The sequence below is a fragment of the Acinetobacter sp. NIPH 298 genome (genome assembly GCF_000369505.1).
Lineage (GTDB): Bacteria > Pseudomonadota > Gammaproteobacteria > Pseudomonadales > Moraxellaceae > Acinetobacter.
The window spans coordinates 147,638-262,980 of sequence record NZ_KB850053.1 but is presented as its reverse complement, the minus strand read 5'-3'; the positions used below and the strand labels follow the sequence as shown (position 1 = coordinate 262,980).

110 protein-coding genes (2 of these 110 running past the window's edge) are annotated in these 115,343 nt (G+C 40.3%); 72 read left to right on the top strand and 38 right to left on the bottom strand.

Annotated elements, in window-relative coordinates; translation table 11 throughout:
• Position 1, top strand: partial view of a putative RNA methyltransferase gene (locus tag F903_RS01170; RefSeq protein ID WP_005193872.1) — a 1-nt sliver only. The gene continues 818 nt to the left of window position 1, outside the view; only 1 of the gene's 819 nt is visible here; the start codon falls outside the window, past its left edge; its stop codon straddles the left edge of the window (only 1 of its three bases is visible, at position 1).
• A gap of 25 nt (positions 2–26) precedes the next feature.
• Here F903_RS01170 and ponA read toward each other — a convergent pair whose 3' ends face one another.
• Positions 27–2,609, bottom strand: a complete 2,583-nt coding sequence (gene ponA, locus F903_RS01165; protein WP_005193871.1) for a penicillin-binding protein PBP1a — start codon at positions 2,607–2,609, stop codon at positions 27–29.
• A 162-nt stretch (positions 2,610–2,771) separates the two neighbouring features.
• Here ponA and F903_RS01160 point away from each other — a divergent pair, with 162 nt between their 5' ends.
• The 19 genes from F903_RS01160 to F903_RS01070 all read left to right on the top strand — a co-directional run bounded on the left by F903_RS01160 (position 2,772) and on the right by F903_RS01070 (position 26,360).
• Complete coding sequence (locus tag F903_RS01160; protein WP_004673217.1) at positions 2,772–3,830, top strand: pilus assembly protein PilM; 1,059 nt, start codon at positions 2,772–2,774, stop codon at positions 3,828–3,830.
• Positions 3,830–4,474, top strand: coding sequence for a PilN domain-containing protein (locus F903_RS01155; RefSeq protein WP_004673214.1), 645 nt, complete (start codon positions 3,830–3,832; stop codon positions 4,472–4,474). Before F903_RS01160 ends, F903_RS01155 begins: the two co-directional genes overlap by 1 nt.
• On the top strand, positions 4,471–5,193 hold the full coding sequence (locus F903_RS01150) for a type IV pilus inner membrane component PilO (protein WP_005193870.1): 723 nt from the start codon (positions 4,471–4,473) through the stop codon (positions 5,191–5,193). The genes F903_RS01155 and F903_RS01150 overlap by 4 nt, the downstream gene beginning before the upstream one ends.
• Positions 5,193–5,720, top strand: coding sequence for a pilus assembly protein PilP (locus F903_RS01145; RefSeq protein ID WP_005193866.1), 528 nt, complete (start codon positions 5,193–5,195; stop codon positions 5,718–5,720). The genes F903_RS01150 and F903_RS01145 overlap by 1 nt, the downstream gene beginning before the upstream one ends.
• Positions 5,721–5,781: 61 nt before the next feature.
• Positions 5,782–7,914, top strand: coding sequence for a type IV pilus secretin PilQ (gene pilQ / locus F903_RS01140; RefSeq protein WP_416202009.1), 2,133 nt, complete (start codon positions 5,782–5,784; stop codon positions 7,912–7,914).
• Between the two features lie 10 nt (positions 7,915–7,924).
• Complete coding sequence (gene aroK, locus F903_RS01135) at positions 7,925–8,494, top strand: shikimate kinase AroK (RefSeq protein WP_121928933.1); 570 nt, start codon at positions 7,925–7,927, stop codon at positions 8,492–8,494.
• A gap of 20 nt (positions 8,495–8,514) precedes the next feature.
• Positions 8,515–9,597 (top strand): 3-dehydroquinate synthase, encoded by a 1,083-nt coding sequence (gene aroB, locus F903_RS01130; RefSeq protein WP_005193862.1) that lies wholly within the window; start codon positions 8,515–8,517, stop codon positions 9,595–9,597.
• A 19-nt stretch (positions 9,598–9,616) separates the two neighbouring features.
• On the top strand, positions 9,617–10,486 hold the full coding sequence (locus F903_RS01125) for a hypothetical protein (RefSeq protein ID WP_034594646.1): 870 nt from the start codon (positions 9,617–9,619) through the stop codon (positions 10,484–10,486).
• Positions 10,487–10,945: 459 nt separating this feature from the next.
• Positions 10,946–15,424 (top strand): glutamate synthase large subunit, encoded by a 4,479-nt coding sequence (gltB, locus tag F903_RS01120; RefSeq protein ID WP_171065183.1) that lies wholly within the window; start codon positions 10,946–10,948, stop codon positions 15,422–15,424.
• Between the two features lie 72 nt (positions 15,425–15,496).
• Complete coding sequence (locus F903_RS01115) at positions 15,497–16,918, top strand: FAD-dependent oxidoreductase (RefSeq protein WP_005193859.1); 1,422 nt, start codon at positions 15,497–15,499, stop codon at positions 16,916–16,918.
• A 171-nt stretch (positions 16,919–17,089) separates the two neighbouring features.
• Positions 17,090–17,980: a metal-dependent hydrolase gene (locus tag F903_RS01110; protein WP_005193858.1), complete on the top strand. Its 891-nt coding sequence runs from the start codon at positions 17,090–17,092 to the stop codon at positions 17,978–17,980.
• Between the two features lie 344 nt (positions 17,981–18,324).
• Positions 18,325–18,915 carry a LemA family protein gene (locus F903_RS01105; RefSeq protein WP_005193857.1) on the top strand — a complete coding sequence of 197 codons (591 nt, stop codon included), beginning with the start codon at positions 18,325–18,327 and terminating at the stop codon, positions 18,913–18,915.
• A 24-nt stretch (positions 18,916–18,939) separates the two neighbouring features.
• Complete coding sequence (locus tag F903_RS01100) at positions 18,940–19,995, top strand: TPM domain-containing protein (RefSeq protein ID WP_005193855.1); 1,056 nt, start codon at positions 18,940–18,942, stop codon at positions 19,993–19,995.
• On the top strand, positions 19,989–20,549 hold the full coding sequence (locus tag F903_RS01095) for a TPM domain-containing protein (protein ID WP_005193854.1): 561 nt from the start codon (positions 19,989–19,991) through the stop codon (positions 20,547–20,549). Before F903_RS01100 ends, F903_RS01095 begins: the two co-directional genes overlap by 7 nt.
• Before the next feature lie 453 nt (positions 20,550–21,002).
• On the top strand, positions 21,003–21,488 hold the full coding sequence (locus F903_RS01090; protein ID WP_416202008.1) for a pilin: 486 nt from the start codon (positions 21,003–21,005) through the stop codon (positions 21,486–21,488).
• 160 nt (positions 21,489–21,648) lie between these two features.
• Positions 21,649–23,190 carry a PglL family O-oligosaccharyltransferase gene (locus F903_RS01085; RefSeq protein WP_171065182.1) on the top strand — a complete coding sequence of 514 codons (1,542 nt, stop codon included), beginning with the start codon at positions 21,649–21,651 and terminating at the stop codon, positions 23,188–23,190.
• Between the two features lie 136 nt (positions 23,191–23,326).
• A complete protein-coding gene (locus F903_RS01080; RefSeq protein ID WP_005193850.1) occupies positions 23,327–23,809 on the top strand; it encodes a pilin in 483 nt (160 codons plus the stop codon).
• Positions 23,810–23,828: 19 nt separating this feature from the next.
• The gene (gene tfpZ, locus F903_RS01075; RefSeq protein WP_034594641.1) at positions 23,829–24,563 is read left to right on the top strand and encodes a TfpX/TfpZ family type IV pilin accessory protein; all 735 of its coding nucleotides are present in this window, start codon (positions 23,829–23,831) and stop codon (positions 24,561–24,563) included.
• Between the two features lie 159 nt (positions 24,564–24,722).
• Positions 24,723–26,360, top strand: coding sequence for an O-antigen ligase family protein (locus F903_RS01070; RefSeq protein ID WP_005193847.1), 1,638 nt, complete (start codon positions 24,723–24,725; stop codon positions 26,358–26,360).
• Between the two features lie 58 nt (positions 26,361–26,418).
• On the opposite strand, the gene bfr is transcribed toward F903_RS01070, so the two are convergent.
• From bfr to gmk, 6 genes are all read right to left on the bottom strand, one after another.
• Positions 26,419–26,883: a heteropolymeric bacterioferritin subunit Bfr gene (gene bfr / locus F903_RS01065; protein WP_004673178.1), complete on the bottom strand. Its 465-nt coding sequence runs from the start codon at positions 26,881–26,883 to the stop codon at positions 26,419–26,421.
• A gap of 279 nt (positions 26,884–27,162) precedes the next feature.
• Entirely contained in the window at positions 27,163–27,357 is a 195-nt protein-coding gene (locus tag F903_RS01060) for a bacterioferritin-associated ferredoxin (RefSeq protein ID WP_005193845.1), read from the bottom strand.
• Positions 27,358–27,537: 180 nt separating this feature from the next.
• Positions 27,538–27,918, bottom strand: a complete 381-nt coding sequence (locus F903_RS01055) for a RidA family protein (RefSeq protein ID WP_004673174.1) — start codon at positions 27,916–27,918, stop codon at positions 27,538–27,540.
• Between the two features lie 104 nt (positions 27,919–28,022).
• A complete protein-coding gene (locus F903_RS01050) occupies positions 28,023–30,131 on the bottom strand; it encodes a RelA/SpoT family protein (protein WP_005193844.1) in 2,109 nt (702 codons plus the stop codon).
• Between the two features lie 234 nt (positions 30,132–30,365).
• On the bottom strand, positions 30,366–30,644 hold the full coding sequence (gene rpoZ / locus F903_RS01045) for a DNA-directed RNA polymerase subunit omega (protein WP_004673169.1): 279 nt from the start codon (positions 30,642–30,644) through the stop codon (positions 30,366–30,368).
• Between the two features lie 70 nt (positions 30,645–30,714).
• On the bottom strand, positions 30,715–31,338 hold the full coding sequence (gmk, locus tag F903_RS01040; RefSeq protein ID WP_005193842.1) for a guanylate kinase: 624 nt from the start codon (positions 31,336–31,338) through the stop codon (positions 30,715–30,717).
• 101 nt (positions 31,339–31,439) lie between these two features.
• Here gmk and ispH point away from each other — a divergent pair, with 101 nt between their 5' ends.
• The 21 genes from ispH to F903_RS00935 all read left to right on the top strand — a co-directional run bounded on the left by ispH (position 31,440) and on the right by F903_RS00935 (position 52,913).
• Positions 31,440–32,390: a 4-hydroxy-3-methylbut-2-enyl diphosphate reductase gene (gene ispH / locus F903_RS01035; protein WP_005193841.1), complete on the top strand. Its 951-nt coding sequence runs from the start codon at positions 31,440–31,442 to the stop codon at positions 32,388–32,390.
• 141 nt (positions 32,391–32,531) lie between these two features.
• Positions 32,532–33,095, top strand: coding sequence for a pilus assembly FimT family protein (locus tag F903_RS01030; protein WP_005193840.1), 564 nt, complete (start codon positions 32,532–32,534; stop codon positions 33,093–33,095).
• Entirely contained in the window at positions 33,095–33,631 is a 537-nt protein-coding gene (gene pilV, locus F903_RS01025) for a type IV pilus modification protein PilV (protein WP_005193838.1), read from the top strand. The genes F903_RS01030 and pilV (F903_RS01025) overlap by 1 nt, the downstream gene beginning before the upstream one ends.
• Before the next feature lie 2 nt (positions 33,632–33,633).
• Complete coding sequence (locus tag F903_RS01020; protein WP_005193836.1) at positions 33,634–34,647, top strand: prepilin-type N-terminal cleavage/methylation domain-containing protein; 1,014 nt, start codon at positions 33,634–33,636, stop codon at positions 34,645–34,647.
• Between the two features lie 8 nt (positions 34,648–34,655).
• Entirely contained in the window at positions 34,656–35,408 is a 753-nt protein-coding gene (locus F903_RS01015; protein WP_005193834.1) for a pilus assembly PilX family protein, read from the top strand.
• An 11-nt stretch (positions 35,409–35,419) separates the two neighbouring features.
• A complete protein-coding gene (locus tag F903_RS01010) occupies positions 35,420–39,400 on the top strand; it encodes a pilus assembly protein (protein ID WP_005193832.1) in 3,981 nt (1,326 codons plus the stop codon).
• A 13-nt stretch (positions 39,401–39,413) separates the two neighbouring features.
• Positions 39,414–39,944, top strand: coding sequence for a type IV pilin protein (locus F903_RS01005; protein ID WP_005193830.1), 531 nt, complete (start codon positions 39,414–39,416; stop codon positions 39,942–39,944).
• 2 nt (positions 39,945–39,946) lie between these two features.
• Positions 39,947–40,378, top strand: coding sequence for a type IV pilin protein (locus F903_RS01000; protein ID WP_005193828.1), 432 nt, complete (start codon positions 39,947–39,949; stop codon positions 40,376–40,378).
• 313 nt (positions 40,379–40,691) lie between these two features.
• Positions 40,692–41,150, top strand: coding sequence for a pilus assembly FimT family protein (locus tag F903_RS00995; RefSeq protein WP_005193827.1), 459 nt, complete (start codon positions 40,692–40,694; stop codon positions 41,148–41,150).
• Positions 41,147–41,653 carry a type IV pilus modification protein PilV gene (pilV, locus tag F903_RS00990; RefSeq protein WP_005193826.1) on the top strand — a complete coding sequence of 169 codons (507 nt, stop codon included), beginning with the start codon at positions 41,147–41,149 and terminating at the stop codon, positions 41,651–41,653. The genes F903_RS00995 and pilV (F903_RS00990) overlap by 4 nt, the downstream gene beginning before the upstream one ends.
• Before the next feature lies 1 nt (position 41,654).
• Complete coding sequence (locus F903_RS00985) at positions 41,655–42,806, top strand: prepilin-type N-terminal cleavage/methylation domain-containing protein (protein WP_005193825.1); 1,152 nt, start codon at positions 41,655–41,657, stop codon at positions 42,804–42,806.
• On the top strand, positions 42,803–43,525 hold the full coding sequence (locus tag F903_RS00980; RefSeq protein ID WP_005193824.1) for a PilX N-terminal domain-containing pilus assembly protein: 723 nt from the start codon (positions 42,803–42,805) through the stop codon (positions 43,523–43,525). The genes F903_RS00985 and F903_RS00980 overlap by 4 nt, the downstream gene beginning before the upstream one ends.
• A gap of 13 nt (positions 43,526–43,538) precedes the next feature.
• Positions 43,539–47,735, top strand: a complete 4,197-nt coding sequence (locus F903_RS00975; RefSeq protein ID WP_005193822.1) for a PilC/PilY family type IV pilus protein — start codon at positions 43,539–43,541, stop codon at positions 47,733–47,735.
• Positions 47,719–48,198 carry a type IV pilin protein gene (locus F903_RS00970; protein WP_005193820.1) on the top strand — a complete coding sequence of 160 codons (480 nt, stop codon included), beginning with the start codon at positions 47,719–47,721 and terminating at the stop codon, positions 48,196–48,198. The genes F903_RS00975 and F903_RS00970 overlap by 17 nt, the downstream gene beginning before the upstream one ends.
• Positions 48,199–48,363: 165 nt before the next feature.
• Positions 48,364–48,621, top strand: coding sequence for a 30S ribosomal protein S16 (gene rpsP, locus F903_RS00965; RefSeq protein WP_165382351.1), 258 nt, complete (start codon positions 48,364–48,366; stop codon positions 48,619–48,621).
• Between the two features lie 24 nt (positions 48,622–48,645).
• The gene (rimM, locus tag F903_RS00960) at positions 48,646–49,194 is read left to right on the top strand and encodes a ribosome maturation factor RimM (RefSeq protein WP_004673135.1); all 549 of its coding nucleotides are present in this window, start codon (positions 48,646–48,648) and stop codon (positions 49,192–49,194) included.
• Between the two features lie 45 nt (positions 49,195–49,239).
• A complete protein-coding gene (gene trmD / locus F903_RS00955; RefSeq protein ID WP_004673133.1) occupies positions 49,240–49,980 on the top strand; it encodes a tRNA (guanosine(37)-N1)-methyltransferase TrmD in 741 nt (246 codons plus the stop codon).
• A gap of 137 nt (positions 49,981–50,117) precedes the next feature.
• On the top strand, positions 50,118–50,489 hold the full coding sequence (gene rplS / locus F903_RS00950; RefSeq protein WP_004673132.1) for a 50S ribosomal protein L19: 372 nt from the start codon (positions 50,118–50,120) through the stop codon (positions 50,487–50,489).
• 148 nt (positions 50,490–50,637) lie between these two features.
• Complete coding sequence (gene truB, locus F903_RS00945) at positions 50,638–51,531, top strand: tRNA pseudouridine(55) synthase TruB (protein WP_005193812.1); 894 nt, start codon at positions 50,638–50,640, stop codon at positions 51,529–51,531.
• Between the two features lie 11 nt (positions 51,532–51,542).
• On the top strand, positions 51,543–52,313 hold the full coding sequence (locus tag F903_RS00940; protein WP_004673130.1) for a sulfite exporter TauE/SafE family protein: 771 nt from the start codon (positions 51,543–51,545) through the stop codon (positions 52,311–52,313).
• Between the two features lie 153 nt (positions 52,314–52,466).
• Positions 52,467–52,913 (top strand): hemerythrin domain-containing protein, encoded by a 447-nt coding sequence (locus tag F903_RS00935; protein WP_004673129.1) that lies wholly within the window; start codon positions 52,467–52,469, stop codon positions 52,911–52,913.
• Positions 52,914–52,935: 22 nt separating this feature from the next.
• On the opposite strand, the gene F903_RS00930 is transcribed toward F903_RS00935, so the two are convergent.
• Complete coding sequence (locus tag F903_RS00930; protein ID WP_005193808.1) at positions 52,936–53,799, bottom strand: EamA family transporter; 864 nt, start codon at positions 53,797–53,799, stop codon at positions 52,936–52,938.
• 92 nt (positions 53,800–53,891) lie between these two features.
• Positions 53,892–54,773, bottom strand: a complete 882-nt coding sequence (locus F903_RS00925) for an EamA family transporter (protein WP_005193806.1) — start codon at positions 54,771–54,773, stop codon at positions 53,892–53,894.
• 435 nt (positions 54,774–55,208) lie between these two features.
• Between F903_RS00925 and F903_RS00920 the strand changes: the two genes are divergently transcribed.
• Both F903_RS00920 and F903_RS00915 read left to right on the top strand, forming a co-directional pair.
• Positions 55,209–56,033 carry a M23 family metallopeptidase gene (locus F903_RS00920; RefSeq protein WP_005193804.1) on the top strand — a complete coding sequence of 275 codons (825 nt, stop codon included), beginning with the start codon at positions 55,209–55,211 and terminating at the stop codon, positions 56,031–56,033.
• A 168-nt stretch (positions 56,034–56,201) separates the two neighbouring features.
• Positions 56,202–57,080: a M23 family metallopeptidase gene (locus F903_RS00915; protein ID WP_005193802.1), complete on the top strand. Its 879-nt coding sequence runs from the start codon at positions 56,202–56,204 to the stop codon at positions 57,078–57,080.
• 77 nt (positions 57,081–57,157) lie between these two features.
• On the opposite strand, the gene serA is transcribed toward F903_RS00915, so the two are convergent.
• The gene (gene serA, locus F903_RS00910) at positions 57,158–58,390 is read right to left on the bottom strand and encodes a phosphoglycerate dehydrogenase (RefSeq protein ID WP_005193800.1); all 1,233 of its coding nucleotides are present in this window, start codon (positions 58,388–58,390) and stop codon (positions 57,158–57,160) included.
• Positions 58,391–58,753: 363 nt separating this feature from the next.
• Between serA and F903_RS00905 the strand changes: the two genes are divergently transcribed.
• From F903_RS00905 to F903_RS00895, 3 genes are all read left to right on the top strand, one after another.
• Entirely contained in the window at positions 58,754–60,163 is a 1,410-nt protein-coding gene (locus F903_RS00905; RefSeq protein ID WP_005193798.1) for an FAD-binding oxidoreductase, read from the top strand.
• Positions 60,164–60,239: 76 nt separating this feature from the next.
• On the top strand, positions 60,240–61,646 hold the full coding sequence (locus tag F903_RS00900) for an AbiH family protein (protein ID WP_005193795.1): 1,407 nt from the start codon (positions 60,240–60,242) through the stop codon (positions 61,644–61,646).
• A gap of 5 nt (positions 61,647–61,651) precedes the next feature.
• Entirely contained in the window at positions 61,652–62,413 is a 762-nt protein-coding gene (locus F903_RS00895) for a nucleotidyltransferase domain-containing protein (protein WP_005193793.1), read from the top strand.
• Between the two features lie 304 nt (positions 62,414–62,717).
• Here F903_RS00895 and F903_RS00890 read toward each other — a convergent pair whose 3' ends face one another.
• From F903_RS00890 to F903_RS00880, 3 genes are all read right to left on the bottom strand, one after another.
• A complete protein-coding gene (locus F903_RS00890) occupies positions 62,718–63,032 on the bottom strand; it encodes a putative quinol monooxygenase (protein ID WP_005193792.1) in 315 nt (104 codons plus the stop codon).
• Positions 63,033–63,044: 12 nt separating this feature from the next.
• Positions 63,045–63,635, bottom strand: a complete 591-nt coding sequence (locus tag F903_RS00885) for an NAD(P)H-dependent oxidoreductase (RefSeq protein WP_005193790.1) — start codon at positions 63,633–63,635, stop codon at positions 63,045–63,047.
• A 106-nt stretch (positions 63,636–63,741) separates the two neighbouring features.
• A complete protein-coding gene (locus tag F903_RS00880; protein ID WP_005193788.1) occupies positions 63,742–64,614 on the bottom strand; it encodes a DUF4349 domain-containing protein in 873 nt (290 codons plus the stop codon).
• Between the two features lie 182 nt (positions 64,615–64,796).
• Between F903_RS00880 and F903_RS00875 the strand changes: the two genes are divergently transcribed.
• Complete coding sequence (locus F903_RS00875) at positions 64,797–65,168, top strand: hypothetical protein (RefSeq protein ID WP_005193786.1); 372 nt, start codon at positions 64,797–64,799, stop codon at positions 65,166–65,168.
• A gap of 351 nt (positions 65,169–65,519) precedes the next feature.
• On the top strand, positions 65,520–66,749 hold the full coding sequence (locus tag F903_RS00870) for a chloramphenicol efflux MFS transporter CraA (RefSeq protein WP_416202007.1): 1,230 nt from the start codon (positions 65,520–65,522) through the stop codon (positions 66,747–66,749).
• Between the two features lie 21 nt (positions 66,750–66,770).
• Here the strand turns inward: F903_RS00870 and yccS are convergent, their stop codons facing one another.
• From yccS to F903_RS00855, 3 genes are all read right to left on the bottom strand, one after another.
• The gene (yccS, locus tag F903_RS00865; protein WP_005193782.1) at positions 66,771–68,921 is read right to left on the bottom strand and encodes a YccS family putative transporter; all 2,151 of its coding nucleotides are present in this window, start codon (positions 68,919–68,921) and stop codon (positions 66,771–66,773) included.
• A gap of 234 nt (positions 68,922–69,155) precedes the next feature.
• Positions 69,156–70,250, bottom strand: coding sequence for an AI-2E family transporter (locus F903_RS00860; protein WP_171063513.1), 1,095 nt, complete (start codon positions 70,248–70,250; stop codon positions 69,156–69,158).
• A gap of 121 nt (positions 70,251–70,371) precedes the next feature.
• On the bottom strand, positions 70,372–71,016 hold the full coding sequence (locus tag F903_RS00855) for a ParA family protein (RefSeq protein WP_034594731.1): 645 nt from the start codon (positions 71,014–71,016) through the stop codon (positions 70,372–70,374).
• Positions 71,017–71,143: 127 nt separating this feature from the next.
• On the opposite strand from F903_RS00855, the gene F903_RS00850 reads away from it, so the two are divergent.
• The 3 genes from F903_RS00850 to F903_RS00840 all read left to right on the top strand — a co-directional run bounded on the left by F903_RS00850 (position 71,144) and on the right by F903_RS00840 (position 73,298).
• On the top strand, positions 71,144–71,611 hold the full coding sequence (locus F903_RS00850) for a Holliday junction resolvase-like protein (protein ID WP_005193778.1): 468 nt from the start codon (positions 71,144–71,146) through the stop codon (positions 71,609–71,611).
• Positions 71,612–71,752: 141 nt separating this feature from the next.
• On the top strand, positions 71,753–72,316 hold the full coding sequence (locus F903_RS00845) for a hypothetical protein (protein ID WP_005193777.1): 564 nt from the start codon (positions 71,753–71,755) through the stop codon (positions 72,314–72,316).
• Between the two features lie 355 nt (positions 72,317–72,671).
• Entirely contained in the window at positions 72,672–73,298 is a 627-nt protein-coding gene (locus F903_RS00840; protein ID WP_155757034.1) for a hypothetical protein, read from the top strand.
• Positions 73,299–73,403: 105 nt separating this feature from the next.
• On the opposite strand, the gene F903_RS00835 is transcribed toward F903_RS00840, so the two are convergent.
• Both F903_RS00835 and F903_RS00830 read right to left on the bottom strand, forming a co-directional pair.
• Positions 73,404–73,964, bottom strand: coding sequence for a hypothetical protein (locus F903_RS00835; protein ID WP_005193772.1), 561 nt, complete (start codon positions 73,962–73,964; stop codon positions 73,404–73,406).
• 11 nt (positions 73,965–73,975) lie between these two features.
• The gene (locus tag F903_RS00830; protein WP_005193771.1) at positions 73,976–74,755 is read right to left on the bottom strand and encodes a class I SAM-dependent methyltransferase; all 780 of its coding nucleotides are present in this window, start codon (positions 74,753–74,755) and stop codon (positions 73,976–73,978) included.
• Positions 74,756–74,875: 120 nt separating this feature from the next.
• Between F903_RS00830 and F903_RS00825 the strand changes: the two genes are divergently transcribed.
• Complete coding sequence (locus F903_RS00825) at positions 74,876–76,147, top strand: hypothetical protein (RefSeq protein ID WP_034594630.1); 1,272 nt, start codon at positions 74,876–74,878, stop codon at positions 76,145–76,147.
• A gap of 72 nt (positions 76,148–76,219) precedes the next feature.
• On the opposite strand, the gene F903_RS00820 is transcribed toward F903_RS00825, so the two are convergent.
• Positions 76,220–76,894 carry a hypothetical protein gene (locus F903_RS00820; RefSeq protein WP_005193767.1) on the bottom strand — a complete coding sequence of 225 codons (675 nt, stop codon included), beginning with the start codon at positions 76,892–76,894 and terminating at the stop codon, positions 76,220–76,222.
• A 588-nt stretch (positions 76,895–77,482) separates the two neighbouring features.
• Between F903_RS00820 and F903_RS00815 the strand changes: the two genes are divergently transcribed.
• Together F903_RS00815 and F903_RS00810 are read left to right on the top strand one after the other, a co-directional pair.
• A complete protein-coding gene (locus F903_RS00815; protein WP_005193765.1) occupies positions 77,483–77,791 on the top strand; it encodes a hypothetical protein in 309 nt (102 codons plus the stop codon).
• Positions 77,792–77,863: 72 nt separating this feature from the next.
• Positions 77,864–79,210 carry a S8 family peptidase gene (locus F903_RS00810; RefSeq protein WP_034594729.1) on the top strand — a complete coding sequence of 449 codons (1,347 nt, stop codon included), beginning with the start codon at positions 77,864–77,866 and terminating at the stop codon, positions 79,208–79,210.
• Positions 79,211–79,310: 100 nt separating this feature from the next.
• Here the strand turns inward: F903_RS00810 and F903_RS00805 are convergent, their stop codons facing one another.
• The 5 genes from F903_RS00805 to glyQ form a co-directional block, all read right to left on the bottom strand.
• Positions 79,311–79,757, bottom strand: a complete 447-nt coding sequence (locus F903_RS00805; protein ID WP_005193761.1) for a hypothetical protein — start codon at positions 79,755–79,757, stop codon at positions 79,311–79,313.
• Positions 79,758–79,793: 36 nt separating this feature from the next.
• A complete protein-coding gene (locus F903_RS00800; RefSeq protein ID WP_005193760.1) occupies positions 79,794–80,219 on the bottom strand; it encodes a hypothetical protein in 426 nt (141 codons plus the stop codon).
• Between the two features lie 276 nt (positions 80,220–80,495).
• Entirely contained in the window at positions 80,496–80,906 is a 411-nt protein-coding gene (locus F903_RS00795) for a hypothetical protein (RefSeq protein ID WP_034594626.1), read from the bottom strand.
• 73 nt (positions 80,907–80,979) lie between these two features.
• Positions 80,980–83,049, bottom strand: a complete 2,070-nt coding sequence (gene glyS / locus F903_RS00790; protein ID WP_005193756.1) for a glycine--tRNA ligase subunit beta — start codon at positions 83,047–83,049, stop codon at positions 80,980–80,982.
• Positions 83,049–84,038 (bottom strand): glycine--tRNA ligase subunit alpha, encoded by a 990-nt coding sequence (gene glyQ, locus F903_RS00785; RefSeq protein ID WP_005193755.1) that lies wholly within the window; start codon positions 84,036–84,038, stop codon positions 83,049–83,051. The genes glyS and glyQ overlap by 1 nt, the downstream gene beginning before the upstream one ends.
• A gap of 119 nt (positions 84,039–84,157) precedes the next feature.
• Between glyQ and F903_RS00780 the strand changes: the two genes are divergently transcribed.
• Positions 84,158–84,625, top strand: a complete 468-nt coding sequence (locus F903_RS00780) for a hypothetical protein (RefSeq protein ID WP_005193754.1) — start codon at positions 84,158–84,160, stop codon at positions 84,623–84,625.
• A gap of 42 nt (positions 84,626–84,667) precedes the next feature.
• Here F903_RS00780 and F903_RS00775 read toward each other — a convergent pair whose 3' ends face one another.
• Positions 84,668–85,159, bottom strand: a complete 492-nt coding sequence (locus tag F903_RS00775) for a hypothetical protein (protein ID WP_005193753.1) — start codon at positions 85,157–85,159, stop codon at positions 84,668–84,670.
• Between the two features lie 164 nt (positions 85,160–85,323).
• Between F903_RS00775 and F903_RS00770 the strand changes: the two genes are divergently transcribed.
• The 3 genes from F903_RS00770 (at position 85,324) to F903_RS00760 (ending at position 88,812) form a co-directional block, all read left to right on the top strand.
• Positions 85,324–86,586 (top strand): putative DNA modification/repair radical SAM protein, encoded by a 1,263-nt coding sequence (locus F903_RS00770; RefSeq protein WP_005193752.1) that lies wholly within the window; start codon positions 85,324–85,326, stop codon positions 86,584–86,586.
• Positions 86,587–86,588: 2 nt separating this feature from the next.
• Positions 86,589–87,383 (top strand): TIGR03915 family putative DNA repair protein, encoded by a 795-nt coding sequence (locus F903_RS00765; protein ID WP_005193751.1) that lies wholly within the window; start codon positions 86,589–86,591, stop codon positions 87,381–87,383.
• Positions 87,384–87,540: 157 nt separating this feature from the next.
• Positions 87,541–88,812 (top strand): YncE family protein, encoded by a 1,272-nt coding sequence (locus F903_RS00760; RefSeq protein ID WP_034594727.1) that lies wholly within the window; start codon positions 87,541–87,543, stop codon positions 88,810–88,812.
• 84 nt (positions 88,813–88,896) lie between these two features.
• On the opposite strand, the gene F903_RS00755 is transcribed toward F903_RS00760, so the two are convergent.
• A complete protein-coding gene (locus tag F903_RS00755; RefSeq protein ID WP_004673071.1) occupies positions 88,897–90,312 on the bottom strand; it encodes an SLC13 family permease in 1,416 nt (471 codons plus the stop codon).
• A 545-nt stretch (positions 90,313–90,857) separates the two neighbouring features.
• Between F903_RS00755 and F903_RS00750 the strand changes: the two genes are divergently transcribed.
• Entirely contained in the window at positions 90,858–91,961 is a 1,104-nt protein-coding gene (locus F903_RS00750) for an HPP family protein (RefSeq protein ID WP_034594725.1), read from the top strand.
• A gap of 71 nt (positions 91,962–92,032) precedes the next feature.
• Here F903_RS00750 and F903_RS00745 read toward each other — a convergent pair whose 3' ends face one another.
• Positions 92,033–92,302 carry a PspC domain-containing protein gene (locus tag F903_RS00745; protein WP_004673066.1) on the bottom strand — a complete coding sequence of 90 codons (270 nt, stop codon included), beginning with the start codon at positions 92,300–92,302 and terminating at the stop codon, positions 92,033–92,035.
• 351 nt (positions 92,303–92,653) lie between these two features.
• Here F903_RS00745 and F903_RS00740 point away from each other — a divergent pair, with 351 nt between their 5' ends.
• Complete coding sequence (locus F903_RS00740; protein ID WP_005193747.1) at positions 92,654–93,316, top strand: hypothetical protein; 663 nt, start codon at positions 92,654–92,656, stop codon at positions 93,314–93,316.
• 49 nt (positions 93,317–93,365) lie between these two features.
• Here the strand turns inward: F903_RS00740 and F903_RS00735 are convergent, their stop codons facing one another.
• Positions 93,366–95,189: an acyl-CoA dehydrogenase C-terminal domain-containing protein gene (locus F903_RS00735; RefSeq protein ID WP_005193746.1), complete on the bottom strand. Its 1,824-nt coding sequence runs from the start codon at positions 95,187–95,189 to the stop codon at positions 93,366–93,368.
• Between the two features lie 240 nt (positions 95,190–95,429).
• Between F903_RS00735 and F903_RS00730 the strand changes: the two genes are divergently transcribed.
• Complete coding sequence (locus F903_RS00730) at positions 95,430–97,790, top strand: hypothetical protein (protein ID WP_005193744.1); 2,361 nt, start codon at positions 95,430–95,432, stop codon at positions 97,788–97,790.
• Between the two features lie 52 nt (positions 97,791–97,842).
• Here the strand turns inward: F903_RS00730 and aroE are convergent, their stop codons facing one another.
• The 6 genes from aroE to ribA all read right to left on the bottom strand — a co-directional run bounded on the left by aroE (position 97,843) and on the right by ribA (position 101,665).
• Entirely contained in the window at positions 97,843–98,631 is a 789-nt protein-coding gene (aroE, locus tag F903_RS00725; RefSeq protein ID WP_005193743.1) for a shikimate dehydrogenase, read from the bottom strand.
• Positions 98,632–98,668: 37 nt separating this feature from the next.
• Positions 98,669–99,100, bottom strand: coding sequence for a type II toxin-antitoxin system VapC family toxin (locus tag F903_RS00720; RefSeq protein ID WP_005193741.1), 432 nt, complete (start codon positions 99,098–99,100; stop codon positions 98,669–98,671).
• A complete protein-coding gene (locus tag F903_RS00715) occupies positions 99,094–99,366 on the bottom strand; it encodes a type II toxin-antitoxin system Phd/YefM family antitoxin (RefSeq protein WP_005193738.1) in 273 nt (90 codons plus the stop codon). The genes F903_RS00720 and F903_RS00715 overlap by 7 nt, the downstream gene beginning before the upstream one ends.
• A gap of 113 nt (positions 99,367–99,479) precedes the next feature.
• Positions 99,480–100,421, bottom strand: a complete 942-nt coding sequence (hemF, locus tag F903_RS00710) for an oxygen-dependent coproporphyrinogen oxidase (RefSeq protein WP_005193737.1) — start codon at positions 100,419–100,421, stop codon at positions 99,480–99,482.
• A 132-nt stretch (positions 100,422–100,553) separates the two neighbouring features.
• On the bottom strand, positions 100,554–101,021 hold the full coding sequence (locus F903_RS00705; RefSeq protein WP_005193736.1) for a DUF4844 domain-containing protein: 468 nt from the start codon (positions 101,019–101,021) through the stop codon (positions 100,554–100,556).
• A 41-nt stretch (positions 101,022–101,062) separates the two neighbouring features.
• On the bottom strand, positions 101,063–101,665 hold the full coding sequence (ribA, locus tag F903_RS00700) for a GTP cyclohydrolase II (RefSeq protein ID WP_005193735.1): 603 nt from the start codon (positions 101,663–101,665) through the stop codon (positions 101,063–101,065).
• 304 nt (positions 101,666–101,969) lie between these two features.
• Here ribA and dxs point away from each other — a divergent pair, with 304 nt between their 5' ends.
• From dxs to F903_RS00650, 10 genes are all read left to right on the top strand, one after another.
• Complete coding sequence (dxs, locus tag F903_RS00695) at positions 101,970–103,865, top strand: 1-deoxy-D-xylulose-5-phosphate synthase (protein WP_005193734.1); 1,896 nt, start codon at positions 101,970–101,972, stop codon at positions 103,863–103,865.
• Between the two features lie 159 nt (positions 103,866–104,024).
• The gene (locus tag F903_RS00690) at positions 104,025–104,855 is read left to right on the top strand and encodes an inositol monophosphatase family protein (RefSeq protein WP_004673055.1); all 831 of its coding nucleotides are present in this window, start codon (positions 104,025–104,027) and stop codon (positions 104,853–104,855) included.
• Between the two features lie 41 nt (positions 104,856–104,896).
• The gene (locus tag F903_RS00685) at positions 104,897–105,469 is read left to right on the top strand and encodes a shikimate kinase (protein WP_005193733.1); all 573 of its coding nucleotides are present in this window, start codon (positions 104,897–104,899) and stop codon (positions 105,467–105,469) included.
• Between the two features lie 432 nt (positions 105,470–105,901).
• A complete protein-coding gene (locus F903_RS00680; RefSeq protein WP_005193732.1) occupies positions 105,902–107,917 on the top strand; it encodes a DEAD/DEAH box helicase in 2,016 nt (671 codons plus the stop codon).
• 107 nt (positions 107,918–108,024) lie between these two features.
• Positions 108,025–108,228 (top strand): hypothetical protein, encoded by a 204-nt coding sequence (locus F903_RS00675; RefSeq protein ID WP_228128674.1) that lies wholly within the window; start codon positions 108,025–108,027, stop codon positions 108,226–108,228.
• A gap of 95 nt (positions 108,229–108,323) precedes the next feature.
• On the top strand, positions 108,324–109,142 hold the full coding sequence (locus tag F903_RS00670; RefSeq protein WP_005193731.1) for an ABC transporter ATP-binding protein: 819 nt from the start codon (positions 108,324–108,326) through the stop codon (positions 109,140–109,142).
• On the top strand, positions 109,139–109,915 hold the full coding sequence (mlaE, locus tag F903_RS00665; RefSeq protein ID WP_005193730.1) for a lipid asymmetry maintenance ABC transporter permease subunit MlaE: 777 nt from the start codon (positions 109,139–109,141) through the stop codon (positions 109,913–109,915). Before F903_RS00670 ends, mlaE begins: the two co-directional genes overlap by 4 nt.
• Complete coding sequence (locus F903_RS00660) at positions 109,915–110,577, top strand: outer membrane lipid asymmetry maintenance protein MlaD (RefSeq protein ID WP_005193729.1); 663 nt, start codon at positions 109,915–109,917, stop codon at positions 110,575–110,577. Before mlaE ends, F903_RS00660 begins: the two co-directional genes overlap by 1 nt.
• A 20-nt stretch (positions 110,578–110,597) precedes the next feature.
• The gene (locus F903_RS00655) at positions 110,598–111,230 is read left to right on the top strand and encodes an MlaC/ttg2D family ABC transporter substrate-binding protein (RefSeq protein WP_004673042.1); all 633 of its coding nucleotides are present in this window, start codon (positions 110,598–110,600) and stop codon (positions 111,228–111,230) included.
• A gap of 11 nt (positions 111,231–111,241) precedes the next feature.
• Positions 111,242–111,529, top strand: coding sequence for an STAS domain-containing protein (locus F903_RS00650; RefSeq protein ID WP_005193728.1), 288 nt, complete (start codon positions 111,242–111,244; stop codon positions 111,527–111,529).
• A 50-nt stretch (positions 111,530–111,579) separates the two neighbouring features.
• Here the strand turns inward: F903_RS00650 and F903_RS00645 are convergent, their stop codons facing one another.
• Together F903_RS00645 and F903_RS00640 are read right to left on the bottom strand one after the other, a co-directional pair.
• Positions 111,580–112,131 (bottom strand): hypothetical protein, encoded by a 552-nt coding sequence (locus F903_RS00645; RefSeq protein WP_005193726.1) that lies wholly within the window; start codon positions 112,129–112,131, stop codon positions 111,580–111,582.
• Between the two features lies 1 nt (position 112,132).
• A complete protein-coding gene (locus F903_RS00640) occupies positions 112,133–113,149 on the bottom strand; it encodes a CorA family divalent cation transporter (protein ID WP_005193724.1) in 1,017 nt (338 codons plus the stop codon).
• 382 nt (positions 113,150–113,531) lie between these two features.
• Here F903_RS00640 and F903_RS00635 point away from each other — a divergent pair, with 382 nt between their 5' ends.
• Positions 113,532–113,927 (top strand): NUDIX hydrolase, encoded by a 396-nt coding sequence (locus F903_RS00635; RefSeq protein WP_171065181.1) that lies wholly within the window; start codon positions 113,532–113,534, stop codon positions 113,925–113,927.
• On the opposite strand, the gene F903_RS00630 is transcribed toward F903_RS00635, so the two are convergent.
• Together F903_RS00630 and recG are read right to left on the bottom strand one after the other, a co-directional pair.
• Entirely contained in the window at positions 113,881–114,567 is a 687-nt protein-coding gene (locus F903_RS00630) for a ComF family protein (RefSeq protein ID WP_005193722.1), read from the bottom strand. The two genes, F903_RS00635 and F903_RS00630, sit on opposite strands and share 47 nt — an antisense overlap.
• A protein-coding gene (gene recG / locus F903_RS00625; protein WP_005193721.1) for an ATP-dependent DNA helicase RecG crosses the window boundary here: on the bottom strand, positions 114,560–115,343 show its final stretch. The gene runs 1,262 nt beyond the window's last position; only the last 784 of its 2,046 coding nucleotides appear in the window; the start codon falls outside the window, past its right edge — the gene reads right to left on this strand; the stop codon is at positions 114,560–114,562. Before recG ends, F903_RS00630 begins: the two co-directional genes overlap by 8 nt.

The window sequence follows — 115,343 nt, the reverse complement described above, 5'->3', positions numbered from 1 at the left end:
ATGGCTGTTTAGGCTTTTATGATGGATTATTGGATTTGATTAATTAAATTTTCAATCCCATCACGTTCTCTTTGGGCGTTTGAGTTTTGAGGGTTTGAACCCATCGTCGGTGGTTGTTTTCTCTCAGGTGTGATGGTGTGTTCACCGTTTGATGTCGTACCCGATAAGTCTGAAAAATCACTTTGCGCTGAGCGTGTAGGTGCGGCAGGTGCAGGACGGTAAAGTGGGCGTGCGAGTGGTGGAGAAGCACGATATTCTTTACGATCCTCGCTTTGCTGGACTTGGAGTTGATCGTGAGAAATAGGATCTTTCGCATCTTTATCCAATCGAACCCATGCAGATGGCATATCTTTTAAAGCATTGGCCATAAAGTTGGTCCAGATTGGTAGTGCAGCAACGCCGCCATATTCTCTGCGACCTAAAGTGCGCGGCTGATCAAAGCCGACCCAAGTTACCGTAACCAATTTGCCATTAAAGCCCGCGAACCAAGCATCTTTGGCATCATTGGTGGTTCCTGTTTTCCCGCCTAAATCATCACGACCGATTTTAAGTGCAGCACGGCCTGTACCATGTTGAATGACGTCACGCAAAATGTTGGCCATGTCATAGGCAGAGCTTGATTTTAAAATTCGCTGTGCTTGACGATAATCACTATTGGTCTTGGTGGATCGTTCAGCTTGAGCGACTGTCAACTCAGCTTCAGATGCTGCATTGGTATTTTCTAAGCTTTGATTGGTGATTTCTGTCACTTCTGGAGCATCTGCTTCTTGTTGCGGAGCAGGCGCTTTTGCATCGCCAATACATGGAATACATGCATATTCTGGCTTGGCACTATAAATGACTTTGCCAGAGGCATCTTCAATGCGTTTGATAAAATGAGGCTGGATACGATAGCCACCATTTGCGAAGGTTGCATAGCCCGTTGCCATCTGTACAGGCAAGACCTGTGGTGTTCCTAATGCAATGGTATAGTTACGAGGAATTTGATCATCCTGCAAACCAAAATCCATAAAGAGTTGACGCGTCCGCTCGATCCCCACATTTTGTAGTAATCGTACCGATACGGTATTCCTGGATAAATATAAAGCACGACGTAGAGGGATCATGCCCAGAAAACGGCCATCGGAGTTTCTAGGCGACCATTTCCCAATGGTAATCGGGTTGTCATTGACCATACTATAAGGTGTCATGCCGCGCTCTAAAGCCAATGCATATACGAAAGGCTTAATGGTTGAACCCGGTTGTCTCCACCCTTGAATCGCACGGTTAAATTTCGATTGATAGAAATTATAACCACCAACAACGGCTTCGATCGCACCATCATTTGGATTTAAAGCAATGAGCTGACCTTGCACTCTAGGTACTTGGACCAAAGACCAAACGGTTTTTTCTTTATTGGGGCGTAAGCGAATAATATCTTTCACTTTGACAATTTGTGAGGCTTTGGAAGGTGCGCCACCGACACTATTGGCATTGCGATATGGACGAACCCATGACATACCTGACCAGTTAACGGTCACAGTCGAGCCATCCTGCATGAGCGCATCAAAGGAATTGTTATTTACTTTTACGACTTTGGCAGGGTAGGTGTCGGCATAAGCCATAAATTGATTGAGGGGTTGATCATGTGCTTCTGGTCCACGCCAGCCATGACGACGATCATAAGCTTCCAAACCATCTTGAAGCGCCTGCTCAGCATAGCGTTGGCGATTGCTATCAATGGTGGTGTACACCTTGTAGCCTGAATCAATCGCTTGATCGCCGAATTGTTTAACCAATTCTGAACGTACCATTTCGCCTACGTATGGAAACACATTGCTCACAGAGCGGTCCACCATATTTAGATTAATCGGTTCTGCGACCGCTTTTTGATACTGAACTTGATTGATATACCCCAACTGTAGCATACGACCTAAAATCCAATTGCGGCGTTCAAGTGCACGTTGAGGGTTGGCAACAGGGTTATATTTTGAAGGTGCTTTGGGTAAACCTGCAATCATTGCCATCTGGGCAATGCTGAGTTCATCAATATTTTTGTTGTAGTAGATACGCGCAGCAGCAGCAATGCCGTAGGAATTTTTACCTAAGAAGATCTTATTGACATAAGAGCTTAGAATTTCTTGTTTGGTGAGGCTCTGTTCAATTTTTCGCGCAAGAAAGACTTCAGTTAGTTTTCGTCTTAAGGTTCGCTCTGGGCTTAAATAATAATTCTTCGCCACTTGCATGGTAATGGTTGAGCCCCCAGTTTGGACATCAGAACCAGTCACAGATTCGGTTATCGCTCGCCCCAAACCTTTAAAACTAATGCCGCTATGCTCAAAAAAAGAAGAATCTTCAGCGGCCAAAAAAGCATGAATAAACGTGGGAGGAATTTGCTCATATTCAACTGGAATGGAAAGTTTTCCGCCATATTCTGCAATTAGCTTATTATCTGCGGTATAGACCTGCAATGGTTTTAACAGTGGCGCCTTTTTTAATGAGCTCATATCTGGCAGTGATGGCGCGAGATAGAGATACATGCCATAAAATCCCATTGGAAGTGAGACTAAGATAATAATAATGATCAAAAAAAATGGGCGAACAATACCAGAACTGGATAGCTTTTTCATAATAAGTAAGTTTTAATAAGAGCGAATGACAAACTAATTGTGGTCAGTATATCCTTTAGACATACGGATTGTTAGATGGGTTATTGTATCCGTATTAATTAAAGACCAAAACAAATTAGTGTGTTGTATTTTTGGGGATAAAAAAATAAATAGGAAAATACTGTGCTCAGGTTATATCGTAAACCAAATAAGGGGTTAGTGGGTGTCGATATTAGTTCGACAACTGTTAAATTATTGGAGCTCTCTGTAAAGAACGGTAGATATTGGGTTGAAAGTTATGCCGTGATGCCATTGCCTGAAAATAGCGTGGTGGAAAAAAGCATTTTGAACCCAGAGGCGGTCGGTGATGCACTTGAGAGAGTGGTAAACCTCGCCAATCCACATACCAGCAATGTCGCAATTGCGGTACCAACTTCTATGGTGATTAATAAAATCATAGAGATGGACGCTGATATGACGGATGAAGAGCGTGAAGTTCAAATTCGTATGGATGCTGAGCAATATATTCCGTTCCCATTAGATGAAGTGAGTCTTGATTTTGAGGTTTTACCCGATCGATTGGTCAATCAGAATCGGGTAAATGTCCTTCTCGTTGCCACACGTACTGAGAATGTTGATACACGTGTAGAAGTGCTTGAGCTTGCTGGATTAGCTGCAAAAACAGCTGATGTTGAAAGTTATGCAATGGAGCGCGCTTTTAGTGTGTTTTCGGACACATTGCCGATGGGGGCAAATACCGTTGGCATCTTAGATATCGGGCATACCATGACCACGCTATCTGTGATGCAAAAGGGCAAAATTATCTATACACGTGAACAAGTCTTTGGTGGGCGACAGCTGACCCAAGATGTTCAAAGTCGCTATGGTTTGTCATTTGAAGAAGCAGGGCGCGCCAAAAAAGAAAGAACGCTTCCAGATGATTATGACATCGAGGTGCTCGAGCCATTTTTAGATGCCGTGGTGCAACAAGCAGCGCGTTCACTGCAATTCTTTTTTTCATCCTCTCAATTCAACGAGATCGACCATATTTTGCTTGCTGGGGGGAATGCCAATATTCCAGGCCTTGCAAAGTTATTACAACAAAAACTGGGTTACCGAGTAACGATTGCCAATCCATTTTTACAAATGGGTTTTTCTCCACAAATCGATATTAAAAAAATTGAAAATGATGCTTCCTCATTGATGGTTGCATGTGGTTTGGCATTGAGGAGTTTTGATTAATGGCAAAGATTAACTTACTCCCTTGGCGCGATGAGCTAAGAGAACAAAGAAAGAAACAATTTGTCGCATTTTGTGTTGGGGTGGCTGCATTAGGAATTGCATCTGTATTTACAGCGTGGATGTATTTTGATCATAAACTGAATGATCAAGAGCAAGCCAATCAGTTCATTGTCAGTACCAATCAAAGTTTGGATGTACAGCTCAAGTCTTTAGAGGGTTTGCAAGAACGCCGCAATGCCATTATTGAACGAATGAAGTTGATTCAGGGCTTACAAGGACAACGTCCAGTGATTGTACGTTTAGTTGATGAGCTGGTTCGTGTGACGCCACCAACCATGTACATCACTAAGTTTACGCGAACTGGCGATAAATTCAGTATCGAGGGCAAGGCGGAAAGTCCAAATACTGTTGCTGAGTTGCTGCGTAATTTAGAGGCATCTCCTTGGTATCGTAATGCCTTTATGAATTCATTTTTGGCAGCAGAAGAGAAAAAAGATAAAACAGTAAGCTCTTTGGTTCCTCGTGTCGAAGAGAATTATGGAAGTTTTGTGGTCACTGTAGATTTGGGTGAAATCGGTACAGCTGTTGTCGCCGATCCAGCGTCAGAGACAGCAACATTAGGGACAGCGGGGGTGACACAATGAGTCAAGATGAATTAAATGATCTTAATCAAGACAGTGTTGCTGTAAAGAAGAAAAAAATGACAGTAGAGCAATTCTTCCAACAATTTAATACCTTGGATATGAATAACTATGGCAGTTGGCCACTCTCTGTCAAAGTGACTTGTTGGATTTTTATTCTTTTAGCTGTCGCTGCATTGGGTTATTTTGTGGTGGTGCAAAAGCAATTGGAAACCATTGCTAATGCACAAGCACGAGAACAAAGCTTGTTGAATGAGTTTAAAGAAAAAGAATCTAAGTTGCGTAATTTGCAGCAGTACCAAACACAATTACAAGAGATGGAAGCGAATTTTAATCAGCAACTAGAGCAGTTGCCGAAAGAAACAGAAATTCCAAGTTTGGTCGAGGATATGAACTTAACAGGCGTAAATTCTGGTCTGAAGTTTAAAAATATCCGCTTAGAAAAAGAAATTAAACAAGAGTTCTTTATTGAGCAACCTATCAGTATGGAAGCGACGGGTGATTACCATGCTTTCGGTGCTTTTGCGACAGGTATTGCAGCGTTACCGCGCATTGTGACTTTGCATGATTTTACGGTGGAAGCAAAAGCAGATACCCAGAAAAAATCCGATATTCCAGTGGTTAGCTACACTGTGAAAGCAAAAACGTATCGTTATGTTGGTGTTGATGATCGGGCCGCTATTGATGCGACAGCTCCATCTGCTCAAGGAGGACAGCGCTAATGAATCATTATAAGTTAATACTGGGCCTGTTTATTGGTTTTGGGTTGGTGGGCTGTGATTCTCGTATTGATGCGGTGAGTCAAAAAATGGCAGAAATTCGTAATCAACCACCTTTACCTATTGAGCCCGCACCTATATTTACCCCAGTACCTTTATTTAATTATTCAGCGCATCAGCTAAAGAGTCCTTTTATGCCAAGCTCTTTGGCGGCTGAATTAAAGATTATGGCAGGTAAGCGTGTTTATCCAAACTTCAATCGTCAACCACAGCCTTTAGAAAGCTATGCGTTGGAATCTCTGAATATGAAAGGAAGTATGCGTGGTCGAGTAAATCAGACCATTGCATTAATTCAAACACCAGATGGGCAGATTGAGCGCGTACAAGTCGGCAGTTATTTGGGGATGAATCAGGGGCGTATTATTAAAATTAGCCCGACTCAGATCGACTTGGTTGAAATTGTACCTGATGGACGAGAAGGTTATGTTGAAAGACCGAGAACACTCGTTTTAATTGGACCAGTGCCGTAAGATTAAGGGAATAACAATGAAAAAACAGTTTAAAGATTCTTTATTTGGGGAAGCGAAGACCATGAATCATGCATTCCGTCAATTTTCTATGGGTGCTGTCGCTATAGCAGTGATGCAGGTTGCATCAGCACAAGTCAGTATGACCAATATTGTGCCAATGAGCTTAGCTGATCAGGGAACTGAAATCCGTGTCATGTTTAATGGTTTGCCACCACAACCGCAGGCTTATCAGCTCGAGCAACCTTCACGTCTGATTTTAGATTTTGATAAAGCACAACAGTCTTTAAAGCAGACATCGATTCCTGTATCGACCAACGAAGCCAGTTCCGTCGAAGTTGCTGCTGACGATCAGCGTTCTCGTGTGATTGTAAATTTGAAAGATGCAGGGGCGTTTACAACACGCGTTGAAGGCAATACCTTTGTTTTAAAAATAAATTCGGCACGTCCAGCGGCTGCAACGACAGCACCAGTTGCGGCTCGTCAAGCACAACAAGGTGTTTCCAATATTGGCTTTCAGCGTGGAAAACAAGGTGAAGGTTTGGTTGTGATTGATTTATTGGGAAGTAATACCCCAGTAGATGTACAACAACAAGGCAGTAAAATCGTAGTGCGAACCATGGGGAATAAGATTCCAACCCATCTCGCACGCCGCTTAAATACCAATGATTTTGCGACACCTGTCGCTGGAGTTGATGCGTATAACGATAAAGGCAATGGCGTGATCACCATTCAGTCCGCGGGCAGCTATGAATACATGGCTTATCAAGCAGAGAATAAACTCACGATTAGCCTAAAGCGTCCTGAAGATAAATCGCCATTGCGAGCAAAATCACAAGCTTATACAGGCAATAAGATTTCTTTGGATTTCCAAGATATCGAAGTGCGTCGCGTACTACAGTTGTTGGCTGATTTTACCAATATCAATATGGTCGCTGCAGATACGGTACAGGGTAATATCACCCTGCGTTTGAAAGATGTTCCATGGGATCAAGCGCTCGATATCGTGTTGAAAACCAAAAATCTTGATAAACGCCGTAATGGAAATGTGATCTGGATTGCGCCTGTTTCAGAGCTGATCAAGGCGGAAGAAGAAGAAGCGAAAGCCATTGCACAAAGTGTGAAGCTTGCGCCGATTCAATCCGAATATATTAAACTCAGTTATGCCAAAGCTGCAGATATTTTAAAGTTAATTGAAGAGTCTCGTGATGGTAAGGGCGGAGTCTCAAACCGTACTGCGAACTCAGACTCATTGGCTTTGGAGAGTTTGCTCAGTTCTCGTGGCAGTGCAGTCGCAGATGTGCGTACCAATACCTTGATCGTCAATGATACTGCACTCAATATTGACAAGATTCGTAAGATGGTGGATTTGTTAGATGTATCAGTCAAACAAGTCATGATCGAAGCACGTATCGTCAGAGCGAGTACAGACTTTACCCGAGAGATGGGGGTGAAGTGGGGAATCTTGTCACAAGGTGTCACTCGAAATAATGACTTGTTAGTGGGTGGTAGTGATACCACGCTATGGAACCTTAGAAAGCCTGAAAAAGACAGTGATACAGGTGGTTGGAAATACGAGATTGAACGTCCAGACAATTTAAACGTAGATTTGGGTGCGACCACCGCTGGTGCAAGTCGTATCGCTTTTGGCTTAATTAGCCTATCTGACTTTATGCTTGATCTCGAACTTTCAGCCGTTCAAGCAGATGGTTATGGTGAGGTGATTTCAACACCAAAAGTCATGACTGCGGATAAACAACCTGCGAAAATTGAATCAGGAACTAAAATCCCTTATTCGTCCTCGACGGGTGCTGGTGCAAATGCTGTGCCTAAAACAGAATTTATTGATGCGACATTGAGCTTAGATGTGACGCCGAGTATTACCCCAGAAGGTAAAGTCATGATGAAGCTCAACATCACTAAAGATGCGCCAAGTAATCCAACACCAACGGGTCAATTGACGATTAGTAAGAACTCGATTGATACCAATGTCTTGGTTGATAACGGCGAAACTGTTGTTCTTGGTGGGATTTTTGAACAAGAAAATATTAGTTCACAAATTAAAGTTCCATTCTTGGGTGATTTACCGTATGTCGGCCGTCTTTTCCGTCGTGATTTAAAAACGGATAATAAACGTGAACTGCTTATTTTTGTGACGCCGAGAATTGTTAATGACACTTTGACGAGAAATCATTAATATATTTTCAATAATTGCAATTAATATAGGTGGCGCATTGCCAAGCAAAGCGTTTGAAACCCTACCAAATATTTATTTGGTAGGGCCAATGGGGGCAGGAAAAACAACGGTTGGTCGACATTTAGCAGAGCTGTTAGGACGTGATTTCATTGATAGCGATCATGAGATTGAGCGTAAGACAGGAGCCACTATTCCATGGATATTCGAAAAAGAAGGGGAAGTGGGATTTCGTTTGCGTGAAACCAATGTTTTGAACGATCTCACTGCCCGTTCTGCACTTGTGTTAGCGACAGGTGGCGGTGTTGTCACACAACCGAGCAATCGAGAATTTTTAAAACAACGCGGCATTGTTGTTTATTTATATACGCCTGTAGAACTTCAACTACAGCGAACTTATCGCGATAAAAATCGTCCATTATTACAAGTAGACAATCCCGAACAGAAACTGCGAGATTTATTGACCTTGCGCGATCCTTTGTATCGTGAAGTTGCAGATTATATAATCGAGACAAATCAAGGTGCAGCAAGAGATTTAGCGCAGCGCATTCTACAGGTTATTTTATCTAAACAAATTAAGTAATTCTCGAGTTGGTTTTAATTATGCAAACGTTATATGTTGAGTTAGGTGATCGTCGCTATCCGATTTTTATTGGAAGTCATTTGGACCCTAAACAATTACTTGAACCCTATCTACATGGGCGGCAAGTGATGTTGGTGTCAAATACGACCGTTGCACCGCTCTATTTACAGCATTATGCGGATGCATTAACTCAACTCGATAAGCAAGTTGCGCAATGCATCTTGCCTGATGGTGAGCAATATAAAAATATTCAACATTTAAATTTAATTTTTGATGCCTTGCTGGAAGCTGGTTTTAACCGTGATTGTACGGTTTTGGCATTAGGTGGTGGTGTGATTGGGGATATGGCAGGTTTTGCCTCTGCGTGTTTTCAGCGTGGGGTGAATTTCGTACAGGTTCCGACTACCTTATTGTCACAAGTTGATTCAAGTGTCGGCGGGAAAACAGGGATCAATCATCCTTTGGGCAAGAACATGTTAGGTGCTTTTCAGCAACCTCAAGTGGTACTGGCTGATATGGCACAGCTCGATAGCTTGCCCGATCGTGAACTTTCAGCAGGTCTTGCTGAAGTCATTAAATATGCTTTATTGGGCGATGTGGATTTCTTATCGTGGTTAGAGCAAAACATGGATGCGTTGGTTGCCAGAGATGCAAATTTACTTGCAGAGGCAGTTTATCGCTCATGTGCGCATAAGGCTAGAATTGTTGCCAATGATGAAAAAGAACAAGGCGAACGGGCATTACTTAATTTGGGTCATACCTTTGGCCATGCCATTGAATCGTATTTAGGTTATGGCGTGTGGTTGCATGGCGAAGCGGTTGCGACGGGTATGGTGATGGCGGCAGACCTATCTCATCGTCTCGGTTGGATTTCGGCAGAAGATCTGCAACGTACAAAAAAAATCATTCAACGTGCTCATTTACCGATATTATGTCCAAAAATTCCACTGGATGAATTTTTGGCTTACATGTCGCATGACAAAAAAGTCTTAAATGGCCAACTGCGCTTAGTTTTGCTTGAGAAATTAGGGCAAGCCATAATTACAAAAGATTTTGATGTTGAGCTTATGAAGCAAGCTATTTTAGCAAATCAATCTGCATAATGAATTACGAAAGGAAAGCATCGCTGTGTCACGATCAATTTGGCAAAATATTCAACAATATAGCTGGCTGGTTTTCGCACTGGCTTGTTTAATTGCCGCGTTGATATTTTGGGCTGTTACTGACAGTGATGCCTTGGTGGAAGTTGAGCAGCCATCTAAAATTGAAGTACCCGTCCAGATACAGCCAGAAAAAGTTGCGGCGACTACACATTTGGGCGCACTTGCAGATGCGGTGCGACCTTTAGATCTCACCGCCCGAGTTGTTGTAACCAATGAACATACGCCAGAGTTTCGGGGCACTAAATTTGTCAAAGACAATCAACGTCAGTGGGTGATGGAGATTTTCCGTAGTTCAAACGAGGCGATCATCAAAAACTTTTTGTTGAATCGTGCTGATCGCAAAAAGTTCATTTATTTCCGTTTGAGTGGTCAGGATCAAGTCGAGCAATATGTTTTGGCTTATGGGGTATTCTCTAGTGCAGAGGATGCAAATCGCCAGTTTTCTCAATTGAACTTGGCACTTCCTGAGTCTATTCAACCAAAGGCTCAGCGGCTTGCGACCTATGCCGATTTAGTCAATGATTTAGGTGCTGATGAAATGAAATTGGCGACCAATCAGCTTTATGCAATTCAGTTAAAACCTGCTGCGTTGCCTCGGGTTGATGAGTCTTTGTTGATGGGCAGTTCATCAGCAACGACGCCATCGGTGAATAGTGGCGCAACCAGTGCATCGACAACAGTTAAAACAACGGTGACCCAACGTGATGCACAAGGCAATGTGGTCAATGTTCAGCAAAATCATTCTACGGCTCCAGCACCTTCAAATGCTGAAAAAATAAAAGAAAATTCAGATACTTCAAGACGAGAAATTAGCGACCCATTTAATTAGCATCGCACCATGATGGTGCTTACTGATTCTTTTTGTGGCATTTAGCTTCTTTGTGGTGCAATTATGCTCATTGTGTGATCACTCTTCACCATTATAATTTAAACTTATTTTAATTTTTTTAATGATTTAGTAAATTTATGCTTAATTGGCATGTTTTTTGCTATTTTGTGGTGCTGTTTTGTCTACTCCTCATCTTTCTGTGTGCTAAATGGTTCATTAATTTAGTGAAATGGAAAGTTTTCTGCTTTACAAAGCCTTGCTAAGGTGTAATAACTGAAAACACTTTATATGGTAAATGCGCTGATTCTTGGAAAAGAAAGGCGTATATTGCAAATCCGCCAGTAAAAATGTTTTCGCGAAGCATTGAACTTTATGTGAGTTAATCGGCAATATCGCAGAAAATGAATTGATTGTTTGTTGCTCGAAAGAGCCATGTTTAAAGAAGGGTACGCTATGCACATGCCATCGCCTAATACTGTAGCTCCCGCTCAAGGTTTATATCAACCTGATGAGTTTAAGGATAACTGTGGCTTCGGTTTGATCGCCCATATGAAAGGGGAATCAAGCCATCATTTAGTTGAAACCGCGATTCACAGTTTAAGTTGCATGACGCACCGTGGTGGTATTGCCGCTGATGGTAAGACAGGAGATGGGTGCGGATTGTTATTGGCTATGCCGAAACAATTTTTCCGTGATGAAGCGCTGAAACTCGGAGTAAACCTAACAGAGGTTTTTGCTGCGGGTACCGTATTTTTAAATATTGATCCTGCGCTTGCTCAGAATGCAAAGAATATTCTCAATAAAGAAATTGAAGCTGAAGGTTTAAAGGTTGCAACATGGCGTGTTGTCCCAACCAATAACGATGCTTTAGGTGAAATTGCATTGCAGTCTTTACCTGTTTTTGAACAGATTCTCGTGAACTGTCCAATGGGTGTAACTGAAGTTGAATTTAACCGTAAGCTTTTTTTAGCACGTCGTCGTGCAGAACAACAATTACATAATGATCCATTATTTTATGTCACCACATTGGCGACAACAGTGATTACTTATAAAGGTCTGATGATGCCAGCAGCGATTGCTGATTTCTATACTGACTTGGCTGATGAGCGTTTGACTTCACACATTGTGGTGTTCCATCAGCGTTTCTCGACCAATACTTTACCGCGTTGGCCATTGGCTCAACCGTTCCGTTATCTTGCGCATAATGGTGAGATCAACACGATTACTGCGAATCGTAACTGGGCATTGGCACGTACTCCAAAATTTGAAAATCCATTATTGCCAGGTTTAACTGAATTGAATCCGATTGTGAACCGTACAGGTTCGGATTCTTCAAGCCTAGACAATATGCTAGAAATCTTGGTGGGTGGTGGCATGGATTTATTCCGTGCACTGCGTATGCTTGTACCACCAGCATGGCAAAACGTTGAAACTTTAGATGCTGATTTACGTGCTTTCTATGAGTTTAACTCGAAACATATGGAAGCGTGGGATGGCCCAGCAGGTTTAGTGGTTCAAGATGGTCGCCATGCGATCTGTATGCTGGATCGTAATGGCTTACGCCCAGCGCGTTGGGTGATCACTAAAAATGATTACATCACCTTGGCTTCTGAAATTGGGGTATGGGATTACCAACCTGAAGATGTTGTATCGAAAGGTCGTGTGGGTCCAGGTCAAATCCTCGTTGTCGATACCTTGACAGGTAAAGTCCTTGACACTAAAGATGTCAGCAACCACCTGAAAAACATGCGTCCATACCGTGAGTGGTTGCGTGATCATTCTATTCGCTTGAAAGCAAATCCAGAGCTTGAAGAGCAACTTATTGATCAAGGCTTAACAGGTGATGCATTAAAAGCAGCGCAAAAAATGTTTATGGTGACATTTGAAGAGCGCGATCAACTAATACGCCCAATCGCAGAAAGTGGTCAAGAAGCTGTCGGCTCTATGGGGGATGATACCCCAATGGCGGTATTGTCACGTCAAGTACGTCACGTCTCTGATTACTTCCGTCAACAGTTTGCGCAAGTGACCAATCCACCAATCGATCCATTACGTGAATCAATTGTGATGTCATTGGAAACTTGCCTTGGCCGTGAACAAAATGTGTTTGAACAAGGACCTGAGCATGCTGACCGTATCATCATCGCCAGTCCTGTATTGTCAAATGCCAAGATGCAGTTGCTACGTGATGTTGAAAAAGAACGTGACGGCTATGCAGTTGTAGATATTGATCTGAACTATGCTGAAACTGAAGGTTTGCAAGCAGCGATTACGCGTATTTGTGAAGAAGCTGCACAAGCGGTTCGTAATGGTAAAACGCTGATTGTATTAACGGATAAAAACTTCCGTGAAGGCTTCTTGCCTGCAAACTCAGCATTGGCAACAGGTGCAGTACACCATCATTTAATCAAGACTGGTTTGCGTACTGACGCGAATATTTTGGTTGAAACAGGTTATGCACGTGATCCACATCAATTTGCAGTGCTGCTTGGTTTTGGCGCAACCGCGATTTATCCATATTTAGCTTATGACGTGATCAATGATTTGATCGCCAAAGGTGAGTTGTTGGGTGATCCAATCTACGCACAAGCAAATTTCCGTAAGGGGATCGAGAAAGGTTTACTTAAAGTTCTTTCTAAAATGGGAATTTCGACCGTTGCTTCTTATCGTGGTGGTCAATTGTTTGAAGCTGTTGGTTTATCCTCAGAAGTGGTGGATCAATGTTTCCTTGGCGTACCAAGCCGTATTCAGGGTGCAACGTTTACAGATTTAGAGAAAGACCAGAAAAAATTGGCGATCACTGCTTGGCAGCATCGTAAGCCAATTGATCAAGGTGGTTTGCTGAAATTTGTATTTGGTAAGGAATACCATGCCTTTAACCCAGATGTAATTAACACCTTACACAAAGCAGTTCGTTCAGGTCAGTACCAAGACTTTAAAGAATATGCAGAGTTGGTTAATAATCGTCCAATTGCAACGATTCGTGATTTATTTAAATTAAAAACCACCAATCCAATTGCTTTAGATCAAGTTGAAAGCATTGAGGAAATTCTGCCACGCTTTGACTCGGCGGGTATGTCTTTAGGTGCATTATCACCAGAAGCACATGAAGCGATTGCGATTGCAATGAATACCATTGGTGGTCGTTCAAACTCGGGCGAGGGCGGTGAAGATCCAGCGCGTTATGGTACGATTCGTAACTCAAAAATCAAACAAATTGCATCAGGTCGTTTTGGTGTAACACCAGCCTATTTAACCTCTGCTGAAGTGTTACAGATCAAAGTGGCACAAGGTGCAAAACCGGGTGAAGGTGGTCAGTTACCGGGTGGTAAAGTGAATGGCTTAATTGCGCGTTTACGTTACTCAGTTCCGGGGGTGACTTTGATTTCACCACCACCGCATCACGATATTTATTCAATTGAAGATTTATCACAATTGATCTTTGACTTGAAACAAGTCAATCCACAAGCAATGGTGTCTGTCAAACTGGTTTCTGAGCCGGGTGTCGGTACGATTGCAGCGGGTGTGGCAAAAGCATACGCAGACTTTATTACCATTTCAGGTTATGACGGTGGTACAGCAGCATCGCCACTTTCATCTATTCATCATGCGGGTTCGCCATGGGAATTGGGTTTAAGTGAAGCGCATCAGGCTCTTCGCGTGAATGATCTGCGTGGTAAAGTCCGTGTGCAAACCGATGGTGGTTTGAAAACAGGTCTTGATGTGATTAAAGCTGCGATTTTAGGTGCGGAAAGCTTTGGTTTTGGTTCTACCCCAATGATCGCGCTTGGTTGTAAATACCTACGTATTTGCCATTTAAATAACTGTGCGACCGGTGTTGCTACTCAGCAAGATCATTTGCGTGAAGAGCATTACATTGGCGAGCCACAAATGCTGATTAACTTCTTCAGGTTTATTGCTGAAGAAACACGTGAATTATTGGCTGCGTTAGGTGTTTCGTCACTGAAAGATTTGATTGGGCGTGTTGATTTGCTTGAAGTTATTTCGGGTGACACTGAAAAGCATGCGCATTTGGATTTGAGTGCACTATTAACCTCACATCCATCGGCTGAAGGCAAGGCACAATATTGCCAAGTTCAAGGTAATGCACCGTTTGATAAAGGTCTATTGGCTGAGCAAATGGTGGCAGAGATGTTGCCAGCGATTGAGGCGGGCACTGGTGGTTCATTTAACTTCAGAGTCGGTAACTGTGATCGCTCGATTGGTGCACGTATTTCAGGTGAAATTGCCCGTCGTTACGGCAACTTGAGCATGGAAAGTAGCCCAGTGGTGATGAATCTTGTCGGTACGGCAGGTCAGTCATTGGGTGTCTGGAATGCGGGTGGTTTGCATATCAAACTGGAAGGTGATGCCAACGACTATGTCGGTAAAGGTATGGCGGGTGGTTGTGTATCGATCTTCCCACCAAAAGGTTCACCGTTCCAAACACAAAACACAGCGATTATTGGTAACACCTGTTTATATGGTGCGACTGGCGGTAAAGTCTTTGCTGCAGGTACTGCGGGCGAGCGTTTCGCAGTGCGTAACTCAGGCGCTTTTGCGGTGATTGAAGGTGCGGGCGACCATTGCTGTGAATACATGACTGGCGGTGTCGTGACTGTATTGGGTAAAGTGGGTCATAACTTCGGTGCAGGTATGACGGGTGGTTTTGCTTATGTACTCGACCTTGATAATGACTTTGTTGACTACTACAACCATGAACTCATCGACCTAAATCGTATTTCGACTGAGGCGATGGAAGATCATAAAGAATATTTATTGCGTATTCTTGATGAGCATATCCAAGAGACAGGTAGTGCTTGGGCCTACAAGATCCGTAATGAGTTCGACTTCTATAGTCGTAAATTCTGGCTAGTAAAACCAAAAGCTGCTAATTTGCAAACGCTTTTGAAAAAGACTCAAGCCGATCCACAATAATTCTACGACTGCAAAGACATAGGCAGGTGCAAGCGGTGAATGACATCGCTGCGCCTACCCACGGAGAGAGACATGGCAGAACGCCTCAATAATGACTTTCAATTTCTGGATGTAGCACGCCAAGATCCAGAGAAAAAAGATATTACTGTCCGCAAAGCAGAGTTTGTGGAAATTTATAAACCTTTTACTGCGGATGTGGCTGCGAATCAATCACATCGTTGTTTAGGTTGTGGTAATCCCTATTGTGAATGGAAATGTCCAGTACATAACTACATTCCAAACTGGTTGAAGCTAATTGCGGAAGGTCAAATTTTCCAAGCGGCTGAACTTTGCCATCAAACCAATACCTTGCCAGAAGTTTGTGGTCGTGTATGTCCACAAGACCGTTTGTGTGAAGGTGCATGTACCCTAAATGATGGCTTTGGTGCAGTAACCATTGGGAATGCTGAAAAGTACATCAACGATACAGCATTTGCTTTAGGCTGGCGCCCAGATATGTCTGGGGTAAAGCCGACGGGTAAAAAAGTCGCGATTATTGGTGCTGGTCCAGCAGGTTTAGGTTGTGCAGATATTCTTGCACGCGGTGGTGTTAAACCTGTGGTATTTGATAAACGCCCAGAAATAGGTGGTTTGCTCACATTTGGTATTCCTGAATTTAAAATGGAAAAAGATGTGATGAAGCGTCGCCGTGAAATCTTCACGGGGATGGGCATCGAATTCCGTTTAAATACTGAGATTGGTACTGACGTTACCATTGAACAGTTATTAGCTGAATATGATGCTGTATTCATGGGAATGGGCACCTATACCTATATGAAAGGTGGTTTTCCGGGTGAAGATCTCGATGGTGTTTATGATGCATTAGATTTCTTGATTGCCAACGTGAATCGTTGCCAAGGTTGGGAAAAAGATCCAAGCGAATACATCAACCTAGACGGTAAAAAAGTAATCGTGCTTGGTGGTGGTGATACCGCGATGGATTGTAACCGTACCTCGCTACGTCAAGGTGCACATGACGTGACCTGTGCTTATCGTCGTGATGAAAGCAACATGCCAGGTTCTGCACGTGAAGTGAAAAATGCCTATGAAGAAGGCGTGAAATTCCTATTCAATCGTCAGCCGATTGAAATCGTGGGCGAAAATGGTCAAGTGACTGGCGTTAAATTCGTAACGACTCAATTGGGTGAGCCTGATAGCCGTGGTCGTCGTAGCCCTGAACCAATTCCGGGTTCTGTAGAAGTATTGCCAGCGGATGCGGTACTACTTGCTTTTGGTTTCCGTCCAAGTCCAGCTGATTGGTTTGGTGGCGCAAAGGTAAATCTAGATGGTTCAGGTCGTGTAGTTGCGGCTGAACAGCAAGAATTCAAATTCCAAACTTCTAACCCGAAGATTTTCGCGGGTGGTGATATGGTGCGTGGTTCTGATCTTGTTGTGACTGCAATTTGGGAAGGACGTGAAGCGGCAGAAGGTATCTTGGATTACCTTGGGGTTTAATTTAACTCTGTTTAAATAATACTTTTATAAAGCCTGCGATATGCAGGCTTTATTTTTACACTTTATCTTTTTGGCGGTTTTTGCCAGTTCGATCATCTTTTTTGCCCTGTCATTGTGGTTTTTTCGAGGTAATACTCAAGGTCAGTATGAAAAATGATGCAGGCAATCAATATGGCTCTTGCAAATATCAACACAGAAAAAAATTATCTAAATCGTCCCAAAGCATTAGGGATTACCGTGCGGCGTTTGCAGTTTAATCCTAAAAAAATTAAGCGACATTTTTTTGCAAATTCACCTGTGATGTCGCATCTCTTGACTGCACTTTCCTCAACCTTTCCGATAGGTGAGCAGTTTTTTGTCAACAGTGTGCGCAATGTTCGAGACAAAGTTCAAGATCCAAAATTACAAGCACAGATTGCTGCGTTTATTGGTCAAGAAGCCATGCACTCCAAAGCCCATAGTGAGTTTAATGATGCATGGCGGCGTGATGATTATAATCTTGATCGTTTTCAAGCTTGGATCGCCAAACAGGATGAATCATTAAGAAAAGCGCATCCAAAACTTCAACTTGCTTTGACCTGTGCTTTCGAGCATTTCACTGCAATGTTAGGAGGTTATATTCTCAAGCATCCTGAGCTATTAAGTACCTTGGATGAGGATGCGATGAAGTTGTGGGTGTGGCATGCAATTGAGGAAATCGAGCATCGTTCAGTGGCATTTGATGTTTATGAAGAGGTGTATGGCGACGATCGAATTCGACGTTTGTTGATGCGTAGCGTCACCACTGGTTTTGCGAGTTTGGTTTTTTACGGAACAACACGTTTGATCTGGCAAGATAAGTGGAAAAGTCTGCCTAAAGTCGGTGGAAATTTATTTGGACTATATTTACTGAGCAAAATGCTGATTCAATTGATTCCTGAATATTTATCATATTATCAAGCTGATTTTCATCCAGCGAAGCATGACTATACTAAGTTGGTCAATTACTGGAAAGCGCGTATGGCAGATGAATATGGCATGATTAGTTTTCAGGAAGAGACTGCTTCGAAAATTTATAGTTAGTGTGTCAATTTTAATTTAACACCGTTCAAAACCTATTAAATCCTCCTTTGATAAGGGGGACTTCTTATCATCATATAGCTAGGCATTATTCGCTTTGCACGGCATTACATTCAGACCTTGATGTAATGCCGTTTTTATTAGATCTCTTTTATCATTATTAATACTCTCTTTGTATTTCTATCAGAGGGAGAATGAGGAACGATTGAAGTTCCGCAAGAGAATTGATGAAAGACGTCTATTTAAAGAGAAATAAAACAACGTTAATAAACTTTACACAGCGCACAAAAAATCACACTACAATGAATTATCGCAAAAATATAAAGAAAAACTTGAGGATAAACTTTATGAAAGCTATGAAACAAACCGCTCTCGCAACCGTATTGGCAAGCAGTTTATTATTTACAGGTTGTGGCTATAACACCTTACAAGTCAAAGATGAAGCTGTGATTGCATCATGGTCAGAAGTACAAAACCAGTATCAACGTCGTGCTGACCTCGTACCGAATTTAGTTAATGTGGTAAAAGGTTACGCTAAACATGAAGAACAAGTTTTAGTTGAAGTGACCCAAGCACGTTCTAATGTTGCGGGTTTAAAAGTAGATAAAGAGGTCTTAGAAGACCCCGCTTTATTTGAAAAATATCAACAAGCACAAAGTCAACTTACCAGTGCATTGTCTCGTTTAATTGCCGTTTCAGAAAACTATCCTGACCTCAAAGCCAATGAAAATTTCCGTGATCTACAAGCGCAGCTTGAGGGAACGGAAAACCGTATTGCAGTCGCGCGTAATCGTTATATTACCACTGTTCAAGATTACAATGCCTATGCGCGTCAATTCCCGCAAGTGATGACAGCGAAAGTGATCGGCATGAAAACCAAAGAAAACTTTAAGGCGGAAGCATCTGCTGAACAAGCGCCAACAGTTTCTTTTAACTAAATAGGCATTGTCGGGAGTCACTGTATGATGAAAACGTCAAAGCAAGCATGGACGCAGCGAATTTACGCTGTTTTCATCCTTCTTTTTACAACACTTTGTTTTCAACATGCGGTGTGGGCGGAGCAAGCAACAGCAACAGATCAAGGTGATGTGCTGATTGCTGGGAAAATCATCCAAGAACAACAAAAAAATCAATCGGCCGCAGCTGCCAATAACAATGACACTGCTCCAGTTCTGCCCAAGGTTGCCGATGATATGGCAGAGGGGGAATCTATACGTGGCTTGCCCACTTTAAATCAGCCAGTCATTGATCAAGCCAATATATTGAGTGCTGCTGAAATGCAGCAATTGAACCAAAAAATTCTCAGTCTCTATCAGCAGGGTAAGGCACAAATCGGTGTGATTATTGTGCCGACTACAGGACAGGAAGCGATTTTTGACTTTGCTTTAAGGACAGGTGAAAAATGGCAATTGGGTTCGGCTAAACGCGATAATGGCTTACTGATTGCGATTGCGGTTAATGATCGTAATATTCAAATTCTGACGGGCTATGGTTTGGAAGGTGTTTTACCTGATGTGGTGCTGAGTCGAATTATTCGTAATCAGATCACGCCTGCATTTAAACAAGGTCAATATGCACAAGGTATTGCGGCGGGTTTGGATGAGATTACTCGAATCGTCAATTTAGATCCTGAAGTTGCACAACAAGCAGCACAGGAGTTAAAAGAGCGTCATGAGCAAGCATTGCATCAGCAACAAGCCAGAGACAGTAGTCTTTCAATGGCACTCTTTATCTTGATTGCTGGTGTTGTGGGTTCATTTATTGTGGGTAAACGTCTCAGTGCATCTACTGCTGGGGTTGCAGCAGCGGTGGCAGGTTTGGTCAGTGGGGCTGGTGTATTGATGAGCTTGTTGCTGGGTATCGGTGTGTTCTTTTTATTGATCACCTCACTGGCGCAACTGATTTTCCAAGCCTTTTTATCAGGCGGTGGACGTGGCGGTGGTGGCGGTTTTGGTGGTGGTGGATATCGTGGCGGTGGCGGTGGTTTTGGCGGCGGAGGTGCATCAGGCTCATGGTAACTAAGACAGATACAACGCAAATTATTACTCAGCCCAAACTGGCTGAACGAGTCCAACCGAGCTTGAAACGTTGGTTTAAGCATTTTCTATATATTTCTGCCACGCATCGCTATTTTAGTAAGCAAGATCGTTTAGAGATTGCTCAGACGGTACAGCAAGCTGAGCATGGACATGTTGGTGAGATACAGGTGGTGATAGAGGGGCATATCCCTTGTTCACAAGCTTATCATCAGGATACACGCTTACGTGCGCAACAGCTCTTTGCTGAATTGGGCGTATGGGATACCGAGTTGAATAGTGGCGTGTTGCTTTACCTAAATCTATGCGAGCGCAAAGTTGAAATTGTGATTGATCGGGGCTTAAAGAGTGCAACAGATACTGAAACTTGGCAGCAGATTTGTCAGTTGATCATCGAAAGACTCAAACAGCAGCAATATCAACAAGGTGTTTTGGCAGGTATTCAGGAAATCGGTCAGGTGTTGGTGATGTATTATGATCAGCCAATTCCTGAACAAACCAATGAGTTGCCTAATGAGCCGATTATTTTGAATTAATAGAGCTTATACAGTTCCAAATATTTCACCTTTGGCTGATGAATGAGACTTTTAGAAATTCAATGTTGGGGTATTTGCTCAGATTTGATTGTGTCGTTTAATTAAGGGATATATCGCCTAGTGATAAACGGATGTTATTTGGAGATGAGTGGTAGTGTCAGTTACAAATTTTTTTATGTGACCTATTTCGCTCAATTTTAAAACAATAAGAGCATCATCAAAATTGACTTTAAAATTCAAGACGGATAATGAGGGAAAGCTGACATTATTTGTCATTTTTTTTCATAATGTGTCTAATTTGCATTAATTCTGATCGTTACTAATAATATTTAAGTCTCTGTTTTTTTAAGTTAAAATTGGCTAAGCTAGGAGCTGGCATGAAACATGCTGAATACAAAGTAGCTGAATAAAGCTTATAAAAAATTTATACATTGGAGAAATGTTATGAACACAATGCAAAAGGGTTTTACCTTAATTGAATTAATGATCGTAGTTGCGATCATCGGTATTTTGGCGGCGGTAGCTTTACCTGCTTATCAAGACTATACAGCACGTGCAAAAGTATCTGAAGTAGTCTTAGCAGCATCTACATGTCGTACAGCAGTTTCTGAAGCATCACAAACTGGTTTTTCAGCTGATGCGACAGCTAATAACTTTGGTTGTGGAGAAGGCGGAACTGAAAATTCTCCTCTTTCTCAATATGTTCAAACTATTGCGACAGATGAAAATGGAGTAATTACTGTGACTGCACGTAATATTAGTCAGCTAGGTTCAGGTGTGAATGTATCATTTACACCTTACTCTGACGCTGATGCAACTGTTCCATCTAGTGCTGCTGATTATAACCGCGCATCAGTTCAAACAGTTAGAGCGTGGGAATGTGCGGGTTCAGGGACAACTCCAATTTTAGCTAAATATTTACCAGCTTCTTGCCGTTAATATTTAGATTATAAAAAAGAGGGGAAACCCTCTTTTTTTGTATCAAGAATTGTTGATCAGAATGAAAATGATTTATTTTTTCTCAGCTTTTTTTTGTCTTTTGGCGTGGCTATCGCCAAACCATTACCAACCTTGGCTATCAGTCTATCAAGATAGCAGTATGTTTGTTGCAGCTTTGTTACTTGCTTCTAGTTTGCTGAATCAAAAGAGTATACATGTTCCCTATATTTTAACTTTTTTTATATTTTTAAGCTTTATCCCTCTAATACAATACTATTTAGGTATTGTTTATTTTTTTGGAGAAGCAATTACTTTTTTTTTCTATCTTTTAGCTCTAGCTACGGTGTTTATTGTCGGTTTTAATATTGCTCAATTGGAAAGATCAAATAAAGATAACATTATAGCCGGATTTTTTATAACGATATTAATTGCAAGTATGATTTCTGTCTGGATTCAATTGCGCCAATGGTTACTATTTGATGGTAATATTTGGATCGTTGATATGCCTCCAAATGGGCGGCCTTTTGCAAATATGGCGCAGCCAAATCAGTTATCAACCTTGCTAATTATGGGTGTTTTATCTGTTTTATACCTTTTTGAAAAGCATAAAATTAATAATATATCTGCAAGTTTAGCGACGATTTTTATCTTATTTGGTGTTGTGCTGACCCAATCAAGGACTGCTTGGGTATTTGCTATTTGTATTTTGATTTGGTGGCTTATAAAAATTAGAGTTCATACTCGCCTAAGAATGAGGTATTTAATAACATGGGTCGGTGTATTCGTTACTTTATGGTTTTGCTTACCTTATTTCTCAGAACTTTTGGGTATAACTTCAATTCGTAGTCTCTCTGATAGAGCAACAGCAGGGTTGGAGCGATGGTCAATGTGGCATCAGCTCATTATGATCTTACCAAATGCTCCTTTGCAAGGTTATGGATGGGGGCAGTTGAATGTTGCTCAAATTTTGAATCAAAGTGATTATGATCAATATCCTGTTTTTGGCTATAGCCATAACTTATTTTTAGATATTTTGATTTGGAATGGTCTTTTATTCGGGGGAGCTATCTCTCTTTTTATTCTCTTTTTTTTGTTGAAAATGGCTTTAAGCGCAAAAGATAATGAATCAATTGTTATTCTAGCGGTAGTTGGCGCAATTTTAGTACACAGTATGTTTGAGTATCCTTTTGCCTATGCTTATTTCTTATTACCAATGGGATTTTTTCTTGGTTTTCTTTATGCACAGCAAAATCGCGATATTCGATCATTGTCGATACAAAAAAAGTGGTATGTATTACACCTTGTTTATTGTGCATCTTTAATGGCTGTTTTTGCTTATGATTATAAAAGAATAGAACATGAACATGAGTTGATGCGGTATGAAAATGTAAAACTACGGAATATTGATCTAAAGAATATTGAGCCAGATGTAATACTCCTTACGCAATTAAGAGATTATATTTGGTTTGTACGACAACCTCTTCTAGCCGATAAATCCGAACAAGAATTAGATCGTATGCGGAAAATAGTGTATCGCTTTCCTGAACGTCCTATGCTTTACCGCTATATACAAACTTTGTATTTGAATGGTCAAACGGAAGAGGCAAATAAAGTATTAAATTTTTTTAATACTTTATATAAAGAGAAGTTAACTTTACTTTTGATACAGCAACGGTTGGAGTATGAAAAATCTAATAAATGACAATTAGTGTCATAGACTGACGGTATGATTCTTATTTTATTATTGATATTTATTTAAGCTATTGAAAGTATTATTATTTTATTTTGGTATTGTTCTTGCTTTAGCTCTGTTTAGAATCCACTGACGGAGAGTGAAAATGATAACAAAAGGATTTACTTTAATTGAACTTATGATTGTGGTAGCGATTGTAGGTATATTAAGCTCGATTGCTCTTCCTGCGTATAATGATTATGTTATTCGTAGTAAAGTTTCAGAAGTAGTCATGGCAACATCTGTATGTCGAGCGGCTGTAACAGAAGCATCGCAATCAGGTTTTATTTCTGCTCCAACGACAGGGAATGAGTTTAGTTGTGGTACGGCATCAGGTGTATCAAGCAAAGTTGCTATTATTGCAACAAATGAAGATGGATTGATTTCTGTCCAAGCCCAAAATCTTCCTGAACTCGGTTCAAAAGTTAATTTGGAGTTAGTACCATATAGCGATGGCACTATGAATAATCCGTCTGTTGCGATTGATTTTGCTACAGCAACCTCTAAGGAGGTACGTGCTTGGAAATGTCAGTCTAAACAAGATGGGACAGGGATTGATTCCAGATATTTACCAATTAACTGTAGATGATTTATGTAGATGTATGAACATGTCAAAAAGAACTAAATTTTTTATAGGCCATTTGTCTATCTCATTACTGATTGCTTTAACCGTTGTGGGGCTTGTTTTCTTTATTTGGTATCCTACACCACTTGCTCAAGCAGTTGGGGTGACAGATATCTTTCTTATGTTACTGATGATCGATGTCATCGTAGGACCAGTATTGGGATGGGTGGTCTATAAAGAAGGCAAAAAAACCTTAAAAATGGATTTAAGCATTATTATTCTGCTTCAACTCTCAGCTCTGTTCTACGGGATCTATAGTATTGGTCAAGGTCGTCCAGTGTGGATGGTCTATAGTGTTGATCGTTTTGAAGTTGTTAGAAATAATGAAATCATTAATGAAAATATTCAGAAGGCTCAACTGGAATACCAACAACCTTCTTGGTTAAAGCCTCAATTTGTAGCGATGCAGCTTTCCAAAAATAGACAACAACGTAATGATGAAATGTTTACAGAAGTGTTCTCTGGAGTATCACTTGCACAGCGTCCCGAACGCTACGTGCCGATGATTGAAGTAAAAAATCAAATCCGACAGCGTGCCCAAGATCTGAAACTACTTAAACAATTTAATGACCCACAATCTGTACAGAAAATTCTAGCCAAATACCCACAAGCCGATGCTTTCGTGCCACTCAAAGCCGCAGCAGTCGATATGACAGTTTTAATAAAAAAAGAAACAGCTGAAGTAGTCAAGATTGTGGATTTGAGACCATGGAAGTAACTCACTGAAAAGGGCGCTCCTGTTGAGTTCATTGATCAAACGATGTGGGTAGACTTGATCATTCTCCTTGATTAAAAAATGTAGTTTTTCCTACCAAATTAAGATCAATAAAATGGCTTCGTTATATACTAGCGCGAAGCCTTATTTTTATTTAACCTTATGCAAGCTCTCTGTTTTCTTCTCGCCAGTGTGTTACTGGGCTTTGCGTGGCTATCGCCATTCCATACATACCCATGGGTGACTTTTTCTAGTGATCTCGCTGGTTTTGCTGCGGGTATTGCGCTCTTTACGCTGGCCTTAAATAAAAATATAAAAGTACCTAAAGCACAGTTATGGATGCTACCTATTGTTGTGATTCCAATATTGCAATGGAGCTTTGGCTTAATTGGGGATCTGAGTGTTGCGTTACTGAGTTCATTTTACCTATTTACATTTTGGTTAATGATTCTGCTCGGTTTTAACCTGTCGCTACAGCAACCAAACCGGCGTGAACAGTTGATGCAAGGGTTTAGTTATCTGGTGCTTGCAACGGCTGTGATCACCAGTTTAATGGCAATCATGCAATGGTTGAAATTGGAGTCTCATTTCAGCTTTATTAATCAATTGAGAGGCAATAGACCTTTTGCCAATTTCGGGCAACCAAACAATATGGCGACCTTTTTGATCGTGGGATTGTTTGGAGGGCTTTATCTCTATGAAAAACGAAAAGCAGCCTTATGGTTGCTGATCCCATCGAGTTTCTTAATTTTATTTGCGATTAGTTTAAGTCAGTCTAGAACGTCGTGGATAGTACTGATTTTTGTTTTTATTTATTGGATCTATAAACAGCATAGAAATAGCCCGCGTCTGAATTTTCCTAAACTGATTTTTTGGTGTGCAACTTTTGTATTGATGTCAGGTTACCTTTTACCGCTGTTGACGCAGTGGATCGCCGCGGAACAGCTTACCGAAGTGGCCAAGACTGCTTCTATTGTTGATCGGGCGAGCCGAGGACATGAGCGTTTAGGAATGTGGATGCAAATCCTTCATGCGATCGCAGAACAGCCATGGTGGGGCTATGGATGGAATCAAACCAGTGTGGCAGTGGTGGAGAGTCTTCAGTTCAATACGGTACAGGTTTGGTTTAATAGCTCGCATAATATTTTGTTGGATTTGCTGGTCTGGAATGGTATTCCACTTGGACTCTTGATCATTGGTTATATTGGACTGTGGTTGTTTTGGTTAAATCAACGAAGCAAAGAGACTGTTTCGATTATTGCGATGTTGATGGTCGTTGCGATTCTGATTCATGCCATGCTTGAGTTTCCGCAGCGTTACGCTTATTTCTTATTGCCATTGGGCTTCTTATTGGGTCTGATTCAGTCGCAAACACCGAATTTAAAAGGCATCGAAATACATAAGAATATTATTCGCTGTGTCTGGGTGTTGAGTCTTATTGTGCTTCTGCTTATTTGGCGGGACTATAAGCTCTATCAAGATAATAGCCGTTTGGCTTTTGCGAAAAAGCCACCGACTGCTCGTATTTTGGGTAGTTCAGAAATTCTATTATTAACTCAGTTTGAGTGGCGTCTCAATTGGATTGAACTATCACCCAATACAGTGATGTCTGAGCATGAGTTAATGATGATCGGAAAAATGGTGAAGAATAAAGCAACCCCGTTTAATCTGAAAAAATATGCGCAGTTGCTGGCATATAATGGTAGAGAGACTGAAGCACAGCAATATATTGAGATTTGGAATCGGCTTTATAAAAAGCAACTGACTTTAGAGCAAGTGATCGGTCAGTCCAAAAAGTAAATCCCTCCCTTTTAAAAGGTGAGAAGCACTGCTTCGCAAGGGAGGGATTTAAAATTTGTTAAATTTGGCTTTGAATGTAGTTTTCGATGCCAACTTTTTCGACTAAATCAAGTTGAGTATCGAGCCAGTCTAGATACTCTTCTTCTTTCTCTAAAATCTCTTGGACTAAATCACGTGTCACATAATCCTGCTCAACTTCAGCGAGCTCAACTGCTTGCTGAATCGTCGCGATATTTTCTTTAACTTTGCGAATATCACAATTTAACACTTCTTCGGTATGCTGACCGATGTACAATTTGCCGAGATGTTGTAGATTCGGTAAGCCTTCTAAAAATAAAACACGCTCAATGATTTTATCGGCATGTTTCATTTGGCGAATAGATTCTTTGTATTCAGCTGATCCGAGCTGCTCGATGCCCCAGTCATTAAACATACGAGAATGTAAAAAATATTGGTTAATTGCAGTTAAATGATGATAAAGCACCTGATTCAGCTGATTGATCACTTCACGATTGCCTTTCATTGCCTTGCTCCATAAAACACCAAGTTGATGCCCTAATAACTAAGGCAATTTATATGATTTTAATCAACAAAGAGGGTTATGGCGAGTAATTTATGGAACGGCAAATGAAAATCACAATCATGAGGAGTTAGGCGCTCAACGAGTGGTGAGCAGTGTAAGGTAATTTACGTCTATTATTTATTTTTATAAAAAAACCGCTTAGATGAAGAGTGGTTAAGGTTCGACAAGAAGCGGTGGAGTCGTAAAGACGAATGGAATTTGTTTTAAGGTCTAAATAAGTCAGGCTGCAACTGAGATGCGTGCAGCGATTTCAGCGAGTTCTTCACTGATAATAGCACGTGCTTCAGGAACACAACGCCCACAGCAAGTTCCTAAGCCAAGTTCTTCGCGGATTTCACGATAGCTCTCTGTACCGTTAGCAACGGCATCTTTGATATCTTGATCGGTGATTCCACGACATAAACAGACATACATGGCAGACTATTCACAAATATAAATGCGATAATTGATATTATTGATAATTGTTATCGTTTGTCAATGAATTTCATTCGAATAGCGAATAGATTCTTATTGGGAATTTGAATAAAAAAACACCACGTTATCGGTGGTGTCTATGTTTTTTATTTATATTATTGAAAAATATGAATTAACATATTATGAAATAATCACAATCCCGTCCATTTCTACCAGTGCATCTTTGGGTAGGCTAGCTACACCAAGCGCGGCACGTGCTGGATACGGCTGAGCAAAGTATTCCCCCATAATTTGATTGACCAACTGGAAGTGTGATAGATCAGTGAGGAAAATATTGAGTTTAGCGATATCAGCCAAACTACCGCCAGCAGCAGTACATACAGCTTTAAGGTTGTCAAAAACACGGCGAATTTGGGCTTCAATGCCATCCACGAGTTCCATACTATAAGGGTCTAAGCCGATTTGACCTGAAAGATAGAGCGTATTGCCAACGAGAATTGCTTGAGAATATGTTCCGATCGCAGCAGGGGCGTGTTCAGTATGAATAACTTGACGTGACATTAAGCTCTCCTATGTCTTTATTTTCGATCTTAAACAACGCGACTTTAACACAAAAGCTCAGTTGCGAAACGACTGAGTACTGCCGAGTCGTTTTCAGATGATTTTTAAACCACTTTAGCAACTTCGGGTTGGACGATGGGGATATTCAAACGTTCAATGCGTGGGAAATTCAGATGCATACGCAAGTCTCGAATGATTTGCGCAAGTTGTTTACGATTATTCACCACGATATTGACGTAGGTTTTTTGATCTTGTGAGTGAACCATTTCGACCCCGGTCTTTGCCTTACGACATTGGTAGATCAGATCAGAAATTTGTTCATCGTTCATGGCCATGTGAATACATAAATAAGCGCTAAAGCGAACATCATCGATTTCTTCTGATTGCCAGTATAAAGGCATGATATTTTCAGGGTGTTGATTTTGTTCGTGCAGCAAATTACGACAGCGTGAGCGATGCACGATTAAACCGCGACGTGACAAATGTCCTTGGATGGGATCTCCCAATACTGGGTTACAACAATGCGCATATTTTACATCTACGCCTTCAGTACCGAGAATTAAGCGATCTGATGTTTCATGAACATGTGAATATTGATCTTGAGCGAATAGGTGATTTGCCACCAATTGAGGCAGTAGGTCGCCGACAGCGATCTGTTCAAATAAGGTATCTTTACTGCTTAAATGTCGCCACTCTAAAACATTGATCCAATCATTTTGAGAAAGATCGTTGATTGAGCGATGGAATAATTTTAAGGCTCGATTCAGTGCTTGTTGACCGACTAAACGTTGCTCATCAATATCTTGATCTCTGAGCATGTTTTGCAATGCACGACGCGCTTTTTGCGTGTTAATAAAGCTCAGCCAATCTGGATTTGGCGTAGCCAGCACATCGGTAATGATCTCAACCACTTGACCGCTATGTAGTGGGGTGGATAAGGGGCGAATTTCACCATCCACTTTGGCACCCACAGCATGGTTACCTAGAAACAAGCTGGCCGAATAAGCGAAGTCGACTACAGTTGCGCCTTGCGGCAGTTCATGCAACTGTCCATGCGGAGTATATACCCAGATTTTTTCTTGATGTAAATAATCAAGTAAATCGCTAAATGTGGTTTTGGCACAATCACTGTCGATTAAGGTGTTCAAGTTTTGCATAGAAGCTTGAATCGCTGATCGGCAAGCCTGAGGTGCATTTTCCCCTAGTACCACACCAAAGCGTGCGGCTTTACGCATCAATTCAGTTTGAATGGTGAGCGACAGTGTGGTTTTTTCGCCTTTAAGCTTAATCATGAGCGACTGATTGCCGCCAGGTAAAGGGCGGCGAATATGGTCTCGATATTGTAAAACTTGAAAATTATCTTTCAAAGCTGTGACCAGACGGTCGCAATCCGCAATGCTTTGTAAAACGATTTCAAAGGCGTGGCTATGACTCAGTTCATTTAAATCAATTTCATTTTTTACAAAGTGACGCAGCAATTCGATATTATTATTTTTCTTTTTAATTCGACCTTTTATTTTATGGCTTTCTAATAAATCAGATAATTTTTGTTCCCAAATAGTTTGATATTCACAACGTTTAGGTTTGGTCTCTAATAGCGCGGTTTGTATGTCATTGAACATGTCGAGATCAAGATTTTGATAACACAGATGTTCCAAGTTATCAGCCATCTCGTTCATACCAACGAGTCGTGCCATCGGCACAAAGATATCAAAAGTTTCTTGTGCAATGCGGGCGCGTTTGTCTGGGCGCAGCGCACCTAGCGTGGTCATATTATGATAGCGATCTGCGAGTTTAATAATAATGACACGAGGATCTTGTAAGGTGGCTTGTAAGATTTTTCGGAAAGATGCGGCTTTGTTATATTCTTTATCACTGGAGTGGCTGAGTTTGGTCACGCCATCGACAAGTTCGGCGACGACCAATCCAAATTTTTCTCCAATTTCATCTTTGCTAAATTCAGTGTCTTCAATTACATCATGTAAGAGTGCAGCCATAAGCGTATCTGCATCGAGACGCATATGTGCCAAGATACAACTCACCGCAATAGGGTGTAAGACATAGGGTTCGCCACTTTTACGGGTAATACCGCTATGTGCTAAATCGGCAAAATCACAGGCAGCAAGCACACGCAGGACGTCGCTATCTTTGAGATAGGCATCAATAATTACTTTTAACTGTTGCTTGGCTTGGCTGACCTCTTCGCCTGGCATAGAAAAACACCTTTTATAACATGAATTCAATAATGATAACGTCTATGGATATTTGCTTTAGCTTCTAATGAAAAGCATATTGCCAAACTTGTCAATTTGTTCAGAAGAAAAAAACGAAAATTTTTCCAATCAAGGAAATTGCTTTTATCAATATAGAACAGGATCTACTGACATTTCAACAAACAAAAAAGCCCAGTGTCTTCACAATGGGCTTCTATGCAAAGTAAATTCGACTTAGAAAGAAAAACCTTCTAAGTTTAATGAATTTGTAGACAATACCATATCAAGATTTGACGTTTGGTAGTCTTGATCGCGTTGTTTCAAAATGTCTTTAGTCACATGACCCATCGCAATTTCGCGTAAAGCAACGACGGTTGGTTTGTCATTATCCCATTCTACAGTGGGTTCCATTCCTTGACGTGCGAGTTGACGTGCACGTTTACTCGCCACCAGTACCAACTCAAAACGGTTATCTACGTGGTCTAAACAATCTTCAACGGTTACACGTGCCATAAGTAGTCTCGTTTGAACAATACATCTGAAATGACTAAGTAGTATAAAAGGCTTTTGAGTAAGACTCAAGCTATTCGCGATGGAGCGTAATTAAATTCTCGATCAATTGTTGATGACGATTACTTTGCTGCAATGTTACTAAACGGTTGGCGCTGATAATCGATTCTAGATCGTGCACGGCTTTATTGAAGTCATCATTGATAATCACGTAGTCAAAACTAGCAAAATGACGCATATCCTCGACTGCACAACTGAGGCGATGCTCAATTACTTCAACTGAATCTGTGCCGCGGTTAGACAGACGTTGTCTTAAATCATACTGGGTCGGTGGAAGTATAAATATTTGTTTTGATTCTGGAAAAAGTCGACGAACTTGCTCTGCGCCTTGCCAGTCAATTTCTAATAATACATCGTGACCTTGTTGTAGTTGTGCTTTGACGGTGGCTTGGGAAGTCCCATAATAATTGCCAAAGACTTCTGCGTATTCAATAAATCCACCTTGTTCAACTTGGGCTAAAAAATCTTCTTTAGTGGTAAAATGATAGTGAACACCATCTAATTCGCCAGGACGTTGGTCGCGAGTTGTGTGCGAGACTGAAACATGAAGGTTGCTGACTCGATCGAGTAGGGCTTTCACTAAAGATGTTTTGCCTGTTCCTGAGGCCGCAGAAACGACAAACAATAGACCCGACATGATACTTTCCTGATATGATAAAATATCTTGGCTATTGTAGTGTAGCGTGCTGCTAAACGAAATAGTTTGGTATAAATATTCGGATGATGAGTGAGGATGTTATGGAAATCGTGTTAGCCAATCCACGGGGTTTTTGTGCTGGTGTTGACCGTGCTATAGCAATCGTCAATCGCGCACTCGAATGTTTTAATCCACCGATTTATGTACGCCATGAAGTAGTACACAATAAATTTGTGGTCGATGATTTACGTCAGCGCGGTGCAGTTTTTGTCGATGAACTGGATCAAGTGCCTGATGATTCGATCGTGATTTTTAGTGCGCATGGTGTTTCTAAGGCCGTACAGATAGAAGCTGAACAGCGTGGCTTAAAAGTATTTGATGCAACTTGCCCATTAGTGACTAAAGTTCATATAGAAGTCACTCGCTATGCACGTGAAGGGATAGAAGCGATCCTGATTGGGCATGAAGGTCATCCAGAAGTTGAAGGTACGATGGGGCAATACGATCTGTCCAAAGGTGGCGCGATCTATTTGGTTGAAGATGAGCAAGATGTTGACGCATTGATGGTGAAACATCCTGAAAAAGTTGCTTTTGTCACGCAAACTACGTTGTCAATCGACGATACAGCGAAGGTGATTGATGCTTTGCGGCTTAAGTTTCCGCAGATTCAAGGTCCGCGTAAGGATGATATTTGTTATGCCACTCAGAATCGTCAGGACGCGGTGCGGGATTTAGCTGAGCAATGTGATGTAGTCTTAGTGGTTGGCTCTCCGAATTCATCTAATTCAAATCGTTTACGCGAGTTGGCTGAACGTATGGGGAAATCTGCTTATTTAGTTGATAATGCGGATCAGCTTGAGCAGGCGTGGTTTAAAGCGGACAGCAAAATTGGTGTGACGGCTGGTGCGTCAGCGCCTGAAATTTTAATTAAACAAGTGATTCAACGCTTACAAGATTGGGGCGCAACACCGCCCAAAGAGTTACAAGGTACAGAAGAAAATATTACCTTTAGTCTGCCAAAAGAGCTGCGCATTCAGGTGATACAAGCCTAATTTTATTAGAAAAATGTGAACTAGGAACGGATGGATTACACTCCATCCGTTTTTTTTTGGTTCTTATCTGCTTTGTATTGGTTCTGTAAAAATAAAATTTAATATAGAGCTAATAAATTTAAAAAAAATTGGTACAAAGTAATGGGGAAAGGTCGGGGATTCACCTTAATCGAGTTGATGGTGACGATTGCTGTTTTGGCGATTGTCGCGATGATGGCTGTGCCTTCGTTTGGGGATATGGTGGCGAGAAAACAGCTTGATACGACAGCACGTGATTTGGCACTCATTTTTGGTGAAGCAAGAGGGCAAGCGATTTCGTTACGTAAAGATATTACGATCAAGTTGACTTGTCCTACTGAAACGGATCCTGATAGTGGGGAAACCAGTGTTATATGTCCAGTTAATACATCCACAATATTGTATTGGGTATCACCTAGTGCAGATATAGAACTGACAAGCGATGCAATTGACGTTGTGTTTGCAAATTTGGGGACAGCTAGGCAACGAACTAAAGAAATAGATAATCCTGTGTGTGATGATCCATCTCCAAATCCTTGTGAATCTGATCCAACAAATAATCCACCTAAAATTCCTGAAATTGTGCCTTTGAGTTTTACTTTATGTAATGCAGTGCTTGGAGAGAATCGCACGATTTTAGTATCTAAGATGGGAACAGTTGATAGTATTAAATCAGGGGTATGTTGATGATTTTTATAAATAAACAACGTGGCGTTGGTCTAGTCGAAGTTTTAGTTGCTTTGGTTATCCTTGCTTTAGGGGTGCTGGGTTTCTCCGCATTACAGCTTAGAGCTTTAGGTGCAGCGCAAGAAGCAACCGAGCAAACTGTTGCGATGAATACGGCACGAGATCTAGCTGAGCGTATAAGAGTGAATAGGACTGCCTTGGCAACATATAAAACTGCAGTGAATGCTAAAACAACAAATGTCACCAGTTGCATAGGGACCACTAGTCGGGATGCTATTCCATCGACAATAAAAATAGATTTACCTAAGTGTAATCCTGTAACTATGGCGCAGCATGATGCAACAGAAATTCTTACAAAAGCAACTGATCAAGGGCAAACCATTGTAATTGAAGACTGTGTCGAGAGTTCATTGAACTGTATTTATGTTGCATGGGGACAAACGGTCATTGCTGCGAATAATATTAATCAATGTGTTGATACGACTACAGGCGCATATCAAACAGATACCAAATGTTTAGTCATGGAGGCATTCTAAAAATGAATCGTCGTTTAACTAAACAAAAGGGATTTACCTTAATTGAGTTAATGATTGCATTGGCTTTGGGGCTATTGGTGAGCGCAATCGCTATACAGCTTTTTTTAACGAGTCAAAGAAGCGCAACAGCTCAACAAGGCATGATGAATCTACAGAATTCAACGCTATTCGGTTTGGGTACTGTAATTAATAACATTCGTCTAGCGAACCTAAATTCTTCCAAGCCTATTATAAATGATCAGACTTTGTATGGTGGTATCGTATTGTCTAAAGATAATATTTCTGATGATAATTCAGCCTTTAGTATAAGTGAGGATTTGTTGACGCGTGGTGCACTAGGGGAAACGAATTTAGATATTACAGATTCTGATGATAATGCTTTGGGTAGTGATCAGCTTGTAATCCAGTATCGTGTTCATACACCGAACCAGTTTGATTGTGAGGGGACTGGGGTAACAGTAAGTGATTATGTGGTAGAACGCTATTTTTTACGTTCAGACACGAATCGCAGTGATCCGAATCAACCACTTGCTTTAGCTTGCAAAGCTGCTCGTTACACTGAAGCATCAGCAAAAACCAATACAACTTTAAATTTAGCAGGAAACGGAGAAATCATTATTCCTCGAGTTGACCACTTAAGTGTTCGACTGGGGGTTGCTTATGATGGAGCAAATGCAGCCTGTAATAGTGTTACAGCTTCTACAACAAGTGGTACGCCTCCGACTCCAACGACTGAAAATATTGAGGCAGATACTCGTTTAGACTGCTTTAGTTATATGAGTATTGAGGATTATCGTGCTTTAACTGGTGAAAAACCGCAAATTGTTTCTGTACAGTTTGGTTTGTTGGTTCGCTCTACAGATACGATAGGAAATAATCAATTTTTTGATGCAGAACATAAATATAAGATTCTGGGTGTTGAAGGCCCTTTAATAGACCATGCTCGTAATAAATTGTATTTACGTACTGTAGTAACACAGACCATTGCTATCCGTAATGGTTTTGGGATTGAGTGAGAGCCAATATGAATAATCAAATACAGAAAAAAGCTCAAACAGGCTCAGTCCTGATAGTGGTGCTGGTTATGTTGGCTCTCTTAACTATAGTGGGTACATGGGCAATACGTGGCAGTATCACATCCTTAAAAATTGCAACGAATGCGCAAGCACAGGCTTTACTTAAACAGACCAGTGATTCTGTTTTTTTTACACTAGAAAATAAAACCGATGATGAGTTGGACTTTGCCAATATGCGTATTGGTGATGGAATGCTGAACTATACCTTACGCCCAGAGAATAAAGGTAAAGAACTGGTGTTCTGTATTCGTGGGACATCGACTGATAGCTTTGCGGGAAGTCGTTTAGCGAGTGTGGTGTATTGGGAAGGCTCGACAATTAAAAATACTGAAATGGGGCAAAATGGTTTCTGCAAAGTTAGTCGAGTTACTGACTTTTTGAGTGGTCGTAATGCGGTTATGACACAAGTATCAGTGCGTGCTGCGGATAATAGTCGAGATTGGGAGCACATGATGGAAGGTGATGATAAAGAAAGCTCAAAGAGTACAGGGATTCAAAAAGTTGTGATCACTGCAACTTCAATTTTGCCTAATTTAAGTGATCGCCCAAGATCAAGCATTGATACATGTTTAACCAATTACACCAGTTTTTGGGATGAGAGTGCGGACGAAGATACAGTCACTGACTGTTTGTCTAAAAATAATGTTCCATACAGTACACAAGAAATGGAATACACCATTAAAACTGTGCGTGCATCTTAGGAGAATAAATCATGAAAGAGTTAAAAATGAAACAAGTTCGCCAAAATGATGCACTGGCAGATGTGCAACAGGTTGACTGGTCAAATCGTTTTAAAGTCAGTGCAATAGCAGCAGCAATGACTTCATTGATTTGTGCAAGTGTATCAAGTTATGCAGCAGATATAGAGATTTATATTCCAGGACAGCAAAATACCTCCACGGGTACAGTAGTAATGATGCTAGATACATCAGGGAGTATGAGTGTAGCAGCAGCAGGGGCGAGTGCTTGTGATTTACCTGTGGGGGAAACAAGAAGTTTTGATGGTGCTGAAATGGCGGTTGGAGGGTATCAAAAGGATTTTTGTATTGTTGGTGGTGGTGCTCGAACATTTTATTATCGTAGCACCAGAGATCAAACAACTTGGTGGCGTTGTGGTAGTGGTACAAGTGGGGTTTCTGAGAGTAATGTAAGTATTAATAATTGTAATGTTTCACTTAGTCTACGTCCCAACCTAACGGGCTTTATTCGTAATCAAACTCTTAGTTCGTCAGGATTTGATTATTATTTTAAAACAGCAAGTACCTTTACAAAGCGTTATGACAGGATGAGTCGCCTTAAAGAGGCTCTTTATACTTTAGCAACAATGCCTATTTATGATGAAAATACGAATCCTACAGGTATTAAAAAAGATGTACAAATTGGGATCGGAACTTTTCCATATATTGGCGCAGGTACGGATATTAACCGGAAAGGCTATATGCGTATTCCAGCAGCGCCGTGGGGCGAAGTTGGGTCACCACAACGTACCAAAGTTCTAAATTTAATTAAAGATCCAAACTTCAAAGGAAATGGTGGCACACCAACCTCTGCTGCTTATGCAGAAGCGGCGGCATATTTGTTGGGAACAACCACAGGTGGAGGAACTTATAGTGGTGTTGAACACTCTCGAACAGTAGATGCAAGTTTGGTGACAGGCACTGGAGCAAATACAAAGTATGTTTCGCCATTAAATAAATCTTCTGATGTGGCGGAGTGTAGCGGTCAAGGTATTTATTTCTTAACAGATGGTGCACCACAAACTCCAGATGCCACGGATACGAGTAATCTAATGGCAAAAGCATTGGGTAGAGCAAGTTATAGCTTTAGTGCAGGACTTTCGGGTGGTACTAATGATGGAACAAGTATAACTGGCTATGGCAAGATGAAATCAGATTGGCAAGCCATAGGTTCATTTGCAAAATCTCTTAATGACCCAAGTATCATTAAAACAGCCTTAGGGGTACAGGATGATAAACGTGTAGTGTTGACTGCTGTTGTCGGATTTGGTTCTGAGTTTCAAAGTGGTAGTGTTGATGGTAGTAATGCAACAGCGTGGGGGCAATTAGAAGAAGATGGTGGAGAGTATGGTTTAGGTGGATTTATTGTTGGGACAGAAGCAGAGGATGTTGTCAACAGTCTCAACGCATTTATTGATAAGGTAGGCGGTTCTGTTCCAAGTATTAGTACTGGGTCTTCAACAATTCCAATGGACGCATTAAACCCTGAAATTATTCAGCCATTTGCCTATTTCCCACAGTTTGAGCCAAAAGTTAAGTCTGAAGATAAGCAACAGCTTTGGTTCGGAAATGTTAAAAAATATTATGTTGTCAATAATGGTGTATATGCAAGTGCGAGTGGTGATGCGAGTACCGTTGTTTTAAAAAGTACATTACAAGATTTACGAGATATATGGGGGTCTGAGAGTACTTCTTATCCAACAGATACACCAATTTATGAAAAATATGGTGCTTTAAGTAAATTAAAACTAGGTACGGAAACTTTTACAGATGGTGAAGAGTCAACGACAATCGCTGGACGTAAAGTTCTTACGGACTATGTCTTTGATGGTACCAAAAGTGAAAACCAACAAGTTAGCAGAAATTTTGATTTAAACCGTATTGATTATACTTACACTACGAATGAGAAAACCAAAACTGATGAAGCGTCTCGTGTTAGAGGGTTAATGTCATTGTTGGGATATAACATTTCTACAGCAACTGACACTAATGGTTTGGATTTGGCAACAATGACTGCAACATTACGTCAAATGGGAAGCGTTTATCATTCGCTGCCAGTATTACTAACACAAGAAGGAAAGGCTGAGGCAACTCGTGATACTGCTGGGAAGATCCACATTGGTACGACAGGACGTGAAGACTATGTCATGTTTGGGACAACTCAAGGTTTACTCAGTGTAGTTAATGCAGATACTGGCGTAGAAAAATTTAGCTTTGTACCAAAAGAAATGATTGAGAAACAAGCTGAGACTTTTAGGTCGAATGCAGGAACTTTAGCAGGCGGTAAAAATGCGCTTTATTATGGCATGGATGGAGAGTGGGCTGCCCATACAGTATATGTTACAAAACCAGATGGGACACTGACCGTAAAAGAAGCTGTTCGTAATGCAATAGGTACAGCAGAGGACAAAGAAAACTTTAAGGGTAAACAGTGGATCTATGGTGGTATGCGAATGGGCGGCCGCAGCTATTATGCTTTAGATCTTACAGATATTGATAATCCAGCACTCAAATTCCATATTGACCCAAGCGCAGGTAAGGTCTTTTCCAAAGACTATCCAGAGGGTAAAGCATTTTCTGAGATTGAAAACATGGGGCAGAGTTGGTCAAAACCTAAACTAGATTATGTCTACTGGAAAGGGCAGCGTAAATTGGTCCTGTTCGTTGGAGGTGGTTATGATGCTGGTGGCGATGATGGTGATGGTTTATGGGAAAACGGTGTTCGAACAGGCTATGCAGGATATGAACAATATAACTATCAACAAGAAAACAAACGTGGTTCAGGCGTATATATGTTTGATGCTGATACAGGAGATTTGTTGTGGTATGCCAATACTCCAGCAGAGTCAGATGCTGAAAGTGAGTCTTCTGCCCCAACGGGGGGACCGTCTACTCCCGTAGAGGCAATTCCAAATATTAGTCACGAAGATTTAAAATACAGTGTTGTGAGTGAGATTAAAACAGTTGACCGTAATAATGATGGTATGGTCGATCATATCTATTTTGGTGACTTGGCTGGACAAGCATTCCGTGTTGATTTTGCTCGGAACCTAAACAAGTTTGATAGTCAAATCACTAAAGTTTTAGACGTACATCAAACGGATGGTACTAGCCCTCGCTTTTATTTAAATCCCGTTTTTACAGCTCATCATAGTTCTGATCGTTTAGAAGGGGCAAATGTAGTAGTAGTAAGTTTTATTTCAGGGAATAAGAGCTCACCACTTTTAGCAACTAGTGATTCTCCAGAGGTAACAGGTAAGCGAGATTCAACAGGATTGCAATATGATGCCGTCTATGCGATCTATGATTATGATATTCATCCGAATGGTCAGTTTTATCCTGATTCTAATATTACTGCTCGGACTTTGGCTGCGATAACGGATACAAATGCAGCAACAAACAAACTTATGTATATAGGTTATGAGAACTTGGTCCGTAAAGATCAAGCGGACGGAAATAATCGAACTAGAGTAATGGGGGCAATAGCAAACTCCACAACGGGCTGGGGAGGGTGGTACTTCAGATTCGATAAAAAGTTTAGCGCAACAGGTGAAAATCATGCTGGTGCAAATGCCAGTGTAATTAAGGGACTAGCACCTTTGATTGCTATGGAAGGTAGTTTGTATGTCACTATGTATGATGCCTCAGAAGATGGAACATCTTCAAACTGTGGAGCAGGGGTAAAAGGACAGAGTTTTGCACAGCGCTTATGTTTGCCGACAGGTGTTTGTGCTGAAAATGCTAACTATAGCTATAACCTTGGTGCAGGTATTGTAAGTCTGAATGTTGGTTCGGTGAGTGGGGGTAATACCAAATCGATTGTTGTACCTGATCCAGACGATATTGGTAAAGGTTGCGTAGGTGCGGACTGTAAAGCGGGTGGAAAATTCATTGAAGCAGGCGGTTCGATGCGTTTTATTCCAAATCGTTGGTATGAACGTTATGCGAAGCAATAAGTGAGATCGAATTATGATTAATAGAGGTTTCACTTTAATTGAGTTAATGATTGTGGTCATGCTTGTTGCGATTATCGCAGCAATAGCTATACCTAGCTATGAGCACTTTACTCGTCGTGCTATAGCCGCTCAGGCGCAACAAGAAATGCATAAACTTGCAGAGCAATTGGAGCGGCATAAATCAAGAAACTTTACTTATCGAGGGTTTAATCCGCGTTATTTATATCCTACGCCGCCTAGCCCTCGAATAGATAGTTTTGATGAAACTAAGCAAGAGTTAACCTTGCCTCTAGAGAGTGCGAACCCTAAATATACGCTTACCATTGTGGATGGTAGTGTTGGTAATCCTCTATTAACCTCTTCAGATGCTATTGGACAAAGATGGGCGATCAAAGCAATAAGTAATGATGTCCGAAATAGCTCTTTTTTGTTGACAAGTACAGGGGTTAAATGTGAAACGATTACCCCTGTGAATATTGAGACAGATCCTGCTAAAGGTGTTGGGTGTGATTATAAGCATGACGACGAAAGTGAAGAGGATTGATCATGTATTATAAGAAAAAAGGGTTCACGCTTATTGAGCTAATGATTGTGGTAGCAATTGTTGCTATTTTAGCCGCGATTGCTTATCCCTCTTATCAAGACTATGTGAAAAGAACAAAGCGTGCAGATGCACAGGCTGAAATGATGGATATCGCGCATCGTTTAAGTCAATATAAAGTAGTCAATCGTAATTATTCTAGTGCAACGATTAATGGTATTTATGGAACTAATGTCATACCTAAAAGCGGGGTGGCCTTATATGATTTAGATTTAATTGTCACAGCTTCAACGTGGACATTGACTGCTCTGCCAATAGTAACATCGGCACAAAAAGATGATGGGATTCTGATATTAAATAGCGAAGGTCAAAAATGTTGGGTTAAAGGTGCTTCTATATGTGCATTATCCGCAACTTCTAATTGGGATGGTCGTTAACTCCATCATAAGGTACCCTATCTTCAAGAAAAGCAAATATCGAAAGGTATTTGCTTTTCTGCTTTTTATATCGTGAGTTAGGTTAATTTTTTAATATTGTGATTGTTTTATGAACTAAAAATAAGCTTAATTTTGTGATTAATTTATCCTTAATTCAATAAAAGTTGATTTGTATTTAATAAATTTGCAGTTATCTGACATTATCTACCTTTCATCCATAAAAAATAGATTTCATTACGGTTTGGTAGGAAATTGATAATTAAACATTAGAACATAAATCAAAACTATAAAAATTGTGCATATGGAGGGCGATATGCAACAAGCAAAATATAAAGCATTCACTCTGATAGAGCTCATCGTTACGATTGCGGTTCTAGCCATTATCGCCTTGATGGCAGCACCGTCTTTTTCAGACATGATCACACGTAAAAAACTTGAAAGCTCTGCGCGTGAAGTTGCAATGAAAATATCAGAAGCAAGAAGTCAGGCGGTTACGCTCCGTGATACGACAGGCGTGTGTTTAGCATCTTTGTCAGCAGATGATTGTGCGACAGCGATTAGTATTCCCAAAGATGAAACACAAAGAACTTTTGTGGCTCGTTTAGAAAATGGGGTTCAAGCAGTCCAAAATACAACGACCCACCTGAAATTTAGAAATAACGGCAGTATTGCCGCTTCTACTAATTTTCAATTAGAAAGAAAAGGCATCACGTATTGTATTGGTGTTGGCATAACGATTGATACAACAATAAAAGAAGGAGCTTGCACATGAATAATAACAATCAAAAAGGTGTGGGCTTGGTCGAAGTGCTTGTGGCATTAATACTTTTAGCCATCGCTGTCCTTGGTTTTGCTGCATTACAACTAAAAGCTGTTGATGCGAGTGCTGAGGCAGGTCAACAAGTATTGGCATTGACCATTGCCCGTGATTTGGCAGAGCTGATGCGTGCAAATCCACAAGGGTTAAGCGATGGCAAGTATAAGATTGGAGCGGTGGCTGTACCCTCAAACGATGGAACCGAAGCATATGGAACCGAAGCAGGAAATCCAGAAAAAATTGCAGCACAAGACCTACAAAATGCGGCACTGCAAGCAAGTGAAAATGGTATGAATCTCGCTGTGAGTCGTTGCCCGACAAGCGATGCCCGACAATGTATTTATGTGGCATGGGGAGAAACGTCATTAGTTGAAGGTAGTGATTTAAAACTAGAGAACTGTATTAAAGACGGTGCGTATGTGCAGGGTTCACACTGTTTGTTTTTGGAGGCTTATTAAAATGAAAAAGAGTCTCTTAAAACACCCCAAGCATAGCGCTTCGTCTTGCGCTTGGACCCCTGGTACTCGAAGCACAGCTTCTCGTCTTTCTTGCGAGGCAGAGCTTCTCAGGTCGAGCGTTGCTCGACGTAATCCTGCCTCAGGCTTCACGCTGATCGAGTTGATGATTTCACTTGTGTTAGGTCTGATTATTGTCGCTGCCGCAATCCAATTGTTTATTGCAGGTGTGACCAGTTATAAATTACAAAAAGCGATGTCACACATTCAGGACAATGCAAGTTTGGGCTTAAATTTTATTGTGAATGATATTCGCAAAGCAAATCTGAGCGCGCCAGTGCCAGCAGTAAATGACAAAATTGAATATGCTGGGATTTTAGTGTCGACAAACAATATCGGGGAAAAAATAAATTTAAATTGCCTCGCATGTTTTGATGAACCAAATAAAGATAAAGAGGATGACAGTAAACCATTAAAAAGTTTTGAAAAATCCAACCTAACAGGCGCGGCAGAAAATGATCAGTTGTTGATCCGTTACCAAGCACCACAAGCTGGTTTTGATTGTTCAGGTAATAAACTCGAAAAAGATGATTTTGTGGTGCAGCGTTATTATGTAAATAAATCAACGAAAGATGAGCCTCGTCGTTCTTTACGTTGTCAGGCAGCCCAATATACGCAGGCTGACTTAGATGGAAAAAGTGATACAAATAAGCTGTCCTTAAGTTGGGGCGGTGGTCAGATAATTTTACCCAATGTTGATTATTTTACAGTGCGTTATGGCTGGATGGATGGCGGTCTAAATGATGCATCAAGCACGATTGAATATGGGGATTTAACCAAATATTCAGGTCAAACTGTAGATAAAAACATAGACGGTATTATCCAAAAAGTTCGCCCACATATTCATGCGATTCAACTGGGTGTCTTAGTCCAGTCGGCAGATACGGCAGGCAATCAATCTATCGTTAAGGAAAGAAATGGGAGGCCGTTTCAGGTCTTGGGGTCTGATGTTGAGCTAGATGAAAAATATAAAAATGGTCATTTACGTCAAGCAGTGAATCAAACTATTTCATTGAGAAATGCAATGGGTTGGGTCACGGAAGGCTGTGAGTTTGGTGCTAGTTCACCTAAATGTACAGGGGAGAGTGGGACATGATTCGATCTGAACGAGGTTCAACGCTCATCGTTGTACTCATGATCTTGCTGCTGATTATGATTGTGGGGACATTGGCTATTCGTCAAAGCATCAGTTCATTGAAACTGGTGACCAATAATCAGATTCAAACTCTGTTATTACAAAGCTCTGATGCTGCTTTGTTGGCATTGCAAAATCCTAACAATACGCCTGATATCGCAGCAGCCAATGGCATTGTCGGCTTCTTTAAAAATGAAAATCATAAAGATGCTGAATTGGTATTTTGTTTTTCTGACACTAATCCATTTGAATTAAGCAAAGCATCTTATCTGTTGAATAGTAATGAGTTTAATAGCTTGGGTGGTGGAGTATGTAACCCCAGTAGTGAAGACGATACCGCTTCAAAATCTGGTGGACGTAAACAAGTTGTGACTCAAGTTTATATTAAACGAGCCACCACACCGACAACTCCTTTTGCTGATTTAGCGCGTGGTACAGAAGTTTTGGGTGCAAAAACTGAGGATAATATTCGTTTGCAAGTATATGTGGTCTCGGTGATGAAGGGTTTAGTGAGCGATGATGCATTATTTAAAGTAGATAGTGATATTAAAAAAGGCTGCTTAAGAAAAAGTATCGATGATGTCGAACTCTGTCTAAAACAAAATAGTGAAAAACCGATCTATAACATGCAAGTTGCAGAATATCGCTTCTTATCGGACTTTGAGCCATCAGGTTCATAAGGGAGAAAGGGTCATGAATAATAATAAAATGAGAAAACTAACAAAACGTGAGCATAAGCAACAAAGTAAAGTGAAAGGCTTACTGTTTAGGTGTTCCATTCTGTCGAGTCTGTTTGTGATGTCTTCAGTTGCTTCTGCAAGTGATATTGAGGTTTATCATCAATCGAATGTAGATCAAAAAACCATTATATTGATGGTGGATACTTCTCGAACAATGGGGTCATCAGCACTTGATTTGATGAAAGAATATCCATTGTGTATTGGTGGTGGTGCTTTAAGCTTTTTAAATCTTAATATTGCTGGATTAACTGTCAATCTCTCGCCTGCTTCAAATTCAACGAATGGTCAATACTGCGATATTATACTTGATGATTCATTATTAGCTACTTTAGCAAATGTAGATGGGTTAACGGGTACACTTTTAAATGGAGTTACAGGTAACTCCAGTGATTTGTTAGGATTAAAAAGCTCTTATGACTATGTGAAAAAAAGTTGTGAACCAATTCAAGGGCTTCTGGGGAATGGTTATCGTTGTTACAGTCGTTTGTATAGAATAAGAAAAGCAGTAAATGATGTTTTAAATGGCAATGCAGATAAGGGAATTACTGCGTTACCATCTGATACTTACGTTGGTTTGACTGTATTTCCTGCAACAACCAAAAGTTCAGCAGGGATGATTGCTGTGCCAGCCCAGAGATTGGGCGACATAGGGTCAGCCCAACGTCAAGCCTTAATGACAGCAGTGAGTAATTTGGAGCCTGCCAGTTTAGATGCTACTACAACATGCGTAAAAACGCTGTTAACAGCGACGACTTTGGATTTAACCAAAATAGGTGATGCTGCTGGTTGTTTATTGGGTGGTGGATTAGCTGGTGGGCTTGATGCTTTATTGAATAAGGCAGAAGTTCCAACTGCTCCAGCCTATGCTGAAACAGGCGCATATTTATTAGGGCGTACTACTCAACATACTGGTGCGAAAGTTGTTGGGGCTCGAATTGCAGTTACAGTTGGAGGAACTGTTCAGACAGTCATAGATACAGTTTGTAGTGTTCCTATAATTGGAGGGCTCACATGTGGTCTTCTTGGAGGAGTATTAAAACCAGTTCTAAGTCCTATTACCAATATTGTAGATCAAATAGGAGCTAACTTAGCTTTATCTCGTACTTGTACAGCCAATCACCCGAAGACTGGAGAATGCACAGGTTGGGGGGCTGCAACTTTATCTAGTACTAATAATTTTACTTATGATTATACAAAACAGCACAGTGTTGTGAATGATCTTGTGCAAGGAATAGGGCTAAATAATTTAGTAAATGGATTGCTACCTGTTGGATCAATTGTAACGGGTTTAACTGCAAATTTAGATAATCTTGCAATATATTACTATCAGTATGACCCTGCTTACGATGCTGCTTATAGTGGTTTTACTGATTCTGTTTCAGGCTCAAAAGGTAGTACTTATAATAGTCCGTTACCTGTATCTTCACAGTGTAATGCAAATGGTATTTATGTCATTACAGGTAACGTCCCACGTTTAGATGAGAGCCAAGCTAAAATAGATGTACAAAGGGTGATGCAAAAATCTTTAAATGTTACTCCTACTAAGATTGCTGATTATTGTACAAGTCTACCCACAGATTGGGCTACAGGTTCTAACAAGGCAACATGGGAGTGTTTAGCTAAATATTCTAGTTCTTTATTGGATAATCCTACATCAATTAAAACGGCAGTGGCAGGCATTGGTCGTGAGTTCACTTATGTTTCAGTTGATGACAATAATAACGTTGCTGTGGGCGTAGGGGGGGATGGTTTAGTTGCAAAATTAGTCAGTACATTGGTCAACCCAATTGTTGGAACTCTTTCACCTGCCGTAAAAAACTTACTAGAGTTTGTATTGCCAACAGCACCGAATAGCGATGATATTGGAAACTTAGCACGTTGGGGGGTAAATGGTGGCGGTGGTTGGTATACCGAAGCGAGTAAAGATGGTATTGCTCAAGGGATTTTAGATTTCCATGCCGATTTAGGAGTAACCGAATACGAACCATTCTTAGGTGCCCCAACCATTCCTGCTGATCCATTAACCCCTCATGATTTAAAAAATGATGTTTACCAAAACATGTTTGTACCGAGTGATAAACAAAGCTGGTTTGGTAATCTAAAAAAATACACCACTCAAGATGGTGAGACAATTCAAACTAAAAACTATAAAGATTTTTGGGGGGATAATAATATTGATCAGACTAATATTCTAACAGGTGGTGGTGTTGATCGGCTTCCAATTGCTCATGAAAAAGATGGAACAGCGATTGAAAGTGCACGACAAGTTTATATCAATCGTAGTTGTACCGTTGAGGATGCAGGTGGGACTAAAACAGGGAAGTATGAAGCCTCAGATAGCTTAAACAGAATTGGTAATGAGTATTATAAAGAAGCTTGTGAAGGTGATTTCGATCCTTACCATAAAGATCTCATGGCATTATTAGGTTATGACATTGTCATGAATGATGGTTCTGACGCTCTTAAAATTAATAATAACTATCGTAAAGTGGGGATGCCACTTCATTCAACACCGATCAAAATTACACAAGAAGCAACGTTTGAAGGTCGTTCTCTAAAGCAACGCGAGGATTATATCGTTTTTGGTTCAACCCAAGGGTTATTGCATGTTGTGTATGCTGAAGATCATATAGAAGATGGTCAAGTGATCAAAGGTGGTACAGAAAAATTTACCTTTGTACCCAACGAAATGCTTGAAAATGATCAGCAACGCAAAGCTTTTAAAGGAAATAATTTATCGGGACATGGCAGTTTTGGCAATATGCAATATGGTATAGATGGGGCTTGGACCGCTTATGCCGAATATGTGTGGAACAATACTGATAAAAAATGGACCGTTGGAAAAGTAGGTGATCAAGCATGCAAAAAGGATGGAAAAGAAGTACAAGGTGCGTGTGGTAAACAATATCTCTACGGTGGTTTACGTATGGGGGGACGGAGTTACTATGCCCTTGATCTTGGTGATTTGAGTCAGCCAAAATTAAAATTCCATATTGATCCTGATCATGCCGCAGCAGGAACCCCACTCAGCTATATGGGACAAAGTTGGTCTAAGCCAACCATTACTCATATTCATTGGAAAGGTCAACGAAAATTAGTGATGTTCGTTGGTGGAGGCTATGACCTGGGATATGAAGATAAAGATTACATCCAATCCAATAAAAAAGGCGCAGGCGTTTATATGTTTGATGCTGAAAATGGCGATTTACTGTGGTGGAGCAGTGCGAATGCAACGAATAAAAATGGTAGTAATACAGAAAATGCTCTAAGTGTCACAGATATGCAATATAGCGTGGTCAGTCGTATTAATGCCATTGACCGTGATGGTGATGGTACAGCGGATCATTTATATTTTGGTGACTTAGGTGGGCAGTTATGGCGTATTGATCTAGATAATAGTTTGGATAAGGATGCAACAACTGCATTTGCAAAAACATCGAAACTTTTGGATTTAAAAGATTCTATTTTAAATGATCCTGAAAAAGATGTTCCTGAGAACATTCGCTTCTATGAAGCACCGAACTTTAGTGTGTATGGACATGGTCTACAAACAAAAGCAGTCATTAGTATTGCCTCTAGTAACCGTAGTTTACCGATCAGTGATACTAGTGCTGGAGCGATTTTTAATATTTTTGATAATGAAGTGGTTAAGTTTAGCCTAGCTACCAATACAACCATCGGTATAAAAAAATTGCATTTACATGAAATCATGCCAACCACAGCCAGTACATTAAATGATTTGGATGTAAATTTACGAGATCATGGTTGGTATGTAAAACTCGCAAGTGAACAAAAAGTCATGGATGAAATGATCGTCATGAATAAAAAGCTTTATGCGAGCGTGTTTAATCCCAAAGTAGGAGATCCTGCTGCATGTAGTGTTGGCGTTAAAGGTACAAGTTATATTCGTCAATATTGTTTGCCATATGGCATTTGTGAGCAACAAGATGACACTAACTATAATGGTTTGGGTGGGCTGAATATGGGTAAAGGCATTATTCCTGTGACCATTGGAGCAGGGACAGGTGTATCCAGACAAGTTGTTGGTGGAGATAATAGGAAGGGTGCGAATTCTACAGAAAGTGTGTCAAAACAGCAAAATGTCCGCCGTCAAATCGTGCCACTCAAATGGTATGAAAGCAATGAATAAACAATCGGCATTTACACTCATTGAAGTGATGGTCACTGTCGCTATCATTGCTATTTTGGCAGCGATAGCGATCCCCGGCTATGACATTTATATACGCCGTGCAGATCTATCAACGGCACAACAAGAGATGCATAAAGTCGCAGCTCTATTAGAAAAACATCGGACACGTAACTTTAGTTATGATGGTTTCGTATTGAAAGGAACCTCGACAAATAAAGGACCTTACTTCGATGTTCCGAATGCAACCAATACAACTTTGCTGATTCCATTGGATACAACAACTGGAAAGCAAAAATTTACTTTGATTTTGAACCTAAATTCACAGGCTTGGTCACTCAAAGCCGAAAGCCAAAGTCCCCGTAATTATTCCTTATTACTCACCAGTACGGGCATAAAATGTAAAACCAAAACCACGGCCAATATTACCAATCAGAGTTGTGGTACAGAATCAGAAGATTGGTAATGAATTTGGATTTCAATCATTTAAATTCAAAGCTGCGGATAACTTAATATTTGATCTTTCTTTCAGTGTAAATTTAACGTAGAATGTCGCCCTCTATTAAAGGGGTTTGAAATGCTGCCGATGGTCGGTGCAGGGATAATCCGTAAAAACTATAAGGTTGTTCTCATGGTTGTTATTCGTTTAGCGCGCGGTGGTGCAAAAAAACGTCCATTCTATCAAATTATTGTGACTGATAGCCGCAATGCGCGTGATGGTCGTTTCATCGAGCGTATCGGTTTCTTTAACCCAACTGCACAAGGTCAAGCGGAAAAACTTCGTTTAGATGCTGATCGTTTTGCACACTGGGTTGCTCAAGGCGCTCAACCTTCAGAGCGTGTTGCTTCTTTAGCTGCTCAAGCTAAGAAAGCTGTAGCTGCTGCATAACATTTGTATTGTAGTAGGTAACCCATGACACCAATACAGAATGTACCAGAAGATCGTATTCAGATTGGACAGTTACGTTCAGCTTATGGATTAAATGGGTGGCTCTGGGTGTATTCAAATACTGAACCTATGAGCAATATGTTTGACTACCTTCCTTGGTACATTGAGACCAAGGCAGGTTGGCAAACAATCGATGTAAAACGTTGGAAACCACATGGCAAAGGCTTGGTTGTTGCGTTAAAAGGTGTAAATGATCGCACTGGCGCAGAAAACTTAGTTGGCGTGGATATCTGGATTGCCAAATCACAGCTTCCAAAAGCGGATGTGAACGAGTATTACTGGTCTGATCTTAAAGGCTTAACCGTGTTCGGTTTGGATGATGAAGAGCAGGAAGTTAATCTCGGTCAAATCTATGAGCTGTTTGAAACGGGTGCCAATGAAGTCATGGTTGTAAAAGCAACCCTTGACAGCGTTGACTCTGAGGAACGCATGATTCCTTGGCATAAAGATGTGGTACAACGCGTTGATCTTGAAGCTGGTCGTATTTACGTCAATTGGGGCGTAGATTACTAATCCTATAGAGGATAGTCGCGCAGCAGGATAATAAAGGAGTCTGCGGTGTTTTTTGCAGTCATCACATTATTTCCTGAGATGTTCGAAGCGATTACAGCATACGGGATTAGCGGGCGTGCATCGAAACGTGACATCGTGCAAGTCACTTGCATCAACCCACGAGATTTTGCTGAGGGCAACTACAAACGAGTGGATGAACGTCCATTTGGTGGTGGTCCTGGTATGGTGATGATGGCTGAGCCTTTGGCGAAAGCGATTTGCCATGCCAAACAACTCGCTACGCAAGCAGGCTGTGTTCATGCACCTGTGGTGTATATGTCACCGCAAGGGCAAACCTTAAATGAGCAGGCAGTACAACAATTTGTCGACTATGATGGCTTGATTGTATTGTGTGGGCGTTATGAAGGGGTCGATGAACGTTTAATCCAGCATTATGTTGATCAAGAATGGTCAATTGGGGATTACGTTTTATCGGGTGGTGAACTGCCTGCGATGGTGTTATTAGACAGTATCATTCGACGTTTGCCGAATGTTATGTCAGATGACCAGTCGGCAGTACAAGATTCTTTTGTGGATGGTTTATTGGATTGTCCACAATATACCAAGCCTGATCATTTCGAAGGTTTGGATGTTCCAGAGGTTTTAAAATCTGGACATCATGCCAATATCGAGAAATGGCGGTTTTTGCAGCGCTATCAACGGACTTTAGATCGCCGACCAGAGTTGGTGGAAAAAGTTGAGTTGACCAAGCAGCAAAAAAAATGGTTGCAAAGTTTAGATACTTAAAATTATTTAAGTATAAATAGGCTCTTTATTGACAGTCTGTCGTGAAGAGAAAGTTAAACGGGTCGATATGCGCTTTAGCCTCTATCCCCAGCGGTGTAAGAGACCTCTTCTCTCCCGCAATTATGGAGATTCCCACAATGAGTGGTAAACATCCTTTAGTTCAAGTAATTGAAAATGCACAGTTGAAAACTGATATCCCATCTTTTGCTCCAGGCGACACAGTTATTGTTTCGGTAAAAGTAAAAGAGGGTAACCGTGAACGTCTTCAGGCTTATGAAGGTGTTGTGATTGCGAAGAAAAACCGTGGTTTGAACTCAGCTTTCACTGTTCGTAAAATTTCTAGCGGTGTTGGTGTTGAGCGTGTTTTCCAAACTCACTCTCCAGTTGTTGCTAAAATTGAAGTGAAACGTCGTGGTGATGTACGTCGCGCGAAACTTTACTACCTACGCGGATTGACTGGTAAAGCTGCACGTATTCGTGAAAAGTTACCAGCTCGTAAACAAGGTTAATTTTAACGTTGTTTTAAAGCAAAAAAATGCGCCAATAGGCGCATTTTTTTATGCCAATAGGTCTTTATTTGCCTTGACCATGAGTTAAAGGTGCAACTTTTTCTAGATAGTTTTGCTAAAATGCATCTTTGTATTTTGACTCTTATTTATGAAAAAAAGTGCTTATCGTCATCTAAGTGGTGTGTTTTTATTAAATAAGCCTTTAGGAATCAGTTCAAACTCAGCATTGCAAAAAGTACGTCGACTGTTTAATGCTCAGAAAGCAGGGCATACAGGGTCTTTAGATCCTTTGGCGACGGGACTATTACCCATATGCTTGGGCGAAGCAACCAAGTTTTCACATTACTTACTCGATTCAAGCAAACGTTATCAAACTACAGTCAAATTGGGTCAAACGACCACGACAGGTGATGTCGAAGGTGAAATTCTCCAGCAGAGAGAAGTACCACATCTAACCTTAGAAAGCATTGAACAGGTTTTAGCGCAATTTCGTGGTGATATTCAGCAAATTCCACCAATGTATTCAGCTTTAAAACGAGATGGGCGTCCGTTGTATGAGTTGGCGCGTCAAGGCATTGAGATTGAAAGAGAAGCACGTCCAGTCACGATTTATGACTTAACGTTGGTAAGCTTTACTAAAGATAGTCTGACTTTAGATGTGACTTGTTCAAAAGGAACTTATATCCGTGTGCTCGGTGAGGATATTGGTGAAGCCTTAGGTTGCGGTGGACATTTGACTCATTTGCATCGTATTCAAACAGGTCATTTTGAGATAAATCCAGACTACACCATTGAGTATTTGGAAAGCTTATCGCTAGAACAACGAGATGCTTTATTACTTCCCGTCTATGCACCTATTGCGCATTTTCCTAGAGTTCAGTTACCAGAAGGACGTGAAAAGTATTTTGGCAACGGTCAGGAAAGTAATATTGAGCATGAGGCTGTTGCAGAAGTATTGGTGTTCGATGGCGAACGTTGTTTAGGTTTGGCTGAAATCACTGATAAGAAACGTCTAGTACCAAAGCGTCTTCTGAATTTGTAGAGTAATCATCGATGGAATGGGAACTGATACTGAGTCTGGTGTTCTTTGCTTTTTGTGCAGGAACCATTGATGCGGCTGTTGGCGGTGGGGGATTGATCCAAATTCCTGCCTTGATGGGGGCCTTACCTCAGACAGCCCCAGCCACCATTTTCGGAACCAATAAATTGGCCTCAATTTGTGGTACAGCTTCAGCAGCCTTTTCATTTGTACGACGAGTGAAATTGAAGTGGCCGTTGTTGGTGGTTATTGCGATCTTTGCCTTTGTGAGCTCTTTTGCTGGCGCTGCATGTGTCTCGATGATTCCCACTCATATTTTAAGACCTTTCGTCTTGGTCATGCTGATCGTGATTGCGATTTATACTTTGATGAAAAAGCAGTTTGGCCAAGTTCATGTGGATCAACGCATCACACCCAAATTACTGATTTTTGCTGCAATCGGTAGTCTTGCGATCGGTTTTTATGATGGAATTTTTGGACCAGGAACGGGTAGTTTCTTTATTTTCTTCTTTATTCGTTTTTTACAGGTCGATTTTTTACATGCTTCAGCCCTGTCTAAAATTGGAAATTTCATGACCAATTTGGCTGCCTTGAGCTTTTTTGTTCCGACTGGGCATGTGTTATTTGGTTTAGGTTTGATGATGGCTGTGGCGAATATTGCAGGTTCATTATTGGGCGTTCGTTTGGCTTTAAAATATGGCAGTGGATTTATCCGGATTCTCTTTCTGATTTTGGTGAGTATCTTAATTTGTCGCTTGGGCTATCAGATTTTGGTTGCAGCTTGAATCTAAACGTTAAATTTTCACGACAAAAACATACTTAAATAGCACTGTATAAAAAAACGACACTTTCTATTATGAAAGATCAGCCACGCACAACAACATGATAATGGATTTAAATCCTATGTTGATGATGTCAGCCAATCCTAGAGGTGATCGATGAATATATTTGAAGCACTCCGAGAAAGTCATGAGCAACAACGTAGTCTAGCTCAGAAACTCATTGCGACCAGTGGTATGAGCGATGAACGAAAACAATTATTTAAATTATTGAAAAATGAATTATATGCTCATTCGGTTGCCGAGGATCGCTATTTATATATTCCACTAATGTTTGATGATGTGGGTTTAGGTATTACCCGCCATGCTTTGGCGGAGCATCATGAAATGGATGAGTTGATCGAGAAACTAGAAGAAACAGATATGAGTAATCCGAGCTGGTTAGCGACTGCTAAACAGCTCAGTGAGACAGTTCATCATCACTTAAAAGAAGAAGAACATACGTTTTTTCAACAGGCTGGGAAAATCCTCTCTGATCGCGAGAAAGAAAGCCTCGCTCAGAAATATTTAAAGGAATATGGTAAATATAAGGTCTCTGAAACCTAATATTCAGTGTTCCTTCACCATGTCACGGAACTTGTTTTTCCCCGCGTAAAGTTACACCGATGGATGCCGCCATAATACAAGCAAGTGCAACCCATTGAATCAAGCTGATTTGCTCATGCAAGATGACCAAGCCTGCCAAAGCAGCTAAGGCTGGTGCGAGGCTGGTGAGCGTGCCATAGCTGAGTTTACTTAAGCGTTTGAGTGCCATTAAGTCCAGTGCATAAGGTATAGCTGTCGCTAGCACTGCAATGACTAAGGCTTTGCCCCAGTATTGGGTGTCAAGTAAGACTGGGGCATTATTCCATAAACCAAAAGGCAATAGGATCAATGCCGATAAACCAATCGCAATGGTGAGCGCATGCATGCCGATATTTTGTTGTGCAACACGATGTCCATAATAAATATAAAAGGCCCAGAAAAACCCAGCACCGAGAGCACAAGCTGCCCCAATATAAGAAAAATTATCTTGATTGGCATCGTGCCACGGTACCATCAGTGCAATCCCTAATATTGCAAAAACCACCCAAATATAATCACTACGCTGTTTGATTGAGAGTAAGGCCAAACTCAAAGGTCCAATGAACTCCAAACCGACGGCAATCCCTTGGGGCAGTTTGCCTAAAGAGGTATAAAACAAGATATTCATACAGCCCAAAGAAGCACTGTAGAGCAATAAATCTCGCCATTTGAGTTGTTTGAGTTTGGATAAAATTGTCCATGAGCGGAACATGATTGCCACGATAATAGTCGCAAAGCAAAGCCTTAAAATCGTCACTGTCAGTGGGTCGAGTGTGGTGATCAGTTGCTTGGCAAATGAGGCACTAATTTGATAGGCAACCATGGATAAAACCATGTATAGCACTGCAACCAATTGAAGATTTTTCATGGCAGATCTACAAAATAAGTTTAAGAAAACCTAAACAACAGGCATGATGATCATACGCTCGGACAGGTACATTTTTATTGCAAAGCGGCATTTTATTTAACCTCTTTTTGTTGACGAGCGCGTTGCATGGTAAAGGTGCAACCGATTGAGGCGATGATGATCGTGGCAAGAGCGAGCCATTGATTCCACAATAGTTTTTCACCGAGAAATACAAATCCAGAAAGTGCAGCAACAGCAGGCTCTAAACTCATCAAAGTCCCAAAACTCAAAGGTGTCAGATTACGCAAAGCGATCATTTCCAATGAGAATGGCAAGGCACTGGCGAGAATGGCAAGCCCAATAAAATAGTATAAATTGGGGAGTTCGAATACACGGTCCATCGCTCCAGAAAAAGCAGCAAATGGCAGTAAACAAAGCATACCAATACTCATGCCTAAACAAACGGTATGGTTGCCCGAAATGCCTGAGGGTTTTTGTCCTGCAATAATATACATGGCCCAACAAGCACCTGCACTGACAGCAAAAAATACCCCCACCAAATCGAGGCTTTGTTGTGCTTGTTGCATTGGGAACAATAACGCTAAGCCTAAAATCGCACAACCGACCCAGATAAAGTCATATTTTTGGCGAGCGTAGTAGAGTGCGACACTTAAAGGTCCAATAAATTCAAAGGCAACGGCAAGACCAAGCGGTAAACGTTCAAGCGATAGATAGAACAGCCCATTCATACCTGCCAACGCAACACCATAACTCAGGATGGCTTTCCAGCGAACCGCACGAAAATCAATGGTCCAGATTTTAAAAATCACAGCCAAAATGAGTGCACCAAAACACAAGCGCATCGCGGAGACCGTTAATACCGGAAAACTCTGAAATAACATTTTGGCTAAAGAACCACTGCCTTGGACACAGATCATCGCAAGCATCAATAGTGCTATGGCAGACAGCGGTGACTTTAGAATTGAGTTGGACATTTAATCAGCAATTGAGTTAGTGTAACTTTCACATAATAATTGAATTCTAACCAAAGATCTGGGTTGAGACGAGCAGAATTTTAGTTTATTGCAGCCTGAGGTTTTATACGCTCGTGGCTTTTTAATTAACTTTAATATTCTTTTAAATATTATTTATTTGTGCATTTGGTTGATTGGCGCGAAATGCAGTTCCTTTTTGAGATTGGTTGCTCAGTAAATGCTGGAAAGTGTGAGTCATATAATTTTTTCTTGGCGTGCAATGGTCTGCTAATCGTGTGAATAGTCGCTTGAAAGCATGCAGTTCGTCTGATTCACACACCAAATTTACGATTTGTCTGCTATAAAATTTTGGGGCAATCAAGACCCCGTACATCTTAATTAAAACGCTAAAAATGATAATGCTTTAAATGAAATAATAATGATGGAGACAATTAAATGTTAAAACTAAAACGAGCTTTTGCCATTGGTATAATGACATTCGTTCCTTTTGCAGCTTACGCAGCGCCTTCCTTCAAAGCCCCTTTCGCCTGTGGACAAACGTGGAGTTATAGCACCTACTCAGGTCATAATTATAATGCCTTGGACTGGGTACGATGGGATAATGGAGCAACTTCAGGTGCCGCCGTATTGGCTTCAGCAGGTGGAACAGTGTCAGTCAGTTCTATTGGCTGGAATGGTGGTGCTGGCAATATGGTGGTGGTCAATCATGGCAACGGTTGGTCTACCCACTATTTTCATTTGAATAGCATTAATGTCAATGTCGGTGCTTCAATTGGTCAGGGTCATCAAATTGGTACGGTAGGAAGTACAGGGCAAAGCACAGGCGCGCATTTACACTTTGAACAGCGTCTGAATAATTCAGCGCAAAGCATTGTCATCAATGGCAAGTCACTGGCACCTTATCCTTACAGTTACGGTCAAAGAGTCTTGACCAGTGATAATGGATGTAGTGGTACAACACCGCCGCCTCCACCAACTGGAAATAAATACTGGGTGGATACATGGGGCGATGCCAATGGTCGCTCTAGTCCGGGCGGTACGGTTACGGGCACTTTATACAAGGGCACACATTATACCTACTGTAAGGTTTGGGGACCAAAAATCCAAAACGCGACAGGAACACAATGGAATCATTGGTGGTTAAAAACCGATTTAGATGTAGGTCCAGCCAATCAGTGGGTTTCAGCTTTCATGCTGTCACGTTGGGGTAATGATGAAGCCAAAGATAATAATGGTACTGTGGTTCCAAACTGTCCTTAATATTTAAGCGATCTAATGACAATATGCTGTTCAATGGAACAGCATATCTAAAAAATAAAAAAACTGATCAATAAATCTCTTTCATGAATATTTAGTCTTTTATATTTTTCTCATCGGGAGAAATACAAAGGCTTTATGGAAGCAGTCCAATAATAAGGATAATAAACGATGTTTGAAATACAAATCCCGCCATTAATGACCAGCTTTATTCTAAAAAATAGATATAAAACCATCGCCTGTGCAGTGCTTGCAATGGTTTCAACGCATTCTTTTTCTGCTGATCCATTACCGAATCGTCCTGCTTTTAAACTTCCTTTTCCTTGCGGTGCGCAAATCGAATTAAAAACCTATCAAGGGCATAATCCTGACGATAAAAAAATTGATATGTATCGTATGGGCATGTTTACAGGCAGTCCAATTACTGCATCTGCCGATGGTTTGGTCCATCAGACGTTCTATCCTGGTGGGGTCGAAATTCGACATGGCAATGGTTGGTTTAGCACCTATATGCATATGAGTAGCCATGTGCCTGTTGGTACAACTGTTAAACAAGGTGATGTGGTGGGCTATATGGGAGATATCGGATCACCCGGTATTCCTCATTTACATTATGAACAGTTATATGCACCGGGTCTGAATGATGCAGGCAATCAGCATATTGTGAACCCGATACTCCAAGGTGAATGGTTATATATGGTACCAAACTCACCTTTAGTCAGAACCAGTGCAAACTGTCCGAATACAACACCGCCACCTCCACCGACTGGAAATAAATATTGGGTAGATACGTGGGGCGATGCCAATGGTCGTTCTAGCCCCGGAGGCACGGTTACTGGAACGCTGTATAAAGGCACGAGTTATGTTTACTGTAAGGTGTGGGGACCAAAAGTTCAGAATGCGACAGGCGCACAATGGAATCATTGGTGGTTAAAGACTGATTTAGATGTTGGACCAACCAATCAATGGGTGTCTGCGTTTATGCTGTCACGTTGGGGCAATGATCAAGCCAAAGATAATAATGGCGTGGTTATTCCAAACTGTCCTTAAGATTGAGTATCAACCGCTATTAATGCGCAGCAAAAAAAATCACAGCCTTGGCTGTGATTTTTTTTATTCAGTGTTTTTTAGAACAATACGCGAACGCGAATCGTACCTTCAACATGACTTAAGGTATCAAGTGCTTCTTGAGAAGCAGATGCATCGACATCCATAACGAGGTAGCCGATATCACCTTTGGTCATTAAAGACTGACCCGAAATGTTGATGCCTTGTTCTGCAAATAAGGTGTTGATCTTAGATAACACACCCGGAACGTTTTTATGGATGTGAAGCAAACGATGTTGACCATCAGAAAGTGGTAATGCGATTTCTGGGAAGTTCACCGCAGAAAGTGTCATACCTTTATCTGAATAAGAAACGAATTTTTCAGCAACTTCTAAACCAATGTTGGCTTGCGCTTCCATGGTAGAACCACCCACGTGTGGGGTTAAAATAACATTGTCTAAACCACGAAGCGGTGAAATAAACTCTTCGCCATTGGCTTTTGGCTCTTTCGGGAAGACGTCAACCGCGGCACCAGCAATGTGACCCGATTTAATCGCATCAGCTAAATCTTCGATAATCACACATGTTCCACGTGCAGCATTAATGAAGATCGAACCTTGTTTCATTTTCGCAAATTGTTCTTTCTTGAAGAAATTACGCGTTGATGGAACATCTGGAACGTGTAAAGAAACCACATCAGCAGTCGCTAACAACTCATCCATAGAACCCACTTGACGTGCATTACCTAAAGGTAATTTAGTCACAGCATCAAAGTAGATCACTTTCATACCCAAGCTTTCAGCTAAAACAGAAAGTTGTGAACCGATTGAACCGTAACCGACGATACCTAAAGTCTTGCCACGTGTTTCAAAAGAACCAACTGCTGCTTTGTTCCAGCCGCCTGCATGGGTATCTTTTGATTTTTCAGGAACGCGACGAAGTAATAAAATTGCTTCTGCTAGAACCAATTCAGCCACTGAACGAGTATTTGAATACGGTGCGTTGAAAACAGGGATACCGCGCGACATCGCAGCTTTTAAATCGACTTGGTTGGTACCGATACAGAAACAACCTACCGCAATCAATTTATTCGCTGCTTCAAAGATTTCTTCAGTCAATTGAGTGCGCGAACGAATACCAATAAAATGAGCATCTTTGACTGCTTCTTTTAAAGCATCGCCTTCAAGTGCAGTTTTGTGGTAATCGATATTGGTATAACCCGCAGCGTTTAAAGTATCGATGGCATTTTGATGAACGCCCTCTAACAATAGAAAACGGATTTTATCTTTAGGGAGTGATAGATGTTGGCTCATAACGGCTCTACGCTATATCAGGTCGAATTTAAATCGCCGTATCATACCATGTTTGATCAAAATGAGGGCGATTTCATTGCAAATTCCAGCGTGGAAATACTGATCATTTTCCATGGAAATGTTGACTGATTTTCAGGAGATAGCGGTTGTGATGACACTATCTTGATGCAAAGCTTTATCCCTTGCTTGCTTCTATGTAAAATGTATCTATCTGATGGACAAACCTAATCATCAATGGGTTTGCGCTGTTCTGTAAAGTTTCTATATTTTTGGATAATTCAAATATCTTCTTTTTAAGATATTGAAAAATATTATGTTGTCATCCAAAAGCCCTATATTTACTTCTTGCTAGGTCTGTAAACGATGAATGCTTCAGTCGCTTTAACCCCTGAGTTATTAACCCAATTAACAGCAATTGTGGGTGAAAACCGTATTAAAACCGATGCGGATAGTTTGGAAAATTGGGGACGAGATCATACTAAACATTTTGATCCGAACCCATCAGTCATCGTTTTTCCATCAAGCACGGAACAGGTTCAAGCCATCGTTAAACTTGCCAATCAGTTTAATGTTGCGATTACGCCGTCAGGTGGGCGTACTGGACTTTCAGCAGGTGCGGTGGCAGCCAACGGTGAGATCGTGATTAGCTTTGACAAGATGAACCAAATCTTGGAGTTCTTCCCAGCCGATCGTATGGTGCGAGTTCAAGCTGGTGTGGTCACTGAACAGTTGCAGAACTATGCAGAACAACAAGGGATGTATTATCCAGTTGATTTTGCCTCAACTGGCTCAAGCCAAATCGGCGGAAATATCGGAACCAATGCAGGCGGCATTAAAGTCATCAAATACGGTATGACCCGAAACTGGGTGCTTGGTCTGACTGTGGTGACAGGTAAGGGCGATATTCTTCGTATCAATAAAGGCATGATTAAAAATGCCACGGGTTACGCCTTGCAGCATTTATTCATCGGAGGTGAGGGTACGCTTGGTTTAGTCACTGAAGCTGAGATTAAGTTGGAACGTCAACCACAAAACCTGCAAGTGATGGTGTTGGGTACGCCTGACTTTGAAGCGGTGATGCCTGTATTGCATGCTTTCCAAAAAGAAATCGACTTAACCGCGTTTGAGTTCTTTGGTGAAGTCGCAATGCAAAAAGTTTTGGATCGCGGTCATGTACAGCGTCCATTTGAAACGCAATGCCCATTCTATGTATTACTCGAATTTGAAGCGCCGTATGAGCCGATCATGGACAAAGCCATGCAGATTTTTGAGCATTGCATGGAACAAGGTTGGGTCATTGATGGGGTGATGAGTCAAAGCTTAGAGCAAGCGCAAAGCTTATGGCGTTTACGTGAAGATATTTCAGAGTCAATCGCGCCGTTTATTCCTTATAAAAATGATATTTCGGTACTGATTACGCATGTACCTGCATTTATCAAAGAGATTGATGCAATTGTTGCGGACAATTATCCAGACTTTGAGATTTGTTGGTTCGGTCATATTGGTGATGGTAACTTACACTTAAATATTTTAAAACCTGAAAACTTAACTAAAGATGAGTTCTTTGCGAAGTGTCAGGTGGTGAATAAATACGTGTTTGAGACTGTGAAAAAATATGATGGTTCGATTTCTGCCGAGCATGGCGTGGGGATGACCAAGAAGCCATATTTGGAATATTCTCGTTCGCCTGAGGAAATTGAATATATGAAAGCATTAAAGTTGGCATTTGATCCTAAGGGAATCATGAACCCAGGGAAGTTATTTGATCTTTAATACTTGATTAGATAAAAGAAGTTCTGTTAAAAGCGTATCTAAAGATGCGCTTTTTTTATTTTGAGAATTTATAACAGTGAATATTCTAATTGTCGGCAATGGTTTCGATTTATCTCATTACTTACCAACTAAATATGATCATTTTATGGTTGCTATGGGAGCTATAGAAAATTGGGATGAACAGAAAGGAGAAATGAGCTTTGATGATCTATTTGGTTCTTTGTATGAAAAAGAAAATTACTTCTTTAAGTATACAAAAGCAATGTATCAAACAGATAAGATCAAAGTTTCAATTAATCAAGTTACAGACTTAAAAAAACAGTTAAAAGAAAACGTTTGGTATCAATACTTTTCGGATCATGTCAGAGAGGTAAAGACATGGATTGATTTTGAACAGAAAATTGAAGAGGCTTTGAATTATACTACTGATTTTATTTATAAAATAAATGATGTCTACACTAAAGAAAATACTCTTGAACTAGAGGTTAGGACTTCAGGGTATAAAAAAAGTGATTACGATAATAAGTTTTTATATTTAAGTGAAAAAAGTTGTAATGCTTTATTTAATATAGATTTGTTGGATAAAAAATTTTATGAAGTTGTTTATGATAGTGGTGAAATTGTAGTTAAATATGTTGAATCTAATAGTGATAAATATAAGTATTTTATTAACCCTAAAAATATAAAAAAATTTCAAAATTATGATATTTATAATAATAAAGATTGTGTGGATTTTTTGAATTATAAGTTAGATGAATTTATTTGTATATTTAACTTTTATTTAACACTTGTTGATGTGATTAATCCTATAAATAATTTTGTTTTTCTACCTTTTGATATTGATAGAGTCTATTCTTTTAACTATACAAATACATTTAGAAGGTTTTATTCCGATGAGAAAAAAGTTAACTTCTTACATGGGGTTTCAGGTAATCAGCAAAATATCGTATTAGGTATATCTGATTTAAAAGATGAGTCATTAAAAAAAATTAAAGCGTACGGTTTTACAAAATATCATCAGAAATTATTGAAAAATACAGACTATCTATTTCTAACTGATATTAAAGAAAAAGTGGAAAAACTTATAAAGTCTATAGAGTTTAATGAAGAACATCTGTTGGATAGCTTTAAGAATGAAACCCAAAAGGCATCAGATGAAAAGTTTTTGGCTTATCTTAGGGGGGAGTTAGAAAAAATTAATGGAAATATTTATATTTGGGGACATTCATTGGATATTTCTGATGATAATTATATAAAGGAAATTTTTTCATTTAATGATAGTCCTAAGCATAATTTTAATATTGTAATATTTCATTATTCAAACCAAGCTAAGTTTGATTTGCTAACAAATCTGTTACATATTTTAGGTAAAGAAAAAGTAGAAAGATGGATGAAAAAAGGGTGGCTGAAGTTCGAGCTTAACCCTAATATTGTAGAAATTAATAATATTCAACCAGTTGATTTACCTACGTTTGAGAAGTAATACAAATGAACATCCATCACGAAATCGAAAAACTGTTTCAACAACGCCAAGATATCCCATTATTTTATATTGAAAGTGGTAGCCGTTTATGGGGGATGGCTAGCCCTGACAGTGACTATGATGTGCGCGGTTTTCATTTACCCAGTAAAGACCAATATTTTGATTATAAAAAGTACCGTGATCTGATTGAAATCATGGATGGGGATTTTGACTTTGTCTCTTATGACCTAGACAAAATGTTTGGGCTATTGGCTAAAAGTAACCCAACCGTTTTGGAGTGGGTAAGAGCACATATTGTGTATTTTAATGCCTTTCCAGAATGGCAAACGTTTCGAGATGGATTGCTAGAGCGAATCGATTATAGCGCGTTGTATCACCACTACTTATCACTGGCAAAAGGTGGGATGAAAGTGATGCAAACCGCAGATAATTTCACCTACAAGAAAGTATTTTATTCGATCCGCGGTTTGATGTCGGCAGAGTTGGCAACCCAAGAAGTGATGCCCGAATTATTGATCACTGATTTATTTGCACAAGTTGATTCAAATGATCCATTGCGTCACTGGGCGGAAGATTATTTAGAAATTAAAAAGCAGCAGAAAGAAAAAGCCCAACTCCCTGAAGTGGAACAAGCAGCGATTCTTCATTTATTGGAAACCAAGATTGAGAAATTAGCCGCTAAAGAAATGCAAAAAGCTGATCGTCGAGAGGGCTTAGAGTGTTATTTAACGGAATATAGCCGACATTTGAAGCAGTATTATTATTAGTAAAAAATGTCTTTTGCTATTTAATAGGGGGAGAGATAAAAGGCATTTTCTCTGAATTTATACATCAATCTGCTTGTGCTAAATGTCATCCACAACCTGCGTGCTATTGGTAATATATTGTTTTTGCAAAATAAGTAAATATATCCCAGTAGTGAACAGGTTTTGTGGGTGACTAGGTTTTTGGTTACTTTTTTAAAAAAGTAACGTAAGCCTATAGGTTATATAGGATGCATCACGGTAAGACACTGAAAAGAAAACTATTCTTTCCTTTTTCCTCTAAGGCCATCAAGTGATTAGAGGTTTTTTAAAAACTAGCTTCTAAAATACGCACTTTTACATCAGCTACATGATCTTTGGTCGCCTCAAAATGCTTCAGCATATGTGCCGTTTGCATATGCGCTTCAAGATGAGCTGTGCTTTCCCATTGCTCCAACATCACAATGCTATTTTCATCCTGTGTCTGCATTCCAATTGCTGGTAGATGATCAATCAATGGCGCATAACCATGACAACCATCTTCAGCCAGTACAGTTGGAATAATTTTTTCAAAAGCAGCTAAAACTGCTTGGCGATGTTCAGTACCTTGATGAGTACGGATTTCAGCGATAATCGTCAACATATTATTTCCCTCTTAGTTAGCAGTTGCAAAAAGCTGATCTAAATGAACTTTGTACGCTTCTATATAGCTTGGAACCTTTGGCATTTTGATCACATCATTTACGATAAAAGTTGGGAGTGATTCCATACCCAAGAATTGATTGGCTTTGTGAAAGGGTAGATAAACTCCATCAACCCCAACGCCGTGAAAGAATTGATCAGGATCGGTAAAGGCTTCCATCGGTGCATTCCATGTTAATGACAACATGTATTTCTTGCCTTGAATCAAACCACCTGAACCATATTTTTTAGATGCGTCTGAACGACTACGCCCATCGCTGGCATACAGTGAACCATGACCAATAGTAAATACATCATCAATGTATTTCTTCATCGTCCACGGTGCACCCATCCACCAGCCCGGCATTTGATAAATCACCACATCTGCCCATAAGTATTTTTCAATTTCGGCTTGGATGTCATAGTCACTGTCAGTGCGAGTGACTTGTACACGATGACCTAAGTTTTTTAAATGCCCTTCAGAAAAGTCAGTTAAGGTGTCATTCAACTCACCATTGGAATGGGCGAATTGCTTGGCACCATTAATAATTAAAATATTGCTCATTGAATAACTCAAAAATAGATTGCTAAAACTTGACGGCATTTTAGGAAATCTATTCATGAGTAAAAATACATAAATAGGCAAAATACTATTGATCAAAAATCAATAATTAACTGCCTTGTTTTCTCAGCCTATATGCTTTACGGATCACCCAAATAGCAATAATGACAAGAAAGAACGCCCAGAACTGAATCAGCCATAAAATGGTTTCTTTAAAATAAGATAAACCTACTTTAAATGCCTCTCCAATCCGTGTTAATAACGGCTCACTGTCCATAGTAGCGATTCGATGAATATTTAAGTCATGGCTTTTACGAACTTTGGGTTGTTGGAAAAATTCCAAACGAATAGTGCTATAAGCCAAACGATCTTTCACTTCCAAATCAGTGAGTTGTTGTAGTTGATTATTTACCGTATTTGATGCGCTATTACTTTGATTTGCGGTATTCAGCTTTTCTTCTAATAGCTTTAACTCATAAGGTTTTGCTTCATAAGACTGCGTATTAAAGTTCAACATCAAAGGTAAAAGTGTATTTAAAAAAGTAGTCACTTGATCATTTGGAATACGGACCGTGAGTTGTACGAATGGTATTATTTTCTCATAAATATCAATGGTTCCATCAATGCGATTACGTTGAGAGCGATCACTCACTTGATAGTCAATTTGCTTGTTTTCGATATAGCCGTTGTATTGCAACAGCTGTTGTTCGAGAGCTGAAGTCGTTTGTAATACATCTTTGACTTCAAATTGCAATTGAGCGCTTTTAACCAACTGGCGATTTTGTTCTAGCGCACTTTGTTGCGTGCCGACCAATTGTTCAGGATTTTTGACAGTATTTTCCTGAACAATATCACTATTTGAAGCTGTTCTTTCTGCGGCAACAGAGGGATCACTTGCCATGCCTTCTTCTTTTTTTGAACAGCCGACAATAGCGGTACTTAATATTAAAACAATCGTTAATTTTTTTGCTAAATCTGACATGAGTTTATGCTCAATCTGTGGTGATGTTCGTGTTATAAAATTTGTGTTTTTAGTTACTTATGATGATATTCAAATGATTGATAAATACAACAAATCTCACATAAGTTACTTACATTTTATTGCTTTGAAATTCAATTTTGCATAGTAGCATAGATGCATGTGGTAAATAGGAGAGGTACAAAATGCATAAAATTTTGATGATTTTAGGATGCGGAATTTTTTTAACAGCGTGTAATCAGCCCATAGCTCAATCGCAGCAGCAAACTGCGGTACAAAAAAGTACAGCGATACATGCCGTGTTATTGGATCAACCGAATCTATTCCATGAAGAAACCAATTTAAAGATCGATCAACAATTTAATAGCGCAGAAAATCCAAGCGAGGCAGAAATTACGGTTGAACAAACTCAACTTGATGATTCTGTGATTGCTGTTCGAACCGAATATCAATTAAAACGCGGTCAAGAAGTGTGGAAAGTTGTGAATAAGAAACAAAGTTATCAATGCGCTAGAGGGGAGAACACCGCGACATTCCAGTTTGATTTATGTCCTTAAAACGAAAAAATCTTTCAGGTTGAATGAAAGATCAGCAAAGCTGTGGATAACTTGAGTGTTATTCACATATTAAAACAATTGCTCAAATTGCGGTCATTTTGAAATAATGCTAAAGTTGCGTCTGGCAATTTTGCCAAAAGGTAAAACATTTACCAAGCTCACGTAAATAGATTGTTTTTCTTATATACACCTAGTGAATACGGTGTTTTCACATTTATTACATGCGCTCTCACAGCATGAAAATCAAAATTTAATTTAAATCTAAACCATAAAATCGTGTGGTGATGATCCTATTTTCTTTGTATGGAAATGGGACGCACCCGAATTGGTTGTTTTTGTGAATAGAACATGATGACGAATAATCAAAATATGACGTTAAACCGTATAACGCTCATGTTTCCTTTAGCTTTAGTGCTATTTGAGTTTGCGGTTTATATTGGTAATGACTTGATACAGCCTGCAATGCTGTCGATTACCCAAGAATTTGGTGTCAGTGTGACGTGGGCACCTTCGTCGATGTCATTCTATTTGTTGGGTGGTGCCAGTGTCGCTTGGCTGCTTGGACCACTTTCAGATCGACTTGGGCGTAAAACAGTATTATTGGCAGGCGTGGCATTCTTTACAGTCTGCTGTTTGTTGATTTTATTGACGCATAATATTGAACAATTCTTGGCATTGCGTTTCTTACAAGGTATTGGCTTAACTGTTATTTCAGCGGTTGGTTATGCCGCAATTCAAGAAACATTTGAAGAGCGAGATGCCATTAAAGTCATGGCACTGATGGCAAATATTTCATTATTGGCACCTTTACTTGGTCCTGTACTCGGCGCATTTCTCATTGAACATATTTCTTGGCATTGGGGCTTTGTCGCGATTGCCGCGGTTTCATTCTTGAGTTGGTTTGGTCTAAAGAAATTTATGCCATCGCAACAACAAAGCAGAGTGAAACAGCCTTTTAGCTATATGTTTGATGACTTTAAAAAGGTGTTTACCAATCGTCATTTCTTGGGTTTAAGCCTTGCTTTACCACTGGTGGCGATGCCGTTAATGCTATGGATTGCCTTGTCACCGATCATTTTGGTGGATGAGTTGAAACTGAGCAGCATGCAATATGGTTTGGCACAGTTTCCGATATTCTTTGGTTTGATTGCGGGCAATATTGTCTTGATCAAAGTGATGGATCGTTTTGCTTTAGGTAAAACCATTTTGGTGGGCTTACCCATCATGTTATTTGGGACGTTGTTCTTATTGCTTGGCGTGATTTGGCCGATCTATCTCGTGCCATGTTTATTGATTGGTATGACCTTGATCAGTTTTGGTGAAGGGATTAGCTTCTCAGTGATGTATCGTTTTGCCTTGATGTCTTCAGAAGTATCGAAAGGTACGGTTGCAGCCGCAGTGTCGATGATCATGATGATGAGTTTCTTTGTCATTATTGAACTGGTACGGGTACTTTATACACATTTCCACATTTGGGCTTTTGCACTCGCGAGTGTGGCTTTGATTGCTTTATGGTTTGCTCAACCTCGTGCTGCGCTGAAACAGGTGATGCAAACACGTCAGCAACAAGGGATAAATTAGAACGGATGCGGTGTCAGTTGATTACTGAATTTCGAGTTCTAGAAGTTTGTTTTTCAACATCACCAGTTCAGTGAGGGTCTCGAGTAATAGACTCATTTGCTTTAATAGTAATTGATTTTGCTCAGAGACCTGACCTTGTGAGTTTAAGTGCTGAATTTTGATTAATATGTCTTCAATCTGTTGATTTGGAATCGGCTGTTGTTGGATCAAGCTGTGTTTGATTAATTCTGCGCTTTGATCTAACAACGCCAAAATATGTTGATCTTGAATTTGAATACGTTGATGGCCGAGAGCAGAAACGTAGCTCAACTGACTATGACTATAGACCAAGTAGCGAAATGCATAATGGATGAGTTCTTGATTGGGCTGTGGTTCGGTACTGAGACTCGAAATCATATTTGATAGCTCGATCTGGGCATTATGTGCCGCACGACGTGCTTTTCGATATTCAAGATCGTTGGAACGTCCTTGATGATATTGCTGGATGACCGCATCCAAATAATTCATGGTGGCTTGGCTACTTTTGCGTATATTTTCAGGGATATTACGAAAGTTCCAATCGGGCCAAATCAAGTTCACTGCTAACCATGCGATTGCACAACCGATGAGCGTATCGACAATCCTTGGTAAAACAATACTAAAACCCGCGCCCTTTAGATTAAAAATCAATAAAACCATCAGTGTTGCCATCACCGTGGCAAGCGCGTATTTCTTTTGGCGTAAATAGAAGAAATACACTCCGCTAATCACGGTAATGACCAGTTGTCCTTCTATACTGGGTACAAAATAAAGCACGGGTATGCCAAGCAGCACACCTAATAACGTGCCGATGGTTCTGAGTTTCAGGCGGCTTTTGGTTGCAAAATAGGTGATCTGACAAACAAACAAACTGGTCAGTAAAATCCAATAACCATTTTTTGCAAACGGCAACAAAGAAATTGCATACCCCACGACAAAGACGATTGCTAAACGAACCGCATGACGAAATAAGGCAGACTGTGGACTGAGATGTTGTTTTATTTTTAAGAATAAATCCTGAAAACCCTGAATATCTTCATCAAGCAAGTTCAAGTGTGCCTGTTGTTGCTGTGGGGAGAGTGTTTCGATTTTTTGCTTGAATTGCAGTTGAGCGAATTGCTCATGGATACTTTTTAAATTATTGAAAATGAGTTCTAAATTTTTAACCTCAAGATTGTGAGGATGCTGAACGATCCAATCTTTCATTGATGCTTCAAGATTTTCCAGTGCTGCATCTGCCCGTTGACTGTTTTGGTAGGGTGTTTTATGCAGCAGTGACTGACTGAGCTTTTGGCAGGCTGTGGCCTGTAGAAACATATTTTTTTGAATACGAAAAATTAAATCACTGCGGCTAAAATTCTGATGAATTTTTTCATAATGCAAATAATTAGAGGTCACTTGTTCATGGATATCTTGGGCAAAATAGTACAAATTTAACCAATAGATACTGGTGTTATTGATACGGGAAGACTTGAGTCGAGAAAGTAAGGAGTGCTTGGCTTGATTGAGACTATTCACCACCTGAGCATTTTTTTGTGAGAGTTCAAACAACAGTGCTTCAACATTATCTACATTGTCCGGATCAAACAGCTTGGCTTTGATTTGTAAGAGTTCTCCTATTTCTTTAAAAATAGTCGAAATTTTTTCTTGTAGTGGCAGTGTGGGGCGAATGATAAAAAATAGGATTGAGGTGAAGCCGTACCACAGTGCACCACAGACAAAGTAACTGGGTTGCTGGTACCAATGTGGATAATCACCCAATCCAAACATGGTGTAAATAGAAAGTAAAATCGTACCAAATGAAATCGTGGCATAGCGTTGACCTAAAGCACCCATCAGCACAAAAGCAGCACTGGATAGACTTAAATAGACGATGAACCAGAATTTATAAGGCGCTAGAAACGCTAAGATTGTACTGACCGTAAAGAACAGTACACAGACATAAAACAAGTTTCGAAGTCGGATGCTTAAGCGGTCATCAAAGTCAGTCAGGGCTGCTGCAATTGCACCCAGTGTGACAGGCACAATAAATTGACTCAGACCAAGTCCATGCAATAGCAGGGTTGTACCGATTAAAACAATAAAAATTTGTAGGCAATACAGCAGAATTGAATTCGATCTAAAGCGATTGAAGAGCACATAAAGACTGTTCATGATTATTTTTCTTCAATGGGTCTGGGTTTTATCATACAAACAAATTTTCCTTATAAAAGTATTGTTTGATCAATGAGGCATATCATTTTTTTACATCAAGATTGAGTTGATTTTTCAAGTAAAAAGAATAAGCAAAATCCGTGCACAGTTATTGTTTTAAAGATTCGTAATGGAAAAATAAATGAATTTTCAAGCAAACTGTGGATATCTTTTAAGATACCCACAGTCTTTTAACTATTTCGTATCAGGTGGTGCTTCAAGTGCTGCAACTGGCTCTTCCACATTTTCATGTAGCCATTCACGCCAAATCGCCAGTAACACGGCCAAAATCACAGGACCGATAAACAAACCGACTAAGCCAAAGCTAGCGACACCGCCGAGGACACCAAACATAATCAAGATGAATGGAATCTGCGTTGCACCTGAGATTACCAGTGGTCGGATCACATTGTCTGCACTACTGACGATCAGTACGCCCCATACGATGACACCAATTGCTTCAACGGTCTGACCTTGAGAAAATAACCATAGCCCGACACCTAAATATGAAATAGGCGTACCAAATGGAATCAGGGCTAAAAAGAAGGTCACAATCGTCAGTAACATTGGATTCGGCACACCTGCGACGAAGTAACTTAAACCCGCCAAAAGTGCTTGTGCAACTGCAGTTAAACCAACGCCGTACACAACAGCACGTGTTGTTTCTGAGATGGTTTGTAGATAATGGTGGACACGCGGCCCGATCACCATTTCTAAAGCACGACTGACTTGTGCCAATATGGTTTGTCCATCACGATAGAAAAAGAAGAGGGTCATCAGAGCAAACGTCAGTTTGATCAAATTACGGCTAATTTCACTCAGGACAAAACGACCATAGCTCAAATGGCTTTGAATCCATTCCGCGATATTTTTTGCAATGCTATTTGGATCACTGCTTAATTCATTCAGTGTGTGGCTAATGTCTCCGCCAATAATCGGCAGGTTCTTAATAAAATCAGGGATCTGAACATGCCCTGAAAAGAGTTGTTTTTGTAAATTAAAATATAAATTACGACCTTCAAGTTGCAACATAAAGATCGCGAAAATAAATGGAACCCCAATCACCAAAATGACCAAACTGATCATAATCGTGGCATTTAGGGTGGGGCGATGCTCGCCAAAAAATCGACGTTGTACCCATAGATAAACAGGCCAAGTCATATAGGCAATAATCGCAGCCCAAAGGACAGGAACAATAAAGTATTTGAGGATATTAAATCCCAAAAACATTAAGACAAAGAACAGTCCAAACAGCAAAACGCGTTGTAATACGGGAGCGTATTGTTGCACCATAGTTTTCTCTAGTGCTGGAAATTGAATAGATCCATATTAACTGAAAAACCAGTTTAGGGATATTTTCCTGCTGATCTTTTAAGATTTAATATCAAAAGATTACGTTTCTTTGCAAAGCTTAGAACCACTCACTGGGATCATCGACCAACTGGTTTAAAACAGGCTGCCATTGGTTTTGAATCAGCACAAAATTCTTCTGCGGTTTATCAAAAATACTTAGACCTTGCATCGCCAACGTACCATAAGCACTACGTTCAGAAATCCAAGCGACAGGAGGGTGCTCGATTTTGGTAAAGAAGTTCTGGATATCTTTGGAGCTGGCACTGTTTGCTTTGACGCGGTTGGCGATCAATAGGATTTGTACTTTTCCTTTACGAATCCGTTTGATCTCTTGCAAGTGTTTGAGAAAGCGACGGGTACTATCAATATCAAAGAATGACGGTTGTATTGGCGTCACAATCGCATGTGCTTCGCTGACCAACTGTTCAGCATGCTCACCTGAAAGTGCTCCAGGTGCATCAATGATCAAATAGTCCAGATTCTTAGGCGCGTCGCCAATTGATTTCTCATGTCGCCAATCAAGACTTTGGATTTCTGTCACTGTTTCAGGACGTTGTTTTAACCATTGTAATGAAGATTTTTGGTTGTCCGCATCTGCTAAAGCAACCTTATACCCTTTTTGTGATAATGCCGTGGCAAGGGTGATCGCAGTCATGGTTTTACCACAACCACCTTTTTGATTTGCGATTAATATTGTCTTCATGAACTCTTTTTTAACAGGTCTCTTATATTCAATCATACCTTAGCATCTTTTTGATAAGAGTGCGTGACACATGACAAAAGTTTAATGTTGCAGTTAAATAGCACGGCGATAGATAAGGAACATTTTTATGTCAATTTGGCTTGCAATGCTGATTGGTGGATGTATTGGGGTGGTACTGACGACGCTTATTTTGTCTCATAGTCGTAATGGGCGTATTCAAGCCGAGTATGAGCAATACATTGCTGAACTCGAATTGGAACATAAGCAAGCATTGTTAGATGCGCAGAAGCGTAGCGTAAATACCAGTCGTGCGGTGTTGAAAGGTAAAATGGCAGAGCAGTTTGCACCGATTTTGCCTGAGTTTCGGTATTTACCCAGTGACGCTAAGTTTTTAGGGGATCCAGTCGATTATGTGGTGTTTGATGGTTATACCGATTTTCGAGATGGCGATGGTGAAGCCGAAGATATTGAAGTGATCTTACTCGATATCAAAAGCGGTGGTGCGCGGCTGAGTAAAGGACAGCAGGCGATTGCGCAAGCAATCAGTGAGGGACGGGTCAGGTTCGAAACTGTACGAATTGATTTTGCTGAATAGTCATGTGGTTTCTAACGGCACAAAAATATGACCAAAGTGAAGCTGATTGTTACTAAAAAAAGCAACTTCATTCACGGTCTAGGCATAGTATAAAAGGAATGATGTTCTAAGATTTTAGTCATTTTGGAGGATGATCGAGCCATGAACAAAAGTCTTTGGATCAGTTTATGCATGGTTGCTGCAATGGGGCAAACACATGCATCAACCAATCAGGCAGAATATAATATTGCCAATGGTTTATCGCCTGTTGTGAAATATCAGTCCATTTCGGTATTAAAACCGTTTGATGGGAATTTTCGTATATTGGGTTCAAAAGTTTATCACGATGATGAACAAGCGAAGTTTTCTCCTATCGATTATGCAGTCAGTTTAGATTTGTTTGCTGATCCAGAGATTGCACGGACCATTTCAGTACGTCAGTATGATCGGTACTTAAACTGGAACATGAAAAAACTACCCGTACCACCGGATCAAGCATTAAAAATGGTGTCAAATATGCACATCATTCCTGCCAATCCTGAAATCGCAAAGCAAATTAAGCAGGTCAAGCGTGGCGATTTGGTCAATTTAAAGGGTGAGTTGGTTGAGGTGCGTGATAAAGATCTGGTCTGGACATCCTCTTTGACACCCGGTGGTGTAGGCGATGGCGCTTGCGAATTATTTCGTGTGAGTTCGATTGAATGGGTCGAAAGACAGAAGATTTAATGTGCGTTTGAGTAAAAACTTGACTATCTTACATGTAACCAGTTGAATATGAATTAATCGTAGAGTATTTGCTGCCCTAAAATTCCAGACGAATATTTTTTTAATATAAAAAACTGAACGAAATCGCCAACCTACTTTATTCATATTAGATGGGTTAGTTAGTTCTGATATTAAAGTGCCTAAATTTCATTAATGAAATATATTGTATAAGTTTTTGGAAAATTTGATAATTATATTTGGTTATATAAATTTTCAAACTGGTCAATAAATGATATATTGAATCATCAAAAACATTACAATCCTTTACACAATGAAGAAGTTAATATTTATAGGTTTACTCTTATCTGTAACAACGGTGAATGCAGCAACTAAAAAAGTAAATTTAAGTTTGGGCGAATATATTATGTTGTTGGCTGCGAATGGCCAAGCAGTTCAACTATATCTGAATGATTCTCTAAATTTTAATAAGACAATTCGACCTTATACTGAAGCAGAAGCTAAGAATTTCGCTTGCAATACGATCTATTTATTAAATGAAAATATTAAATTGACACAAAAATATCCTGAATATGCGAACGTGCCGAATGTTAAAAGTTATGTTGCTACACATCAGGAGCAAATAGTGAAAATGACTGCTGTAAAGGGTAATGCAAAGTGTTCAAGTTTATTAGTTTATACACCTAAAGGGAGTCAATCAGAGGGCATTCCATTAAATATGCCATCAAATGAGGGTAGTCAACTAATTATAAAATATTACGAAGAAAGAGAAAGACTAAGTAATGAAATAAATTTAGCAACAGACGAGCAAACAAGAACTAAGAGGGTTTGTGAATTGATAGGATTAGGGGTTATAACTGAAATGAATTTATCAAATTATAATAATTTAAGAACTAGCCAAGAAAGTAAACAAGTTTTCTCGACTATAAAACAAGATGAATTGAATTTAAGAAAGAAAATACCTATGTTACATAAGTGTGGTTGAAGAAATATGGATAAAAATCAACGATAAATAGATACTGCAAATAGCCAAAATTTTCATGTGTAGAGGGTCTGTTAACCCTCTATCTATTTATGAGGATTACTCAGTCTACATTTTAGTTTCAGATGTTTGTGAACTTTTCCAATGATGCAATTGGCTTTGCGCATGTAGATAGCCATTTAATTGCTCGACCTGATCGGTCGAATTTTGAGATGGATTAGAATAACGACTTTGTTCTAACGCCTTGGCTTGATTGTCCCAATAATCATAAAGTAAACCCTGAATATAGCGACCTTGTTCAGTTTTGAGTTCCAAGTCTTTCAACATATTGAGTGCAGAACGTACATTGTCTTTTTGGCGCTGCTGTTCAAACTCTGCTGTTAAGCTGCCATCTTGTTTCATTTTAGCCAATTCAATTTCCATGCTATCGGTCATCTCGGTAAAGCGTTGCTCATATTCATCCAAGATCGCAATATCATGTGCATCATCAGCCGTAGTTGGAAACTGTTTAATTGGCATTGGATTGAGTTGACCAATTGCATCATTGACTGAATTGGTTTGAGCTTCATTTTGCGTTTTAGGCTCTTGGTCTTTATTACATGCACTGAGCAGCAAGGCGGAACCCAATACGCAGCTCATGGCAAGTGTTGTTTTATATATAGCTTTCATAAATAAACTCATTAATTCGATATTTTTTGAAAATGATAAGCATAAGTGACATAAGGGAAATCTATCTGATCTTGCGCAGTTAATCCCGTAAAATCAAATACAATTTGTTCGAACTTGGTTTTGAGTTGTTGTTGATCGCTTGGTGCTAGGGCTGCGATAAAGCTGGTAGAGAGCAGACGCTTACTCACCACTTGTTCGACTGTACCGCGATGTATCAATTGAAATGTTTGTACATCGATGGGTTTAAACAAATTCTGACCGTCAAAAACCTGCTTCCATTTCCCGCTGTGATAACGTGGGCTATCTCCTTCAAATGGTGCAATTTCATCAGCTAACGCTTTCACCCAATTGACCTCAATGTCTCGCTGATTCCAAATCAAGCCGACATGCCCAGATGCGGTTAATACGCGATGCATTTCACTTAGACTCTCAATATTTGAGAACCAATGAAAAGACTGCGCGCAAACAATCGCATCAATTGACTGATCGCTTAGAGGAAGATGATCACTCGAGGATTGAATACATTCAATGTTAGGATAGCTGTGTTGAAGTTGTTGCAACATTTCTAAGATAGGCTCAACCGCGATCACTTTTGCCTGTGTCTGAATCAAGTAAGGTAAGAATTTGCCAGTCCCAGAGCCGAGGTCAACAACAGTTGAATTTTCACCTATTTGGAGCCGATCTTGCAGCCAAATGACTGTTTCTTGTGGGTAACTGGGTCGAACTTGTTGGTACAGTTTAGCCCCCAAACTAAAGCCTTTTTGTGCGGTAGGATGTAAGGATTGTGTCATTTTTTGCGCTTTTTAATCTGACTGATCTCTATAAAATAAGATACTCCGCAATTAAGGATTGGCAAAGCCATCATTTGATGACTTGTTGATTCACACCTAGGAATATTTTTCAGTGTGAGCATGGATAAACAAATAATATTTGAAGATGATCATATTCGCGTTATTTTTTTAAAAGGTTCAAGTGACACGTTAGTGGTTTCGTTTGGCGATTTGATTAGTCGCGCTAAAGGCATGTCCATTAATGCTGAAAAATCATTAATAAAATATCAATACAACGTCATCGGCATTATGCCGAAGCAGAAGACATGGTTTCCCAAACGCAGCATGCTTGCCATGCAGCAACAGATTCAACCGATCTTGCAGCAATTTAAACAGATTGTGGGCTATGGTGGCTCGATGGGCGGTTATGCTGCGATTAAATATTCAAATTTATTGAATATGCAAAAAATCGTGGCTTTTGTTCCGCAATACTCCATCGATCCTGACATGGTGCAAGACCGTCGTTATGCTGAATTTTTTGATGCATCAATTCATCAAGATATGCAAATTCAAGCGGATGAAGTCGATCCTGCACGTGAATACATTATTGTCTATGATCCTTATTATGCCGAAGATAAAGAGCATTTTTTAAAGATCCAGCCGTTGTTGCCAAAGATGCATGTGATTCATTTACCTTTTACAGGGCATGAGGCACTCTCTGTGTTGGCCAGTTCAGAACTTTTAAATGATTTCGTTGTAAAGCCATTTGATATCACCTATTTCTATCGACGTGTTCGAGAAGTCAAAAAGCAAAGTAAGTTTTATTATCGCCATGTGCTGGATGCTTTATTGCACCGACATCATCGTGCTTTATTAAAAATATTGGAAAATAATGACTTGCAATTGGATGAGCGTTATTTTGATGCAACCATAAAGCAAAAACTGGTGCAGCAATTATTTAAGCTTAAACAAGGAACTGAACAGAACCTACATAAGTTGGGCGCGATTCCGCATTTTGTGCAACACGCTGAAGCTTTGAGTCCGAATGTCAGAACGACGCAACAAAACTTTTTGGTTTTCAATGTGGTGACTTTAAAGCTCGAAAGTTATGCGGCAGATATTATTGCTGCAAATCATCAGTATCTTTTGCCATTAAAGGTTCAGCCCAATGCTTTGGTCGAACTTGATTTGAATAATGAACGCTACTTACTCACCATGAATGATCGTGGTATTCATAAATTGATTCCCGTTGGCGAACCATTACCTTTAGATCAGTCACCATTGGTTTTTAAACAGTATGCTGATTTTTGTAGTGTGAGCTATAAGCAATTGACTTTATGTTGTGGTGCTGAAGGTTTGAGTCATTTTATCGAAAATAATGCGGATGAGCAGACCAAGCTATACTGCTGTTGAGCCAAATATGTATGCAATAAAAAAAGCCTTTTGAACGTTCAAAAGGCTTTTTTTGTGGTGAATATGTCGAGCTTAGTTTGCGCCGACTTTTGCATTGGTGTTTACATTGGCATTTACACCTAATACCTTCACGCCAACATTTGCACCAGCTTGCGCTTGTTTTTTATCTGCATTTAAGCCTGTTTGTGCTTGAACAGATGAATTTCCAGCATGAACGCCTGCTTGGGTATTCAGACCCACTGATTTTGGTTCAGCTTTACGTTCCTGATAACGTTTTTTTGCTTCTGCACGTTTTTCAGCAGCTAAGTTTTTGCCATCAACGGCTTTATCTACCGTATAGTCTTTCGAGTTTTTAACAGCTACACCAGTGGTATGTACGGCTTTTGCTGTTTTATCCGCTACGAAGGTTTTACCATCAACAGCTTTATCTACCGAATAGTCTTTTGAATTCTTAATCGCTGTACCTGTGCTATGAACAACATTTGAGCCGACATTCGCAGCCGTACCAACGGTTTTTTGAGTTGCATTTACACCAGTATTCACAGCGGTATGACCAACATGATGTGCTGCTTGACCAACACCTTGTGCGGTATTTTTAACTGCACCAGTAACGCCCTTAATTAAGCCGTTTGACTGAACAGAAACTTGGGCTGAGCCACTTGCATTTGCGCCGACGTTTTGAGCAAAGACAGATGCAGAAGCAAGAATACTTGTTGTTACGATAGCAGTTTTGATCATTTTTTTCATATTGCGGTTCCTTAAGTGATGTGCCATATCAGGGCACTTCATAAACGCAATTGCATCATAGCGAGCAAAAAGGAGAAAGCTATGGATTTCAGCAAAACTTTACAAGTAGATTACAGCTTAAACACACTATAGAGATAAATTGTGAAGAGAGATTAGGAAACTAAATATGTGAAAAATATAATTTTAATTATAAGTAAAAACAAGTTAATTGACGATTAAATAAATAAAAATAAAACCAAATGCACTTCTTTAAGGAAATTAAAGAATGAATGGGGGAGCCAAATATCAAGTTCAAATCATCTAAATTAAAAGTGGCATTTTTATTGCTTGGTCTAAAAGTGTGGAAAAATTATTTTGGTTTTTCATTAAATTCAATTGTCTTTATAGAAAACCATACATCTCTCAAATGATTCTACGTCGAGGTAAAAAGCTGTCTAAAAGTTGAGCGCAATAACGAATTTTTATGTACAATTTTGAATGTTAGTAAAACATTAAAATTAACATGAATATTAAAGTTAATAAAACTTATCTTTTAGATGATTCAAACAAAACCTTGCGATAAACAGTAAAAAAAATTGGAGCATATGAATGAAAAAGATCGCGGCATTTTTACTTTTATTGATTGGAGTGGGTGCGATCGTGCTCTATTTCCAGCCATCCGATCCCTTAACGTCTTCCCAAGATCAGTATATCCATCAGATGAAAGATGAATATCTTGAAGTTATTCCAACAACATTAAACAAAGAGGAGAACAACACCACTGAAATAACAACAACTTTATTGAATCAATCGGAACAGTCGAATGAAGAGGCGCAATTTTATAACACCAAAAGTGATCCTGCGATTCAACCGATAGATCCAGAAAAAGATCCTGCAAATGAAATTAAAACGCTTTAATCGTTTAGTGGACTTTACCCAAGACCACTAGAGGTTCAAATGTTCTTTATCCGAGAACAATGGAGATATAAATTGAAAAATAAAACGTTATTATTACTAAGTTTATGTGCTTTATACAGTACAAGCTCTTCTGCTGCAGCTTTAAATGCAACTCAATTAAAGCAGCAGTTGAGTTCAAGTGCAGTAGCCAAAGTTGCCCAAGGAAAAATTGATCTGAATGCCTTGGTGAGCAATGAATCTAATGATTTACTGATTGAATATGAGACGAACTTTTCTCATATATCGCCAAGCCTTGAAAAGCGGAGTTATATTGCTGAAGGCAAAACACAGTTTAAAAATAAGTTTGCCAAAGCATCAGGCTTTCAAACTTTACGTGAGTTTAATGGACTGCCTTTAGGTTTATATCGCATCCAAGATCGTGAAACATTAGCAAAGGTTTTAAATGATCCGTCAGTGAAGGGTGTTTACCCGAACCGAAAAAATTCACCGACCACGATGCAAAGTCTCCCTTTAATTAACCAACCACAAGCTGAAACGAATGGTTTTACAGGCGATGGATCTAGTGTGGTGGTGATTGATACAGGTGTAAATTATAAACATGCTGACTTTGGCTGTACCGCAGTCAATACCCCTGCATCGACTTGTCGGGTGGTGTATTCCTTTGACAGTGCGCCCGATGACGGCAGCTTAGATGATGACGGACATGGCAGTAATGTTTCAGCGATTGTTGCCAAAGTTGCGACTAAAACCAAAATCATTGGCATCGATGCATTTAGAAAGGTCAGATATCAAGGGCAATGGGTGAGCACTGCCTATGATAGCGATATCCTCGCAGGTATTAATTGGGCGGTCAATAATGCTCAAGCTTATAACATTAAAGCGATTAACATGAGTTTAGGTGTATCTGGGGTGAAATATACGTCTGAATGTCAAAACAGTAGTTATGCCACTGCTTTCGCCAACGCACGAGCAGCAGGTGTTGCGCCTGTGGTTGCTTCGGGTAACGATGGATTTGCAGATGGGATATCTTCACCTGCTTGTGTTGCAGGTGCGGTGCGTGTAGGGGCTGTGTACGATAGTAATCTGGGGAATATGGCATGGAGTAATTGTACAGATCGAACCACGACTGCTGACAAAGTGACTTGTTTTAGTAATGGTGGTTCATTGGTCACTTTACTTGCACCAGGTGCATTGATTACTGCTGGCGGTGAAACTCAGGGCGGGACATCACAAGCTGCACCACATGTTGCAGGGGCGATTGCATTATTGCGTGCCAATAGTGTGAGTCCGACTGAAAGCATTGATCAAACCATCAATCGTTTGAAAGTAACTGGCAAACCAGTTACTGATACGCGAACTGGTTTGGTATTCCCACGTATTGATGTGTTGGCTGCGAGCAGTGGCTTATCATCAAATTGAGTTAATTTTTTATAGTTTAAATTGACCTCAAGCGTGTTTAAAAGTGCCATAACTCGTTGCAGATAGAGATATCTACAACGAGTTTTTATTTAAGAAGTAATTAGTGACATTGAGCTAAGTTGCTTTGGTTAAAATGGCTTTTTAACTTGTTAAAGTTACTTTTTACGTCGGTATTTTGAATATCAAATATGGTGACTTTGCGAGTATTTTGATCTAACTCAGGTTTGTGAGTCGTGTTATTAACTGGACTGTTAGGCGCGTAGTGAAAGGTTTCCGAAAATGCACGATTGAGTTTATCTTTTCTAAAGTCCCAAGTCTCAGTACTTTCACCACCTTCTAAGTAACCTGTAAATTTGATCACGCAACGGTCTTTGTATTTACTGAGCGTTGCAATATTAGTTTTTGTATCGGGCAGCGCATCAATATTTTCAACTTGTTCCAATTGCGTTATGGGAAATACGGTTTGAGTTGGTGTAAGCGAACATGCAGTGAACCCAACACTGCTTGCTATGGTCAATAGGGTTATTTTGAATGGCTTGTTAATCATTATTTGATGCATTCCTATAAGTTCTATTTAATCGTATTAATTTGATGATGGAGCGCTTAGTTCAGCACGTTCGATGGGTACATTTCCATCATTTGTACCCACTACAGCATCTTTGGTGTCTTGCCATTTCTTTGCAGTATAAGTTTTTGCTTTCTCAGTTTGTTCTTGAACAATGACGGACTGTTCAGCACTGTATTCTTTGGTACTTTTCCATTTTTTACCGATTTTTTGTGATGTGTTTTCAGATGCACCTTGAATCGAATCACCTAGGTTCTGCATGCCTTTGCCTGCTTTATAGAGCAGTACACGCGCTAAGTTTGGATTATCTCCATACGGTTTAACATTGGATTGGGTTTCACTCGATGTATGTGTTGGTGTCGTTGTTGTTGTATCCGTTGCCCAGAGTGAAGATGATGCAATCAATGTAGTGGCGAAACATAAAACTTTTACTTTGTTCATCATCTTTTCTTTCCTTTGAGCGATCTCATTGCAATAGAGTTTTATAGCTTATCGTTCGGTAGAAGAAAAGAGTGGGGATGATGTGAAATTGATACAGTTATGTATAAAGGATGAATTTCTAGTTGGAAAGAATAAAGGGGTCTATACAAGAAGTCTTTATTGAATCGTAAGTTAATATTTAACCTTGTCATACATGTATTCTACCATTGCTCCTGCAAATAAAAGCTCAAGCTCTTATTGCACAAAGTTAAGTAAATTTAGGAAGCATTAGTGTTTTAATTATTGGATCCTTACAACTTTTTCAACACGGTCTGATGAATCATAGATAACCTGAATAACGACATTATCACCTCTAGTTGCTGACTCAGGAATTGATAATTTATCTATTAGTGGTTCAAACTTTATGTAGCCTGCCATTAATCCATTGTAGAGTGCTTGTCCATATCGTTTGGATGCACTGCCTCTTTTGTAAAATATAAAAGTGTCGACCCGTTTATCACCGATTAATTTGCTTGAGTTTGGTGTAACCACTTTGCTAATAAATTCACTTCTAGCCATTCCAATAGCAATAGGATTTTGTATATTTTGATTATGTTCTATCTCAGGCTGCGCTTTGGAACTAGGATTTAAATTACAACCAGTTTGTACCATAGATAGTAGGAGAAGAAATGATATAGCGTATTTATTCATATGCTTATAAGTCTATTCAAAAGAAAATAAATAAAAACCCGCTTCTAAAAGCGGGTTTTTTATAAAAAGTAAATTAACCCTGCAACACACTCACATCAGCAACAGCGGTAAATAAGCCACGCAACTGAGCGAGTAAACGTAAACGGTTGGCTTTCAATTCAGCGTCGTCTGCCATAACCATGACACCTTCAAAGAAAGCATCAATTGGCGCGCGAAGGGCAGCAAGCTTAGACAACGCTTCAGTATAGTTACGTGCATCAAGCAAAGGCTGAACCATTGGTGTTAAAGCAGATAATTCCGCATAAAGTGCTTTTTCAGCAGCTTCAACTAGATTCGCTTCAACTACAGCACCTTCAGGCGTTGCTTCTTTGGCAAGAATATTGGCAACACGCTTATTTGCAGCAGCTAAAGCAGCCGCTTCAGGTAAAGTACGGAAGTGATTGACGGCATTCACACGCTTATCAAAATCAAGTGGCGATTTTGGCGCAAGTGCTTGAACTGATTGTAGAACATCCACTGCAACACCTTGATCTTCGTACTTGGCACGATAACGACCTTCAAGGAAAGCAACTGCATCAGCATGCGTCTTGTCATGATCTTTAACCACATCGCCATAACCTTGCAGTGCAAAATTAACCAGTTCTTCAATCGTGACATTGAGTTCATTTTCAATGATTAAACGTAAGATACCGATTGCAGAACGACGGAGTGCAAATGGGTCTTTAGAACCTGTTGGCGCTTGACCAATACCAAAAATACCAACAAGCGTATCTAAACGATCTGCAAGCGCAATCGTTGTACCAGTCTTGGTTTGTGGTAAAACATCACCCGCAAACTTAGGTAAGTACTGCTCACCTAAAGCTTCAGCAACTTCATGATTCTCACCTTCAAGACGGGCATAGTAAGTCCCTGCAATACCTTGAAGTTCAGGGAATTCACCAACGAGTTCAGAGGTTAAGTCGCATTTCGCAAGGAAAGCTGCTTTCTCAGCATCAGTAACATTCGCACCTGTGATAGGTGATAACGCTACCGCCAATTTTGCAATACGTTCTGATTTATTCCAAAGCGTACCCAATTGAGCTTGGAATACCATATTGGCTAATTTTTCTTTGCGGCTTGCAAGCGGTTGCTTTTGGTCTTGTAAGAAGAAGAATTCAGCATCAGACAAACGCGGGCGTACAACTTTCTCATTCCCTTCAATAATTTGAATCGGATCTTTCGACTCAATATTTGAAACGGTGATGAAGTAAGGCTGTAATTTACCTTCAGCATTGATTAAGCAGAAATACTTTTGGTTGTCCTGCATGGTGGTAATCAAAGCTTCTTGAGGAACAGCTAAATAACGCTCTTCAAAAGTCGCACGTAACGCAACTGGCCATTCAACCAAACTGGTCACTTCATTAAGCAAGTTTGCAGGAACAATTGCAGTCGCGTTGACATCATCTGCCAATTTTTTCACTTGTTCTTGAATGGTCGCTTGACGCTTTTCAAAGTCTGCTACCACATATGCTTTTTCTAAAGTCGCTAAGTAATTGTTAGCATGCACCAAAGCCACTGCTTCAGGGGCATGGAAACGATGACCATAAGTCACGTTACCAGCTTTATGATCTTGAATGGTTGCTTCAACCACTTGATCATCTTTCAGCAACACGACCCATTTCACTGGACGCACGAATTCAGTACGGCTTGCCGCTGAACGCATACGTTTTGCGATTGGCAAGTTATCCAATGCAGCCTGCAAAATCTGTGGAAGTAAAGCATCAAGGCTTTGACCTTTCACATCTTTCAAGAAGCAAACTTTTTCAACTTTACCTGCTTGGAACGTCGAAAGCTGATCAACCGTAATGCCTTGACCGCGCATAAAGCCTTCAAGTGCTTTGGTTGCTTTGCCTTCAGCATCATAAGCAGCTTGTACCGCAGGGCCATCAAAACGTTTTTGCGTGTCTGCTTGAGCAGCATCGATATCCACAATTTTCAATGCTAAACGACGTGGCGCAGCATAGGCTTCGATAGAGGTGAAGTTTAAGCCTGCCTCTTTTAAGCCTTTTTCAGTTTCTGCTTTTAAAGCATCACGTAGAGTTTTTAAGCTTTTTGGTGGAAGTTCTTCACAGCCAAGTTCGAATAAAACAGTATGCTTTGTCATTATTTATTCTCCTTCGCTTTTTCAGCTTGGGCTGCATCGAACTCAACTTGTGCTTTTAACTGAGCTAATACTTCATCACGTAAATGTGATTCTGCCATCGGGAAGCCGAGTTTCGCACGCGCAGCCACATAACTTTGTGCAATAGAACGCGCCAAAGTACGCACACGTAAGATATAACGCTGACGTTCAGTAACAGATATTGCACCGCGTGCGTCGAGTAAGTTAAAGCAGTGAGATGCTTTGATCACTTGTTCATAAGCAGGAAGTGGCAGTTCAGCTTCGATTAAACGTGATGCTTCAGCTTCATAGAAGTCGAACAATTCAAACATTTTATCGACTGGTGCGTATTCAAAGTTATAAGTCGATTGCTCAACTTCATTTTGATGGAATACATCGCCGTATGTCACAGTACCGAACTGACCTTTGGTCCAAACAAGATCATAAACCGAGTCTACACCTTGTAGGTACATTGCAAGACGTTCTAAGCCGTAAGTGATTTCACCAGTCACAGGGTAGCATTCAACGCCACCGACTTGCTGGAAGTAAGTGAACTGAGTCACTTCCATACCATTTAACCAGACTTCCCAACCTAAGCCCCAAGCACCAAGTGTTGGAGATTCCCAGTTGTCTTCCACAAAACGAATATCGTGCGTCAGGGTATCAATCCCGATGGCTTTTAAAGAGTCGAGATAAAGCTGTTGGATGTTATCTGGGTTTGGCTTTAATACAACTTGGAACTGATAGTAGTGTTGTAAACGGTTAGGGTTCTCACCATAACGACCATCTTTTGGACGACGTGAAGGTTGAACATAAGCCGCGTTCCAAGTTTCTGGCCCTAATGCACGTAAGAAGGTTGCAGTGTGGAATGTCCCTGCACCCATTTCCATATCATATGGTTGTAATATGACGCAGCCTTGCTCCGCCCAATAGTTTTGTAGGGCAAGAATTAAGCCCTGAAATGTATCAATATGCGATATAGCACGACTCATGGTGCATCCACTGGAATCAAACAAAAATTGTGGTTAAGTATAAGGATTTTGCGGAGTAGTGGCAAAGGTTATAGCTCAAGTTATACTGTTTTTCATCTAGACCAAAATTAAAGCAAATCATGTATCTGACAGATTATGAAAGTAAGTTCCAACGTTGGGAAAACTATGCTGAATTGCCATCTGGTTTATTTTTCCTCATCGATGAATCGGCGTTAGAGACATACTTATCTAAACGTACAAGTTTCTTAAAAGGGTTTGAAGCGACTGAATTTATTCGCCTTATATCTAAAGAGATTCCTAAGTTGTTCGTAGATCAAGTTGCGTTAGACATTTCTGAAAGTTGGAATTCTGATATTGAAATTGCCAAAGTTCGAGACTGGTTGTTTCAATGTAAGATTCCTTTTGATCAAGATGTATATATGCTTTATGACGAGCATGTCATCAAAACCAAATGGAAGGTTTTTGTAAAACATTGGGATATGTTTAGTTGGTCGATTGGGATCAGTTTAGAAATCGTTGACCTTAATCGTAGTTGGTTATTAGAGGTACATCATGAGAATGTACTCACTTTTTATTCGATGAAATAAATAAGTAACCATAAACTTAACTTTGCAACCAGCTTTGAGGTGCTAATCAGGGCATTTCAGCTTTGAATAAGCCTTTGCTTTATTTACAGTTCTGAGTAATAAAACCCAGTTGGTCAGGGCAAATGTGAGGGAGAAGAAACAGAAAATAAGAAAAAAGCCGAATGGGATAATATTAATCTGAGCAGTATTTAAAATCATAATCAGGCTAGGGACAATAGCGGTAAATAAAACTGCATACGCAATAATCGAAAAGAAATTGAGGACTTTATATTTTTTCAATAAAACTTGAACTAAATAGGTTGGAAGGAAAACCAAGATGAAGTAGATCAATGCAATACAGAGTGTGGCAAGAAACATTTCATAGAATACTGTAAATATTTCTATAGAGAAGTAATCATTAGGTGCGAAAAAAGCGGACAATATAAAAAATATTGGAATACCAGCATAGAGAGGGGTTTGAATCAAACAACGCCAAATCTGATCTTTACTGACATCAAGCCGTTGGGTAAGTAATTTATAAAAACTCAGGATCATTGTTTTATCTAAATGAATGGGTTGGGAAATCTGGTTATCGCTAATATTTAACTTATCAACTATACGTCACCTCATGACGCATTGCATCTCCCATGCTCTTAATTTCACAACTTGGAAGTGCTAATTTTTAAACGATATTCTCTGTTCTCCTCAGGTCGTTTGAAATGTCTGATCGCATTCGTGAAAAATTGCAAATTCTTGCGGACGCAGCCAAATATGACGTGTCTTGTTCATCCAGTGGAAGTGACCGTAAAAATAAAGACAAAGGTTTAGGTGATGCCAGTCGGTCCGGGATTTGTCATAGCTATACCGAAGACGGACGTTGCGTTTCGCTGCTGAAAATCTTGTTTAGTAATGTCTGTATTTTTGACTGTGCTTATTGCGTGTCACGCCGTTCTAATGACGTCAAACGTGCTGCATTTACCGTACAGGAAGTGGTTGACCTGACCATTAATTTCTATCGGCGTAATTATATCGAAGGCTTGTTTTTAAGCTCAGGCATTTTCAAATCCGCAGATCACACCATGGAGCGAATGCTGCAAGTGGTGAAAAAACTGCGTCTCGAAGAAAACTTTAATGGCTATATTCATCTTAAAACTATTCCGGGAGCATCACCTGAGCTGATTCATGAAGCAGGGCTTTATGCAGATCGGATGAGCATTAATTTGGAAATGCCAACTGAGATTGGGCTCAAAGCGTTTGCTCCTGAAAAATCACATCAAGAAGTGCAAAAAGATTTAGGACTGGTTCGTGATCGGTTGATTCAACTTAAAGATGAACGTCAAATCATTAAGCATGTCCCGAAATATGTGCCCGCAGGGCAGACCACACAAATGGTGGTTGGCGCACATCAGGAGACTGATCAAGATGTGCTTGTGATGGCAGATCGACATTACAAAGAATTTAAACTCAAACGGGTGTATTTCTCAGGCTATATCCCAATTAATACTGAAAATAATTACTTGCCTGCGGTGGGTTCTGCGCCGCCATTGTTACGTGAAAATCGACTCTATCAGAGTGATTGGCTGATGCGTTTTTATGGTTTTGAAGTCAACGAAATCGTCAATGAAAAACACCCTCATCTTGATCTAGATGTTGACCCAAAACTAAGTTGGGCACTACGACATCCTGAGCAGTTTCCTGTCGATCTAAATCGTGCAGATTACCGTATGATTTTACGTGTACCGGGTATTGGGGTGAAGTCGGCCAAGAAAATCGTGCAAGCCCGTCGATTTGGTAGGGTGCATAGCGATCTGCTAAAACAGCTTGGTGTGGCATATTCAAGAGCGAAGTTTTTTATTCGTTGTGAAGACAGTCCACGCTTCCAAAAGGAACTTTCTTCTCATTACATCCGTCAACAAATTCTGACTCAAGGCTCATCTAAGTATGTCAAACAACTTTCACCTCAACTGAGTTTAGGCTTCTAGTGATGTTAAGTGATGGTATTGCTTATTATTACTTTGATGGTTCAATGGTCGGCTTACTCAATTGCGTCTTTCGTGCTTTTCAATTTAAAGAGTTCCAAGTTCAACTCTGTTTAAATGAAGGGGCGCAGCATGGATTATTTGCCACTGTTGTTGAGATTCCAAATGATGAACAGCATGCGCAACGTGTTTGGTCTGCATTACAACAACGCCTGTCAAAGTCATCGTTAAGACAGTTCTATTTTGCATATTTATCCGAATCGCTGGACGCTTATCAGCATTTATTTAATTACTGTGTCTATGTTTTTCGACATCAACATTCAGTCGAGAAAAATTATTCACATCCCAGCGTTTTGGCGATTTCGCAATGGACGAAAAAGGTGGGGCGCGAAAAACATCGGATGGAGGCATTCATTCGCTTTAAAAAAACCACAGATGAATTGTTTATCAGTTTAATTCGACCTGATTTTAATGTGTTGCCACTGATTCAGCCGCATTTTAAGCGTCGTTATCAAGACCAGCGCTGGCTGATTTATGATGAGCAACGTAAGTATGGTCTTTATTATGATTTACGCGAGATCCATGAAGTCTCTTTAGAAGCCCATCAGATTGACCGTAATATCGAAAATGGGGCGAGTCAGAACTTCCAATTAGAATTAGATCAACAAGAAGAATTATATGATCAGCTTTGGAAAGATTATTTTAATAGTATCAATATCAAGGAGCGTCAGAACATTAAACTTCATGTTCAATACTTGCCAAAACGCTATTGGCGCTACTTAAATGAAAAAATGATCTAAAAATAATTTATCCAAATAATACATATTCTTAAGTGAAAATTTGTTTCTCTATACGATTTTTACTGTTGGAAAAATGCAGGAAATGATTAATTTTGTATTAATGTTATGTTATAACGTTTCAAAATTAGTATAAATCAGTCCAACAGGGGAAATGAGTGTGAATAAGTTAAAACAAGCTTATCTGCTGAGTGCGTTATTCAGTAGTGTGTTGTTATCCGCATGTGGGGGCAGTGGTGATTCATCAAGTTCATCATCAAACACTCCAAAACCAGAACAACCGACGACGCAAACATATGAAGGTCGTTTGGCGATTGCTAATGCCGATGCAGATCGTCCAATGCTCTCGGTTTATGATCTAAAAGATCAGAAATTAATTGATAGTAAAGCGTTAAACTATACGCCTTCAGCGATGTACAGCAGCCCGCAATCACGTTATGCAGTCATGGTTAGTCGTAATGATGGTGTGGTTCAATTTGCTGATGGCGGTGTCTTTAGTCAAAGCAATCAACTTAAGGTTAATGCTCCAAATATCTTAACGTTCCAGTTAAATGGTACTACACCTGCTCATTATCGTAGTTTCAATGGCACTGCGGCATTGTTTTATGATGGCAGTGTGGCGGATGTTTCTAAGTTCGATGTGTTTAATGATGCAATGATTGCTCAGCAAAGTATCGCGACGCAGAAGTTACCAAAAAATCATCATGGGGTAGCTGAACCACGAGGCGAGTATGTACTTAGTACTTATTTGCCGATCGATGCAACGGCACTTAGTATTATAAAAAGCTATCACATCCATGGTGATCATTACCATGAAGAACAAACCTTGGTAAATCCATGTAATCGCCTACATGGGGCAGCTTCGATAGCAAATTACGCTGCTTTTGGTTGTGAAGATGGGGTGTTGGTGGTTGAACAGAAGAAAGATACTTTTGTTGATAAAAAAGTCTTTATTGATCAGCGTATTTCAACTTTAGCAGGGCATGAAAAAATTAATCAATTTGCTGCATTTGCATCAGGCACTCATGCTTTATTTGTTGTGGATCCACAACAAGGAAATGCGATCAGTTTAGATTGGTCGATCGGTGCGAAAGAGCTTGATGGTACAACTGCGGTTAAACGCTTACAACAAGCATTTGATGCAACAGGACGCTATTTGGCTATTTTGGATAGTATGGGCACTGTGCATGTGATTGATACGCAAACTTGGCAACGATTAGGTCAAATTCAGGCGATTAACAATGTTATTGGTGCTGAGCTTTCTAAAAGTCGTTTAGTGGTCAATGCCGCGTCAGACACGATTTTTATCAATGATACTCAAGCCAAAACGATTGTTGAACTTGATTTGAAGAACTTAAAAATCAAACAAACTATTCAACTGAATGATGTACCGAATACCTTTACATGGTTAGGTGTCGCTAAAGCATCTTAATTTTTCGATAAAAAAAATAGCCCAGTAAATGGGCTATTTTTTTGCGGATAGTTTGAGAATCAATGCAATAACTTTAGGACTTATTTAAAGAAAGAATAAGTAAAAGAAGATTGAAATCACGGCAATACATAATACATTGAGGATGAAACCAACTTTCATCATTTCACGTTGTTGAATATGCCCAGTACCAAATACAATTGCATTTGGTGGTGTTGCCACAGGCAGCATAAAGGCACACGATGCCCCGAGACCAATCACCAATACAAGGATTTCTTTTGGAAGCCCCATTTGCGCGGCAATTGCAGCAAAGACTGGAACTAGAAGCGCGGCAGAAGCGGTATTGCTGGTGAGCTCTGTTAAGAAAATAATAAACGCAGCTACAACAACAATGACCAAGAATGGCGACGCACCACCAAAGGCGTTGGCGAGGGTTTGTCCGAGTACCAATGATGAACCTGAATCTTTTAAAACCGCACTGAGCGTCAAGCCACCACCGAATAACATGAGTACACCCCAATCGGTGTTATCAGAGATATCTTTCCATGTCGCGATCCCTAAGATTACCACCATACATGCTGCGGCAATCGCCACCCACGTATCTGGTTGGCTAATTCCAAACTGCTCACTCACGCTCTTGCCAAAGATCCAACCCAAAGCTGTCACCACAAACAAGATCATAGTGAGCATGCGATCCCGATTCCAAGGAATCGTTTCAGCTTTGAATTCAACACGATGGTTTAATTTAGGGCGTAAAACTAGATATAGGCTGACTAACATTGCAGGGAAAAGAAGCAACATCATCGGTAAGCCGATTTTCATCCAGTCAGCAAAATCATAGCCTAGCGCTTTGGCTGCAATGGCGTTTGGTGGTGAACCGACGAGGGTACCTAAACCACCAATATTGGCTGAATAGGCAATACCAAGCAAAATAAATACGAACGTTTTACGTTCTTTGGCTGCATCAAAATGGGAGAGTAAGCCTAATGCAAGCGGGAGCATCATCGCCGCAGTTGCGGTATTTGAGATCCACATCGATAAAAATGCGGTGACGATACAGATTGCCAGTACTGCGAGCCCCAAATGTCCTCGAGACAAGGCAATGACCCACATGGCAATTTTACGATCTAGCTTTTGCACATGTAAGGCAGTTGCTAAAGCAAAACCCCCAAAAAAGAGGAAAATAATGGGGTCAGCGAAAGTGCTGAGTGCTTTGGCTGTTGTGATCGGACTGACTTCGTCATTACTACCAACGCTTGGCATACCCACCAAAACGGCTAAAATAGGAACCAAGAGCGCGGTAATGGTGATGTGGATCGCTTCAGTCAGCCATAAAATGCCAATAAAGAATAATAAACTTAAGCCTTTATTGGCATTTTGATCATAGGGGAGAATTTCATATAGACCGAATGACAGCAAGGCTGCAATTGCAATGATAATCCAACCGCGCAATACGCCTTTCGGCATCGCATTGGTTGGTGTTTCTAGGTGAGGAACATTCATACAATATCCTTATTTGTGCTGTTATCTATCACTCAATTTCACGTGACAGAGTAACTATATTTTTAGCGAATCAATAGTAAATGCTAACTTCTATCATCCATGTAAATTTTTTTTAAATCCGTGTACTCCTTGCCCATGTATACATCCAAGTAAGGCTAAAAATGTATAAATAATGAGACTAAGTTTTGCTGATCAAGAACAGATCCAATTTTAGAAAGTTTGAAGTACATCCCTGTCCAGTTTTTGAACGTTTGAATTTTATGGTATTTAAGCTGTAAGTGGTATTTAGTTTTTTGATAAAAATCTATGTGATATTTATTTCTTTTATAAATAAGAGGCGTGCGCTGTTTTTCATAATCGGTTTAGTGTTTTAAGTATATTGGTCTTTGGTCTAATTTAATCAAATTTATTATAAGAGGAGTCGGTGGCGTTTAGAGAACAAAATGGCTACATGTTTTAAGATGTAACAAGAATATATCTTATAAATGCTTGGGTGTATACTGCCGCAACCCATCAAACTCGACATGATTCCAGCAAGGTGTATTGTGAGCTTTACTCAATCTGACTGGCTAAGTTTTCTAAAACCCAACTATAAAACCCTTCCGCTGAAAGAGCGTTTGCTTTCAGGCTTTGGCGCATTATGTGGTTTGGCCGTGTCGTCATTACTGAGTTGGTATGTACTGGGTGGGATGAATGCATGGTATATCGCACCGATGGGTGCATCCTCGGTACTGCTTTTTGCTCTACCAAACAGTCCTTTGGCGCAACCGTGGAATGTAATTATCGGCAATACGTTGTCTGGGGTGATTGGTGTTGTTTGTGTGCAATGGTTGCCAGATTTAACCACGGCATTTAGCGTGGCAGTGGGTCTGGCGATTTTTGTGATGATGACGACAGATTCTTTGCATCCGCCAAGTGGGGCGGTGGCGATCACGGCTGTATTGGGAGGCGATGCGATTCATCGTCTTGGCTTCTACTTTGTGCTTTATCCTGTCTTATTAAATTCAATTTTACTGTTGTTGTTTGCAGTGTTTTTTAATCGTTTAATTGGGCGACATTATCCAATAACAGCACATGTCAATGCACGCAGCAAAGACCCTACACCGACGCAGAAAGTGTCAATTCAGCCCAAAGATATTAAATATGCTTTAGAGCACCACACCGAATTACTCGATATTAGTCAATACGACTTAGAAAAAATCATCTTAGATGCGCAACAACGAGCACATGAGCGTTTGCAAAATAGCTTCGTTTGCCAAGATATTATGAGTCGGGATGTGATCACGCTGCATGAGGATGATGATATTCATCAGGCATTAGATAAGTTCAAAGCGGTCAATATAATGAGCTTGCCTGTGGTCAATCATGAGGAAGAGCTTGTCGGCACACTGGCTTTATATGAAGTGGTTGAGTGGTTTAAAAGTGCGACTGATCCAAGGAATTCTTGGCAGCATTATGTTCGTCAAATTATGAGTCGTAGGGTGGTGACCGTTGAACCGCTACAACCGATTCAAGACCTCATACCTTATTTTGTAGAGAAGTCTTTTAATTATATCCCGGTGGTTGAGAATCAACGTTTGATCGGAATGATCAGTCGTGCTGATATGATTGCTGCTTTGCAACAACAGTTAGGTCGAGCATTACCTTAATTTCAATAAAAAAAAGCTACGGTTGTATTTGGGGTGTATCCAACCGTAGCGACCAAAAGTGGCAAAGTTAATTAACGTTTCATACTCTGATCATCATAAATTGTTTTTACAGGCTGCTGATAATGTTGTACATGCTCTATAGATGCTGTTTGTCTCTTGGGAATGACCAACCATAGAATCAAATACACTAAAATACCGGGAAAAGCGGCACTGAGGATTGAGATCACAACAAAGATCAAGCGTAATAAATTTGCGTTCCAACCAAAACGTTCAGCAATACCGCCCATTACACCTGCGATCATGCTTTTTTGGTTTGAGCGATATAAACCAGTATTGGTCATCGAGTTCTTCTCCTTAACGTAATGAAATGACAGCATAAAAGAGATATTCATCTGTTGATTGCTGTTTATTAAGAAATAGGGGCGGTATACATTTTTTAAAGTTTAAATAGATAAGAGATTAGTTACGTTGTGTAAAATCCTGCTGGAAAAACCAACAGTATCGCCTAAAATGCACCGACTTAAAGCAGACTGCTTTGTCACCGTATGATTCAGTTTTATTGTCGTTCTTTCAGTCGGTAGGCGTCCCTTATATGAGCATAGAGAATGAATATATTCTATGTTCTTTAGATCTATTGGGCGCAGTCCTGTTGGATTCGTCGATAATGATGTTGATGTTAGAGATTTGTGGATATGCAGTTCAGGTGGTTGTTACTACAGTATGTGAGTGTTGGATGTGTATTGAGTTTCGGTCTGACTGCGTGTGATCGTGATTATTCAGAATCCGCTAAACAAATTCAGATGCAATCAAGTGATGAGGTAAGTGTTGTACCAGATGAGCCGTCTTCATTTACCGATGATGGTGTGCCATTAACTAAAGTTGCTGGACAAGCAACTTTACCGTACTCAAGTATGGGGAAGCGTAACTTAACAGAGCCTTCTGAAACCAGTATGACCTATGTGGGGCGTTATCATGCTCGTATTCCATGTACCGATGCTTTTGCGGGTTGCGTGAATCACGAGAAAGAAGCGGAATATATTCTGAATCTATTGGAAGATGGTTCAGTGTATTGGATCAATACCAGTTTTGGTCGCTTAGGTGCAGATTCTTCTCAGAACGTTGCCAAGATCGAGCAAACCTGTAAACAAGTACAATGGTATGCGCATGAAGAACTGAATGAAATTATGGTTCGTTGTGATGCTGCCAACATTAGCTTGTATTATGAAATTAACCAAAATCAAGATTTGGTATTAAATTTAGATAAACTTTGGAATGGGAATAATGGCGAAAATCGGAAGTTCTTTAAAGAATATCCATTCCCTAAAAAAGCTTATGTATTTAAAAAAATAGATTAGAGTGAATAAAAAAGAGCGCAATATATGCGCTCTTTTTTAATAGATCCGATTAGTAGTCGAAGCTGAAGTGTTCTGGTGCAAGTGAAGTCAAGGTACGTGAAGTTGATACCATTGATTCTGCATGACCTTGAGCACGTGGCAACAAGCGGTCAAAATAGAAATCAGCAACTTTGATTTTTGCTTTATAGAATTCTGGTGTTTCGATACCGTCACCCGCTTCTAATTTCTCAGAAGCAACCACAGCCTGTTGCGCCCAGAAGTAAGCCATCATTACGTAACCAGAGAACATCAAGAAATCAGCAGAAGCTGAAGAAACGATGTCACGGTCCTTACGTGCAGCAAGCATGATACGAACAGTCAGTGTATTCCACTGTGCGCAAAGTTTGGTTAAGTCCCAAGCAAAACGACGTAAATACTTATTACGCGCATGTGTTGCGCAGAATTTTAAGATTTCAGCAGTATAGTCACGAACAACTTTACCTTTCGAGCTTAAAAGTACTTTACGACCAAGTAAATCAAGTGCTTGAATACCTGTTGTACCTTCGTACAAGGTTGAGATACGTGCATCACGTGCGATCTGCTCCATACCCCATTCACGGATATAGCCATGACCACCAAATACTTGCATACCATTATTTGCTGATTCTAAACCGAGCTCAGTCAAGAAGCCTTTTAAAATCGGGGTATAGAAACCAAGTTTGTCATCATGTGCTTCATAAGCTGCTTGATCGCCATTTGCGATAGCATCTGTCATTTTGTCAGCAAGTTTAGCTGCGTGGTAGATCATTGAACGACCACCTTCCGCAATTGCTTTTTGCGTCAACAGCAAGCGACGTACATCGGCATGGTGAATAATTGCATCAGCTACACGTTCAGGTTCTTTTTTACCAGAAAGCGCGCGCATTGACATACGATCTTTGGCATAAGGTAAAGCACCTTGGAAAGAGAGTTCAGCGTGAGCAACACCTTGAACCGCAGTACCAATACGTGCAGTGTTCATGAAGGTAAACATTGCATGTAAACCTTTATTCACTTCACCGATCAAGTAACCCGTTGCATTATCAAAGTTCAATACTGCTGTCGCAGAGGCTTTAATCCCCATTTTGTGTTCGATTGAACCACAAGAAACAGTATTGCGTTCACCTACGCCACCATCCGCAGTTGGGATGAATTTAGGTACGATGAATAATGAGATACCACGTGTACCCGCAGGTGCATCTGGAAGACGCGCAAGTACGATGTGGATAATGTTTTCTGTTAAATCGTGCTCACCTGCAGAGATGAAGATCTTCGTACCAGAAAGCTGGTAAGTACCATCTGCTTGAGGTTCTGCTTTGGTTTTAACTTGACCTAAATCTGTACCACATTGAGGTTCAGTCAAGCACATCGTACCAGACCAAGTTCCTTCAACCAGTTTAGGCATATAGGTATTTTTTTGCTCATCTGTACCAAATTGCATGATGGTGTTCATACAACCAGTACTCAAACCTGGATACATGGTGAAAGACCAGTTTGCCGTTCCCATCATTTCAGATTTGATTAGATTCAAAGACATTGGTAAGCCTTGACCACCAAACTCTTCAGGATACGAAAGACCTTGCCAACCACCCATGACGAATTGGTCATATGCTTCTTTGAAGCCTTTAGGGGTTGTGACTTCACCATTGTTGAACGTACAGCCTTCTTCATCGCCTGATTGATTGAGTGGAGAAAGTACGTTTTCGCAGTAATCTGCCGCACCTTCAAGAATCATATCAACAGTTTCAGCATCAGCATTTTGACCACTTGCTAAAGTTTGGTAATGTGCTGGATAATCTAACATTTCGTTCATTAAGAAACGAACATCGCGGAGCGGGGCTTTATAAGCTGGCATAATCTTAATCCTGTATTTGAATCATTTTGGATTATCTGTTTCGATACTCTAGATTATTCACAATAGTGACACAAATACATTGATAAGCCCACTAGAAAAAAATGTCAGAAAAGCGAATTTTGAAGAACAGTGATTAAGGTGGAAGTCCCTTTTTTATTTGAGTTTTAGACGTATGTTTATGATGAAAATGGGTCAATTTTTAGTTGAAAGTATAATGATATAAAGGTGGTTGGTAAAACTATGCGTTTAAAATATTTAACTTTATGTTTGTTGGGGCTGAGTCTTTCAGCATGTTCACAACATGTCATTAAAACCAATACTGGTACGGCTGGTTTAGAGCAAAAGGCCATCAATAGTATTAATGCGATGTATGAATACCCAAGTTATGATTATCGCGGAAAATTTAATGTTCATGTTGAGTTAGATCAAAATAAGGCTGCTACTCGTCCACAAGCGCCATTAGATGCAGCATTAAAACAAAAAGTTGAGCAATATTTAAGAGATCAAAAAGTCAATTTAAATAGCAAGCAGAAACAAGCCTTGTATGATGCACTGGCACAAGACAAGAGTTCATATGGTCAAACCAAAGTGGATAAAGTCATTCAGTCCATGGCAATGATTTTGAATGATATGCAATTTGAATATGATGGTTCAGTGCATTATCGTCAAAAAATGGGTTCATTTAATCTAACCGCGCGTTATGAAAAACCTACCTTGTTGGTGCAGGCGAAAGTACCGATGGTACTCGATCTTAACGACCATAAGTTTTACGTCAATTATTTTGGATTTATGCCATATTTGGTTAATAAAGAAAACCAGAGTAATTTGGCATATTTCGATTTTTCGAAGTATCAAGGTTTGATCAAGCAAGTTGATTACAAGAAGTTTGTGGAATACCTCAAAGCATCAAGTGGCGTGTTTTATCGTTTGGCAGATCAGCAAAATATACAAGCTTTGCCAGTGTCATCAGCAGAACGTGCGGCAGGTGTCGTTGAAAAGATTCGCTTAAAAACAACGATTGAAGAAGCATTTTTGCAATCGAGTTTATATAGCAAAGTGAATGAAAAATATTTAATGCAAAGCATTTTAAATATGAATGAACAGAGCTTAGAAAAACTGATCGCAGATGAAGTCGATGCTCAAAGTAAGTCTAAAAAAGCATCTTCAACAAAAAATACTAAAACTGCATCTGATGATGCGAGTGTGGTGAGTCAGCAGCTTTATCAATTGGTGAATCAACATTTTGGTGTTGAGGATGAAGCTGATGCCTATGGCTCTGCTTCTGAGGATGCGTCTGCTGCCGCTTTGGAAGCAATGGCAGCAGCGGAAGCAACACAAGCTGCAGCATGGGAAAGTGATGATGGGGATCAGGCGGCAAAAAGCGGCTATGGTTCTGAGTCTGGGTCTGATGTGGAAGCTGTTTATGAAAGTGGTTTAAGTCGTGAGCAGTGTGATTCTTTATCATCAAATCCAAAAATTACCTATGGCGATGCACAATATTGTCAAAGTATGCATGGTGTTGATGTATTCAACCCAACGCAATCAAGTGCTTCTGGTCTAATTTCTTATATTGCGAAATTAAGCACTTTGGAAGAGTTATTCTCTGTTTATAACCAAGCTCAGTTTATTGATGATCATGCCTTCAAAGCACTCTGGATCAAGCATCAGACTGAGATTAATCAAGCATTGCCTGTAGATAAACGTAATCCATTCCTTATTGATATTAGTTTAGATGAAAAAGGGCGTGCGATTAACTATGACTATGATCTAAATTATACTTCTCCAGAATTGCGATCTCGTGTGAACCTTAAAGCGGATATGCAAGTTTTGAATTATGGAAAAGCAACACCGATTGATCGAGTGCAATTAAAACGTGCCAAAACATGGTCGGAAGTGAGTAAGGGATCGATGTTTGAGCAATCAATTGACCGATTCACTGAAAAAATGGGTCAGGCAGGGATTGTAGAGCGGGCTGCACAGCCATATACATTGTCATTGGATGATCAGCTTAAAGTGATTGCTGCACAACGTTATGATGCAACCCGATCATATGAACAAACCTACAAAGCTGTATTTATAGCCAAATTAACGGAAAGCACACCACAGGTTGTACAGCGTTATTCAACCAAAGAGTTGCAAGAAATAGCCAGTGTGTATGCCTATTGGTATTCAAGTGAAGAGGTATACAACCCTCAAGGTGCGGCACTTACAACGATAGAAGCGTTACAAAAGAAACATCATCTAGAAGACGATGAGCAGTTCAATTATCCGTTGGGCGAATCGGTAGATCGTATTGTCAGTGATGCGATGCGTGGAGATAAAGATCGCCAAGCATGGAAGAAACTACAAGCACAATATAAGCAACCACAACAGCTATTTGCTAAACAGTACCAAGTTCAATTTGAACGTGAGAATGGTGCTTCAAGTGAGGAAAAAATCTTACTTGAGCAGACTGCAAATATTTTAGGGCAAGTGTATGTGGCAGCACGCCAAAACAAGTTGACCTTGAAGACGATTCAAAACTTAAAGGTTGATCATGATGAATTTATTGATTATGAGATCTTTAAAGATGTTTATCAGAAAATGTTAACGGTTAAATAATTCAAAGCAAAAAAGAACCTGCATCATGCAGGTTCTTTTTTTGGAGATGGATTTATAAGAAATCTTTTAATTCAGGTTTAACTGCGTTCCAAATATAAAAGGCTTCGATTGCTTGTCCAACCAGCATACCAAACCCATCAGTGGATGGGACTTGACGTGCTTGGGCTTGATCGAGAAAGCTAGAGGGCTTGCCATAAGCCATTTCATAAGCATGATGGAACACAAGGCTTTCGGGTAGTTGTAAGGTATTACCTGTTAAACTTGCCGAAGTTGCATTAATCACAAAATCAAACTCACCTGAAAGCTGTTCTAGGCTAATCGCGGTAAGTTCAGCCTGTACTACAGCATCTTTTAAATCATTGACCAGTTGTTCAGCGCGGGCTAGGGTGCGATTCGCAATCACAATTTTTTTTGTGCCTGCCTGTACCAATGGGTAGATCACACCGCGCGTTGCACCACCAGCACCCAAGATTAAGATACGGCTATTTTTAAGATTCCAACCAAGTGCTTGGATCGCAGCAACGAGCCCTTGACCATCGGTATTGTCGCCGTAGAGTTTGCCATCCTGCATCCATAGTGTATTTACTGCTTTTGCAATCTTGGCACGTTCTGTGAGTTGGTCGCACAATGCAAAAGCTTGTTCTTTAAAAGGAACGGTGACATTCATGCCGATGCCACCTTGAGTAAAGAATGTCTTAGTCGTCGTTTCAAAACCATCTAAAGGCGCAAGAATTTTTTTATAGTTTAAATCAATACCAGTTTTTGCTGCAAAAGCATGATGTAGTTCAGGTGAGCGAGATTGTTCAATTGGATTTCCAATTACAGCAAATTGTTTGGTCATGAGTGATTCGCCAATATCAAAAGGATGATCTAAAGGGTTAAGGGGTTTCTGCAAACCAGTTGATGAGCCTTAAGCCATCTATGGCTTGAAAATCCTTCGTATTTCGGCTGACTAAAATCAAGCCTTGGGCCATTGCAATAGCAGCAATTTGTCCATCGACAAAGGGGATATTTGCACCCACTTTTTGGGTTTGAATTCTAATCTCAGCATGGATTTTTGCTGCTTGTGCATCGTAATCCAAAATTGGAATTAAACTCACGACATCATGTAAGAAGGCAGCAATCAGTTGCTTACGTTGCCCATCTGCCATTTTTAACCAACCAAAACGTAATTCATGCCAAACAATGCTTGGAATCGCAATTTCATGCTGAGAAGCATAAAACTGTCGTAAAACCTCTGAATTGGGTTGTGGTTTTGCTAGCTCAGAGATCGTATTGGTGTCCAGTAAATAACTGATTTGATTTACCATGAAAATTCACGCCCAAAACTATTTTCACGTTCGGGTTGAAACGCTGTTATTTCATTATTTAATCCTTGACGATACTGTTGATGCCAAGCTTCCCAAGCCTGCATCAAGTCTTGAGGTGTACCATGTAATTTTTGATAATCCGAATAAGATAAGAGGACAGCAGAAGTATGACCATGTTGGGCAATAAACGCTTTTTCGCCTTGTTGGCTTTGTTGAATTAACTTGGCAAGGTTAGCCCGGGCTTGAGTAAACGAGATATGTGACATTTTATTACCCTCTTTTTTATTGTACATTATTATTGTACATTTTTATGTGTGAGCATGTCTACATCATAAGATGAAAATCCCTAGCTCAACAAGCTAGGGATAAATGAACTTTATTACTTGTTTAAACCTAACCAATCTCTCGGTTTTAAATAATAATCAGTGAGGCGTTTTTCAATCGAATCCGCATCCCACTCAGGGCGATAAGACCAACCTGCAAGATTCGGTAAACTGACTAAGATGGATTCAATCCTTCCACCTGTTTGTAGGCCGAATAAAGTGCCGCGGTCATAAACTAAATTATATTCAACATAACGACCACGGCGATACAGTTGGAATTCACGTTGCGCTTCGGTATAAGGCTGCTCACGATGCTTTTCAAAAATCGGTAAGATCGCTTCTAAATAACCATTACCTACGGCTTGCATATATTTAAAACAAGTTTCGAAATCCCATTGGTTGAGATCATCAAAGAATAAGCCACCGACACCACGTTGCTCGTCACGGTGTTTTAAATAGAAATAATCATCACACCATTTTTTATGTTCTGCATACACATCATCCCCAAATGGCTGACATAGCTCATACGCCGTTTGATGCCAGTTTTGAATGTCTTGATCATCCGGATAGAACGGTGTGAGGTCAAAGCCACCACCAAACCACCATACAGGATCTTGCCCTTCTGGCTCAGCCACAAATAAGCGTACGTTGGCGTGTGAGGTTGGGATATTTGGATTTTTCGGGTGAATGACCAGTGATACACCTAAAGCCTGAGCCTTTGCACCAGCGATTTGTGGGTGGCGTTCAGTTGCTGAGGCGGGGAGTTTACTGATATTGATGTGGGAGAACATCACACCACCTTTTTCAATCACTTCACCATTTTGCAAAACCCGTGAGCGACCACCGCCACCTTCGGTTCGTTGCCAATCATCAATGATAAACTCAGCGGTTCCGCCGCCTGCACGTTCCTGTTGCTCTAGTCCTGCACAAATTCGTGCTTGTAGATCGAGTAAAAACTCGCGTACACGTTGAATATCAGCTGAAGTTGGATGCTGCATGATGATCCTCTTGAGGTGATCTAGGAATTAGTAACATCAAAACATAAATCCATAATAAAAGTAAGGGATTTTTTGCTTAATATTAGAAATAGAGTTTTAGGAAGAATAATATGAAGAAGAGGGGTACGATCACTATTGGTTAAGGTGATTTCGTTCTATGAGCTGATTGATTTCTTCACCGTATAACCATGTATTTAAAATACCTTCCGAGCTTTCTAAGCCTGTAATATCTAAAAAATGCTCGAATGTGGTTGCGACTTGTTCTCGGTCTTCAGTATCTAAAGTGTTTGGGTCAATTTGGTGAATACCGTCTGAGAGTATTTTAAGTAATTGTGTCTTTGTCGGTTGCGTAGAGTCTGTATAAAGCTCTATATATGCTTGAGTCGTATTTTCGACTTTTTGGTTTAATTGATCTTTGAGTTGTTTATCCTGAACACCCGTGTATAAAATTCCGTCCTCTGAAAAGTGATCTTGATTTTTAAATTGTTCTAATAACTCAATGACTTCAACGTTTGACGAATTCATTTTATTCTCATTTGCTTGACTACATCCATTGAGTAATAGAAGCCCAGTGACTAAAAGAATTTTTAAAAGTTTCATTATTTTTAATCTCTAATTAGAAAATGGACTTAATTTTAGATTTAAAAATCATCCTTTTGGTAAAGATGATCCATACGTTCACGTTTGGTTTTTAAATATTGTTCGTTGAATGGATTGTGTCCAACCGTCAGCGGAACACGCTCAATCACTTTAATACCAAGATCAGTCAATGCTTTCAGTTTTAAAGGGTTATTGGTGATCAATTTCACTTCTTTGACTTGAAGATGATCCAGCATGATGCTGCACATATCATAACGGCGTGCATCGGCAGGCAGGTTTAATAATAAGTTTGCATCAACGGTATCGTGACCTTGATCTTGTAAGGCATAGGCACGGATTTTATTGGTTAAACCAATCCCGCGACCTTCTTGACGTAGATATAAAATCACGCCTTGACCTGTCTCATTAATCAACTGTTGTGTGGCTTGTAATTGTGGGCCACAATCACATTTGAGCGACGCGAAAGCATCACCTGTTAAGCATTCTGAATGGATACGGACTAACACCGGTTGTGTTGGAGTCGTATCTAAACCTTTCGAAAGCGCCACATGTTCTTCGCCCGTTTCAGGGTCTTGAAACACAGAAATATTGAAGTCACCAAAAGCAGTTGGTAGCTTTGATGTTGCAATAAATTCAATTGGCACAGAGAGCTCACTCGTATCATAAAAACAATCAAAGTATAGCTTAATGTGTGAAGATTGCGTGAATCGGAATTTCTGATTTTTCACATAAGTTTTTCTTTTTCATAGAAAGCACACAATAATGGTTGATAAACAGTGACATAATTCAGGATAATCTGTGAGTCAGTCTTTTAGATTGGCATAAGAGTGTTCAGCACTGCATCATTCGCACACGTGGCTGATTGAAGGTAGATCCTATTTAATTGTATGATTGCCCCCATTTAACCCAGCTTCGGATTTGCCAGGCTTAAAAAGGCTTTGCCACATTATGTTGTATACCGAAATTCCAACTCAACGTCCTGTGACGGTACTGTTAGATGAAATTGATCATCCACAACAGTTACGACAGCTCGCGCAAAGCCAACTCGCACAAGTGGCGGATGAGTTACGTCAATATATTTTGTATGCAGCAGGACAGAGTGGTGGTCACTTCGGCGCAAACCTAGGCGTCATTGAACTTACTGTTGCCTTACATTATTGCTTTAACACGCCAAGAGACCGTTTGGTTTGGGATGTGGGGCATCAAGCTTATCCGCATAAAGTTTTAACTGGTCGCCGTGAGCAAATCACAACAATTCGCAGTAAAAATGGCTTAGCTGCTTTTCCAGCGCGAGAAGAGTCTGAATTTGATACCTTTGGCGTAGGACATTCATCGACGGCAATTTCTGCTGGTTTGGGGATGGCACTCGCTCGTCGATACCAAAAAGATCCATGTGATGTAGTGGCGATTGTGGGTGATGGCGCAATGACAGCGGGTATGGCATTTGAAGCCATGAACGATGCAGTTGCTCATGATGCAGATTTGATAGTGGTCCTCAATGACAATGACATGTCGATTTCATGCAGTACGGGCGGTTTTGCCAAACACCTAGCCGCGATTTGGGAGTCAGGTCAGTTCGTCAATGTGAATGAGTTGGGTGAAGCCTATATTCAGCCACATCCGAAATGGACCTATAACTCACGCTTACATCAATCCGCAACTGATGCAGCAGATAATTTATTTAAAGCGATTGGTTTTGACTATTTTGGCCCATTTGATGGTCATGATGTCGAGCAACTCGCGCAAGTGTTCCATGCATTAAAAAAACGAAAAGGTCCGCGTTTAGTTCACGTTTATACTAAAAAAGGCAAAGGTTTTGCACCTGCAGAAGCCGATCCAATTACCTATCACGCGATTACTAAAATTGCACCATCAGCATCTGCACCAATAAAAAAATCACCTCCTAAATATTCAGATGTATTTGGGCAGTGGTTGTGCGATGAAGCAGCGCAAGATGAGCGCTTACTGGCGATTACCCCAGCGATGTGTGAAGGATCGGGCATGGTAAAGTTTGCCCAGCAATATCCTGAACGCTTTTTTGATGTCGCAATCGCAGAGCAACATGCAGTGACATTAGCAGCGGGTATGGCATGTGAAGGTCTAAAACCAGTCGTTGCTATCTATTCAACCTTTTTGCAACGCGGTTATGATCAATTAATTCATGATGTTGCATTACAAAATTTAGATGTGACTTTTGGTATTGATCGTGCTGGTTTAGTCGGTGAAGATGGTCCAACGCATGCTGGTGCATACGATTATGCTTTTATGCGTACTGTCCCGAATATGGTGATCATGGCACCAAAAGATGAAAATGAATGTCGACAAATGCTACATACAGCTTATTTGTATAATGGACCGACTGCGGTTCGTTATCCACGTGGTGCAGGTGTGGGTGTCGACATCCAAGAAAAAATGACTGCTTTAGAGATTGGTAAAGCTGAGGTCGTAGCTGAATTTAATGTCAATGCAGCACAACAGATCAGTATTTTGGCTTTTGGTAGTCGAGTAACAGCATCAGTCCAAGCCGCAGAGTTATTTGCAAATAAACATCCAATCGGTATCCGTGTCATCAATATGCGTTTTGTGAAACCACTTGATGAACAAATCATTCGTGATTTAGCTGCTAATACACAGCTTTTTGTCACGGTTGAGGAGCATGCTGTGATGGCAGGTGCGGGTAGTGCAGTAAATGAATTTTTGGCACACGCTAAAATTGTTAAACCAATTTTGAATTTGGGTCTGCCAGATACGTTTTTACTTCAAGCATCACATCAACAAATGTTGCAAGACTGTGGCTTAGATAGTCAAGGTATTTTGACTTCAATTGAAAAAGCTTGGTTTTAATCAATAAAACCAAGTAAATGCAAGTGCATTTGATAATGGCAATTGCCCACTAAATTTTTAGCAACATTTTTTCCCTAAAAGTGCTCAGATTTGATAGAATGCGGGCGCTTTTATGCATTATTCTTTGTCAAAATCTTCGAAATTTGTAGTGGGTGTTCAATGGAACCTATGGTGGTTATGGCTGCGCGTGCGGCTCAAACAGTTGGTCAAGAGCTTTTAAAGGCACATCAAAATCGTCATAAACTCGATTTACAAGTTGAAGATAAAGGCATTGATGGTCCAGTGACGCGTGTTGACCGTTACTTGGAACAACTTACTATCGATACTCTCCGTAAAAGTTATAAAAACCATAGTTTTCATGGTGAAGAGTTTGGATTTCAAGAAGGTAAAGGGCACGACGCTGATTGGTGTTGGGTTATTGATCCTTTAGATGGCACACAAAACTTCATTAATGGCTTCCCGCATTTCTGTATTTCTATCGCTGTACAACACAAAGGCGTAACGCAACACGGTGTGATCTACGATCCGGTACGTGATGAATTATTCTCTGCAAGTCGCGGTCGCGGCGCGGTCATGAATCAACGTCGTATCCGTGTGAATACAAGTGAAACTTTAGAAAATACCTCGCTTGCTGTTGGTCATCCATTCCGTGCACAACGTGATGGAGAAATCGTTTCGTATGCCGAACAGCATTTTGCTTCATTATTGGCTGTGACTAAAGCGGGTGCACAAATTCGTCGTGCAGGTTCTGCTGCTTTAGATTTAGCTTATGTTGCAGCGGGTCGTTTTGATGGTTTCTTTGAGCTAGGCTTGAAACCGTGGGATATTGCTGCGGGTGAGTTGATTGTGAAAGAAGCGGGCGGTGCGATGGTTGATGCTCGTGGTGGTAATGACTCATTTGAAAATGGTCAAGTGATTGCTTGTTCATTGAAAATGTTAAAACCATTGATGCAAGCAGTTGTTCCTGCTTGGGGTGTTGCTGCAAAATAATTCGAATTTCTGGAAAGCCCTCAAATTTTGAGGGCTTTTTTATGCGAGATTGGAAAATAAGGTTAAATAAATTGCTGATCTATTTTATTGGTCCCGGTGGAGTTGGCAAGACGACAACAGCAAAATTACTCGCATTTCAGTCGGGATTTGATTGTTATGATTTAGATGAGTATTTTATGAAAATTGAAGGGGACATTGCTAAATACATTGTGGAGCATGGCTATAACAAGTATGCAGTGCGTAATTTTCAGTTATTTTTAACGCTCCGAGCAAAATATCATGCGAATAGAATAACAATCATTGTGTGCTCATCGGGATTTATGACTTATCCAAACGATATTGATCAAAACTATATAAAAGTAAAAGATGAAATAGAAAACCATATTTTTACTTTCCTATTTTTGCCTTCATTGGATTTGGAGACGTGTGTGAAAGAGGTTTTAACTAGGCAGATGAACCGAACATATTTGAATCTTGTTATTGAAAAAGAAGAACTAAAAATTAGAGCGCGCTTTGAGCTATATTCTAAGCTGGATTGTCGAATTATTCTGACAGACGAGAAGTCTGAACGGGTCGCTCAAAAAGTTAAAGTGGTGTGGGAAACACGATGCTAAGTATTTATTGATAAATAAAGCATATAAGGTATATTAATTAAATAACTGATAAATGGCTTATTTTTATTGAAAAGTAGCTTGTTAGGCGATAAATAAAGACAACTTAATAGGAAAAACAATTAAAAAGCGTGACATTCTTAAACTTTCTGCTATACTCCGCCCACGCACTGAAATTCCAGTTCATTACCTGAACATTCTGTTCTATTCATATTTTGCGCTCGCTGTCCATAGAGAGGACCACATCTTGCGCCCAAATCGCTTAGCGATTCTTCAGGTTGAAGCAGTAATCAAGCGTGCGTTTAGTCCACATCGTCGTTATTCGGATCGCCGCTGAATCTCATTTATTTTCAGCTTGAGTCGCTTTGCCGCCTGTTGCCGATGTCTATTTTTTGTATTTATTAAAATGGAGCACCCACAAGGGTGAAACTCTCTATGAGCAAAACTTTTGCCGAATTTTCATTACATGAAACCTTACAACAAGCGCTTGAAGGTTTAGGTTTTACTACCCCAACTCCTGTACAAGAACAAGCAATTCCTGCTGCATTAGAAGGAAAAGACTTATTAGTTTCTAGCCAGACAGGTTCTGGTAAAACTGCAGCATTTTTATTGCCTACACTTAACTCTTTAGCGGGCGAAGAAGCATTTGCTTCTTTTAAAGACCGTATGAAAGCAGTGACTCAACCTACGATTTTAGTTATTTCTCCTACTCGTGAGTTGGCACAACAAGTAAGTCAAGATGCGATTGCATTGGTACGTCACATGAAAGGTGTTCGTATTGCTGCGATTATGGGCGGTATGCCTTTTGGTAAACAAATTCAACAGCTTAAAGGTGCGCAAGTTGTCGTTGCAACGCCTGGTCGTTTGCTTGATCTTGTTAACCGTCGTCAAATTAAATTAGATAAAGTTGAATCATTAATCGTTGATGAAGCAGACCGTATGCTTGATCTAGGTTTCTCTGAAGATCTAGAAGCAATTGGTGAATTAGCTGCAAATCGTAAACAAACATTGATGTTCTCTGCGACATTTGCAGATCGTATTATTCGTCTTGCTGAACGTATGATGAATAACCCTGTACGTATCGCAATCGAAACGGGTCACAGTACCAATACTGATGTTACTCAAACATTACATTGGACTGATGGTTTCGAGCACAAGAAAAAATTACTTACGCATTGGTTGTCTGATGAATCAGTAGATCAAGCAGTTGTATTTGCGAGTACGCAAGAAGATACCGATATGCTTGCTGAAGAGTTAGCTGAAGCGGGTCACTCTGTTGTTGCGTTGCACGGTGCAATGCCACAAACAGTTCGTAACCGTCGTTTACGTAGTATCCGTGAAGGTCGTGCAAAAATCTTAGTTGCAACTGATGTTGCAGCGCGTGGTTTAGACGTACCAACCATTTCTCACGTTATTAACTTCGGTTTACCAATGAAAAATGAAGACTATGTACACCGTATCGGTCGTACAGGTCGTGCAGGTCGTTCAGGTCAAGCAATTACTTTAGCGACTTACCGTGAACGCGGTAAAATCCGTGCTTTAGAAGATTATTTAGATGCACGTTTAAGTGTTTCTGAAATTGAAGGTTTAGAGCCATCTCCACCTCCTGCTCGTTCAGGTCGTGATGGTGGTGGTCGCGGTCGCAGTGGTAATGGCGGTGGCGGTGCTGGTCGTGGTCGTAGCGGCAATGGTGGCGGCGGTCGTCGTTTTGAAGGCGAAAGCAACTTCAAACGTCGTGAAGGTGGTGATGACCGTCCACGTCGTAGCTTTGATGATAAACCACGTGGTGATCGTCCATCTTATGGTGATGATCGTCCTAAGCGTGATTTTGGTGATCGTCCACCACGCCGTGAAGGTGGGTTTGGTGATCGTCCACAACGTAGCTTCGGTGGCGAAGATCGTCCACGCCGCGACTTTAATTCAGATCGTCCACGCCGTGAAGGTGCTGTAGATGATCGTCCTAAGCGTGATTTTGGTGATCGTCCACCACGCCGTGAAGGTGGTTTCAATGATAAACCGCGTTTTGACTCAAATGATGATAACCGTGGTAACCGTGTAGACTATAAGCCACGTCGTGAGAGTGGTTTTGGTGACCGTCCTAAGCGTGATTTTGGTGATCGCCCAGCAGCTCCACGTGAGGGTGGTTTTGGTGACCGTCCTAAGCGTGATTTTGGTGATCGTCCAGCAGCTCCACGTGAAGGTGGTTTTGGTGACCGTCCTAAACGTAGCTTTGGTGGTGATGATCGTCCAAAACGTACTTTTGGTGGTGATGATCGTCCAAAACGTACTTTCGGTGGTGAAGACCGTCCTAAGCGTACTTTCGGTGGCGAAGATCGTCCAAAACGTACTTTCGGTGGTGAAGATCGTCCGAAACGTGATTTTGGTGATCGCCCAGCAGCACCGCGTGAAGGTGGCTTCGGTGGCGACCGTCGTCGGAAAAACGATTATTAATTGATAAAAAAGAAGCCAGTTGAAAAACTGGCTTTTTTATTTATGCATAGTCATGTAAAATAATAAAAATGTGCACTGGTTCAAACTTTGAATAAGAAATGAATAGGATGAAACAAAACAACAGCTTTTTAAATCAAATATGGGCTTTTACCTGTAATGAAGGACTGCCGTGTCTTTTTGTCATTATGATGCTGTGTAATGGTTTATTTTTTGCCTATGCAGTTTTTGATCAAAGTAATCCTGATCGTTTAAATGCAAATTTTCACCAAACGACCAGCGAAGTTGATTCAAAGAATAACTACATAAACTAAATAATCTTGATACATCCCTTATCAAAATAAAAACAACGATTTAATCTTTCGGTGTATAGTATGCGTGCATAAAAAGTGCAGGAATGAATGCCATTATGAATAATAAATCTCCTCTCGATGCTGAAGCCTTAATTGAAGTTACAAACTTGAGCTTTAATCGAGGAGACCGCGTCATTTATGACGATATAAGCCTTAAAATTCGACGTGGTCAAATCACAGCAATTATGGGTCCATCTGGTACAGGTAAAACTACTTTATTACGTTTGATTGGAGGACAGCTTAGTCCTGATCAAGGTAAGGTTTTACTTGATGGTAAAAATATTGCATCAATGTCACGTCTTGAGTTGTTCGCTGCACGTGCACGTATGGGAATGTTATTTCAAAGTGGTGCATTATTTACAGATATGTCTGTGTATGAAAATGTTGCATTTCCGATTCGAGCACACACCAAGTTGCCTGAGCACCTGATTGCAGAGTTGGTGGCATTAAAGCTAGAGTCTGTAGGGTTACGCGGTGCTGAACAACTCATGCCTACAGAACTATCAGGCGGGATGAATCGCCGTGTTGCTTTAGCGCGTGCCATTGCACTTGATCCTGAATTGATTATGTATGATGAGCCCTTTGCTGGCCAAGATCCGATCGTGAAAGGGATTTTGACGCGTTTGATTCGTTCATTACGAGAAGCATTAGATTTAACCACGATTATCGTCTCTCATGATGTGGCAGAGACTTTGTCGATTGCAGATTACATTTATGTGGTTGCAGAAGGCAAAATTCAGGGTGAAGGTACACCTGAACAATTAAAAACACATGCTTCACCATTTGTACGTCAGTTTTTAACAGGTTCGGTTGAGGGGCCTGTCGAATATCAATTTACTCACCAAGCATATTTAGATAACGAGGTTCGTCCATGAATACGATTGCCTGGTTAGGTAGACTCGTTATTGAGCGAATAAAGGGGATTGGTGCTGCGTCACTGATGCTCCTGCAAATTTTATTTTCGATGCCATCAAAAGGTGGTTTTCAACGTTTTATTTATCAGATGCATCGTGTCGGGGTGATGTCTTTATTGATCATTGCTGTTTCTGGTTTATTTATCGGTTTGGTCTTGGGTTTGCAAGGTTACTCGATTCTGGTCAATGTCGGTAGTGAGTCCATGTTAGGCACGATGGTGTCTTTAACTTTGCTGCGTGAACTTGCACCCGTGGTTGCTGCGTTATTATTTGCAGGACGCGCAGGCTCGGCTTTGACGGCTGAAATTGGCTCGATGAAACAGAGTGAGCAACTCGCCAGCATGGAAATGATTGGTGTTGATCCACTGCGTCAGATTGTATCTCCACGCTTATGGGCGGGGATTGTGAGTTTGCCGATGTTAACTGTGATTTTTGCTGCGATTGGTATTATCGGTGGCAAAATGGTCGGCGTCGATTTCCTCGGTGTGGATGAAGGTTCATTCTGGGGTGGTATGCAAAGTAGTGTGCAGTTTGGGCACGATGTTGTAAATGGCATTATTAAAAGTATTGTTTTCGCTCTAATTTGTACATGGGTAGCGGTGTATCAAGGTTATGCCTGTGATCCAACGCCCGAAGGTATTGCGACGTCTATGACCAGAACAGTCGTATATTCTTCGCTTTGTGTATTAGGTTTTGATTTCGTGTTGACTGCGGTCATGTTCGGAGGGATTTAATGAAATCACGTATTAGTGAGCTGGCCGTTGGTGTTTTTGTCATTATCTTCGGTATTGCCTTATTTTTTCTTGCGATGAAAGTCAGCGGCTTGGTAGGTACCAACCTACGTGACAGTTATAGTATGACGGCTCAGTTTGACAACGTAAATGGTTTAAAGACGCGTGCAAAAGTCACCATGAGTGGTGTGACGATTGGTCGTGTTGAATCCATTACGCTTGATCCGGTCTCGCGCCTAGCAACGGTCAAATTTGTTTTGGATGGTAAGCTCACCAGTTTTAATGCAGAACAATTAAAAGTCGTGCAGCAAAATGCATTGGAAGAATTGCACTACAGTTCTGATTATCAGCAAGCAGATGAGACGAAACAAAAAGCAATGGAACAGCAACTGATCAGTAACATGACCTCCATTACTAGTCTCGATGAAGATGCTTATATAATGGTAGCAACCAATGGTTTATTGGGTGAAAAATATTTGAAAGTTATCCCAGGTGGTGGCGTGGACTACTTAAAACGTGGTGATGTGGTTTCAAATACCCAAGGCACAATGGATCTAGAAGATTTAATCAGTAAGTTTATTACGGGTGGTGGTGCAAGCAAAGTTGCGTCAGGCACTGAAACTTCAGCAACACAGTCAGATGCCGAACCATCTTTTGCTGAATAATCGTATTTAGGAGTTTTAAAGTGAACACATTATTGAAGCAAACTCTAACGGCAAGCGTATTGTCAGCCATGCTTGCAACTACAGCATTTGCAGCGCCGACAGAGACGCCACCTGATTTTGTTAAACGTGTAGCAGATGGTTTGGTTACTCGATTAAAAGCAGATCACGCAAAGTTGCAAAATAATCCTCAATTAGTTAATACGATTATTCGTCAAAACCTTGATCCGTTTGTTGATTCACAAGCTTTCACGCGTATCGTGCTAGGAACTTATGCCAATAATCAGCATACCAATGCAGCGCAACGTGCTCAGTTTGAGAAAAACTTCCGCGAAGTGATTATTGAAAACTATGGTAGTGCCTTTGCTAAATACACAAATCAAAGCTATACCATGCGTCCTTATAAAGCCAGCAACAGCAAAAATCCAGTTGTTACTTTGGACTTTTTAAACAATGGTGAAAAGATTCCTGTATCTTTCCAGTTGATTGATAAAGGTGATCAATGGAAAATCCGTAATGTAAATGTGGCGGGGATCGACTTAGGTTTGCAATTCCGTAATCAGTTTGCTGCTACGGTTCAGCGTAATGGTGGTGACATCAATAAAGCGATTGCAACTTTTAAACCTGATGCAGATGCAGCAGTCACTAAAAAATAAGTAGGTGAAGGGTGATTCAGTATATTGATCAGCAACTTATCGTTCCTAAGACGATTGATTTTGAAAATGCAGAGCAGGTTTACCAATCGGGCTTAGCGCATATTCAACAACATCAGCATTTTCCTTTGATTGTTGATCTTGCTCAGCTTGAACAGGGCAGTACCTTGTCTCTCGCTGTATTGGTGCAATGGTTGCGTCAAACCCCTGAAAGTAAAGGGCTGCATTTTAAAAATGTTCCTGAGAAAATGCTAAAGATCATCCAAGCTTGTCATTTAGAAGATGACCTTATCTTGATTTGATATTGTATGAATCGAAAAAAGAGCTTTTTTATAAAGCTCTTTTTTTATATTTATGATTTTGGAAAGGCTGAAAAAAGAGCCTGACAAGTTGGGTATTTTGTCTGTAATTTTTTGAGATAATAAGATTGATCGTATGCTAAAAAACCATCTAGTAATTTTATGGATGTGGGGTGGTCATCATGACAATTATTATTTTTTCGGTTCCACGCTAGGAACGGTACAATTGGCTGGCCAATAGACAGAATATCATTTTGACAATGTAATCGTGCTAAAGAAGCCACAGTATAGTTGTGTGGTTTAGCTTGATCAGGGGCGTAGGCTAAGCCAATGATTAAATCATTCTTTTTTATATTTTTAAGTGGGAACTGACTCTGCCATTGTTTCGGCTTTGAATGCATTATCCATGTTCTAAAGCCGTGGAAGATAAAACGGGAATTGTTTATTGTTAAGTGGTAATGATCCGTGGACGCTATCTTCTGAACAGCTTGAAGACGTGCAATAAACACTTCATCTGGTGAATGCGGTGCACAAGCAAAAGCTGTTGGGAGGAATAGAATCGATCCTAGTATAGGCAGACTCAAAAAAAGAGAGTTGCCTTTCATGCTAAATCCATTTCTTCCAGCGGAAATAGAGTATTGGTCCGATCAATAAAGTAATAACAAAAGTAATGACAATCCAGAAGCTGGTATCTCCTTGCGCAAAAGGCAAAACATCAGTATTCATACCGTAGATACTGGCTACCAACATTGGTGGGGCTAACATGCTGGGTAAAATAGAGAAACGTTTGAATGTTTCATTCATTTCAGTGTTGGCGAAACCTGTGGTGATATCCAGTAAGAATTTTAGTTTCTGGAATAAGAATGCGTTATGTTCTAGTAAAGAACGCACATCCTCACTCATTTCTCGAATATCAGCATCATAAATATGACTACCCAAAGCACGTGGGCGTGACAGAAAAGTCAAAACCCGACGTAAGTCTGTAAGACAGAGTTGTGCTTTTCCTAACATATCTTCTTGATGCGCGAGGTTTGTGATCATATCGTCAAGATCAAGAATTTGTTCGCGGTGATGATCATTGAGAACTTCTGCAGAGTACTCTTCAAGATAGCGGTGGGTATCTTCTAAAATATCTGAAAGCTCATCTAGTTTAGCTTCCAATAAACCTAATAAAATCCAAACTGGATTCTTATAGTCCATCTCATAATCATTGCGTCTCGCTCTTGCTCGAAATGCTCGAAATGCGACTAATTTCTCACCACGAAGTGTGATGAGTCGGTTTTTCTCAAGCAAAAAAGCAACAGTGTGTACGGTTGCAGCAAGGGTGTTTTCAAGATCTTCTTGTTCACGATCTGATTGGGTATTTTTGTTCTTGGTGAGAAAGTAAGTACTGATATGTAAAATACCCTCATCATCACGATAAAAACGTGCTGATGATGAAATGTCTTCAAGTGATTTTAGGGTCGGTAGATTGCGATCATAGGCTTCGAGTACCCATTGTTGTTCTTCTTGGGATGGCGCGATCAGATCAATCCAGACCAACTCAGGATGCAGATCAAATCCACCATTGATTGTTGCATCTTCTAGACTACCGCGCTCTGTGGCATAAAAGGCTTCAAGCATGTCTTTTTTCCTTGCGCAGTCAATATAAGGCCTTCTGCATTTTACAGAAAGTCAGCGTGTATTTTAGACAAGGATGAAAGGAAAAACACTTGCCTAAACGTTATTTTCTCAAAAATCATGTTTTATAGCTTACTTTAGCAGCATGACAGTTGGATAAAACAGCTTTAATGCGATGAATTTTATCTATCTTTTTGACCATTCTACACGCAGTCATGATTTGGTTTATTCTTAAATAGTTTTAGTGTTGGGATAAGGGGGAGAAAGTCACTTAATAAGGGAAAAGATAGCGTTGCGGAACATGCATGTTTATTGGGTTGTTTTCTGTATTTTCGAGATCTAGAATAGCAGCCTGCTATTGAAACTCATGTTCGAGGAAGTCTCATTGAAAACAATTACTGTTGCTGCCGCGATTATCTTGAACGATCAGAATCAATTATTATTGGTTCGTAAGCAGAATACGCAGGCATTTATGCAAGTCGGCGGTAAATTAGAGGCCAATGAAGCACCTGAGCTTACGATTCAACGTGAGATTTTAGAAGAAATTGGTTGTGAATGCGAAATTAAACAATTTGTTGGGCAGTTTGAAACAGCGGCTGCCAATGAGCCAGATCATGTTTTGGTGAGTTATGTTTATTCGGTTCAATTAAAACAAAAGCCACAGATTGCAGCCGAAATTGCTGAGATGAAATGGATTGATTTGACTGACCAAGCAACGTTGTTAGCACCGTTGACTAGCGAAGTGGTGATTCCATGGTGTCAGCAAAATCGAATGAGCTAAGGTGGTCTTTTACTTGTCCCGCTGCGAGACATACGGCATAAATCTTCTGACAGCCAAGTTGTTCTAGAGCCTGAGAGAGTGCAGTAATAGAACTACCAGTGGTCATCACATCATCTAAGATCAGCACTTTTCTATAACGAATCTGATTGGATGGTTTTGCAACAAACTGCTGTTCAATATTCTCCAATCGTTCTAAGCGTGATAATCCCTTTTGCGAATGTTGCGCCAAGCGCTGTATCGGTTGCCAAATAGGGACATCTAATGTTTTACCGAGTGCGTTGGCTAACAGTAGGGTTTGATTGAAACCTCGTTCCACTAAACGATCGGTTGAGATTGGCATCGGAACGATGGCGTGGACTTTTGGCAGTTTGAGCTGTAACAACACACCATTTAATAATCTTTGATGCTGTAATTTTTGTTCATATTTGAATTGTTGAATAATCCGATTGATCGGGTAGTCATAATGACAAGCGACATACACTTGTTGGTGATTGCGTTGGATCTGTTGTTTTAACCAAGGTAACTGTTGCCAACAGCTTTGACAAACACCGAAATGTTGCTTGATGCCGACCTCACATAGGCTACACGGCGTCACATAATCAAAAAGGCGTTGTGCGTGTGTACTGAGGGATTTAAACATAGGCATAACGAGGTGCTTTAGGTAACCAGCGTTTGAGTAAGCCTGCTGCGTGTTGTGGGTAATCTTTTAAAATCTGTTCCGCAACGTAGTGTGCTTGAGTTAGTAGGTGGTCATCACGTTCTAACCTTGCAACACGAAAGCCCATATCACCAGTTTGTTTGGTACCTAATAGCTCGCCAGGACCCCGTATTTCTAAGTCTTTTTCAGCAATCACGAAACCATCATTACTTTCACGCAAAATAGAAAGCCGTTCCTGACCATTTTGTGACAAGGGTACTTTGTATAATAATGCGCAAAAACTCGCAGTAGCACCACGTCCAACTCGTCCACGAAGTTGATGTAACTGAGAAAGCCCCAAACGTTCTGCATTTTCAATCACCATAATCGATGCATTGGGAACGTCCACACCGACTTCGATGACGGTAGTGGCAATCAGCAGTTGTAGTTGGTTGTCTTTAAAGGCCTGCATGACCGATTGCTTCTCATCAGCTTTCATTTTGCCATGTACTAGACCAATGTTGATGTCTGGAAAACGTTCTCTGATTTCCTGATAGGTGGCTTCTGCGGCTTGAGCATCTAAGGTCTCAGATTGCTCAACCAAGGTACAGACCCAATAGGCTTGTTTACCTTCGCGGCAGTTGGTTGCGATTCGTTGTAGGACTTGTTCACGACGATCCAGAGGAATGGTCACGGTTTGAATCGGTGTACGTCCTGGTGGCAGTTCATCAATAACCGATGTATCTAAATCACCATAAGCACTCATAGCGAGGGTGCGG

What these genes read in the sequence shown, in the direction of transcription:
- F903_RS01145 (WP_005193866.1), top strand. Translation starts at nt 5,193, where the DNA reads ATGAATCATTATAAGTTAATACTGGGCCTGTTTATTGGTTTTGGGTTG.
- F903_RS01050 (WP_005193844.1), bottom strand. Translation starts at nt 30,131, where the DNA reads ATGCCAGGCGAAGAGGTCAGCCAAGCCAAGCAACAGTTAAAAGTAATT.
- ispH (WP_005193841.1), top strand. Translation starts at nt 31,440, where the DNA reads ATGGAAATCGTGTTAGCCAATCCACGGGGTTTTTGTGCTGGTGTTGAC.
- F903_RS00970 (WP_005193820.1), top strand. Translation starts at nt 47,719, where the DNA reads ATGAAAGCAATGAATAAACAATCGGCATTTACACTCATTGAAGTGATG.
- rplS (WP_004673132.1), top strand. Translation starts at nt 50,118, where the DNA reads ATGAGTGGTAAACATCCTTTAGTTCAAGTAATTGAAAATGCACAGTTG.
- F903_RS00730 (WP_005193744.1), top strand. Translation starts at nt 95,430, where the DNA reads ATGCGTTTAAAATATTTAACTTTATGTTTGTTGGGGCTGAGTCTTTCA.
- F903_RS01020 (WP_005193836.1), top strand. Translation starts at nt 33,634, where the DNA reads ATGAATCGTCGTTTAACTAAACAAAAGGGATTTACCTTAATTGAGTTA.
- F903_RS00850 (WP_005193778.1), top strand. Translation starts at nt 71,144, where the DNA reads ATGTCAATTTGGCTTGCAATGCTGATTGGTGGATGTATTGGGGTGGTA.
- F903_RS00895 (WP_005193793.1), top strand. Translation starts at nt 61,652, where the DNA reads ATGAACATCCATCACGAAATCGAAAAACTGTTTCAACAACGCCAAGAT.
- F903_RS00915 (WP_005193802.1), top strand. Translation starts at nt 56,202, where the DNA reads ATGTTTGAAATACAAATCCCGCCATTAATGACCAGCTTTATTCTAAAA.
- F903_RS00830 (WP_005193771.1), bottom strand. Translation starts at nt 74,755, where the DNA reads ATGACACAATCCTTACATCCTACCGCACAAAAAGGCTTTAGTTTGGGG.
- F903_RS00630 (WP_005193722.1), bottom strand. Translation starts at nt 114,567, where the DNA reads ATGTTTAAATCCCTCAGTACACACGCACAACGCCTTTTTGATTATGTG.
- gmk (WP_005193842.1), bottom strand. Translation starts at nt 31,338, where the DNA reads ATGTCGGGTCTATTGTTTGTCGTTTCTGCGGCCTCAGGAACAGGCAAA.
- F903_RS00640 (WP_005193724.1), bottom strand. Translation starts at nt 113,149, where the DNA reads ATGCTTGAAGCCTTTTATGCCACAGAGCGCGGTAGTCTAGAAGATGCA.
- F903_RS00645 (WP_005193726.1), bottom strand. Translation starts at nt 112,131, where the DNA reads ATGAAAGGCAACTCTCTTTTTTTGAGTCTGCCTATACTAGGATCGATT.
- F903_RS00660 (WP_005193729.1), top strand. Translation starts at nt 109,915, where the DNA reads ATGAAATCACGTATTAGTGAGCTGGCCGTTGGTGTTTTTGTCATTATC.
- F903_RS01015 (WP_005193834.1), top strand. Translation starts at nt 34,656, where the DNA reads ATGAATAATCAAATACAGAAAAAAGCTCAAACAGGCTCAGTCCTGATA.
- F903_RS00930 (WP_005193808.1), bottom strand. Translation starts at nt 53,799, where the DNA reads ATGAAAAATCTTCAATTGGTTGCAGTGCTATACATGGTTTTATCCATG.
- F903_RS00995 (WP_005193827.1), top strand. Translation starts at nt 40,692, where the DNA reads ATGCAACAAGCAAAATATAAAGCATTCACTCTGATAGAGCTCATCGTT.
- F903_RS00925 (WP_005193806.1), bottom strand. Translation starts at nt 54,773, where the DNA reads ATGTCCAACTCAATTCTAAAGTCACCGCTGTCTGCCATAGCACTATTG.
- F903_RS00845 (WP_005193777.1), top strand. Translation starts at nt 71,753, where the DNA reads ATGAACAAAAGTCTTTGGATCAGTTTATGCATGGTTGCTGCAATGGGG.
- F903_RS01090 (WP_416202008.1), top strand. Translation starts at nt 21,003, where the DNA reads ATGCAAAAGGGTTTTACCTTAATTGAATTAATGATCGTAGTTGCGATC.
- rimM (WP_004673135.1), top strand. Translation starts at nt 48,646, where the DNA reads ATGACACCAATACAGAATGTACCAGAAGATCGTATTCAGATTGGACAG.
- F903_RS00770 (WP_005193752.1), top strand. Translation starts at nt 85,324, where the DNA reads ATGTCTGATCGCATTCGTGAAAAATTGCAAATTCTTGCGGACGCAGCC.
- F903_RS00935 (WP_004673129.1), top strand. Translation starts at nt 52,467, where the DNA reads ATGAATATATTTGAAGCACTCCGAGAAAGTCATGAGCAACAACGTAGT.
- F903_RS00800 (WP_005193760.1), bottom strand. Translation starts at nt 80,219, where the DNA reads ATGATGAACAAAGTAAAAGTTTTATGTTTCGCCACTACATTGATTGCA.
- serA (WP_005193800.1), bottom strand. Translation starts at nt 58,390, where the DNA reads ATGAGCCAACATCTATCACTCCCTAAAGATAAAATCCGTTTTCTATTG.
- F903_RS00735 (WP_005193746.1), bottom strand. Translation starts at nt 95,189, where the DNA reads ATGCCAGCTTATAAAGCCCCGCTCCGCGATGTTCGTTTCTTAATGAAC.
- F903_RS00745 (WP_004673066.1), bottom strand. Translation starts at nt 92,302, where the DNA reads ATGACCAATACTGGTTTATATCGCTCAAACCAAAAAAGCATGATCGCA.
- F903_RS00715 (WP_005193738.1), bottom strand. Translation starts at nt 99,366, where the DNA reads ATGTCACATATCTCGTTTACTCAAGCCCGGGCTAACCTTGCCAAGTTA.
- F903_RS01005 (WP_005193830.1), top strand. Translation starts at nt 39,414, where the DNA reads ATGATTAATAGAGGTTTCACTTTAATTGAGTTAATGATTGTGGTCATG.
- F903_RS00980 (WP_005193824.1), top strand. Translation starts at nt 42,803, where the DNA reads ATGATTCGATCTGAACGAGGTTCAACGCTCATCGTTGTACTCATGATC.
- hemF (WP_005193737.1), bottom strand. Translation starts at nt 100,421, where the DNA reads ATGCAGCATCCAACTTCAGCTGATATTCAACGTGTACGCGAGTTTTTA.
- glyQ (WP_005193755.1), bottom strand. Translation starts at nt 84,038, where the DNA reads ATGAGTCGTGCTATATCGCATATTGATACATTTCAGGGCTTAATTCTT.
- bfr (WP_004673178.1), bottom strand. Translation starts at nt 26,883, where the DNA reads ATGAAAGGCAATCGTGAAGTGATCAATCAGCTGAATCAGGTGCTTTAT.
- truB (WP_005193812.1), top strand. Translation starts at nt 50,638, where the DNA reads ATGAAAAAAAGTGCTTATCGTCATCTAAGTGGTGTGTTTTTATTAAAT.
- F903_RS00940 (WP_004673130.1), top strand. Translation starts at nt 51,543, where the DNA reads ATGGAATGGGAACTGATACTGAGTCTGGTGTTCTTTGCTTTTTGTGCA.
- F903_RS00795 (WP_034594626.1), bottom strand. Translation starts at nt 80,906, where the DNA reads ATGAATAAATACGCTATATCATTTCTTCTCCTACTATCTATGGTACAA.
- F903_RS00720 (WP_005193741.1), bottom strand. Translation starts at nt 99,100, where the DNA reads ATGGTAAATCAAATCAGTTATTTACTGGACACCAATACGATCTCTGAG.
- F903_RS00780 (WP_005193754.1), top strand. Translation starts at nt 84,158, where the DNA reads ATGTATCTGACAGATTATGAAAGTAAGTTCCAACGTTGGGAAAACTAT.
- ponA (WP_005193871.1), bottom strand. Translation starts at nt 2,609, where the DNA reads ATGAAAAAGCTATCCAGTTCTGGTATTGTTCGCCCATTTTTTTTGATC.
- F903_RS01095 (WP_005193854.1), top strand. Translation starts at nt 19,989, where the DNA reads ATGGTAACTAAGACAGATACAACGCAAATTATTACTCAGCCCAAACTG.
- F903_RS00820 (WP_005193767.1), bottom strand. Translation starts at nt 76,894, where the DNA reads ATGAAAAAAATGATCAAAACTGCTATCGTAACAACAAGTATTCTTGCT.
- F903_RS01150 (WP_005193870.1), top strand. Translation starts at nt 4,471, where the DNA reads ATGAGTCAAGATGAATTAAATGATCTTAATCAAGACAGTGTTGCTGTA.
- dxs (WP_005193734.1), top strand. Translation starts at nt 101,970, where the DNA reads ATGTTGTATACCGAAATTCCAACTCAACGTCCTGTGACGGTACTGTTA.
- F903_RS00805 (WP_005193761.1), bottom strand. Translation starts at nt 79,757, where the DNA reads ATGATTAACAAGCCATTCAAAATAACCCTATTGACCATAGCAAGCAGT.
- F903_RS01155 (WP_004673214.1), top strand. Translation starts at nt 3,830, where the DNA reads ATGGCAAAGATTAACTTACTCCCTTGGCGCGATGAGCTAAGAGAACAA.
- F903_RS00740 (WP_005193747.1), top strand. Translation starts at nt 92,654, where the DNA reads ATGCAGTTCAGGTGGTTGTTACTACAGTATGTGAGTGTTGGATGTGTA.
- mlaE (WP_005193730.1), top strand. Translation starts at nt 109,139, where the DNA reads ATGAATACGATTGCCTGGTTAGGTAGACTCGTTATTGAGCGAATAAAG.
- aroB (WP_005193862.1), top strand. Translation starts at nt 8,515, where the DNA reads ATGCAAACGTTATATGTTGAGTTAGGTGATCGTCGCTATCCGATTTTT.
- F903_RS00975 (WP_005193822.1), top strand. Translation starts at nt 43,539, where the DNA reads ATGAATAATAATAAAATGAGAAAACTAACAAAACGTGAGCATAAGCAA.
- F903_RS00675 (WP_228128674.1), top strand. Translation starts at nt 108,025, where the DNA reads ATGAAACAAAACAACAGCTTTTTAAATCAAATATGGGCTTTTACCTGT.
- yccS (WP_005193782.1), bottom strand. Translation starts at nt 68,921, where the DNA reads ATGAACAGTCTTTATGTGCTCTTCAATCGCTTTAGATCGAATTCAATT.
- F903_RS00835 (WP_005193772.1), bottom strand. Translation starts at nt 73,964, where the DNA reads ATGAAAGCTATATATAAAACAACACTTGCCATGAGCTGCGTATTGGGT.
- F903_RS00875 (WP_005193786.1), top strand. Translation starts at nt 64,797, where the DNA reads ATGCATAAAATTTTGATGATTTTAGGATGCGGAATTTTTTTAACAGCG.
- F903_RS01115 (WP_005193859.1), top strand. Translation starts at nt 15,497, where the DNA reads ATGGCAGAACGCCTCAATAATGACTTTCAATTTCTGGATGTAGCACGC.
- F903_RS00765 (WP_005193751.1), top strand. Translation starts at nt 86,589, where the DNA reads ATGTTAAGTGATGGTATTGCTTATTATTACTTTGATGGTTCAATGGTC.
- F903_RS01070 (WP_005193847.1), top strand. Translation starts at nt 24,723, where the DNA reads ATGCAAGCTCTCTGTTTTCTTCTCGCCAGTGTGTTACTGGGCTTTGCG.
- F903_RS01055 (WP_004673174.1), bottom strand. Translation starts at nt 27,918, where the DNA reads ATGTCACGTCAAGTTATTCATACTGAACACGCCCCTGCTGCGATCGGA.
- pilV (WP_005193838.1), top strand. Translation starts at nt 33,095, where the DNA reads ATGATTTTTATAAATAAACAACGTGGCGTTGGTCTAGTCGAAGTTTTA.
- F903_RS00825 (WP_034594630.1), top strand. Translation starts at nt 74,876, where the DNA reads ATGGATAAACAAATAATATTTGAAGATGATCATATTCGCGTTATTTTT.
- pilV (WP_005193826.1), top strand. Translation starts at nt 41,147, where the DNA reads ATGAATAATAACAATCAAAAAGGTGTGGGCTTGGTCGAAGTGCTTGTG.
- F903_RS00985 (WP_005193825.1), top strand. Translation starts at nt 41,655, where the DNA reads ATGAAAAAGAGTCTCTTAAAACACCCCAAGCATAGCGCTTCGTCTTGC.
- pilQ (WP_416202009.1), top strand. Translation starts at nt 5,782, where the DNA reads ATGAATCATGCATTCCGTCAATTTTCTATGGGTGCTGTCGCTATAGCA.
- F903_RS00685 (WP_005193733.1), top strand. Translation starts at nt 104,897, where the DNA reads ATGCGAGATTGGAAAATAAGGTTAAATAAATTGCTGATCTATTTTATT.
- F903_RS00815 (WP_005193765.1), top strand. Translation starts at nt 77,483, where the DNA reads ATGAAAAAGATCGCGGCATTTTTACTTTTATTGATTGGAGTGGGTGCG.
- F903_RS01100 (WP_005193855.1), top strand. Translation starts at nt 18,940, where the DNA reads ATGATGAAAACGTCAAAGCAAGCATGGACGCAGCGAATTTACGCTGTT.
- F903_RS01060 (WP_005193845.1), bottom strand. Translation starts at nt 27,357, where the DNA reads ATGTATGTCTGTTTATGTCGTGGAATCACCGATCAAGATATCAAAGAT.
- F903_RS00755 (WP_004673071.1), bottom strand. Translation starts at nt 90,312, where the DNA reads ATGAATGTTCCTCACCTAGAAACACCAACCAATGCGATGCCGAAAGGC.
- F903_RS00890 (WP_005193792.1), bottom strand. Translation starts at nt 63,032, where the DNA reads ATGTTGACGATTATCGCTGAAATCCGTACTCATCAAGGTACTGAACAT.
- F903_RS01110 (WP_005193858.1), top strand. Translation starts at nt 17,090, where the DNA reads ATGGCTCTTGCAAATATCAACACAGAAAAAAATTATCTAAATCGTCCC.
- gltB (WP_171065183.1), top strand. Translation starts at nt 10,946, where the DNA reads ATGCCATCGCCTAATACTGTAGCTCCCGCTCAAGGTTTATATCAACCT.
- F903_RS01000 (WP_005193828.1), top strand. Translation starts at nt 39,947, where the DNA reads ATGTATTATAAGAAAAAAGGGTTCACGCTTATTGAGCTAATGATTGTG.
- F903_RS01010 (WP_005193832.1), top strand. Translation starts at nt 35,420, where the DNA reads ATGAAAGAGTTAAAAATGAAACAAGTTCGCCAAAATGATGCACTGGCA.
- rpsP (WP_165382351.1), top strand. Translation starts at nt 48,364, where the DNA reads ATGGTTGTTATTCGTTTAGCGCGCGGTGGTGCAAAAAAACGTCCATTC.
- F903_RS00880 (WP_005193788.1), bottom strand. Translation starts at nt 64,614, where the DNA reads ATGTCAGATTTAGCAAAAAAATTAACGATTGTTTTAATATTAAGTACC.
- F903_RS01105 (WP_005193857.1), top strand. Translation starts at nt 18,325, where the DNA reads ATGAAAGCTATGAAACAAACCGCTCTCGCAACCGTATTGGCAAGCAGT.
- rpoZ (WP_004673169.1), bottom strand. Translation starts at nt 30,644, where the DNA reads ATGGCACGTGTAACCGTTGAAGATTGTTTAGACCACGTAGATAACCGT.
- F903_RS00705 (WP_005193736.1), bottom strand. Translation starts at nt 101,021, where the DNA reads ATGAAACTTTTAAAAATTCTTTTAGTCACTGGGCTTCTATTACTCAAT.
- glyS (WP_005193756.1), bottom strand. Translation starts at nt 83,049, where the DNA reads ATGACAAAGCATACTGTTTTATTCGAACTTGGCTGTGAAGAACTTCCA.
- F903_RS00690 (WP_004673055.1), top strand. Translation starts at nt 104,025, where the DNA reads ATGGAACCTATGGTGGTTATGGCTGCGCGTGCGGCTCAAACAGTTGGT.
- F903_RS00680 (WP_005193732.1), top strand. Translation starts at nt 105,902, where the DNA reads ATGAGCAAAACTTTTGCCGAATTTTCATTACATGAAACCTTACAACAA.
- F903_RS00670 (WP_005193731.1), top strand. Translation starts at nt 108,324, where the DNA reads ATGAATAATAAATCTCCTCTCGATGCTGAAGCCTTAATTGAAGTTACA.
- F903_RS00905 (WP_005193798.1), top strand. Translation starts at nt 58,754, where the DNA reads ATGAATGCTTCAGTCGCTTTAACCCCTGAGTTATTAACCCAATTAACA.
- F903_RS00775 (WP_005193753.1), bottom strand. Translation starts at nt 85,159, where the DNA reads ATGATCCTGAGTTTTTATAAATTACTTACCCAACGGCTTGATGTCAGT.
- F903_RS00870 (WP_416202007.1), top strand. Translation starts at nt 65,520, where the DNA reads ATGACGAATAATCAAAATATGACGTTAAACCGTATAACGCTCATGTTT.
- F903_RS01085 (WP_171065182.1), top strand. Translation starts at nt 21,649, where the DNA reads ATGTTTGTTGCAGCTTTGTTACTTGCTTCTAGTTTGCTGAATCAAAAG.
- F903_RS00920 (WP_005193804.1), top strand. Translation starts at nt 55,209, where the DNA reads ATGTTAAAACTAAAACGAGCTTTTGCCATTGGTATAATGACATTCGTT.
- tfpZ (WP_034594641.1), top strand. Translation starts at nt 23,829, where the DNA reads ATGTCAAAAAGAACTAAATTTTTTATAGGCCATTTGTCTATCTCATTA.
- F903_RS01030 (WP_005193840.1), top strand. Translation starts at nt 32,532, where the DNA reads ATGGGGAAAGGTCGGGGATTCACCTTAATCGAGTTGATGGTGACGATT.
- F903_RS00885 (WP_005193790.1), bottom strand. Translation starts at nt 63,635, where the DNA reads ATGAGCAATATTTTAATTATTAATGGTGCCAAGCAATTCGCCCATTCC.
- aroE (WP_005193743.1), bottom strand. Translation starts at nt 98,631, where the DNA reads ATGACCAAACAATTTGCTGTAATTGGAAATCCAATTGAACAATCTCGC.
- F903_RS01080 (WP_005193850.1), top strand. Translation starts at nt 23,327, where the DNA reads ATGATAACAAAAGGATTTACTTTAATTGAACTTATGATTGTGGTAGCG.
- F903_RS00855 (WP_034594731.1), bottom strand. Translation starts at nt 71,016, where the DNA reads ATGAAGACAATATTAATCGCAAATCAAAAAGGTGGTTGTGGTAAAACC.